This is a genomic window from Burkholderia sp. Bp9031, from assembly GCF_003857965.1.
Lineage (GTDB): Bacteria > Pseudomonadota > Gammaproteobacteria > Burkholderiales > Burkholderiaceae > Burkholderia > Burkholderia ambifaria_A.
The window spans coordinates 225,680-318,309 of record NZ_QTPW01000005.1 but is presented as its reverse complement, the minus strand read 5'-3'; the positions used below and the strand labels follow the sequence as shown (position 1 = coordinate 318,309).

Annotated in this window: 91 protein-coding genes, 5 tRNA genes and 2 pseudogenes (1 of these 98 cut by a window edge); 57 read left to right on the top strand and 41 right to left on the bottom strand. The window is 65.7% G+C overall.

Annotated features, from left to right (window positions below):
• From DIE15_RS09775 to DIE15_RS09765, 3 genes and pseudogenes are all read right to left on the bottom strand, one after another.
• Nucleotides 1-188: pseudogene (locus DIE15_RS09775) on the bottom strand (ribose ABC transporter permease); the annotation flags it as partial.
• A gap of 40 nt (nucleotides 189-228) precedes the next feature.
• Complete coding sequence (locus DIE15_RS09770) at nucleotides 229-1,782, bottom strand: sugar ABC transporter ATP-binding protein (RefSeq protein ID WP_124833086.1); 1,554 nt, start codon at nucleotides 1,780-1,782, stop codon at nucleotides 229-231.
• Nucleotides 1,769-3,016, bottom strand: a complete 1,248-nt coding sequence (locus DIE15_RS09765; protein ID WP_124833085.1) for an ROK family protein — start codon at nucleotides 3,014-3,016, stop codon at nucleotides 1,769-1,771. Before DIE15_RS09765 ends, DIE15_RS09770 begins: the two co-directional genes overlap by 14 nt.
• A gap of 357 nt (nucleotides 3,017-3,373) precedes the next feature.
• Between DIE15_RS09765 and DIE15_RS09760 the strand changes: the two genes are divergently transcribed.
• Nucleotides 3,374-3,877 (top strand): Ohr family peroxiredoxin, encoded by a 504-nt coding sequence (locus DIE15_RS09760; protein WP_057924351.1) that lies wholly within the window; start codon nucleotides 3,374-3,376, stop codon nucleotides 3,875-3,877.
• An 80-nt stretch (nucleotides 3,878-3,957) separates the two neighbouring features.
• Here the strand turns inward: DIE15_RS09760 and DIE15_RS09755 are convergent.
• The 4 genes from DIE15_RS09755 to DIE15_RS09740 form a co-directional block, all read right to left on the bottom strand.
• Nucleotides 3,958-4,044, bottom strand: a tRNA-Leu gene (locus DIE15_RS09755).
• A 242-nt stretch (nucleotides 4,045-4,286) separates the two neighbouring features.
• Nucleotides 4,287-4,373 (bottom strand) — tRNA-Leu (locus DIE15_RS09750).
• Nucleotides 4,374-4,488: 115 nt separating this feature from the next.
• Complete coding sequence (locus tag DIE15_RS09745) at nucleotides 4,489-5,478, bottom strand: aliphatic sulfonate ABC transporter substrate-binding protein (RefSeq protein WP_124833084.1); 990 nt, start codon at nucleotides 5,476-5,478, stop codon at nucleotides 4,489-4,491.
• 183 nt (nucleotides 5,479-5,661) lie between these two features.
• Nucleotides 5,662-5,748 (bottom strand) — tRNA-Leu (locus tag DIE15_RS09740).
• A 249-nt stretch (nucleotides 5,749-5,997) separates the two neighbouring features.
• On the opposite strand from DIE15_RS09740, the gene rnr reads away from it, so the two are divergent.
• The 6 genes from rnr to DIE15_RS09710 all read left to right on the top strand — a co-directional run bounded on the left by rnr (nucleotide 5,998) and on the right by DIE15_RS09710 (nucleotide 13,221).
• Nucleotides 5,998-8,460 carry a ribonuclease R gene (gene rnr / locus DIE15_RS09735; protein ID WP_057924353.1) on the top strand — a complete coding sequence of 821 codons (2,463 nt, stop codon included), beginning with the start codon at nucleotides 5,998-6,000 and terminating at the stop codon, nucleotides 8,458-8,460.
• 152 nt (nucleotides 8,461-8,612) lie between these two features.
• Nucleotides 8,613-9,356: a 23S rRNA (guanosine(2251)-2'-O)-methyltransferase RlmB gene (gene rlmB / locus DIE15_RS09730; RefSeq protein WP_057924354.1), complete on the top strand. Its 744-nt coding sequence runs from the start codon at nucleotides 8,613-8,615 to the stop codon at nucleotides 9,354-9,356.
• A gap of 105 nt (nucleotides 9,357-9,461) precedes the next feature.
• Entirely contained in the window at nucleotides 9,462-10,334 is an 873-nt protein-coding gene (locus DIE15_RS09725; protein WP_124833083.1) for an N-acetylmuramoyl-L-alanine amidase, read from the top strand.
• A gap of 103 nt (nucleotides 10,335-10,437) precedes the next feature.
• Nucleotides 10,438-11,130, top strand: a complete 693-nt coding sequence (rpiA, locus tag DIE15_RS09720) for a ribose-5-phosphate isomerase RpiA (protein WP_057924356.1) — start codon at nucleotides 10,438-10,440, stop codon at nucleotides 11,128-11,130.
• Between the two features lie 283 nt (nucleotides 11,131-11,413).
• A complete protein-coding gene (locus DIE15_RS09715) occupies nucleotides 11,414-12,130 on the top strand; it encodes a FadR/GntR family transcriptional regulator (protein WP_057924357.1) in 717 nt (238 codons plus the stop codon).
• Nucleotides 12,131-12,234: 104 nt separating this feature from the next.
• Nucleotides 12,235-13,221, top strand: coding sequence for a Gfo/Idh/MocA family protein (locus DIE15_RS09710; RefSeq protein ID WP_124833082.1), 987 nt, complete (start codon nucleotides 12,235-12,237; stop codon nucleotides 13,219-13,221).
• Between the two features lie 54 nt (nucleotides 13,222-13,275).
• On the opposite strand, the gene DIE15_RS09705 is transcribed toward DIE15_RS09710, so the two are convergent.
• The 7 genes from DIE15_RS09705 to DIE15_RS09675 all read right to left on the bottom strand — a co-directional run bounded on the left by DIE15_RS09705 (nucleotide 13,276) and on the right by DIE15_RS09675 (nucleotide 18,638).
• Nucleotides 13,276-13,968, bottom strand: coding sequence for an amino acid ABC transporter permease (locus DIE15_RS09705; protein ID WP_057924359.1), 693 nt, complete (start codon nucleotides 13,966-13,968; stop codon nucleotides 13,276-13,278).
• 122 nt (nucleotides 13,969-14,090) lie between these two features.
• A complete protein-coding gene (locus DIE15_RS09700; protein WP_124833081.1) occupies nucleotides 14,091-14,885 on the bottom strand; it encodes a cystine ABC transporter substrate-binding protein in 795 nt (264 codons plus the stop codon).
• 102 nt (nucleotides 14,886-14,987) lie between these two features.
• Complete coding sequence (locus DIE15_RS09695) at nucleotides 14,988-16,025, bottom strand: quinone-dependent dihydroorotate dehydrogenase (protein ID WP_057924361.1); 1,038 nt, start codon at nucleotides 16,023-16,025, stop codon at nucleotides 14,988-14,990.
• A 179-nt stretch (nucleotides 16,026-16,204) separates the two neighbouring features.
• The gene (locus DIE15_RS09690) at nucleotides 16,205-17,035 is read right to left on the bottom strand and encodes an arginyltransferase (protein WP_124833080.1); all 831 of its coding nucleotides are present in this window, start codon (nucleotides 17,033-17,035) and stop codon (nucleotides 16,205-16,207) included.
• Nucleotides 17,036-17,068: 33 nt separating this feature from the next.
• Nucleotides 17,069-17,833 carry a leucyl/phenylalanyl-tRNA--protein transferase gene (aat, locus tag DIE15_RS09685; protein ID WP_124833079.1) on the bottom strand — a complete coding sequence of 255 codons (765 nt, stop codon included), beginning with the start codon at nucleotides 17,831-17,833 and terminating at the stop codon, nucleotides 17,069-17,071.
• Nucleotides 17,834-17,844: 11 nt separating this feature from the next.
• Nucleotides 17,845-18,390, bottom strand: coding sequence for an NUDIX hydrolase (locus DIE15_RS09680; RefSeq protein ID WP_057924364.1), 546 nt, complete (start codon nucleotides 18,388-18,390; stop codon nucleotides 17,845-17,847).
• Nucleotides 18,391-18,561: 171 nt separating this feature from the next.
• A tRNA-Met gene (locus DIE15_RS09675) sits at nucleotides 18,562-18,638 on the bottom strand.
• Nucleotides 18,639-18,858: 220 nt separating this feature from the next.
• Between DIE15_RS09675 and DIE15_RS09670 the strand changes: the two genes are divergently transcribed.
• The 3 genes from DIE15_RS09670 to DIE15_RS09660 are packed head-to-tail and all read left to right on the top strand — an operon-like array spanning nucleotide 18,859 to nucleotide 20,878.
• Nucleotides 18,859-19,356 (top strand): heme-degrading domain-containing protein, encoded by a 498-nt coding sequence (locus DIE15_RS09670; RefSeq protein WP_057924365.1) that lies wholly within the window; start codon nucleotides 18,859-18,861, stop codon nucleotides 19,354-19,356.
• Nucleotides 19,357-19,359: 3 nt separating this feature from the next.
• Nucleotides 19,360-19,698: a multidrug efflux SMR transporter gene (locus DIE15_RS09665; protein WP_006764441.1), complete on the top strand. Its 339-nt coding sequence runs from the start codon at nucleotides 19,360-19,362 to the stop codon at nucleotides 19,696-19,698.
• Nucleotides 19,699-19,729: 31 nt separating this feature from the next.
• Complete coding sequence (locus tag DIE15_RS09660; RefSeq protein WP_124833078.1) at nucleotides 19,730-20,878, top strand: enoyl-CoA hydratase/isomerase family protein; 1,149 nt, start codon at nucleotides 19,730-19,732, stop codon at nucleotides 20,876-20,878.
• A 120-nt stretch (nucleotides 20,879-20,998) separates the two neighbouring features.
• On the opposite strand, the gene DIE15_RS09655 is transcribed toward DIE15_RS09660, so the two are convergent.
• Nucleotides 20,999-21,427, bottom strand: a complete 429-nt coding sequence (locus DIE15_RS09655) for a hypothetical protein (RefSeq protein ID WP_057924367.1) — start codon at nucleotides 21,425-21,427, stop codon at nucleotides 20,999-21,001.
• Between the two features lie 341 nt (nucleotides 21,428-21,768).
• On the opposite strand from DIE15_RS09655, the gene ssuD reads away from it, so the two are divergent.
• The 10 genes from ssuD to DIE15_RS09605 all read left to right on the top strand — a co-directional run bounded on the left by ssuD (nucleotide 21,769) and on the right by DIE15_RS09605 (nucleotide 27,923).
• Nucleotides 21,769-22,926, top strand: coding sequence for an FMNH2-dependent alkanesulfonate monooxygenase (gene ssuD / locus DIE15_RS09650; protein WP_124833077.1), 1,158 nt, complete (start codon nucleotides 21,769-21,771; stop codon nucleotides 22,924-22,926).
• A 16-nt stretch (nucleotides 22,927-22,942) separates the two neighbouring features.
• Nucleotides 22,943-23,755, top strand: coding sequence for an aliphatic sulfonate ABC transporter permease SsuC (ssuC, locus tag DIE15_RS09645; RefSeq protein WP_057924369.1), 813 nt, complete (start codon nucleotides 22,943-22,945; stop codon nucleotides 23,753-23,755).
• Nucleotides 23,752-24,711, top strand: a complete 960-nt coding sequence (locus tag DIE15_RS09640; RefSeq protein ID WP_124833076.1) for an ATP-binding cassette domain-containing protein — start codon at nucleotides 23,752-23,754, stop codon at nucleotides 24,709-24,711. Before ssuC ends, DIE15_RS09640 begins: the two co-directional genes overlap by 4 nt.
• A gap of 57 nt (nucleotides 24,712-24,768) precedes the next feature.
• Nucleotides 24,769-24,984, top strand: a complete 216-nt coding sequence (locus DIE15_RS09635; protein WP_006400187.1) for a molybdopterin-binding protein — start codon at nucleotides 24,769-24,771, stop codon at nucleotides 24,982-24,984.
• Between the two features lie 140 nt (nucleotides 24,985-25,124).
• Complete coding sequence (locus DIE15_RS09630) at nucleotides 25,125-25,322, top strand: hypothetical protein (RefSeq protein WP_014897153.1); 198 nt, start codon at nucleotides 25,125-25,127, stop codon at nucleotides 25,320-25,322.
• 55 nt (nucleotides 25,323-25,377) lie between these two features.
• Nucleotides 25,378-25,632: a hypothetical protein gene (locus DIE15_RS09625; RefSeq protein ID WP_057924371.1), complete on the top strand. Its 255-nt coding sequence runs from the start codon at nucleotides 25,378-25,380 to the stop codon at nucleotides 25,630-25,632.
• A gap of 126 nt (nucleotides 25,633-25,758) precedes the next feature.
• Nucleotides 25,759-26,745 (top strand): tRNA dihydrouridine(20/20a) synthase DusA, encoded by a 987-nt coding sequence (gene dusA / locus DIE15_RS09620; protein ID WP_244104980.1) that lies wholly within the window; start codon nucleotides 25,759-25,761, stop codon nucleotides 26,743-26,745.
• Between the two features lie 59 nt (nucleotides 26,746-26,804).
• Nucleotides 26,805-26,880 (top strand) — tRNA-His (locus tag DIE15_RS09615).
• 54 nt (nucleotides 26,881-26,934) lie between these two features.
• Nucleotides 26,935-27,171 (top strand): hypothetical protein, encoded by a 237-nt coding sequence (locus tag DIE15_RS09610; protein WP_124833074.1) that lies wholly within the window; start codon nucleotides 26,935-26,937, stop codon nucleotides 27,169-27,171.
• Nucleotides 27,172-27,404: 233 nt separating this feature from the next.
• Nucleotides 27,405-27,923 (top strand): GNAT family N-acetyltransferase, encoded by a 519-nt coding sequence (locus DIE15_RS09605; RefSeq protein ID WP_124833073.1) that lies wholly within the window; start codon nucleotides 27,405-27,407, stop codon nucleotides 27,921-27,923.
• A 136-nt stretch (nucleotides 27,924-28,059) separates the two neighbouring features.
• On the opposite strand, the gene DIE15_RS09600 is transcribed toward DIE15_RS09605, so the two are convergent.
• Together DIE15_RS09600 and DIE15_RS09595 are read right to left on the bottom strand one after the other, a co-directional pair.
• Nucleotides 28,060-29,031: an IS5 family transposase gene (locus DIE15_RS09600; protein ID WP_124833072.1), complete on the bottom strand. Its 972-nt coding sequence runs from the start codon at nucleotides 29,029-29,031 to the stop codon at nucleotides 28,060-28,062.
• Between the two features lie 128 nt (nucleotides 29,032-29,159).
• A complete protein-coding gene (locus tag DIE15_RS09595) occupies nucleotides 29,160-29,624 on the bottom strand; it encodes a plasmid fertility inhibition factor family protein (protein WP_057924383.1) in 465 nt (154 codons plus the stop codon).
• 315 nt (nucleotides 29,625-29,939) lie between these two features.
• Between DIE15_RS09595 and DIE15_RS09590 the strand changes: the two genes are divergently transcribed.
• Entirely contained in the window at nucleotides 29,940-30,353 is a 414-nt protein-coding gene (locus DIE15_RS09590; RefSeq protein WP_124833071.1) for a hypothetical protein, read from the top strand.
• A 667-nt stretch (nucleotides 30,354-31,020) separates the two neighbouring features.
• Here the strand turns inward: DIE15_RS09590 and DIE15_RS09580 are convergent.
• Nucleotides 31,021-31,761, bottom strand: a complete 741-nt coding sequence (locus tag DIE15_RS09580) for a DUF695 domain-containing protein (protein ID WP_124833069.1) — start codon at nucleotides 31,759-31,761, stop codon at nucleotides 31,021-31,023.
• Between the two features lie 199 nt (nucleotides 31,762-31,960).
• On the opposite strand from DIE15_RS09580, the gene DIE15_RS09575 reads away from it, so the two are divergent.
• The 7 genes from DIE15_RS09575 to DIE15_RS09545 all read left to right on the top strand — a co-directional run bounded on the left by DIE15_RS09575 (nucleotide 31,961) and on the right by DIE15_RS09545 (nucleotide 35,470).
• Nucleotides 31,961-32,269 carry a phosphatidylserine/phosphatidylglycerophosphate/cardiolipin synthase gene (locus tag DIE15_RS09575; RefSeq protein ID WP_124833068.1) on the top strand — a complete coding sequence of 103 codons (309 nt, stop codon included), beginning with the start codon at nucleotides 31,961-31,963 and terminating at the stop codon, nucleotides 32,267-32,269.
• Nucleotides 32,270-32,335: 66 nt separating this feature from the next.
• Nucleotides 32,336-32,563, top strand: coding sequence for a hypothetical protein (locus DIE15_RS38030; RefSeq protein ID WP_124833102.1), 228 nt, complete (start codon nucleotides 32,336-32,338; stop codon nucleotides 32,561-32,563).
• 23 nt (nucleotides 32,564-32,586) lie between these two features.
• The gene (locus DIE15_RS09565; RefSeq protein WP_185734416.1) at nucleotides 32,587-33,087 is read left to right on the top strand and encodes an aspartyl-tRNA synthetase; all 501 of its coding nucleotides are present in this window, start codon (nucleotides 32,587-32,589) and stop codon (nucleotides 33,085-33,087) included.
• Between the two features lie 205 nt (nucleotides 33,088-33,292).
• The gene (locus tag DIE15_RS09560; RefSeq protein WP_057924387.1) at nucleotides 33,293-33,766 is read left to right on the top strand and encodes a VOC family protein; all 474 of its coding nucleotides are present in this window, start codon (nucleotides 33,293-33,295) and stop codon (nucleotides 33,764-33,766) included.
• Nucleotides 33,767-34,056: 290 nt separating this feature from the next.
• Entirely contained in the window at nucleotides 34,057-34,275 is a 219-nt protein-coding gene (locus DIE15_RS37590) for a hypothetical protein (RefSeq protein WP_057924388.1), read from the top strand.
• 192 nt (nucleotides 34,276-34,467) lie between these two features.
• A complete protein-coding gene (locus DIE15_RS09550) occupies nucleotides 34,468-35,217 on the top strand; it encodes a DNA/RNA non-specific endonuclease (protein ID WP_057924389.1) in 750 nt (249 codons plus the stop codon).
• Nucleotides 35,207-35,470: a hypothetical protein gene (locus DIE15_RS09545; RefSeq protein WP_057924390.1), complete on the top strand. Its 264-nt coding sequence runs from the start codon at nucleotides 35,207-35,209 to the stop codon at nucleotides 35,468-35,470. The genes DIE15_RS09550 and DIE15_RS09545 overlap by 11 nt, the downstream gene beginning before the upstream one ends.
• 308 nt (nucleotides 35,471-35,778) lie before the next feature.
• Here DIE15_RS09545 and DIE15_RS09540 read toward each other — a convergent pair whose 3' ends face one another.
• From DIE15_RS09540 to DIE15_RS09510, 7 genes are all read right to left on the bottom strand, one after another.
• Entirely contained in the window at nucleotides 35,779-36,807 is a 1,029-nt protein-coding gene (locus DIE15_RS09540) for a porin (protein ID WP_260428222.1), read from the bottom strand.
• A 108-nt stretch (nucleotides 36,808-36,915) separates the two neighbouring features.
• Nucleotides 36,916-38,016, bottom strand: a complete 1,101-nt coding sequence (locus DIE15_RS09535) for a porin (RefSeq protein WP_057924391.1) — start codon at nucleotides 38,014-38,016, stop codon at nucleotides 36,916-36,918.
• Between the two features lie 161 nt (nucleotides 38,017-38,177).
• Nucleotides 38,178-39,812: a histidine ammonia-lyase gene (gene hutH / locus DIE15_RS09530; protein WP_124833065.1), complete on the bottom strand. Its 1,635-nt coding sequence runs from the start codon at nucleotides 39,810-39,812 to the stop codon at nucleotides 38,178-38,180.
• Nucleotides 39,813-39,829: 17 nt separating this feature from the next.
• Nucleotides 39,830-41,152: an MFS transporter gene (locus DIE15_RS09525; RefSeq protein WP_185734414.1), complete on the bottom strand. Its 1,323-nt coding sequence runs from the start codon at nucleotides 41,150-41,152 to the stop codon at nucleotides 39,830-39,832.
• Between the two features lie 30 nt (nucleotides 41,153-41,182).
• Complete coding sequence (locus DIE15_RS09520) at nucleotides 41,183-42,832, bottom strand: urocanate hydratase (protein ID WP_124833064.1); 1,650 nt, start codon at nucleotides 42,830-42,832, stop codon at nucleotides 41,183-41,185.
• 15 nt (nucleotides 42,833-42,847) lie between these two features.
• Nucleotides 42,848-43,939 (bottom strand): DUF917 domain-containing protein, encoded by a 1,092-nt coding sequence (locus DIE15_RS09515; protein WP_124833063.1) that lies wholly within the window; start codon nucleotides 43,937-43,939, stop codon nucleotides 42,848-42,850.
• Nucleotides 43,940-44,200: 261 nt separating this feature from the next.
• Nucleotides 44,201-45,091: a LysR family transcriptional regulator gene (locus DIE15_RS09510; RefSeq protein WP_124833062.1), complete on the bottom strand. Its 891-nt coding sequence runs from the start codon at nucleotides 45,089-45,091 to the stop codon at nucleotides 44,201-44,203.
• Between the two features lie 98 nt (nucleotides 45,092-45,189).
• Here DIE15_RS09510 and DIE15_RS09505 point away from each other — a divergent pair, with 98 nt between their 5' ends.
• Nucleotides 45,190-46,575 (top strand): dihydroorotase family protein, encoded by a 1,386-nt coding sequence (locus tag DIE15_RS09505; RefSeq protein ID WP_124833061.1) that lies wholly within the window; start codon nucleotides 45,190-45,192, stop codon nucleotides 46,573-46,575.
• Nucleotides 46,572-47,855 (top strand): Zn-dependent hydrolase, encoded by a 1,284-nt coding sequence (locus DIE15_RS09500; protein ID WP_124833060.1) that lies wholly within the window; start codon nucleotides 46,572-46,574, stop codon nucleotides 47,853-47,855. The genes DIE15_RS09505 and DIE15_RS09500 overlap by 4 nt, the downstream gene beginning before the upstream one ends.
• Before the next feature lie 171 nt (nucleotides 47,856-48,026).
• Here DIE15_RS09500 and DIE15_RS09495 read toward each other — a convergent pair whose 3' ends face one another.
• From DIE15_RS09495 to DIE15_RS09475, 5 genes are read right to left on the bottom strand one after another with little or no spacing between them, the layout of a single operon-like run.
• Entirely contained in the window at nucleotides 48,027-48,785 is a 759-nt protein-coding gene (locus DIE15_RS09495) for a cyclase family protein (protein ID WP_082664567.1), read from the bottom strand.
• A 5-nt stretch (nucleotides 48,786-48,790) separates the two neighbouring features.
• A complete protein-coding gene (locus DIE15_RS09490; RefSeq protein ID WP_057924400.1) occupies nucleotides 48,791-49,168 on the bottom strand; it encodes a cupin domain-containing protein in 378 nt (125 codons plus the stop codon).
• The gene (locus DIE15_RS09485) at nucleotides 49,165-49,845 is read right to left on the bottom strand and encodes a 4-hydroxythreonine-4-phosphate dehydrogenase (RefSeq protein ID WP_242431747.1); all 681 of its coding nucleotides are present in this window, start codon (nucleotides 49,843-49,845) and stop codon (nucleotides 49,165-49,167) included. The genes DIE15_RS09490 and DIE15_RS09485 overlap by 4 nt, the downstream gene beginning before the upstream one ends.
• Nucleotide 49,846: 1 nt before the next feature.
• Nucleotides 49,847-50,872: a 4-hydroxythreonine-4-phosphate dehydrogenase PdxA gene (gene pdxA, locus DIE15_RS09480; protein WP_057924402.1), complete on the bottom strand. Its 1,026-nt coding sequence runs from the start codon at nucleotides 50,870-50,872 to the stop codon at nucleotides 49,847-49,849.
• Nucleotides 50,869-51,975, bottom strand: a complete 1,107-nt coding sequence (locus tag DIE15_RS09475) for a four-carbon acid sugar kinase family protein (RefSeq protein ID WP_124833059.1) — start codon at nucleotides 51,973-51,975, stop codon at nucleotides 50,869-50,871. The genes pdxA and DIE15_RS09475 overlap by 4 nt, the downstream gene beginning before the upstream one ends.
• Before the next feature lie 100 nt (nucleotides 51,976-52,075).
• On the opposite strand from DIE15_RS09475, the gene DIE15_RS09470 reads away from it, so the two are divergent.
• Nucleotides 52,076-53,545 (top strand): PLP-dependent aminotransferase family protein, encoded by a 1,470-nt coding sequence (locus tag DIE15_RS09470; RefSeq protein WP_124833058.1) that lies wholly within the window; start codon nucleotides 52,076-52,078, stop codon nucleotides 53,543-53,545.
• A 41-nt stretch (nucleotides 53,546-53,586) separates the two neighbouring features.
• On the opposite strand, the gene DIE15_RS09465 is transcribed toward DIE15_RS09470, so the two are convergent.
• Nucleotides 53,587-54,069 (bottom strand): helix-turn-helix domain-containing protein, encoded by a 483-nt coding sequence (locus DIE15_RS09465; protein ID WP_057924407.1) that lies wholly within the window; start codon nucleotides 54,067-54,069, stop codon nucleotides 53,587-53,589.
• 169 nt (nucleotides 54,070-54,238) lie between these two features.
• Here DIE15_RS09465 and DIE15_RS09460 point away from each other — a divergent pair, with 169 nt between their 5' ends.
• Together DIE15_RS09460 and DIE15_RS09455 are read left to right on the top strand one after the other, a co-directional pair.
• Nucleotides 54,239-54,676, top strand: a complete 438-nt coding sequence (locus tag DIE15_RS09460; RefSeq protein WP_006757989.1) for a PaaI family thioesterase — start codon at nucleotides 54,239-54,241, stop codon at nucleotides 54,674-54,676.
• A gap of 197 nt (nucleotides 54,677-54,873) precedes the next feature.
• A complete protein-coding gene (locus DIE15_RS09455) occupies nucleotides 54,874-55,926 on the top strand; it encodes an NADP(H)-dependent aldo-keto reductase (RefSeq protein WP_124833057.1) in 1,053 nt (350 codons plus the stop codon).
• 86 nt (nucleotides 55,927-56,012) lie between these two features.
• Here the strand turns inward: DIE15_RS09455 and DIE15_RS09450 are convergent, their stop codons facing one another.
• Both DIE15_RS09450 and DIE15_RS09445 read right to left on the bottom strand, forming a co-directional pair.
• Nucleotides 56,013-57,299 (bottom strand): MFS transporter, encoded by a 1,287-nt coding sequence (locus DIE15_RS09450; protein ID WP_057924409.1) that lies wholly within the window; start codon nucleotides 57,297-57,299, stop codon nucleotides 56,013-56,015.
• Nucleotides 57,300-57,333: 34 nt separating this feature from the next.
• Nucleotides 57,334-58,755, bottom strand: a complete 1,422-nt coding sequence (locus DIE15_RS09445) for a M20 family metallopeptidase (protein WP_057924410.1) — start codon at nucleotides 58,753-58,755, stop codon at nucleotides 57,334-57,336.
• A 166-nt stretch (nucleotides 58,756-58,921) separates the two neighbouring features.
• Here DIE15_RS09445 and DIE15_RS09440 point away from each other — a divergent pair, with 166 nt between their 5' ends.
• The 4 genes from DIE15_RS09440 to DIE15_RS09425 all read left to right on the top strand — a co-directional run bounded on the left by DIE15_RS09440 (nucleotide 58,922) and on the right by DIE15_RS09425 (nucleotide 62,766).
• Nucleotides 58,922-59,875 carry a LysR family transcriptional regulator gene (locus DIE15_RS09440; RefSeq protein WP_124833056.1) on the top strand — a complete coding sequence of 318 codons (954 nt, stop codon included), beginning with the start codon at nucleotides 58,922-58,924 and terminating at the stop codon, nucleotides 59,873-59,875.
• Between the two features lie 64 nt (nucleotides 59,876-59,939).
• Entirely contained in the window at nucleotides 59,940-61,067 is a 1,128-nt protein-coding gene (gene mnmH / locus DIE15_RS09435; protein ID WP_124833055.1) for a tRNA 2-selenouridine(34) synthase MnmH, read from the top strand.
• The gene (locus DIE15_RS09430; protein ID WP_124833054.1) at nucleotides 61,064-62,122 is read left to right on the top strand and encodes a permease; all 1,059 of its coding nucleotides are present in this window, start codon (nucleotides 61,064-61,066) and stop codon (nucleotides 62,120-62,122) included. Before mnmH ends, DIE15_RS09430 begins: the two co-directional genes overlap by 4 nt.
• Nucleotides 62,123-62,343: 221 nt before the next feature.
• Entirely contained in the window at nucleotides 62,344-62,766 is a 423-nt protein-coding gene (locus DIE15_RS09425) for a hypothetical protein (protein WP_057924414.1), read from the top strand.
• 48 nt (nucleotides 62,767-62,814) lie between these two features.
• On the opposite strand, the gene DIE15_RS09420 is transcribed toward DIE15_RS09425, so the two are convergent.
• From DIE15_RS09420 to DIE15_RS36950, 3 genes are all read right to left on the bottom strand, one after another.
• Complete coding sequence (locus tag DIE15_RS09420; protein ID WP_057924415.1) at nucleotides 62,815-63,648, bottom strand: ABC transporter permease; 834 nt, start codon at nucleotides 63,646-63,648, stop codon at nucleotides 62,815-62,817.
• 6 nt (nucleotides 63,649-63,654) lie between these two features.
• A complete protein-coding gene (gene nodI, locus DIE15_RS09415) occupies nucleotides 63,655-64,569 on the bottom strand; it encodes a nodulation factor ABC transporter ATP-binding protein NodI (RefSeq protein WP_057924416.1) in 915 nt (304 codons plus the stop codon).
• Between the two features lie 163 nt (nucleotides 64,570-64,732).
• Nucleotides 64,733-64,897, bottom strand: a complete 165-nt coding sequence (locus DIE15_RS36950) for a hypothetical protein (protein WP_160327430.1) — start codon at nucleotides 64,895-64,897, stop codon at nucleotides 64,733-64,735.
• Between DIE15_RS36950 and DIE15_RS09410 the strand changes: the two genes are divergently transcribed.
• Entirely contained in the window at nucleotides 64,896-65,393 is a 498-nt protein-coding gene (locus tag DIE15_RS09410) for a universal stress protein (RefSeq protein ID WP_057924417.1), read from the top strand. The genes DIE15_RS36950 and DIE15_RS09410 overlap by 2 nt on opposite strands.
• A gap of 92 nt (nucleotides 65,394-65,485) precedes the next feature.
• Here DIE15_RS09410 and DIE15_RS09405 read toward each other — a convergent pair whose 3' ends face one another.
• The 3 genes from DIE15_RS09405 to lexA are packed head-to-tail and all read right to left on the bottom strand — an operon-like array spanning nucleotide 65,486 to nucleotide 67,220.
• A complete protein-coding gene (locus tag DIE15_RS09405) occupies nucleotides 65,486-66,178 on the bottom strand; it encodes a DUF2939 domain-containing protein (protein ID WP_124833052.1) in 693 nt (230 codons plus the stop codon).
• Between the two features lie 29 nt (nucleotides 66,179-66,207).
• Nucleotides 66,208-66,546 (bottom strand): hypothetical protein, encoded by a 339-nt coding sequence (locus DIE15_RS09400; RefSeq protein ID WP_057924419.1) that lies wholly within the window; start codon nucleotides 66,544-66,546, stop codon nucleotides 66,208-66,210.
• A 26-nt stretch (nucleotides 66,547-66,572) separates the two neighbouring features.
• Nucleotides 66,573-67,220 carry a transcriptional repressor LexA gene (gene lexA / locus DIE15_RS09395; protein WP_006754655.1) on the bottom strand — a complete coding sequence of 216 codons (648 nt, stop codon included), beginning with the start codon at nucleotides 67,218-67,220 and terminating at the stop codon, nucleotides 66,573-66,575.
• A 264-nt stretch (nucleotides 67,221-67,484) separates the two neighbouring features.
• On the opposite strand from lexA, the gene DIE15_RS09390 reads away from it, so the two are divergent.
• The 17 genes and pseudogenes from DIE15_RS09390 to DIE15_RS09305 form a co-directional block, all read left to right on the top strand.
• A complete protein-coding gene (locus DIE15_RS09390; RefSeq protein ID WP_057924420.1) occupies nucleotides 67,485-68,522 on the top strand; it encodes a sulfate ABC transporter substrate-binding protein in 1,038 nt (345 codons plus the stop codon).
• Between the two features lie 134 nt (nucleotides 68,523-68,656).
• Nucleotides 68,657-69,553 carry a sulfate ABC transporter permease subunit CysT gene (gene cysT / locus DIE15_RS09385; protein ID WP_124833051.1) on the top strand — a complete coding sequence of 299 codons (897 nt, stop codon included), beginning with the start codon at nucleotides 68,657-68,659 and terminating at the stop codon, nucleotides 69,551-69,553.
• Nucleotides 69,550-70,497: a sulfate ABC transporter permease subunit CysW gene (gene cysW / locus DIE15_RS09380; protein WP_057924422.1), complete on the top strand. Its 948-nt coding sequence runs from the start codon at nucleotides 69,550-69,552 to the stop codon at nucleotides 70,495-70,497. Before cysT ends, cysW begins: the two co-directional genes overlap by 4 nt.
• A 13-nt stretch (nucleotides 70,498-70,510) precedes the next feature.
• A complete protein-coding gene (locus DIE15_RS09375) occupies nucleotides 70,511-71,569 on the top strand; it encodes a sulfate/molybdate ABC transporter ATP-binding protein (RefSeq protein ID WP_057924423.1) in 1,059 nt (352 codons plus the stop codon).
• Between the two features lie 80 nt (nucleotides 71,570-71,649).
• A complete protein-coding gene (locus tag DIE15_RS09370) occupies nucleotides 71,650-72,576 on the top strand; it encodes a CysB family HTH-type transcriptional regulator (protein WP_124833050.1) in 927 nt (308 codons plus the stop codon).
• 207 nt (nucleotides 72,577-72,783) lie between these two features.
• Nucleotides 72,784-72,915 carry a DUF805 domain-containing protein gene (locus DIE15_RS36790; RefSeq protein ID WP_148095686.1) on the top strand — a complete coding sequence of 44 codons (132 nt, stop codon included), beginning with the start codon at nucleotides 72,784-72,786 and terminating at the stop codon, nucleotides 72,913-72,915.
• Between the two features lie 301 nt (nucleotides 72,916-73,216).
• Nucleotides 73,217-74,167 (top strand): sugar ABC transporter substrate-binding protein, encoded by a 951-nt coding sequence (locus tag DIE15_RS09360; protein WP_124833048.1) that lies wholly within the window; start codon nucleotides 73,217-73,219, stop codon nucleotides 74,165-74,167.
• Nucleotides 74,168-74,305: 138 nt separating this feature from the next.
• Nucleotides 74,306-75,919 (top strand): sugar ABC transporter ATP-binding protein, encoded by a 1,614-nt coding sequence (locus DIE15_RS09355; RefSeq protein WP_124833047.1) that lies wholly within the window; start codon nucleotides 74,306-74,308, stop codon nucleotides 75,917-75,919.
• Nucleotides 75,916-76,935: an ABC transporter permease gene (locus tag DIE15_RS09350; RefSeq protein WP_124833046.1), complete on the top strand. Its 1,020-nt coding sequence runs from the start codon at nucleotides 75,916-75,918 to the stop codon at nucleotides 76,933-76,935. Before DIE15_RS09355 ends, DIE15_RS09350 begins: the two co-directional genes overlap by 4 nt.
• A gap of 36 nt (nucleotides 76,936-76,971) precedes the next feature.
• Complete coding sequence (locus tag DIE15_RS09345) at nucleotides 76,972-78,003, top strand: LacI family DNA-binding transcriptional regulator (protein WP_057924428.1); 1,032 nt, start codon at nucleotides 76,972-76,974, stop codon at nucleotides 78,001-78,003.
• Complete coding sequence (rbsK, locus tag DIE15_RS09340) at nucleotides 78,000-78,935, top strand: ribokinase (RefSeq protein ID WP_057924429.1); 936 nt, start codon at nucleotides 78,000-78,002, stop codon at nucleotides 78,933-78,935. Before DIE15_RS09345 ends, rbsK begins: the two co-directional genes overlap by 4 nt.
• A 271-nt stretch (nucleotides 78,936-79,206) precedes the next feature.
• Complete coding sequence (locus tag DIE15_RS09335; RefSeq protein ID WP_124833045.1) at nucleotides 79,207-80,979, top strand: methyl-accepting chemotaxis protein; 1,773 nt, start codon at nucleotides 79,207-79,209, stop codon at nucleotides 80,977-80,979.
• A gap of 507 nt (nucleotides 80,980-81,486) precedes the next feature.
• On the top strand, nucleotides 81,487-83,409 hold the full coding sequence (locus DIE15_RS09325) for a PrkA family serine protein kinase (RefSeq protein ID WP_057924430.1): 1,923 nt from the start codon (nucleotides 81,487-81,489) through the stop codon (nucleotides 83,407-83,409).
• Between the two features lie 125 nt (nucleotides 83,410-83,534).
• The gene (locus tag DIE15_RS09320) at nucleotides 83,535-84,803 is read left to right on the top strand and encodes a YeaH/YhbH family protein (RefSeq protein WP_057924431.1); all 1,269 of its coding nucleotides are present in this window, start codon (nucleotides 83,535-83,537) and stop codon (nucleotides 84,801-84,803) included.
• Nucleotides 84,800-86,479 (top strand): SpoVR family protein, encoded by a 1,680-nt coding sequence (locus tag DIE15_RS09315; protein ID WP_057924432.1) that lies wholly within the window; start codon nucleotides 84,800-84,802, stop codon nucleotides 86,477-86,479. Before DIE15_RS09320 ends, DIE15_RS09315 begins: the two co-directional genes overlap by 4 nt.
• 232 nt (nucleotides 86,480-86,711) lie before the next feature.
• The gene (locus DIE15_RS09310) at nucleotides 86,712-88,016 is read left to right on the top strand and encodes an MFS family transporter (RefSeq protein WP_057924433.1); all 1,305 of its coding nucleotides are present in this window, start codon (nucleotides 86,712-86,714) and stop codon (nucleotides 88,014-88,016) included.
• A gap of 491 nt (nucleotides 88,017-88,507) precedes the next feature.
• A pseudogene (locus DIE15_RS09305) lies at nucleotides 88,508-88,660 on the top strand (amino acid ABC transporter permease); the annotation flags it as partial.
• Nucleotides 88,661-88,676: 16 nt separating this feature from the next.
• On the opposite strand, the gene DIE15_RS09300 reads toward DIE15_RS09305, so the two are convergent.
• Nucleotides 88,677-89,954, bottom strand: a complete 1,278-nt coding sequence (locus DIE15_RS09300; protein WP_124833044.1) for a M23 family metallopeptidase — start codon at nucleotides 89,952-89,954, stop codon at nucleotides 88,677-88,679.
• A 329-nt stretch (nucleotides 89,955-90,283) separates the two neighbouring features.
• A complete protein-coding gene (locus DIE15_RS09295; RefSeq protein ID WP_124833043.1) occupies nucleotides 90,284-90,931 on the bottom strand; it encodes a TetR family transcriptional regulator in 648 nt (215 codons plus the stop codon).
• A gap of 150 nt (nucleotides 90,932-91,081) precedes the next feature.
• Here DIE15_RS09295 and DIE15_RS09290 point away from each other — a divergent pair, with 150 nt between their 5' ends.
• Together DIE15_RS09290 and DIE15_RS09285 are read left to right on the top strand one after the other, a co-directional pair.
• Nucleotides 91,082-92,284 carry a MexX/AxyX family multidrug efflux RND transporter periplasmic adaptor subunit gene (locus DIE15_RS09290; RefSeq protein WP_057924437.1) on the top strand — a complete coding sequence of 401 codons (1,203 nt, stop codon included), beginning with the start codon at nucleotides 91,082-91,084 and terminating at the stop codon, nucleotides 92,282-92,284.
• 19 nt (nucleotides 92,285-92,303) lie between these two features.
• Nucleotides 92,304-92,630: the beginning of a multidrug efflux RND transporter permease subunit gene (locus DIE15_RS09285; protein ID WP_124833042.1), read on the top strand. Its footprint extends 2,811 nt past the window's final position; the window shows 327 of its 3,138 coding nt (coding positions 1-327); it begins with the start codon at nucleotides 92,304-92,306; its stop codon lies beyond the right edge, outside the window.

The window sequence follows — 92,630 nt, the reverse complement described above, 5'->3', positions numbered from 1 at the left end:
AGCGTGAAGAAGCCGTCGGTCAGGAATCCGAAGCCGATGCAGAGGACCAGCAGAACCGGCAGCATGCCGGCGGTGCGCATCAGCGACTGCATGCGCGCGCGATGATCGGCGCCGCGCAAGAGCGGCGTACGGTTGGCCACCGGGGCCGTCGCGGAAGCGAGGTTCCGCTGCTTGGTCGGGTTGATCATTTCGGTACCTTGAATGAAGAAGGAAATGAAGGGGCCGTGGTCAGTGCGCGTCGGCGAGTTCGGCCTGCGAGCCGGTCGCGAGCGCGATGATGGCTTCCTGCGTGATCGGGGTGTGCGTGTGGCCGCCGAGTTCGCCGGCGATCTCGCCTTCGCGCATCACGAGCACGCGGTCGGCGACACCGATGATTTCCGGCAGTTCGCTCGAGATCACGATCACGCCGACGCCCGCGCGGGCCAGTTCGTTGATGATCCGGTAGATCTCGGATTTCGCGCCGATGTCGACGCCGCGGGTCGGTTCGTCGAGGATCAGCACGCGCGGCTTCGTCTCGAGCAGGCGCGACAGCAGCACTTTCTGCTGGTTGCCGCCCGACAGCGCGCCGACGTTGACGTTCGCGTGCGGCACGCGGATCGACAGCGAGGCGATCGCGTCGCGTGCGCGTTCGGCGCCGCGCGCGAGATCGAGCGCACCGAGCCGCGCATCGCGGTTGCATACGGAGATGTTGATGTTGTCGCGCACGCTCATGTCGAGGAACAGGCCCTGGCGCTTGCGGTCTTCGGTCAGGTAGATGAGGCCGGCGTCGATCGATTCGCGCGGCGAATGGGTGCCCAACGTGCGCTCGCCGAGCTTCACGTCGCCGCGGGTGCGCGTCTCCGCGCCGAAGATCAGCCGTGCGAGCTCGGTGCGGCCGGCGCCGACGAGCCCGGCGATGCCGAGCACCTCGCCGGCATGCAGGTCGAGGCTGCAGCCGCGCACGCGTTCGCCGTCGGCGATGTCGCGCACCGACAGCAGCAGGTGGCCGGGGTCGTACGGGGCATGTTCCTTCTTGTAGAAGCCGGAGATGTCGCGGCCCACCATCATCGCGACGAGCCGCTCGGCCGACAGCGATTCGCGCTCGAGCGTGCCGACGTACGAGCCGTCGCGCAGCACCGACACGCGGTCGGACAGTTCGTAGATTTCCGCCATCCGGTGGCTGATGTAGATGATCGCGAGCCCTTCCTCGCGCAGCTGGCGGATCAGGCCGAACAGATGCTCGGTCTCGCGCGAGGACAGCGGCGTCGTCGGTTCGTCCATCACGAGGATGCGCGCGCGGGTGTGCACGGCGCGGGCGATCTCGACGAGCTGCTGTTCGGCGATCGACAGCGTGCCGACGAGCGTGTCGGGCCCGAACGGCGCACCGAGGCGCGCGAGCACGTCCTGGCAGCCGCGCGCCATCGCCGCGCGGTCGATGGTGCCCCAGCGCCGGTTGCCGCGCCGCAGTTCGCGGCCGACGTAGATGTTTTCCGCGACGGTGAGGTTGGGTGACAGGCACAGCTCCTGGTAGATCACCGCGACGCCGGCATCGCGCGCGGCGAGCGGGCCGTCGACGTCGATGCGCTCGCCGTCGATCAGGATCTCGCCGCCGGCGTCGGCGCGGTAGGCACCCGAGAGGATCTTCATCAGCGTCGATTTGCCCGCGCCGTTCTCGCCCATCAGCGAATGAATCTCGCCGGGATAGACGGTCAGGCTGACGTTGTCGAGTGCGCGCACGGCCGGGAACGTCTTGCTGATTCCGCGCATCTCGAGCAGCGGTCGGGGCGAGTTAGAACGAGACATAGGCGACCTCTTGCGTATCCAGACCTGCACCTCTCAGAATCCCGGAGCGCGGTGAAAAGTTGAAGAACATCGGCAGCGTCGCGGCGCCGATCGCACCGGCGTCGGCGCCGAACGTGCCGCGCACGAGCGTCGGGGTACCGCGCGCTTCCGGCGCGGTGGCGGCGAGCGCTGCGCGCAGGCGGGTCGTCACCGCATCGAGCAGGCCTGCGTCGGTATCGGCGTCGAGCACCACCACCGGCGCATCGACGACGCACAGCACCGCGCGCAATGCAGGTGCGAGTGCGTCGACGCAGTCGTCGATCCATTCGTCGACGGCGGGCAGGCCGCGCGCGATGCAGGCCTCGAGGTCGGCGCGGTTCTCGACCGTCTCGCCGTGATGGCGCAGGTGGCGCACAAGCGCATGCAGCGACGCGCGGGCGAGCAGGATGTCCCACTGCCCGCGCGGCGGCGGCGCGGATGCCAGCCGGCTCGGCGGCACGGGCATCACGGCGATGTCGCCGGCATTGCCGGTCACGCCGCGCAGGCAGTCGCCGTCGATGGCAACGCCGCCGCCGATCGCGGGACCGATGAACAGGTAGACGAAGTCGTCGCACTGACGGCCGTACCCGTAGAACAGTTCCGCGATTGCGGCCGCATTGCCGTCGTTTTCGCCGTACACGGGTAGCGACAGCGTGCGTCCGAGGTCGCTTGCGAAGTCGACGTCTTCCCATGCGCGGAACGTGTCGGGTGCGAGACCGAGCTCGCGCATCCACGCGCCGAGGTTGTATGGTTGGGCGACGCCGACGCCCGTGAGGCGCGCGCGCTCATGCGCGGGAAGCAAGTCCTGCATCGCGTCGATGTCGCGCCGCACGATGTCTAGCACGTCGGCGGGCGGGGGGAGCTGCATGTCGTGCGAGCGGCGGCCGAGCACGTCGCCCGCGAAATTGACGAGCGCCGTCTCGATGCGCATCCGATCGAGATGGACGCCGATGCCGAACGCACCGCGCGGATCGAGACGGATCAACGAAGCCGGCTGGCCGCGCTGGCCTTCGGTACGACCGGCGAATTCGATCAGCTTTGCGTCGGCGAGCGACGCGATGATGCTGCCGACCGCCGTGCCCGTCATGTTCGCGAGACGGGCGAGGTCGGCCTTCGACGCGCTGCCCGCACGGCGCAGCGTCTTCAACAGCAGGCGCTCGTTGTAACGGCGCACGTTGACCGAGTTGCTGCCCTGGCCGATGTGCGGGCTTCTCATGGCGTCTCCTTCCATGGCGCGCCGGCTGTGGGCGCATTAAATAAATCATGCTGATTTATTTAACCGCGTGAGCGGCGGCATGTCAGCTTAGGGAAATCCCGGTTTCGTCCGGAGATGACGGCGGAGTCTGGTTTCCGGGCAAGCGTGGTGCGCGGGGAGGTCGGAAGTTTCGAATTCGTCTGATGGATTTGCTTTCAGGCACACGCCACGATTGCCTATCGGGCTGTTTGCAATACGGCAGCACGGAGATGGCGATGTCGGTGCAGGCGGGGGCATGTGGCGCGGGCTGCAGGTCGCTTGTTCATCGACGCGGCGGCGGAAGCCGCCCTGCGTCTGCTTCTATTTGAGAGAAAGTCCATGCACCGCACGACGCGTCCTTCGATATCGCTACTTGACCCATACACCGGTAGCGAACCGCTGCCGCTTTACTCGACGACGGTGACCGTTACTGGTGGCGAGTCGGCGCATGGACGGTCGTCCGGACATGTGCGTTCGGCAACCGGCGAACTGGATGTGTCGTTGCGCTTGCCGGTTGAACTGGGTGGCACGGGTGGCGGCACGAATCCGGAGCAGCTATTCGCGGCCGGCTTCGCCGCATGTTTTCATGGCGCGTTGGTGCTGGTCGCGACGAAACGCCGGATTCGACTGCCCGTCGATCTCGCGATTTCGGCCAGCGCAACGTTTCAGCGCGACCCGGCGGATGGCTGGTTTGCGCTCACGCTGGATGTCGAGGTCAGCATGCCGGGTGTGGGTGCCGATGATGCGCGTAAGCTCGTCGCCGCGACCGAGGCGATTTGTCCTTACGCGAAGATGGCGAGGGAGGGGATTGGGCACACCGTACGCATCACCGGGACGGTGTGAGCGCGATGTGAGGGGGATATCGCGCTTCCGGCAGCGGAAATGAAAAAAGGTCGGCTAAAAGCCGACCTTTTAAAAACAGATGGTGCCCAGGAGAGGACTCGAACCTCCACGGTGTTGCCACCGCTAGGACCTGAACCTAGTGCGTCTACCAATTCCGCCACCTGGGCACGTTTCGCTTGCTGCGATGCGAAGACCGCTATTCTAGCGTGTCTGAAGAACCTGTCAATAGAATTTGAGGTCGCGAACGAAAATAATTTGGCGGCTTGCCTGCGGGGCTAGAGATGCGCGTCGTAGCGAGGGGGCGATGCGACAAGATGCCGGGCATATGGATGCTGCCATGACTGCGCGTTATCTATTCGGCGCCGGAAATGAAAAAGGTCGGCTAAAAGCCGACCTTTTTAAAAACAGATGGTGCCCAGGAGAGGACTCGAACCTCCACGGTGTTGCCACCGCTAGGACCTGAACCTAGTGCGTCTACCAATTCCGCCACCTGGGCACGTTTTGCAGTAGCTGCTTGCTGCAAAGAAGTGAAATTATAGCGTGTCTGTAGAGGCTGTCAACACCATTTGATCATTGGCGATAAAAATATCGCGCGTTGCATGTTCGGGTTTTCAGACGCCGATCGGATCCGCACGCTTCGCCGTGAAATTCCAGCGCAACGCTTCGCTCGTGTCGACGCGAGCGGGTAGCAAACCGGCTGCGAGGAACGTATCGGCGATCTTCTGCTGCTCACCAAAGTTCTGCGTGACCACGTCGCGCACGAGATAGCTGCGTCGCGCGTTCGCGCGCTCGATCGTCTTCGCGTCGAGTCCCCAGATCGGCGCCAGGGTATTGGCAGCCTCTTGCTGGTGTTCGCGCAGCCATGTGCCAGCCTGCGACAGACGATCGAACACGATCTGGATGACGTCTGGGCGCGCGGCAGCAAAGCTGCTCGATGCGAGGTAGTAGCGCTGGTATGAAGCAAGCCCGTTGCCATCGGCCAGAATCCGCACGTCGGGATTCGAGTCGACGGACGCGACGTACGGATCCCACGTGATCCACGCATCGACGCTGCCGCGCTCGAACGCCGCGCGGCCATCCGCCGGTGTCAGGTAGTGGATCGCCGTATCGGCAGGGGCGAGCTTGGCGCGCGTGAGTGCGGCAAGCAGCAGGTAGTGGCTGCCGGCAGCCTTCGTGACGGCGATGCGCCTGGCCTTCAGATCGGCGAGCGTGCGCAGTGCACTGTCGCGCTTGACGATAATGGCCTGCGCTTTCGGCGACGGCGCTTCCTGCGCGACGTACACGAAGCGCGCATGTGCGGCTTGTGCGAAGACGGGAACCGTGTCGGCCACGTCGGCGCTGAAATCGACGGCGCCGACATTGAGCGCTTCGGTGAGCGGCAAGCCGCTCGCGAACTCGTGCCACGACACGCGCAGGCCGAGCGGAGCGAGCGACTGCTCCAGCGTGCCGCGCGTCTTGAGTAGCGTAATGAGCGTCGACGATTTCTGGTATCCGATGCGCAGTGCGGATGGCGTGTTCTCTGCGTGAGTCCGGATGCCGGCGGCGCTCAGGCCGACGGCCAGCATCGCATGCGTGAATACGCGGCGGTTCATCGACGTCATGTGGAGAATTCCTCGTTGGGCTCGTTGAGAGCAAGGCGGCTAACGTACCAACGGGGAGGGCAATCAATAACTGATTAATTCTGCTATCGATCGGAGCGGCGGGTATATGGCGCGGCCAGTGCGTGCAATGTGCGCGCCGGAAATGAAAAAGGTCGGCTAAAAGCCGACCTTTTTAAAAACAGATGGTGCCCAGGAGAGGACTCGAACCTCCACGGTGTTGCCACCGCTAGGACCTGAACCTAGTGCGTCTACCAATTCCGCCACCTGGGCACGTTTTGCAGTAGCTGCTTGCTGCAAAGAAATGAAATTATAGCGCCCCAATTATTGGTGTCAACACTTTTTTGCGATGCGCCGCAAACCGGCCGCTGTGGCGCCTGGGCGCGGCATTCGCGTCATTTCGCAACACAGGCGGGTGATAGAATGATCCGCCGCCGTCACTATAGAACTGTCTGACGGACACTTCTATGTTGATGCCGTGCACCGTCAGTCAACGCAACGAGAACAATCATCGACAAACCCTTGAGCAAATATCCGTACCCCATTCCGAGCCGTGAAGAAATTCTCGGCGTGCTGCGTACGAGCGACGCGCCGCTGGCCGCCAACGACATCGCCGAAGCGCTGTCGATCAAGCGTCAGGAGCGCGAGGGGTTCTTCCGGCGAGTCGCCGCGATGGAACGCGACGGCCAGATCCGCCTCGACAAGCGCGGCCACTACCAGCTCACTCATCCGTCGAACTTCGTGGCCGGTCGCGTGCAGGGGCATCGCGACGGCTACGGATTCGTGATCCGCGACGACGGCCAGGACGACCTGTTTTTGCCGAACGGCGAAATGCAGAAGGTGATGCACAACGACCGCGTGCTCGCGCGGATCGTCGGCTACGATCGCCGCGGCCGGCCGGAAGGCCATGTCGTCGAGGTCACCGAGCGTGCGAACAAGCGTGTGATCGGCCGCCTGCTCAATGAAAATGGCGCGCTGATCGTCGCTCCGGAAGACAAGCGTATCGGCCACGACATCCTGATCACGCAGAACGTGAAGAAGGCGAAGGTGGGGCAGGTCGTCGTCGTCGAGCTGACCGACTTCCCGAGCCGTCATTCGCAACCGCTCGGCCGCGTCGTCGAAGTGCTCGGCGACATCGACGATCCGGGCATGGAAATCGAGATCGCCGTGCGCAAGTACGGCGTGCCGCACGAATTCAGCCAGCCGGCACTCGACGAAGCCGCCGCGCTGCCGGACAAGGTGCGGCCGGCCGACCTGCGTTTCCGCGTCGATTTGCGCGACGTGCCGCTCGTGACGATCGACGGCGAGGACGCCCGCGACTTCGACGATGCCGTCTACTGCGAGCCGACCAAGGTCGGTCGCGGCGACGGCTTCCGCCTGATCGTCGCGATCGCCGACGTGTCGCACTACGTACAGCCGGGCAACGGTCTCGACGCCGACGCGCTGGAGCGCAGCACGTCGGTCTATTTCCCGCGTCGCGTGATCCCGATGCTGCCCGAGAAGCTGTCGAACGGGCTGTGCTCGCTGAATCCGCAGGTCGACCGCTGCGTGCTCGCGTGCGACATGGTGATTACCGCGCGCGGCGAGATCAAGGCGTACCAGTTCTATCCGGCGGTCATCCATTCGGCCGCGCGCCTGACGTACACCGAAGTCGCCGCCGTGCTGTCGAATACGAAGGGGCCGGAGGCGGCGCGCCGCGCGGACCTGCTGCCGCACCTGCAGGACTTGTACGGCGTCTACAAGGCACTGTTCGCTGCCCGCCAGAAGCGCGGCGCGATCGACTTCGACACGACCGAGACGTACATCGTCTGCAACTCGCAGGGCAAGATCGAGCAGATCGTGCCGCGTCAGCGCAACGATGCGCACAAGCTGATCGAGGAATGCATGCTGGCCGCGAACGTCTGCGCGGCCGACTTCCTGAAGCGCAACAAGCACCCGGGCCTGTACCGCGTGCACGCGGGGCCGACGCCGGAGAAGCTGGAGAACCTGCGCGCGTTCCTGCGCGGCATGGGCCTGTCGCTCGGTGGCGGCGACAAGCCGCACGCGAGCGACTACGCGGCGCTGATGGCGCAGATTCGCGACCGGCCCGATGCGCAGATGCTGCAGCCGATGCTGCTGCGCTCGATGCAGCAGGCCGTCTACAGCCCGGACAACATCGGCCACTTCGGTCTCGCGTATGAGGCGTACGCGCACTTCACGAGCCCGATCCGCCGCTATCCCGACTTGCTCACGCACCGCGCGATCTACGCGATCCTGTCCGGCAAGAAGTACGCACCGAAGGCGCCGGACGGCTTCGAGCTGAACACCGCGCTGTCGCCGCGCGCCCGCGCGATGCAGCAGGCCGACGACGAAGCGCGCGGCCGTTCGCGCTCGAACACGGCGATCTGGGAAGAACTCGGCCTGCACTGCTCGGCGAACGAGCGGCGTGCCGACGAAGCGTCGCGCGACGTCGAGGCCTGGCTCAAGTGCTACTTCATGCGCGACAAGCTCGGCGAGGAGTACGGCGGGATGGTGAACGGCGTCACGTCGTTCGGCATCTTCGTGCAGCTCGATACGCTGTTCATCGAAGGGCTCGTGCACGTCACGGAGCTCGGCTCGGACTATTTCCAGTACGACGAGATCAAGAACGAGCTGCGCGGCGAGCGCACCGGCATCCGCTATCGCCTGTCGGATCGCGTGCGCGTGCAGGTGAGCCGCGTCGATCTCGACGCGCGCAAGATCGATTTCCGTCTCGTGCGCGATACACCCGTGAAGGCGCCGCGCCCCGCGCCGGCGCCGGTTGCTGCCGGTAACGGCAACGATCGCGGCGGCCCGCGCGTGCGCTCGTTGCCGCCGGCGGAGGATGCCGTGCCGCGACGCAAGAAGGCGGCAAGCGCGCCGACCGTCGCGGTGAAGGAAGCGCGTGCAGCGCGTGCAGCGAAGAAGAAGGGCGGCACGGCGGCGAAGACGGCCGCGAAGAAGCCACACGCGCGCAAGAAGTATTGAGCGCTCGGGGCGGCGCGAAGCGCACGCCCTTGCAGTATCGAGAGACGCCGCGTTCTACCGGTCACCGGCCGGCAACGCGGCGCTTTCCTTTTCCATGGATCGCGGCTGCGCGCGTTGCGCGGCCGCACGTTTGATCGAAGGTTGTTCCAGTCATGTCACGTCTGAAGGTTCTTTACGGTTTTCATGCGGTGACCGCACGTTTGCGGCACGATGCATCGACGGTTGCGGAGGTGCTGTACGACCAGACGCGCCGCGACCGCCGCATGCAGGACTTCCTGCACGCCGCGAAGGAAGCGGGCGTGCGACTGATCGCGGCCGACGAAACCCGCCTGTGGGGGCTCGCGCACACCGAGCGCCATCAGGGCGTCGTCGCGCGCGTCGAGGACGTTCCGCTCGCGCAGAACCTGTCCGAGTTGCTCGACGGCATCCAGGGCCCGGCGCTGCTGCTGGTGCTCGACGGCGTCACCGATCCGCACAACCTGGGCGCATGCCTGCGTGTCGCCGATTCGGCCGGCGCGCATGCGGTGATCGCACCGCGCGACCGCGCGGTCGGCCTGAACGCGACAGCAGCGAAGGTCGCGAGCGGCGCAGCCGACACGGTGCCGTACATCACGGTCACGAACCTCGCCCGCGCGCTGCGCGAGCTGAAGGACGCGGGTGTGTGGATCATCGGCACGTCGGACGAAGCGTCGGCGACGCTGTACGAAACGAAGCTCGACGGCCCCGTTGCCATCGTGATGGGTGCGGAAGGCGAAGGCATGCGCCGGCTCACGCGCGATACGTGCGACGAAGTGATGAGCATCCCGATGGCCGGCAGCGTGGAAAGCCTGAACGTGTCGGTTGCGAGCGGCGTGTGCCTGTATGAAGCGGTGCGGCAGCGGCGCGTGAAGGGCTGATACACGGGCTGACGCACGCGGTCTCGCGTGATGCGCGGGCCACCATGACCCGCACGACGCGTGCCGCGATTGCGCGCGGCACGCGGCTCCCGGAACTCGCGAACCATGACCCTGTTTCGCCTCGGCGCATCGTGCGCCGTCCTTGGCCTGCTGGCCGCCTGCACGTCGCCGTCGCTGGTCGAGCGCGGCACCTATTACGCCGACACGAGCCTGCACGCACGCGGCGCCGATTCGCGAATCCGCTTTCTCGTGATGCATTACACGGAAAGCGACGAAGCGAAATCGCTGCGTACGCTGACGGGCGATTCGGTCAGCGTGCACTACGTGGTGCCGCCGCAACCGCGCATCGAACACGGGATGCCGGTCGTCTACCAACTCGTTCCCGAATCGAAGCGCGCATGGCACGCCGGCATCAGCGAATGGCAGGGCACGACCGAGCTCAATGCGGCATCGATCGGCATCGAGAACGTGAACCGCGGGCCGCTCGATCCGCAAAACCGTACCTGGCAGCCGTATCCGCCCGAACAGGTCGATGCGCTGATTCGTCTGTCGAAGGATATCGTCGCGCGCTACCAGATTCCGCCGACGCGCGTGGTCGGACATAGCGATATCGCGCCGCAACGCAAGATCGATCCGGGGCCGCTGTTCCCATGGCATGCGCTCGCGCAAGCCGGCGTTGGCGCATGGCCGGACGATGCGACCGTGACCGCACGGCTCGGCGGGCGCGATCCGCACGCGCTCGTCGACGTGCGCGAATTGCAGCTGAAACTCGCGCGCTACGGCTACGACGTGCCGACCGACGGCGTGCTCGATGAGCGCACGCGGCGCGTATTCGCCGCGTTCCAGATGCATTTTCGGCCGTCCGACTATGCGGGCGATCCGGACGCCGGAACCGACGCGATCGCGCAGGCACTGCTCGACAAGTATTTTCCTGCCACGCCGGCCACCGGCAGCGCGTCGGCCACCGGCGCGCCCTGACCGGCGGCGTGCCCGGCGCCGACACCCGCACGGAAAAAGCCCGAGCCGTCTTCCGAGTCCGGTAAACTGGCGGTTTTCCGCAATCCTGCTGTATTCCCACCTCATGACTCAAGACGAACTCAAACGCCTGGTTGGCCAGGCGGCCGCCGATTATGTGATCCAGAACGTGCCGGAAGGCGCCGTGATCGGGGTCGGCACCGGCTCGACCGCCAACTGCTTCATCGACGCGCTCGCGACTGTCAAATCGCGCTATCGCGGCGCCGTATCGAGCTCGATCGCGACGACCGAACGCCTGAAATCGCACGGCATCAAGGTGTTCGATCTGAACGAGGTCGAATCGCTGCAGGTGTACGTCGACGGTGCCGACGAGATCGACGCAAGCGGCGCAATGATCAAGGGCGGCGGCGGCGCGTTGACGCGCGAGAAGATCGTCGCGTCGGTGGCCGATACGTTTGTCTGCATCGCGGACGGCAGCAAGCGCGTGCCGGTGCTCGGTGCCTTCCCGCTGCCGATCGAGGTCGTGCCGATGGCGCGCACGGCGATCGGCCGGCGCGTGACCGCGCTCGGCGGCGTGCCGGTGTTGCGCGTGACGAAGGACGGCGCGCCGTACATTACCGACAACGGCAACGAGATCATCGACGTGAAGGGGCTGCAGATTGCCGATCCGCGCGGTTTCGAAGCGCAGGTCAACGCATGGCCGGGCGTCGTGACGGTCGGCCTGTTCGCCGAGCGCGGCGCGAATCTGTGCCTGCTCGGCACGGCGAACGGCGTCGAGACGATCGTTTATCCCGGTTAATTAAAACTGAATGAGAAGCAGTCCGTAATGGCATCAGGATGCCGTAATGGATTGCATGTTTAAATTTTGAGAGAACCGCGGCCCGGCAAGCGCAGAGCGCTTCCCGGGCTTTTTTTGAAGCCTTATAAATCACCCCGTCTAAAAGAGGGATAACCCTGTCAGGTGTTTACCAGATAGCGAAATATCCTCGAACTCATCAACTTATAGATCATAAGAACAGTCGTAACCAGGGCCGGCGGAACTGCGGAGCAGGTGTTCGCAAATCGACGCACGGGGAGGTGTCATGGAGCAGGGCAAAGACCGGTCACTGGTCGCCAAAGTGATGGATGGGCTTGTCGAGGGTATCGTCGAGGACAAGTACGGCGGCATTTTGCCGCCGCAGGATGTGCTGTCGAAAGAGTTCGATGTCAGTCGTACGGTGATGCGCGAAGCATTATCGATGTTGCTTGCACGCGACATGCTCGACGTGCGTCCGAAAGTCGGTACGCGCGTTCGGCCGATGCGCGACTGGCGCATGATCGATGAAGACGTCGTGAGCTGGCGGTTTCGTGCGAAGCCGGATCCGCAGTTCATGCGCGACGTCATCGAATTCCGAATGCTGATCGAACCGCGCGCGACCGCGCAGGCGGCGGTCCGTGCGACGGCCGTCGACATCGCTGGCATCCGCGAAGCGTTCGAGGCGTTCAAGGTGTTGCAACCGGGCGACCCCGGCTACGACACGGCGGACGAACTGCTGCACACGCGGATCGTCCAGGCGAGCGGCAACCAGTTCTTCCAGCAGATGGCGGCGATCGTGCGCGGTGCGGTGCGGCTCGTGAATCCGCGCGTCGTGCAGAAGGATGGCGCGCACGACATCGCGGTCAAGGCGCATGCGCGCGTCGTCGATGCGATCGAACGCCGCGACCCCCGTGAAGCCGAAGCGGCATCGCTCGCGCTGATCGATTTCAGCGCCGACGAGATCTCGCGCGATTTCTCCGTCGACGTGCCCGTGCGCGCCTGAATCCGAACGCGTCGCTTATCCGTGAGCCGGCAAGCCGTTTATCATGACGGCCGGCCGGCAGCATGCCGGCCGCCACCGTCATACGACCGACACGGAAGATCCGGATGAACGACTTCGACAACCGCCCGGTGCGCTTCGGCATCGTCGGCGCTGGCAGCATTGCACGCCGTTTCGCGCAAAGCCTCGCTCACGTGCCCGGTGCCATGCTCGCCGGCGTGTGGGCCCGCCGCGCCGACGCGGCAACCGCCTTCTGCGACAACTGCGGCGGCACGCCTGCCGCCAGCCTCGATGCACTGCTCGCGAGCGACATCGACGCGATCTACATCGCGACCCTTCACGACAGTCATGCGCACTATGCGCAGGCGGCACTCGCCGCCGGCAAGGCCGTGCTGTGCGAAAAGCCGGCGACGCTGAACGCGACGCAACTCGACGGCGTGCTGGATGCCGCCCGCGCCGCCGGACGGCTCTTCATGGAAGCGATGAAGCCGCCGTTCTTTCCGTTGTACCGTCAACTGCGCGCCCACCTGGATGACGATCCGATCGGCGAGATCCGGCTCGTGCGCGCGGGCTGCGCGTCGTCGTCGGTGCCTGGCGATCATTCCGTCTATCGTCTCGATCGTGCCGGCGGTGCGCTGCTCGACATCGGGATCTACGAAGCGTTTCTCGCAGTCGACTGGCTCGGTGCCGCATGCGACGTGCAGACGCTCGGGCGCGTCGGCGCGACGGGCGTCGATGTATTCGCAAGCCTGAACAGCTGCCACGCGAACGGCGGCATCGCGCAGCTTTTCTGCGGGCTCGACGCGATGGGTCGTGGTGACGCGCTGATCGCCGCGGCCGGCGGCCACGTGACGATTCACGAGAAGTGGTGGAACCCCGCGCGGGCGACGATTCGCTATGCCGACGGGCGTACCGTCGAACTCGACGCACCGTTCGACGGCGGTGGCCTGAACTACGAGACCGCGCATTTCTGCGACCTGCTGCGCGCGGGCAAACTCGAGAGCCCGATCATGACGCACGACCATTCACGACAGATGATCGCGATGACCGACGCGGCACGCGCGGCGCTCGGCGTGCGCTATACGGGCGAGTAGGCGGGAAGGACGGGGCCGGGCGCGCATCCGCGGCCCGGCGCCGATGCAACGTGCTTAGTGCCGCGCGGGCAGTGACAGGCGCTTTTCGTACCAGCGCTGGACCCATTCGAGGATCTGGCACAACACCCAGTAGACAGCTGCTGCGGCAAGGTACAGCGGCAACGGCTGGTAGGTCGCCGCGATCACTTCCTGCGCGCTGCGCAGCAGCTCGGTCACGGTGATCACGGACACGAGCGACGTGTCCTTGATCAGGCTGATCAGGCTGTTCGACAGGCTCGGCACCGCGATACGCAGTGCCTGCGGGCCGATCACGTAGCGCAGCGTCTGCCCCCAGGACAGCCCGAGGCTGTATGCGGCCAGCCATTGGCCGCGCGCGATTCCGTTGATCGCGCCGCGCATGCTTTCGGACATGTAAGCGGCGACGTTCGCGGACAGCGCGATGACGCCGGCCGGCGTCGGATCGAGCGAGATACCGAGGCTCGGCAGCCCGTAATAGATCACGAAGATCTGCACGAGCAGCGGCGTGCCGCGCATCAGGCTCACATATGCGCGCGCGAGCCAGGCGAGCGCGTTGACCCAGATGCGTTCGAAGCCCTCGAGCGATTCGCTTTGCCGGATGCCCATCATCGCGAGCACGACGGCGCCGAGCAGGCCGAACACCATCGACAGCACGGCGAACTTGACGGTCAGTACGGCACCCTGGGCGAGCACCGGCAGCGATTGGACGAGCAGGGACGTTGTCGACATGGAATACGAATCGAATGCGTGCGCGAAAGCGCAATCATAAACCGGACCAGTAAAACAAAGGGCGGCATCGTTGCGGATGCCGCCCTTTACGGCCCGCCGTCAGGCGGGAAACACAGGCGTGCTTACTTGATCGGCTTCGTCACGTCGATGCCGAACCACTTGTCCGAGATCTTCGTGAACGTGCCGTCGGCTTCGAGTTGCGCCATGGCGTCGTCGATCGCCTTCTGGAACTTCGGATTGCCCTTCTTGAACGGGATGCCCGACGGATTCGCCGAGCCGACGTTCGCGCCCGGACGCAGCGGCAATTGCGAGTTCTTCGTCAGGTACGCGAGCATCAGGCGGTCGTTCAGTGCCGCGTCGAGACGCCCGGCCGCGAGGTCGCGCAGGTACTCGGGCGCGCCCGGGTACGTCTTCACGTCGATGCCGGGTACCGACTTCGCCATGTCCATGTAGTTCGTGCCGAGCGCGACGCCGAGCTTCTTGCCCTTCAGGTCTTCGAGCGACTTGAACTGGCGCGTGTCGTCCTTGCGCTGGATCAGCTGCGCGGACGAGTACGTGTAAGCGGGCGAGAAGTCGAGCGTTTCCTTGCGCTTGTCGGTGATGCCGACCTGGTTGGCGATCACGTCGAACTTGCCGGCCTGCAGGCCCGCGATGATGCCGCTCCATTCGGTTGTGACGAACTCGGCCTTCACGCCGAGCTTCGCGGCGACGGCCTTCGCGATGTCGACATCGAAGCCGACGAGTTCGCCTTGCGGGTTCTTCGAGTTGAACGGCGGGAACGTGCCTTCGAGGCCGACGCGCAGCGTGCCGCGTTGCTTCACCTGGTCGAGGAGGTCGGCCGCATGCGCGGTGGCGGCGGCGAACGACGTGCCGATCAGGCCGGCGATCAGCAGCTTCTTCAGCAGCGAAATTTTCATCGTGTGAGCTTCCTTGCCCCGGCGGGGCGCTTGATTCTGACAGTGGCGTCGATCATAGCAAAAATGCAATCGACCACTAAATATTGTTTGTTTATGGCTATATTACGCGGCGCGTTCGCGCGCGATGGCCTTCACGCATTCGGCCACGAGCGCGGGGCCGCGATAGATGAAGCCCGTGTACAGCTGGACGAGCGACGCACCGGCCGCGAGTTTCGCGCGTGCGTCGTCGCCCGAGAAAATGCCGCCGACGCCGATGATCGGCACCGCGCTGCCGACTTCGGCATGCAGCTTGCGGATCACTTCGTTCGACGCGTCGAACACCGGACGGCCCGACAGGCCACCGGCTTCGTCCGCGTGCGGCAGGCCCTGCACGGCCGCGCGCGACAGCGTCGTGTTGGTGGCGATGACCGCTTCGATCTTGTGGCGCAGCAGCGTGTCGCCGATTTCCTTCACCTGTTCGTCGTCGAGATCGGGGGCGATCTTCAGCGCGAGCGGCACGAGCTTGCCGTGCAGGTCGGCGAGGCGCTGCTGCTTGTCCTTCAGCGCGGCGAGCAGCGCGTCGAGTTCGCCCGCGCCTTGCAGCTGGCGCAGGTTCTTCGTGTTCGGCGACGAAATGTTGATCGTCACGTAGCTCGCGAACGGGTACACGCGCTCGAGGCAATAGAGGTAGTCTTCCGCGGCGCGTTCGATCGGCGTGTCGGCGTTCTTGCCGATGTTCAGGCCGAGGATGCCGCGATAGCGGGCCGCCTGGACGTTCTTCACGAACTGGTCGACGCCGTGGTTGTTGAAGCCCATCCGGTTGATCAGCGCTTCGGCCTGCGGCAGGCGGAACATCCGCGGGCGCGGATTGCCCGGCTGCGGGCGCGGCGTGACCGTGCCGACCTCGATGAAGCCGAAGCCGAGCGATGCGAGGCCGTCGATGGCCGCGCCGTCCTTGTCGAGGCCGGCCGCGAGGCCGACCGGGTTGCGGAACGTGAGCCCCATCACGGTGCGCGGCGCATCGGGCACACGGGCCGACAGCGCGCAGGCGAGGCCTGTGCGGCCGGCCGCGCCGAGCGCGCGCAGCGTGAGGTGGTGAGCGTCTTCCGCATCCATCTTGAACAGGGATGCGCGGGCCAGCGGATAGAGGGAACTGAACACGGGAATTGGGCGGACAGCCGGAATGAATGACAACCCGCTATTTTACCGGGAGTTGCGCGGCAAGGGCGGGCTTTGCTTCGCGCGCGCCGGCGGTGGCGTTGCTCGTGCGGTGCGGCGGCGCGTGCACGGGCAGAAACGGCGCCCGTTGCAGGCGCGAAGCCGCGCCGCGGGACGACCTCTCAACCCGACCCGGAATGTCCGCCTGGCAGCGGCGCGCGGGCCAGTGCCGCGTCGACCGGCGGCAAGTCGACCCGATCGGGATCGAGTACTTTCCAGCGGCCGTCGAGCAACCCTTCGAGCGGATGGAAGTTCGCCTTGTAGGCCATCTTCGGGCTCTCGCGGATCCAGTAGCCGAGATACACGTACGGCAGGCCGAGGCTCCTCGCCTGCTCGATCTGCCACAGGATGTTGTAGGTGCCGTAGCTCGAGTGCTGGTCGTCGGGTTCGAAGAACGTGTAGACCGACGAAAGTCCGTCGCCGAGGATGTCGATCATGCTGACCATGCGCAGCTTGCCCGGCTCGCCGCCCGGCGCGTCGAGGTCGCGGAATTCGACGAGGCGCGAATTGATCCGGCTCTGCAGCAGGAACTGCTCGTACTGGTCGCGGCTGTCGCGGTCCATGCCGCCGCCCGCGTGGCGCGCGGACTGATAGCGCATGTAGAGCGCGTAGTGCTCCTCGTCGTAGTGCAGCGGAGAGACCGTCGCGACGAGCGCGCGGTGCCGCTTCCACATCCGGCGCTGCGTGCGCGACGGCGCAAACGCGCCGACCGGCACGCGCACCGGCACGCACGCACGGCAGCCGTCGCAGTACGGGCGATAGGTGAACACGCCCGAGCGCCGGAAGCCGGCCTTCACGAGCTCGGTATAGATGTCGGAGTTGATCAGGTGGCTTGGCGTCGCGACTTGCGAGCGCGCGATGCGGCCGTCCAGATAGCTGCACGGATAGGGCGCCGTTGCATAGAATTGCAGCGCCGAAAGCGGTGAAAGCGGCAGCTCAGTCGGGTGAGTCATGGGCAGCTCTCGATGCAGGGAGGGAGTGCCGCGCTAGCGCTCGGTCCCGGAGGGCGCCGCCGTTTCGGCGGGGCCCGTCAGCGCGGCGAGCATGCGCTTGTCGAACTGCCACGGAATCGGCGGTTCGGCTACCGCGCGGCGCACGTGAGCGACAAAGGCCTTGCGTGCGATCTCGCGGCCACCGAGCGACGCTAGATGCGACGTATTCTGCTGGCAGTCTATCATCTTCAGCCCCTGCTCGCGAAGGTGGGCGACGAGCGTCGCCAGCGCAATCTTCGACGCATCGGTGGCATCGGCGTACATCGACTCGCCGAAGAACATCCGTCCGAACGCGACGCCGTAGAGGCCGCCGACGCGGCGCCCGTCGTGCCACGTCTCGATGCTGTGCGCGTTGCCGGACCGGTAGAGCGACGTATACGCGTCGATGATCTCGGCCGTGATCCAGGTGCCGCGCTGTCCGCGGCGCGGCGCCTGCGCGCACGCGCGCATCACGCCCGGGAAGTCGTGGTCGACGCGCACTTCCCATGCGGGGTCGCGCAGCACGCGCCTGAGCGTCTTGCGCAGAGACGGGGACACCTTGAATTCGGCCGGCGCGAGGATCATCCGCGGGTCGGGGCTCCACCACAGCACAGGCTGGCCGTCCGAATACCACGGGAAGATGCCGCGCAGGTAGGCCTCGATCAGGCGCGACGGCAGCAGGTCGGCGCTCGCGGCGAGGAGCCCCGGCGCGCCGGTTGCGGGACCGAGCGCGCGTTCGATGGGCGGAAAGGGATCGTCCGGGCCGAGCCAGGGGACCATGGAGCGCGGGCTCAGCCGTTGCGCAGCGAGCGGAAGATATCGCCGGTATGCACGCCGTAGTCGCCGGCGGCGCGATCGGCGAAGAAGAAGCGCAGGGTTTGGCTGACGGTCGGGAACGCGATCTCGTCCCACGGAATGTCGGCTTCGTCGAACAGCTTGACTTCGAGGCTTTCCTCGCCGGCCTCGTAAGCCGGATCGGTGAGCCGCGCCAGATAGAACAGGTGGACCTGATGCACGTGCGGCACGTTGAGCAGCGTGAACAGGTTCTGCACCTCGACGCGCGCGCCGGCTTCCTCGAGCGTTTCGCGCGCGGCGGCCTCGGCCGTCGTCTCGCCCATTTCCATGAAGCCCGCAGGCAGCGTCCAGAAACCGTAGCGCGGTTCGATCGCGCGGCGGCACAGCAGGACCTGATCGCCCCAGACCGGCACCGTGCCCACCACGTTGCGCGGATTCTGGTAATGGATCGTGCCGCAGTGATCGCAGATGAAGCGCTCGCGGTTGTCGCCCGGAGGAATGCGCGCGATGACTTCGTGACCGCAGACGGAGCAGAATTTCATGACGAGTGGAAGGGACGAGGTGATGCGAGTGTATCACCGGGGCGGGGCATTCTCGAACGCGCGCGCATATGTGCGGCATGCCGCGCGAAGCGCAACGCGCGATGCGCGGGATCGGGCGTGAAAAACAAAAAGCCCGGCGTAGAGCCGGGCTTTTTGCATGAATCGGGACGTTGGTTGCGGGGGTAGGATTTGAACCTACGACCTTCGGGTTATGAGCCCGACGAGCTGCCAGACTGCTCCACCCCGCGTCCGTCGAAGAATTGAATTATATGGACTAACCCGAATGCTTGCAAGCACTTTCTGACGATCACGTTGGAATCGGGGGCGAGGCGGTTGTAGGGCCGGTACGGCAGGCGCGTGCGCTAGAATCGAGCGGTTTGCTTGTGTCGTTCATTCCTGCAGCGTAGCCGTGCGCGAATTGAATTGCGTCGGTGCCGTTGCAACACTCACTACTGCATCGACGGATTCATGGACATCGCTCACGATCTGCAATCGATCGGCGCTCAGGAACAGGCGCTCGTGTTTCCCCATTTCGACCCGGCTCGCGCCTGGGCGCTCGGCAACCGGATGCATGCGCTCGCGACGTCGCGCGGTCACGCCATTGCAATCGACATCGTCACGTTCGGCCAGCCGCTGTTCTATGTGGCGCTCGCCGGCGCGACGCCCGACAACGCCGACTGGGTGCGCCGCAAGCGCAACGTCGTCGCGCATTTCCGCCGCAGCTCCTATGCGATCGGCCTGCGCATGCAGCAGGCCGGCGCGACGCTCGCGGACAAGCACGGGTTGCCGATCTCCGAGTATTCGCCGCATGGCGGCGCGTTTCCGCTGACCGTCGCGGGGGCCGGCGTGATCGGCTCGATCACCGCATCGGGGCTGCCGCAGCGCGCGGATCACGAGTTCGTCGTCGAAGCGCTGTGCGCCGAGCTCGGGCAGGACTACGCCGTGCTGGCGCTTGCGAGGAGCTGAGCGATGCAGCTTCCGGGTTACGCATGGCTCGCGATCGCGATCGTCGCGGAAGTGATCGGCACGTCCGCGCTGCGCGCGGCGGACGGCTTCACGCGCTTCTGGCCGTCCGCGCTCGTCGTGGCCGGTTACGGCATCGCGTTCTACTGTCTGTCGCTCACATTGCGCACGATGCCCGTCGGCATCATCTATGCGGTGTGGTCGGGCGCCGGCATCGTGCTGATCACGCTCGTCGCGATGCTGCTCTATCGTCAGGTGCCGGACGTGCCGGCGGTGATCGGCCTCGGGCTGATCATCGCGGGCGTCGTGGTGCTGAACCTGTTCTCGAAGATGCAGGCGCATTGAGCGTGCGCCCGCGATACGCCGGATTCTCCACATGACCGATTCCATTTCCGCTTCCGACGAAGCTGCCCAGCTCGACGTGCGCGCGTATGTCGCGAATCGCATCGGCTATCTCGAACTGAACCGGCCGAAGGCGCTGAACGCGCTGTCGGTCGGGATGATCCGCCTGATGCAGCAGGCGCTCGATGCGTGGCGCGACGACGCCGACGTGGTCGCTGTCGTCGTGCACAGCCCGCATCCGCGCGCGTTCTGCGCGGGTGGCGACGTGCGCTTTTTCCACAACGCTTGGCAGCGCGGCGACCGCGATGCGGTGGACACGTTCTTCATCGAGGAATACACGCTCAACCACACGATCTTCACTTATCCAAAACCGTACATCGCGCTGATGCACGGCGTCGTGATGGGTGGTGGCATGGGCATTTCCCAGGCGGCGCGGCATACGGGCGGCCTGCGCGTCGTCACCGATTCGACGAAGATGGCGATGCCTGAAACGCGCATCGGCCTGTTCCCGGACGTCGGGATGAGCTGGTTCCTGGCGCGCACGCCGGGCGCGATCGGCCGTTATCTCGCGGTGACCGGCGCGACGCTCGACGCAGCCGGCGCACTGTATGCGCAGCTCGCCGACGTCTACCTGCCCGATGCCGCGCTGCCGGCGCTGCTCGATACGCTGCGCAGCGCGCGCATCGACAGCGGCGCGCAGGCCGTCGCGTGCGTGGCCGACGCGGCTGCCGCGCACAAGGTCGTGCCGACGCCCGACACGTCGGCGCTGGCCGACGCGCATGCCGGGATCGACCGGCATTTCGCGCAAGCCGATATCGGTGCGATCCTTGCGTCGCTCGACGCCGAGCAGGATTGCGCCGCAGTCGACGGATGGGTCGAGAAGGCGACGCACGCGATGCGCCGCCAGTTGTCGCCGCTGTCGATGGCCGTGTCGCTCGAAGTCGTCGAACGGGCGCGCGGTGCGACGATGGCCGATTGCCTGCGGCGCGATCTCGACCTCACGCGTTCGACGTTCGCGCACGGCGACGTGATCGAAGGTGTGCGCGCGCTGATCGTCGACAAGGACAACCAGCCCGTCTGGCGCTTCAGGTCGACTGCCGATATCGACAGGGCCGACGTGCTCGCGATGTTCGACAGCCCGTGGACGCCCGACACGCATCCGCTGCGCAACCTGAAGGACTGACACGCCGCGGTATCGAAGCGAAAAGCAAAAAGGCCGCCTGCATGTGCAGGCGGCCTTCTTATTTGCTGATGCCGATCCGGCTCGGCGGCGGTGGGCCGGAGCCTCGCCGCAAGACGTGCATTATTCGTCGCCGGCGTCGTCCGACATGAACGCACGCATGAACACGAGCGCGCCGAAGCCCCACACAGCATTCGCCGCGAAACCGGCCGCGAGCACCGGCATCATGTTGCCCGACGGCCAGATCCCGCGCAGCGGATCGATCGCGAACACGCGGGCAGCCGTCAGCACGATGCCGCCGAACACCAGCGCGCCGATCCACGGCGCCTCGCGGTCCGGCGACACGCGCAGCAGCCACGCCATCGGGATCGCGCAGCACGCGCTGATCAGCGCGTTCGCGACAAATTCAGGAATGCCGAGCGGCGCGAACGGTTGCGTGGAGAATCCGGCGGTGGCGATCAGGTCGGCCGTGTGCAGGAGCGCGAGCGTCGCTTCGCGAAAGAAGAGGGCGGCCAGGAAGCCGGACAGGAACGGCAGGATGACTTTCTGCATCGATGAGTGTATTGCAGGCGCGGCCGGCCGGGGCTGTCCGCGCGAAGTTATTCGGATAGGTGCGTCATTATAGGGCCCGGCCGACGCGATATTCGCTGGAGCGTCGTGCTAATCACGAAAGCGGAAAACCTAAGCTCAAAAAAATCGTTCCAAAGCCCTGCCCCGATCCATAGACTGATTTCCCAGAAACAGCCGTGCAATCGCGTACTCGCCCGCGGCACGGCCTGACCGGCGAGCCATCCCGATTCGAACGCACACCATGCATGCGTTGCTCATCCGCGACGCGAGCAGGGCCTCGTTTTATCCGGATTCCGGCAAGAACAGTCAAGCAGGAGCAGCAGATGAATGTTTTCTGGTTTATCCCCACGCACGGCGACAGCCGGTATCTCGGCACCGCCGAAGGCGCGCGCGCCGCGGATTACGATTATTTCAAGCAGATCGCCGTCGCGGCCGATACGCTCGGTTATGAAGGCGTGCTGCTGCCGACCGGCCGTTCCTGCGAGGATGCGTGGGTCGTCGCGTCGAGCCTGATTCCGGCGACGCAGCGCCTGAAGTTCCTGGTCGCCGTGCGTCCCGGCATCGCATCGCCGGGACTGGCCGCGCGGATGGCCGCGACGTTCGATCGCCTGTCGGGCGGGCGCCTGCTGATCAACGTCGTGACGGGCGGCGATGCCGCCGAGCTCGAAGGCGACGGACTGTTCGCCGATCACGACACGCGCTACGAGATCACCGATGATTTCCTTCACATCTGGCGCGGGCTGCTTGCCGCATCGCACGAGAACGGCGGCTTCGACTACATCGGCAAGCACCTTCAGTCGAAGGGTGGCAAGGCGCTTTACCCGTCCGTGCAGCGCCCGCATCCGCCGTTGTGGTTCGGCGGGTCGTCGCCGGCCGCGCACGCGATCGCCGCGGATCACATCGACACCTACCTGACCTGGGGCGAGCCGCCCGAGGCCGTCGCGAAGAAGATTGCCGACATCCGTGCGCGCGCCGAATCTCGCGGCCGCAAGATCCGGTTCGGCATCCGCATGCACGTGATCGTGCGCGAGACCGAGGACGAAGCATGGCGCGATGCCGAGCGCCTGATCAGCCGCCTCGACGACGAGACGATCGCCCGCGCGCAGAAGGCATTCGCGAACATGGATTCGGAAGGCCAGCGCAGGATGGCTGCGCTGCATGGCGGCAAGCGCGGCGGCCGCGCGGCGCTCGAGGTGTATCCGAACCTGTGGGCCGGTGTCGGGCTCGTACGTGGCGGCGCGGGCACCGCGCTCGTCGGCAATCCCGAGCAGGTCGCGGAGCGCATGCGCGAATACACGGATCTCGGCATCGAGACGTTCATCCTGTCCGGCTATCCGCACCTCGAGGAGTCGTACCGTTTTGCCGAACTCGTGTTCCCGCTGATCAAGGGCGAGGGCGCAAAGCGGCCGTCCGGCCCGCTGTCGGGCCCGTTCGGCGAGATCGTCGGCAACAACTACCTGCCGAAAGCGAGCCAGAGCTGAGCGAAGGAGGCCTGTGATGACAACGAAAACATCGAAGACGGGGGCCGCCGTGGCCACACGTGCGTGGCGCGGCATCGCGCCGTGGCTCGTGCCGCTCGCGCTGCTGGCCGCATGGGAAGTCGGCGCGCGCGTCGGCTGGCTGTCGACCCGCGTGCTGCCCGAACCGGTGGCGGTCGTGCGTGCCGCGTGGTCGCTCGTGACGTCGGGCGAGATGTGGGCGAACGTGAAGGTCAGTACCTGGCGCGCGCTGTTCGGTTTTGCGATCGGCGGTGGCGTCGGCCTGGCGCTCGGGCTCGCGACCGGCCTGTCGAAAGCGGCGGAGGTCGCGCTCGATTCGACGATCCAGATGATTCGCAACATCCCGGCGCTCGCGATGATTCCGCTCGTGATCCTGTGGTTCGGCATCGACGAGAAGGCGAAGCTGTTCCTCGTTGCGCTCGGCGTGTTCTTTCCGGTCTACATCAACACGTATCACGGGATCCGCTCGGTCGACGCGAACCTGATCGAGATGGCGAAGAGCTACGGCGTGCGCGGCTTCGCGCTGTACCGTGACGTGATCCTGCCCGGCGCATTGCCGTCGATTCTCGTCGGCGTGCGCTTCGCGCTCGGGCTGATGTGGGTGATGCTGATCGTCGCGGAAACGATTTCCGCGCAGTCGGGCATCGGCTACATGACGATGAACGCACGCGAATTCCTGCAAACCGATGTGGTGGTGGTCGGCATCCTGCTGTATGCGGTGCTCGGCAAGCTGGCCGACGTGCTGGCGAAATGGATCGAGCGCGTGACGCTGCGCTGGCACCCCGCTTATCAATCAGGAGCAAAGGCATGAATGCGACCACTTCGGCGGCCGCCTACGGCCCGCTCGCCGGCGCAGACCTCGAGGCCGAACTGGCGCAGGCGCGCGTGACGGACGACGACGCACGCGATGCGGTGATCGTCGATCGGGACGGCGGCGCATCCGTCGTTCCGATCGCGCGGCGGCGCACGGGCAGCACGGCACAGGAAGACGCGGTGACGCTGTCGGGTGTCAGCAAGCGCTTCGGCACGCGTACCGTGCTCGACAACGTCGAACTCGGCATTGCGCGCGGCAGCTTTGTCGCGATAGTCGGCCGCAGCGGTTGCGGGAAATCCACGCTGCTGCGCCTCGTCGCAGGGCTCGAGGTGCCGAGCAGCGGTGCGCTCGTGACACGCAGCGAGGGCGGTGGCACGCTCGACATGCGGATCATGTACCAGGACGCACGGTTGCTGCCGTGGAAGACCGTGCTGCAGAACGTGATGCTGGGCCTTGGGCGCGGCGCCCGCGATCAGGCACGCGCGGTGCTGGACGAGGTTGGCCTGCTCGAGCGCGCGAACGACTGGCCCGCGCAGTTGTCGGGCGGCCAGCGGCAGCGCGTCGCGCTCGCGCGTGCGCTCGTGCACCGGCCGCAACTGCTGCTGCTCGACGAGCCGCTCGGCGCGCTCGACGCGCTGACCCGCATCGAGATGCATGCGCTGATCGAGCGGTTGTGGCGCGAGCACCGGTTCACCGCGCTGCTCGTCACGCACGACGTGCAGGAAGCCGTCGCGCTCGGCGACCGCATCCTGCTGATCGAGCAGGGGCGGGTCGCCCTCGACCAGCCGGTGCCGCTCGAGCGGCCGCGTGCGCGCGCATCGGCTGCGTTCGCGGCGCTGGAGGACCGTGTGCTGCAACGCGTGCTCGCGGGTGGCTCCGGTGGGGGCGAACAGGGTGCGGCGCCTGAAGTCGATCACGTACGACCGGTCGGGCAGATTCGCTGGGCCGTTTAATTCCGGGCGGCAGCGGCCGCCCGTTCTCAGACCTTTTTCTTCGGAGCGATCAACCCGATGAGCATCACTGCAATCAACGTGCGTAACCAGTTCAAAGGCAAGGTGAAGGAGATCATTCGCGGGCCGGTCGTGTCCGAGGTCGACGTCGAAACGCCATTCGGCATCGTCACGTCGGTGATCACGACGCGTTCGGTCGACGAACTCGAGCTGAAGGTCGGCGCGGAAGTCGTCGCGCTCGTGAAGTCCACCGAAGTGTCGATCGCGCGCCTCTGAGCGCGGGTCTTCCGCGTCGGGGCGGCGCGGGCGGTTTGTCCGTCCGCGCCGCACCGGCTCTCGCGTCGCGCGTTTGCCTCGGTATTCGGTGTGCGGACGAAGTGCTAGGATGGAGCGACATCGACGCCGGAGGCCAACGCATGACCCCCATCCTTTCTCCCGAAGCCATCGAGGCGCTGAAGTGGATCGACCAGTTCGGCGACAGCCGGCCGGTCCCGGCCGCGTTCGACGATGTCGTCTATGCGTTGCTGAACGAAGGGCTGATCTACCAGGCGGCTGCCGACCGCGTCGACCTGACCGCCGACGGCAAATCCATTTTGTCTAACGAATACGATTGAGCGCACGGCGCCGGCCGCCGACGCGACCTGGCGCTGCGTCGCCACGGAGCGAGCGATGGAACCGAGAGGCAGCGATCTCGGCGATTTCAGCGAGCCGTATCGCGGCTACGAGATCGAGGTGAAGACCGAGCAGGTTTGGGATGGCGAGCATGCGCACTACCGCGTACTGCAAGGCGCGGCCGTACTGATCGACTGGCGGCTGGTGAAAGTCGACGGGATGCTGCTCACCGAACGGCGCGTGATCGAGCGCGTACTCGACGAGGCGCGGCGGGCCGTCGACGCCGAACTGGGCGAGGGCGGGCCGGTCTAGTCAGGCTGACGGGCTGGTCGGATCGCGTTGCGGTAAAATGTCGGGTTGTTTCCCGCGCCGCTTGCTGCCCCGAATTCCATGTCCGCACCGTCCTCGCTTCCTCCCCGCCGCGTTTCCGTGGCGCCCATGCTCGACTGGACTGACCGTCATTGCCGGTCGTTCCATCGCACGCTGACGCGCGACACGTGGTTGTATACGGAAATGATCACGACGGGCGCGCTGCTGTTCGGCGACGCGCAGCGGCATCTCGCGTTCATGCCGAACGAATCGCCAGTTGCGCTGCAGCTGGGCGGCAGCGAACGGGACGATCTCGCGCGCGCCGCGAAACTCGGCGAGCAGTGGGGCTATGACGAGATCAACCTGAATTGCGGCTGTCCGTCCGAGCGCGTGCAGCGTGGTGCGTTCGGCGCGTGCCTGATGAACGAGCCGCAGCTCGTCGCCGACTGCGTGAAGGCGATGCGCGATGCGGTGTCGGTGCCGGTCACGGTCAAGCACCGGATCGGCGTCGACTCGGTCGAGGATTATGCGTTCGTGCGTGACTTCGTCGGCAAGGTGGCTGAAGCGGGCTGCGAGACGTTCGTCGTGCATGCACGCAATGCGATCCTGAAGGGGCTGTCGCCGAAGGAGAATCGCGAGATCCCGCCGCTCAAGTACGACTATGCGTACCAATTGAAACGCGATTTCCCGTCGCTGGAGATTGTGATCAACGGCGGGATCAAGACGCTCGACGAAGTCGCGCAGCATCTCGAGCATGTCGACGGCGTGATGCTAGGTCGCGAGGCGTATCACAACCCGTATGTGCTCGCGGGCGTGGATGCGCGCTTCTATGGTTCGACCGAAGCGGTGCCGACGCGCGAGGAGGCCGAGGCGAAGCTGATCGAATACTGCGCGGCGGAACTGAAGCGCGGCACGTATCTCGGCGCGATCGTCCGGCACGCACTCGGGCTGTATCGCGGTGCCGCCGGCGCGCGCGGCTGGCGTCGCGTGCTGTCGGACAACAAGAAGCTCGCGCGTGGCGATCTGGCCGTGTTCGACGAGGCGCGCACGCATCTGAACGACGCTCTCGAAAATTTTGAAAAAAATGCTTTGCAAGACGGAAAAGTCTTCGTATAATCTTGTTCTTCGCTGCTGAACACGAAACGAAACAGCGAAGAAACAAAGCAGTATCAGTGGTGGCTGTAGCTCAGTTGGTAGAGTCCAGGATTGTGATTCCTGTCGTCGTGGGTTCGAGTCCCATCAGCCACCCCAAAATTCTTTAGCAAAACAGGCGCTTCGGCGCCTGTTTTGTTTTGCGCGGAAAACTTGAAGCGATTACGTCAATTCGGTCCGCGGCATTTCCAGAGCATTCTGCTCGAAATCAATCCATCCATTTCGTTCATGTCAATCGGAGCAGTCGCGATACTGCGGTCGAGCGACGAGTCCCACCATTCGGGCATCGCCAGTCAATCAACGTTGCATCTGCTCGCGAGCGAGCAAGGCAAATCGACGACCCGTCACGTCAGCTGCGCCGCGCTGCAAATTGACGGATTAAGCCAGTGACTTGGCGCAAACCGCCAATGCTTAACATTCTTACATTCATGTAATGTATCGATTCCTCGTGCCCTCAGCTTTGCAGGGCCGTTCGGTCCCGACGCCCCGGAAGGCGTCGGGGCATTTTTTTTCGGCACCGCCGCCGCGCAGCGTCTCCTGCGATTCGCGATTCAGCGCGCCTTTGAAACATCGCAATTGCTACACTTTCCCTGCCTCCATCAAGCAACGGAAGTGACCCACACATGCCGGAAATCCGACCCGTCACGCTGCGCAGCGCGACGCCACACGACGCCGAGCGCATCGCGCGCTTGCACACGCTGAACTGGCAGAACGCCTATAGCCATATCCTGCCCGCGGCCTATCTGTCCGATGAGGTGCCGACGGAGCATGCGACGCGGTGGCGAAACTATTTCGGCCGCAACGAAGCGGAATGGGGCCTCGTGCTGATCGCGGAATCGGACGGCGCATCCGTCGGCTTTGTGAGCGCCGAACGACCGGTCGATCCGGCGCGAGGCGTCCTGCTCGACTGCCTTCACGTCCATCCCGCGCATCGCGGAAGCGGTATTGGCAAGCACATGATCGAAGCCGTTCGCGCGTGGGCTCGAAATATCGGCGTGGACAAGGTTCATCTTTCGGTGCTCGAAGACAACGTCCGCGCGATTGGCTTCTACGAGCACAACGGCTGGCGATTGGCAGGCGTTGAAACCAGCTTCATCGGCCGAACGGAGGTCGCCGATCGGATTTACATGATCGAGGCCTAGGGAAGGTCTGCATAACCGCGTAACTCTCGACGAGGCATCAATTCAGCGACCGATGCCCCTGCCCATCACGCCATACACTGCGCGGACCCCGTGACGCATGGCGCGAATGACATGCGATCCGCCATCTCTGGCTCGATCAGCCCGCCGGTTTCATTCGGCGGCGAGCCATCCACACGTTTGCCAGCGCAAACAGCGTGTGCAACTGCGCCGTGTTCTTCTTCAACCCGCGATAACGCACCTTGACGTGCCCGAACTGCAGCTTGATCACCCGGAACGGGTGCTCGACTTGGGCCCGGATGCTGGCCTTGACCTGTTCGAGCCGCTCAATGAGCGCATCCTTCGCGACGTTACTGTCAAGCTGGCGACGCAGGCCCGGGCGCAGGGCCACATGCCAGCACGCCTTGATTTTCTGCGTATCGTCGCGCTTCTCCACGCCCTGATACCCGGCATCGGCAAACACGTCCGACTCCTTGCCATGCACCAGCTCATGCGCCTGGGTCACGTCGTTCACGTTCGCCGCCGTCCCCACCACCGTGTGCACCAGGCCGCTGTCGGCATCCACGCCGATGTGCGCCTTCATGCCAAAGTGCCACTGGTTGCCTTTCTTCGTCTGATGCATTTCCGGATCGCGCTTGCCTTCCTGGTTCTTCGTCGAACTCGGCGCGGCAATCAGCGTGGCATCCACCACCGTGCCTTCCTTGAGCAGCAACCCCTGTTGCGCCAGCACGCCGTTGACCGTCGCCAGAATCTGCGTGGCCAGTTCATGCCGCTCCAGCAAGTGGCGAAAGCGCAGGATCGTCGACTCGTCAGGCAGTCGGTCCGCGCCCACGTCCAGCCCCGCAAACTGCTGAAAAAGCGGCATGTCGTACAGCGCTTCTTCCATGCCCGGATCGGACAGGTTGAACCACTGCTGCAGGAAATGGATGCGCAGCATCGTTTCCACCGCGAACGGCGGGCGTCCGGTCTTCGCGTTCGGCGCATGCGGTGCGATCAGCGCCACCAGTTGCGCCCACGGCACCACCCGATTCATCTCTTCGAGGAATTCCCGTTTGCGCGTACGCTTCGTCGAGACCTCGAATCCCGTTCCAACAAGGCTGATCTGTTTCATGCCGCTACTGTCTCACATGCCGCCGTCACGCGAAGGTTTTGCAGACATTCCCTAGCGGCCTGTCGGCACCGAATCGAACGGCTGCGCGCTGCGCGACTCGTTCCGCAAACAACGAAGCGTTGCGCCCGTCACTCGCCGCAATACCGCACAAGCAAATCCGCCTCCGTTTCATGTACCTCGACAGGCAGGCTCGTCGCACCCGCATACGCCAGATAGCGCGCGCGATGCTGACCGTTCCGGAACGACGCGACGCCGACTTTCGACAAGCCCGGAATGCCGAGCAACGTCCGCGTTCTCGTTTCGCGAAACGTGATGAACGGCATGTCGGGTATCCGGGCTTCGGTCGGGTCGAGGAAATCGCGGATGCCCGCGGCCTTGCCGGGCGGCCAGTACTGAACCGACGGCAGCACATAGTCGGTTGTGTCGCGATCGGCGCAAGCGAGCAGTTTCGCCAGGTCGACCGTCACCACGCAATGTCGCGAGTCGTCGGATGCGAATACCCGCTTGAGATGCGTATAGGCATAGGCGGCATGTCCCGGAAGCTGGATGATCCAGACATCGACGCCGTCATGTTGTGCCCGAGCGAGTGTCATTGTTTCCTTGGGTGGCGCGAACGATTTTTGTGCCCGGAGTGTAGCAGCGCGGCCTCGGCCGCGGAGCACGCAGATACCCGAAACGGACGGGCAAGATCATGCGCGAAAGAACGCGGTGCGAGATCGGTCACGAAAAGGGTACTTGATTGATGCGGCCATGCATTTTCAGTCGACGTCGACAGCTTGCGAGAATATCGCGATACTGCCCGTCGGAATGACGCGTGGTCCGAAATTCACAAGATTCACGCAGTGTGTGAAGCCGGACAGGCATGGCGCATCATAAGAACCGAGAGGGCGGATTGGCCGCAGAAAATCATGTCGCCGGAACTTGAGATCAAATATCTCGATTATCGCTTCACCGCGATACTCGAAACCCGGGAAACGGGGCGCGTCGCCGTGGCCGACTGGCAACTGGATTCCATTTCGCGACGCAAGACATTCGCGTGGGCCGTGCTCGACCGCTTCCTCAAACGCAATGACTTCGCCGACGAAGACGACGCGCGCGCCAATATCGTCGACTGGCTGGAGCAGTTGGTCAGCCCGCGGGGCGCGTCGCTCGTCGAAATCACCGTGACGAAAGCGGCCGCGGCTGGCGTTGCTGGTGCCGCCGATGCGGTCGCCAGTGATGCTTGCGCCGCGGAAATCGTCAGTGAAGTCGTCGTTGATATCGCCAGTGATCTCGACTGGATCGACATGATTGCCGGGTGGTTGACGGATGGCCCGGTGTAGCGTCAGGTTTGCCTCGTTTCAAAGCGAATGCTGTCGATCGTGAAACGTTATTTCACGAAAATCCGGAGAGGAAATCGCTGAATCAAGGAAAAACGGAATCACGCCGCTTTGAGAATGCACACGACATGCTGGAGACTGGCGCGCGATTAAAAAACGCCGATATAAATCAAAAAAATCCCGACTCGAAACCAGAAAAGAAGAACGCTGCTGACTGCCGGTGATCTTCGTGATTCTCGCGCCGGCCGTGGGTCTTGCACTCGAGCCGTGACGCGATGCACGCGGGGCTTCCGGTTGAAAGGGTGAGTTGCCGCACAGACGGTCCCAAGAGCCACGATCACAATCTGACCGGTTGACCGTTCTACCCCGGCCCGGTCAACTGTTTCCCCGCTCGCTCGCGCAGGAGCGGGGGCTTTTTGCCCGCCCGACGCATGCAAGACGCGTCGGCGGAACCGGACAGGCGTTCGGCAGGCGGCGCTTCGCGCCCCGGCATCCGTTCGCCTGATCCGCCTGAATCGCTTTCCTCGTGCCTGAGCGATCGCTTGGGCCCATTGCCGGTTACGGCCGGCGATGCCTTGGTCCCGGCGGCGCCCGCCCGCACTGCCGGGATGCTTTTTGTCCCGGACCCGTCAATGCCCGGTCGCGCGCAACGCGCGGGTCGGCCGGATCATCACGCCTGCTCGACGCTCGTTTCCCAGCCGTCGTATTCGCCGCCGAGCGAGCGTACCTCGCGATTGATCTCGAGCGTATGGTGCGTGATGTCGGCCAGCACCATCGTGCCTTCGTGCGCGAACCGCACGGCCGATTTGCCGTCCTCGGTCGGTGCGACCGATTCGACCGGATAGCCTTTCGACTCGGCCCAGTCGGCGAACTGGTGCGCGTCGCTCGGCTCCGGGAAGTAGGCCCAGTGCATCACGCGCCGGCGGATATCGCTCACGTCGCCTTTCTGCCGCAGTGCCTCGAGCACGCGCATGTCGCGCATCAGTTGCCAGTCGTCGTCGGTCGGGTAGAGCGTGCGCCAGTAGGTTTCCTTGTCAGGATCGTCCTGGTAGGCGTACTGAAGTGCGTAGGTTGTCTGTTCGGCCAGCGAGTCGACGATCTCGGCCGCGGCTTCTTCGTCGAACGGCACGTAGAACAGGAAATCCTGGTTGCCGTCGACCGTGATGCGGCCGACCTGTACGCCGTCCTTCGCGGTCACGGCGGCATCCAGCAGATCCTCGATCTTGGTGAGATCGGCGAACTCGTCGGCGCTCGGCAGGCCGTCGGGTGTCGGATGCGCAAGCGTGATGCGCACGCTGAGCAGCGACGTGCGCGGGTCGCTCTCGGCGATTTCCGCAAAGCCGTGATTGAAGCTGATGAAGGCCTGATGGTCGCCCATTCTGGCAGGGAAGGTTCCCCAGGCGTCGGTCATGTGTTTCTCCCGTGCACGATTGTCTGTTGACGGTTGCAAAGCGTCCCAATGTATCATCGAAAAACGCGTTGGCCGATGCCGCGCCGACGATTGCCGGCCCGGCCGACACGGTGGCGGTCGAATTCGCGCGGCCTCGCGCGATCGTCGGCTGCCATCGTCAGGCGTTCGCCCGGCCACAACCGTTTCGAAGGAGATTCCGATGTCGATGTTCGCGGTGAATGGTGTCCGAATCGATGTGCGCAGTGCGCGTGTGACGCATGTGCGCTGGGCGGCCGTCAATCCGGCGGACCGGTCGTGGGCGGCGGCGCCGAGCGAGGCGTCGGTGGCGGAGGTGGCGCGCGCGCTTGCGGCGGGCAACGACGTTCACGCCGTATTCGACGAAGTGGACGGAACGGCGGTGGGGCCGAAGCTGAAACGTGTGCTGTATCGCGACGCGTCGGAGGGGATCGAGCTCGACATCGATGCGACGAACGAGTCGCGCACGCTGCGTGATCTTCCGCAGATCTGAATGGCGATCGGTGCGTGTTCACGCGAGCCGGCCACAAGAACGCATCACGCTATCGCGCACGAAGCCATGACCAGATGCCCAGTCATCCCGTTGGCAGCCGCACTCTGTCTGATGCTTGCGGCCTGTCAGACTGAACCGGTACAGTCGTCTCCCGAGACCGCATCTGCGACGGTTCCCGCATCGTCGCCTGCGACGCCGATTCGCGGAATCGGTCTCGCGCCGCACCTCGCGGGGCAGAGTCACTGGGCAGTCGGTCAATGCACGTCCAACGGCGCGGTCAAGGTGTGCAATTGACGGGAGCGGGAGCGGCCGAAGCGATGAACGAAGCAAGCGAGGCGGACGATTCACGCTGGCATGTCGATCCGGTTGCGGGTACGGTGACTGCCGCGTTACCGATGGTCCTGCCGGTCGACAGCCGCAGTTTCAGGCGCAAGGCGATCGTCTGCGCGGTGCTGGCCGGGTTGGTCGCGTGCGGCTATGCGGCCGATCGGACACTCTGGCCGGTGGCGGCGCTGGCCGCGTTGCTGGCGCTCATCAGCGGCGGCTTTTTCTTCGTGTCGCGCCGCAAGATGGCGCTGCATATCGACGAAACCGGCTTCAGGCTGATCGGTGCCGTGCAGGAAAAGCCGGTCACGCGATGGCGCGACGTGACCGAATTCGGGATCGTGAGCGTCGCGGGCAACCGTTACATCGGCTACCAGTTCTCGGCGCATTCGCCGCGCATGAAGGTGCCCGGCGGCGTGATGCTGCCGATCAACCGGTTCGCGGACCTTCCGCTCGACGCGGTCGCCGCACTGCTCGAAACGTGCCGCCGGTAGTTCGCCATGCCGGATGATTCGGTTGGCCAGCCGAACTGATTTCGCGCATCGTGCGCGACCTCGCTGGCCTGTCGCGGACGAATACAAAAAAATCCCGGCACGCGTGTCGATTTCCGTCGAGCCCGTCCGTCGTAGCATCGGAGGCGTGCGCATCGTGCGTCCGTCCCGATTTCCGATACGACAACCGACTGAAGGAGCGACACCCATGGCCACGTCCGTTAACCCGATCCCGGAAGGGATGCGCACGCTGACGCCGCATCTGATCTGTGCCGGCGCAGCCGCAGCCATCGATTTCTACAAGCGCGCGTTCAACGCGACCGAACGGTTCCGCCTGCCGACACCGGACGGACGGCTCGCTCACGCATGCCTCGCAATCGGCGATTCGACGCTGATGCTCGTGGACGAAATGCCGGAGCATGGCGCTCTCGGGCCGAAGACGCTGAAAGGCACGCCGGTCTGCCTGCACCTGTTCGTGCCGGACGCCGATGCGACGATCGCGCAGGCCGTCGCGGCCGGCGCAACGGTCACGATGCCGGCGGCCGACATGTTCTGGGGCGATCGCTATGGGCAGGTGGAGGATCCGTTCGGCCATCGCTGGTCGATCGCAACCCATCAGCGCGATCTGACACCCGAACAGATCGCGGAAGCGATGGCGAGCGCGCCGCCGTGCGGAAGCTGACCGGGCCGGGCGAATCGGGCTGACGCCGCGCGCGGCCGCGGTTGCGGTTGCAGCGGCGAGCATCAGCGCATATCGGCGCGCGGCCCGTCCGCGCTCAAGCGCCGGTGGCGTTGCCGCGTTGCTTGTCCTCGCGCCGCCATGACGAGTGATGGAGTGCCGGCATGTCGGTGCGACGCGGGCACTTTACGCGTCGAGCAGTGCCGTGGAGCAGGCAATTTGATGTCCGGTGGCTCAAGCTGTCCGGCGGCGCGCCGTAAACAGGGCGAGATCAATCGTTCATCTATCGCACCATAGTTCGAGTTCCGTACGCGGGATATCTCGCGTTTGCGTTGTACCTGCTCTATCCGATGGTCCAGAACACGCTGACCTTCAGCACGGAGTGCGTACTCGGTGTGCTGCCGGGCGGCAATCGCGATCTATCGAAACCTTCCGCAAGCGACGCGCATGTGCGGGCGAGCCGGTGCGTCGCGACCGCGCAGATCGCGGAGCGATCGCCCGACGTTCACTGATTTCATTGCATTGATGCCACGGATCGCTGCGCTGTCACGCCTGGTGAGCCGGCCATTCGGCGAGGTTGAGTACGCGTCGTGCCGCAGCCGCATTCCGGCTCTTGGTGAGGAAACGCTAAAAATTCCACGGGCCTGGCGATCGAAGCATCGTCTCCCGTATACTCTGGCGCCCATTAACTCCATGCATATTCCATGCGGAAATATTTCGCAGGCGTGCTGCTGGCACTAGCCACGCATGCATTCGCATCCGACGACTGTTCCCAGTTCAGCCCACGAGGAGAGCATCCCGTCCTGGTCAACGCCAAGATGGCCTCGAAAGCGCATCTGCTTTGCTATTCCGATTTCGAAATACTGCATTCGGGAATCACACATGGCCCATTGTGGTCTGCAGAGCACCTGACCCGCGCTCACCTGACGGCCGCAAAGAGCGAGGTGCGAACCAATCGCTTCTTCGAAGAACGTCGCCTGCCTGCAGGCGAGGGCGCTCGGCTTTCCGATTATCGCAAGAGCGGATTTGATCGAGGACACATGAGTCCGGCGGGTGATCGCTGGAACGACCAGGCGATGGCCGATTCGTTTTCGCTTGCAAACATGGTGCCGCAGAACCCGACAAACAATCGTCGCTTATGGGCGCGCATCGAGGGCGCCGTTCGTCGCATTGGCATGAGCGCCGCCGACACGTACGTCGTCACCGGCCCGATGTTCAAGGGTGGGGAACTGCAGACGATCGGGGAGTCGGGCGTGATCGTTCCTACTCAAATTTTCAAGGTAGTCTATGTTCCCGAGAAGCGTCTCGCATTTGCTATCGTGGTGAACAATTCGGCAACCAATCACTACGACATCGCAACGGTGCACGAACTCGAGGCGCAAAGCGGATTGCGGTTCCCCGGCATTCCGGAAGCGCTGAAAGATACCCGTATAGGAGGCTTAAATGGAGTTTAAGGCGTTTGCAGATGACTCTGCCATGCTGAATATTCATGGCGACGACTTCACCGTCACAAACGATCCGGAGTGCATCGTGTTGTCGGGAACGTTGGAAGTGACGCGTGACAAAGCCGGCCTGGCAGCGGCGCTTGCGCTACAGCAGGCGATCGCAAGTATTGTCGACGTACTTCAGCAGGATCCTTCGCTTCCCGAGCACGTCGCGAAGGAGCCTCTTAAGCCAACCGGCAAGGTCAAAAACCCGTTCGCGTGACGCGCCGAATGGTAATCGTTCGACTTTGAGGGAAGGATTTGCGCCAGGTGCCATCGGCGGGGCTTTATGCAAGGCGTCGGCGACAGTGGTGGGCGCGGGACTTGACGCGCCATCACCATTTCGTGCCAGGCTATGCCGCGGTAATTCGAGTTGAAATGATTGTGGCCTACGCCAGCCGGCCCGGCAAATCTTCCACCTGCTCACCGCGTGTACGTACGTGTTCGAGCTTTTCCGACATGGATCGGTAGGCTCGGTGATTCGGCCGTGCGAAGAGCGGGCGGCGATCGATGACAACCTGGCTTTGATACTCAGAACGCGCTTCGCAACCCGAGCCCCGCCGAATCGCCATGTCCGTAGCCGCTCGCGCGATCGTGCATGTAGGCTACGTAGATGTCGGTCCGTTTGGACAGGCGGTAGTCATAACCGAGCGCCCAGGTCGTTCTCGACGGGCGGTCGCGCCCGTGGCTTTTCGCGGCCATGACCGACGCGAGCAGCGTGCCGAAGCCGAGCGGCACCGCCGCGCCCACCTGTCCGCTGTGCGTGCCGAGCCCGCCGCTGTCGATTGCGTCGTGCACGTACTGGTAGAACGCGGTGAACTTCACGACCTTCAGGTCATAGCCGATGCCTGCCAGCACGGCATCCTGCTGCGTGAATCCGGCGATGGAAGCATTCAGGTCGCCCGGTGTCCGGTCGTATTTCGCCTGCTGGAACGCGAGCGTCGCGCTGAACGCACCGTGCCGGTCGTAGGTGACGCTGCCGCCCCATTGGTTCGCGCCCGTGTGGCCCGCTTCGTTGCCGCTCGCATAGATCAGGCTCGCCTGCAGCGCGTGCTCGCCGGGTGTCGAAACCAGCACCGAGTTGCTCCAGCCGTTGTCGCCGACGAGCCCTTGCCCCGACACACCCTTGTACATCTGGTTCAGCGCCGGCGAAAAGCCGAACGACGTCGAGAACGGATTGAAGCGAACGGCGGAGATGTAATACGGTGTCGTATTGCGTCCCGCGCGCAGTACGCCATACGGCGTCGCGACGCCGACATACGCATTGCGCCCGAAGAACGTATCGCCGCCGAAGCGGCCGGCGCCGCCGTTCGACGGGCGCATGAACGCTTCGAGCGCGAACTGCAGTGCGTAGCCGCCGCCGAGATCCTCGCGGCCGCCGATGCCCCAGAAGCTCGTCGTGAAGCCACCCGAATTCATCGCATACGCGCGCGGCTTGCCGAGACTCTTCTGCGCGCCCACATAGACGTCGGCCAGCCCGTACAGCGAGACGGACGACTGGGCCGTGGCGTCGTCGGCGATCGCGCAGGCGAGCAGCGATGCGCCGAGGGTTGACAGCAACCGGCGACGTTGGCCGGCATTCCGGATTGATTGAGTAGGCATACTGATCGATTCGTGTGAAGGAACGAAAGGCGGACGAGGGCGCGACGGCACCCGTCGAACGGAACGTCAGAACACGTGGCGGATGCCCGCGCGCCCGACGGCCTGCTTCTGGTTGCCGGACGGATTGAAGCCCGCGATTTGCGCGACCGGTGCGTCGCCGGCCGCCTTCTGGAACGCACACATCGCATAGACGCTCGTGCGCTTGGACAGCGCGTATTCGACGCTCAGGTTGAACTGGTGATACTTCGGCTCCGCGTTCGTCGCGTGGTCGCGGCCTGTCGTGTACGTATATCCGGCGCCGATCGTCACGGCCGGTGTCGGCGTGACGAGCGTCGACAGCTCGTAGTTCTGGAACGTCGCGTCGTGCCCGGCGCTGCCCTGCTGGAAGTTCGTGTTCGTGAAGTCGGCCAGCAGCTTGAGCCACTGCACGACCTGGTACGACGCGCCGACGCCGAACACCTTCTGCGCACGTGCCGCATCGAGATAGTTGCCGTAGATCGCATTCGTGAAGCCCGGATAGTTCTGGTAGCCCTGCGTCGACACGCCCGGGTTGTTGATCCGCAAATAGCCGATGCCGAAGCCGACCGGGCCCGCCGCGTAGCTCGCGCCGACGCTGAACGTCGCGTTGTCGGAGAAGCGGCCCGGCTGCCCGCCGAACGCATAGAGGCCGCCGAACGTGACGCCCGCGATCGTGGGGCTGCGGTATTTGACCGCGTTCGAGATCGGGAAACCGTTGTCGGTGTTGTCCATGTCGTTCGGGTGCGCAAAGTAGTAGCCGCCGATGTTGCCGTTCAGCGTGAACGGCTCGACGTAGTCGACGATCGAATCCCACTGGCGGCCGAGCGTGAGCGAGCCGAGCTTCGTGTCGTTCAGACCGACATACGCGTTGCGCGAGAACGCGAGGCCGCTGCCGAGGCGACCGGAGTTGAGATCGAAACCGCTTTCGAGCCGGAAGATCGCGCTCAGGCCGCCGCCGAGATCCTCGGTGCCGCGCACGCCCCAGCGGCTGCCGGCCGTCACGCCCGACGCGAGCTGCACGAGATGTTTGCCCTGCACGTTCGAGACGTAGTCGACGCCGTCTTCGACGATGCCGTACAGCGTGACGCTGCTTTGCGCGTGGGCGGTAGCTGCCGCGGCAAGCGGTAGCGCGAACAGGATTTTTTTCATGATGAGGGTTCAGTGCGGGTGGTTGAAAGACGGTGAACGATGGTTCGATCCGGCCGCGTGTAAAGCGATCGGACGTGCGTGCTCCGCACCGCGATCGGAAGACGATCGCGGCGGCGGGTGTGGCAGCTAACAGGTGAAACGAAGGAAGGGTGGTGCGCCGCTCAGTTTCGATATGCGTGCAGCAGCGCATCGGCGGCCCGGAAGTCGGGCGTGAGCGGGCGGTCGCGCTCGAGGAACGCGACCTTCGTGCGCAACGCTCGATACAGCGGCTGCGTGGCCGGCGCGAGCGCGAACGACGGCTGCTTGCGCTGGCGCAGGTCGATCGCCTGCGACGCCTCGATCAGTTCGAGGCCGAGCAGCGTGTAGCTCGCGTCGATCTGCTTCTGCACGCGCTGCACGACTTCGGGTGCGTTCGTCGCGACGTCCTCGATGCCGCCGGCAACCGGCAGGTAGTCGAGCGACACGGGCATGGCGAGCGACTTCACCGTCATTGCAAGCGCGGTCGGCGGCTTCTCCATCGCGCCGAACGCATGCACGGTTTCCTCGGTGCCGAGGAAGCGCGAAAGGCCGGTGAGGTGCGGGTCGTTCAGCTTGACGATGCGCTGCGCGGACGCGAGCGCGTTGTGGCCGAGCGCGAGCCCGAGCTGCTCGAACGCGAGCACCCACGGCAGCGGCTCGAAGTTCGCGCTCGGCAGCACCGCGCCGCCGCCGTTGACATAGCCGGCCGTATCCTGCGCGCGGCTCGACTTCGGCGTGACACCGACCGCGACGCCCGGATTGTCGTCGCTCGAATTGAGCTGCACCTGCAGCAGCGCACGCGCTTCGTCGTAGGTGCGATCCTCTTCGCCGAGCAGATAGACGCCGGAGCGGAAGCTGAGCGGATCCTGCAGCGGCCGGTCCGGATCGCGGTTCCACAGGCTGCTGCCCGCGAGCAGTGTGCGCAGCGTTGCACCGGCCCGCAGCGTGGCCGGGAACGGCCGCAGCGCGAGCGTGTCCTCGCGGAACGGCGACACGTTGCCGTTCAGACCCTGCAGGCTCAGCGCGAACACGACCTTCGACACCTGCGCGAGACGCGCCATGTCGGTGAGCGCCAGCGCGCCCATGCCGGCCGAGTACGCGTTGGAACTGAGGATCGCGAGCGCGTCCTTGCCGTACGGACGGATCGTCGCGATGCCTGCCGATTTCAGCGCATTGGCGGCCGCGACCTTGCGGCCCTGGTAGTACACGTCGCCTTCGCCGAGCATCGCGAGGCCAACGTGGCTCAGGATCGTGATGTCGGCTTCGCCGATCGAGCCGTCCGACGGCATGGCCGGCGTGACGCCGCGATTGAGGAATTGCGCGTACGCGTCGACGATCGCCGGCTGCACGCCGGCGCCGCCGTCGAGCATCGCGTTCAGGCGCGCAGCCATCGCGGCGCGCGCCACGCGCACGCTCATGTCCGGGCCGACGCTGCCGGAATGCGCGTGGATCAACCCGATGTTGAAGCGCGTCGACGCGTCGATGACCTCCTGCGACAGCTTGCCGTGCGCATCGACCATCTCGCGGTCCTTGTTGAGGCCGACACCGACCGTGAGCCCGTAGATCTGCTGGCCGGCCGCGGCGGCCTTCAGCAGTACGTCGTGCGCGGCGACGACGCGCTGGCGGGCGGCCGGCGCGATCGACACGGCTTCGCCGTCGGCGATGCGCGCGATCGATTCGGGCGTGACGGACCGACCGTCGAGCGTGACGTCCGCAAAGGCCGGGACGGCGGCGAAAAGCGCGAGCGCGATCGCGCTCCGCATGAGGAAGCGTGGCATGAAGCAGTTCTCCGGTTTCAGGCGTGACGTGGTGTGGAAGACAGCGCGGCGATCGATGCAAGCGCGATGGCGCTTGCGACCATCACATACCAGGCTGGCGCGAACGGGTTGCCGGACCGTTGCGTGAGCCACGCGAGGATCGCCGGCGCGAAGCCGCCGAAGATCGTCGTGGCGATGTTGTAGGACAGCGACATGCCGGTCGCGCGCACGCTGGTGGGAAACAGCTCCGACAGCGCGGCGGGCGCGACGCCCGTGAAGATCGCGACCATCACGCAGAACGCGCTCTGCACCGTGATCAGCGCGGCGAGCGTGTGCGCATCGGCGAGCCAGTGCAGCAGCGGATACACGGACACGAGCATCAGCAGGGCGCCTGCCGTGAGCACCGTGCGCCGGCCGAAGCGATCCGACCAACTGCCTGCGCACACGCAAGTGACGGCCATCAGGCAGTTGCCGACCAGCGACGCGATGAATGCGTCGCGCCCGTCGAAATGCAGCGCGCGCTGCACGTGCGTCGGCATGTAGATCACCAGCGCATACACGCATACGGCCCATAGCACCGAGAACCCGGTGCCGACGACGAGCGCGCGCGGATAGTCGCGCACGACCCGCAGCAACGGTGTCTTGTGCTCGGCCGGCGCGTGCGCGGCACGTGCCATTTCCGCGCGGAAATGCGGTGTTTCATCGAGCGTCTTGCGCAGCCACAGGCCGACCGGCGCGATCGCGAGACCGAGGATGAACGGAATCCGCCAGCCCCAGTCGCCGATCTGTTCGCGCGACAGCGTGAGCGTTACGGCGGTGGCAACCAGCGCGCCGAGGATGTTCGACGCCGCCATGCTTGCCTGCAGCCACGATGCGTAGCGGCCCTTGCGGTCAGCCGGCGCGTGCTCGATCAGGAACGCCGCGGCGCCGCCCACTTCGCCGCCGGCCGAGAAGCCCTGCAGCAGGCGGCCGCACAGGATCAGCAGCGGCGCGCCGATGCCGATCGCAGTGAACGGCGGCGCGAACGCGATGATGCCGGTGCCGGCTGCCATCACGAGAATGGTCAGCGTCAGCGCGGCCTTGCGGCCCGCGCGATCGCCGTACACGCCGATCGCGAGCGCGCCGAGCGGCCGTGCGATGAAGCCGATTCCGAACGCCATGAACGCCTCGACCAGTTCCGTGCCCGTGTCGCCGCGATGGAAGAAGTTCTGCGCGATGTACACGGCAAAGAAGGCGTAGACGGAAAAGTCGTACCACTCCAGCGCGTTGCCGATCGAGGCCGCGGCGATCGCGCGCCCGGCACTCGATGCGGGAGGTGACACGGCGTCGGCCGTGTCGAGGGGAACCGCGGTTTGTTTCACTTCGATCTCCTGTCGTCGTGCGGGGCGGCCTTACAGCCGGATATGCGGAATCTGCTTGCGTTCCGCTTCGTCGAGCGCTTCTTCGTAGCCGGCGTCCGCATAGCGGATCACGCCGAGCGCGGTGTCGTTGGTCATCGACAGCGTGAGCCGCTCGTTCGCCGCCGCGCTGCCATCGGCTACGACGGTGACACCCGCGCTCGTCATGTAGCCGCTGTAGCCGCCGCCGCCCGAATGGATCGCGACGAGATCGGCCATCGACGAGCAGTTCATCATCGCGTTCAGCAGCGGCCAGTCGGCCACTGCGTCGGAGCCGTCGCGCAGGTTCTCGGTCATGATGTTCGGGTGCGCCATCGCGCCGGCGTCGAGGTGGTCGCGCGTGAACGCGACCGGCCCGGCCAGCACGCCGTCGCGCACCATCGCGTTGACGGCGAGCGCGAGCCGCGTGCGCTCGCCGTGGCCGAGCCACGCGATGCGCGCCGGCAGCCCTTCGAACGGCACGCATTCGCGTGCGCGTTGAATCCAGTTCGTGACGATCCGGTTGTCGGGGAAGTGTTCGAGCAGGTAGTCGTCGATGAGGCGGATGTCGTTCGGATCGTTCGACAGCGCGATCCAGCGGAACGGGCCGATCGCGCGGCAGAACAGCGGGCGCAGGAACGCTTCGGTAAATACCGGGATCTCGAACGCGCGCGTCACGCCGCCGTCCTTTGCATGCGTGCGGATCAGATTGCCGTTGTCGAACACGATCGCGCCGCGATCCTTGAATCCCAGCATTGCCTCGACGTGCCGCACGATCGACGCGCGGCTCGCATCCATCAGCGTCGTGCGGTCGCTGTCGCGCAGCGCGCGCACGTCGTCGAGCGTATAGCCTGACGGCACGTAGCCGTACACGAGATCGTGCGCGGCCGTCTGGTCGGTGACGATGTCGGGCACGACGCCGCGCGCAAGAATCGCCGGGAACACGTCGGCCGCATTGCCGAGCAGGCCGACCGAGATCGGTTCGCGCCGCGCCCGCGCGTCGGCGATCAGCGCGAGCGCCTCGTCGAGATCGCGCGCCTGTCGTTCGAGAAAGCCGATCTGCAGCCGCTTGTCGATGCGTGTCTGGTCGATCTCGACAACGAGCGTTGCGGCGTTGGCCATCCGTCCCGCGAGCGGCTGCGCGCCGCCCATCCCGCCGAGGCCGGCCGTGAGGATGAAGCGCCCGCGCAGGTCGTTGTCGAAATGGCGCTCGGCGATTCGCGAAAAGATTTCGTAGGTGCCCTGGATCACGCCTTGCGAGCCGATGTACTGCCAGTCGCCGGCCGTGAGACCGCCCCAGCAGATCAGGTTGCGCCGCTCCAGTTCGTAGAAGTGTTCGGCCTTCGCCCACTGGCCGATCAGATTGCAGTTCGCCATCACGACGAGCGGCGCGCTCGCATGCGTGCGCAGCAGCGCGACGGGCTTGCCCGACTGCACGACGAGCGTGTGGTCATCGTCCATCGTCTTCAGCGTGCGCACGATCGCGTCGTGCGACGGCCAGTCGCGCGCCGCGCGGCCGAGCGCCGCGTAGACGATCAGTTGATCGGGGTCCTCGCCGACGGCGAGCACGTTCTCGAGCAGCCGCAGCAGCGCTTCCTGGCGCCAGCCCTTGCAACGCAGCGTGCTGCCGGACGTGACTTCGAAGGGTCGGGTCGTCTGATTCATCGTCGTGCCTCCCGTTCAGCGCGCGAGCGCATAGTCGGCGATCGAGATGCCGAGCGCGGCTTCGACCGGCGGGTACACCGCCGCGTCGAACACCGACGACGACAGCGGAATGTGCGCCTTCGCCACCCGCAGCACGTGGATTTCCATCCCTTCCTTCAACTGGCCCGCGCTGACCGGGCGGCCTTCGGCATCGAGCGTCGTGATCACGTCGGGGTAGGTTGCGATCCGGGCGCCGTGCGCGTCGTCGACCGCCATGTGTTCGTTCATCACATGAATGACCGCGCGCTGCGTGCCGCTGCCAAGATGGACGAGGCCGACGTCGAATGCGTCGCGCGTGTATTCGAGCGTGTTGCGCTCGACCTTGCCGCTCGCGATGATCTCGCCATGCGTGGTCGCGCAGATCGCATCGATCACCGCGCTGCCGCCGCGCCGTTCGGCGTCGATGATCGCTTCGCCGAGCGCGAGTGCGCGGCTGATGCCGCCGAGCGCCGCATGCTGGCGCACGTACGATGCGCGAATCGGGTTGCGGCAGCTCGCGATGAAGCCGCCGGCCATGTCGGCCGCCTTGCGCAGCACCGGCGACACCTTCGCGGTCGCGCCGCGCACGACCACTTCCATGTATGCATGCCGTTCGCGGTTGCCGCCGGTAGCCGCCTGGATCATCGGCGCGGTGCTCGACGCGAGGCCGAGCGAGCCCATGTCGCCGGTCGGGTGCGCGCGGATGTCGCCCACCGCGTCGACCACCTTGGTGCCGAGCAGCGCGGACGGCAGCCATGCGTTCAGCGTGCTCGACATCCCGTTCTGCCCGATGATGAGCCCCGCGAGCGGCGCGCCGAGCGCGTCCTGCACGAGCTGCGCAGCCTTTACATAGTCGGCGCCGAGCATTTGCCAGTCGGTGAGGCCGCCCGGCGCGCCGATCGCGGCGGCCGTGGCGATCCACGCGTCGTCCGGCAACTCGTCGATGGTGACCAGTTCGGGGCGGCCGATCGTGACCGCGAGCGTGCCGAGTTCACGGCCGTGGTCGGCCCAGCCGCCGCCGCCGCATGCGAAAACCGAACCGCCCTTGACGGCGGCTTCGACGTCCTTCGAAGACAGAATGCGTCCCATGTGTCGTTTGTCCTGAGAGGGGAAAAAGGGCTGTACGCGCCGGCCGGAAAGCCTTGTGTGGCGGTACTGTCCAAACGATTCTAGGGACGCCGAATATTGAGCGTTATTGCTATTTTATGGAGACTTCATAACGTAATGTTAAGCGTAGGGTAATCCCGGTCACGCTCAAGCGACGGATGGCGAACGGGGCAAGCCGCCGGCGCCGATGCGACAGCGAAACGCAGGCTGGACAACGGTTTCCGCCTGTTCGGGTAACGAAATTCATGCCTCTGCGGCAAGCGCGTGCAGCGTGTCGATGAACTCGTGCGCGAGGCGCGACAGCGGCGCGAGCACCGGGTGCAGCACGCTGACCGGCGCGGCAATGGTCGGCACGATCGGCTTCACGACGATCTGCGGCCACACGGGCCCCGCGACCGTCAGTTCGTCGATCAGCGCGATGCCGGTGCCGGCCTGCGCGAGCGCGCACGCAACGTGTGCCTGCTGTACCTCGATCTTGACCTGCGGCACGAGCCCTTCGTCGCTGAACAGCCGCCGCACCAACTGCCCGAGCGGAATGTCGCTGCCGTAACCGATCAGCGGCTGGTTCGCGAGATCGCGCACGGCCAGCGTCTTGCGGCGCGCGAAGGGGTGTGACGCGGGCACGGCGGCGACCATCCGGTTTTCGTAGAGGAGCTGGCTTTCGACGTTCGGATGCGTGTCCTGCAGGAACGCGATGCCGAGCTCGACCTGCTGCGTCAGCACCGCCTGCAACAGCACGCTCGGGATCATCGTGTGCAGGATGATGCGCACGTCGGGAAAGCGCTCGTAGAACGTCGCGATCGCGCGCGGCAGCAGCGATTGCCCGAGATTGGGGCTGCACGCGATGCGCAGGTGGCCCATCCGGTTCTCGATCAGGTCTTCCGCAATTTCATTGACGCGCTGCACGCCCTGGTACACCGCGTTGACTTCGACGAACAGCCGCTGCGCTTCGGGCGTCGGGTAGAGCCGCCCCTTGATGCGCTCGAACAGCACGAGGCCGAGCCGTTGTTCGGCATACGAAATGAGCCGCGAGACGGCTGGCTGCGACACGTGCAGCAGCTTCGCGGCGCCGCTGATCGAGCCGGTCAGCATGATTGCTCGAAATACCTCGATCTGGCGCAGGTTCAGACGCACAGCCTTAACTCCATGTTATGTGGGAACGATAAATCGGCATGAGACATTCTGGCAGAGCGCTGCCTAAACTGCTCGTGATCAAAAAAGCAGGAGGCGAGATGAGCGAATTCGAGCAGGTGGTGCGCGGCCGGTTGGTCGATGCGTGCGAGGTGGTCGACGACGGCTGGCTCGCGATTCGGGGTGGACGGATTGCCGCACGCGGCGCGGGCGCGCCGCCGGCGGCACGCGACACGATCGATGCGCGCGGACAGTGGGTGCTGCCGGGCGTCGTCGACGGGCAGGTCCATGCGGCCAGCCAGGCGAACCAGGAGGGGCTCGGTCACGCGTCGCGTGCGGCCGCCGCCGGGGGCGTGACGGTGATGGTCGACATGCCGTACGACGATCCGGAACCGGTCGCGTCGCGCGCGCAGCTCGACCGCAAGATCGCGGAAGCCGAACGCGATTGCCACGTCGACGTCGCGCTGTACGGAACGCTCAACGCGAAGCACGGCCTCGAAGCGGCGGCCGGGCTGATCGACGGCGGCGTGTGCGCGTTCAAGTTCTCGACGTTCGAGGCGACGCCCGGCCGGTTCCCGCGCGTCGAGGAGGACGTGCTGTACGACGCGTTCCGAATGATCGCGCCTTCGGGGCTCGCCTGCGGCGTGCACAACCAGATGCAGGACCTGACGCGCAAGAACATCGCACGGATGATCGAAGCCGGCGACACGGGCTGGGACGCGTTCCTGCGTGCACATCCGCCGCTGATCGAGAACCTCGCGACTGCATTGATCTACGAGATCGGTGCGGAGACGGGCGCCCGCGCGCACGCGGTGCACGTGTCGACGTCACGCGGCTTCGCGCTGTGCAACATGTTCCGGCAGGCCGGCCATCGTGCGAGCATCGAGACCTGCGTGCAGTACCTGATGCTCGACCACGAAACGCATACGAAGCGGTTCGGCGCGAAGACGAAGCACTACCCGCCGATCCGGCCGCGCGCGGAGCAGGAACTGCTATGGACGCACATCGCGCGCGGCGAATGCACGTTCGTGTCGTCGGATCACGTGAGCTGGGGGCTCGAACGCAAGGGCGACCCCAACGTGTTCCGCAATGCGTCGGGCGGCCCGGGGCTTGAAACGCTGCTGCCCGCGTTCTGGACCGGCTGCGAGCAGCATGGCGTCGCGCCGACGCGCATCGCGGAACTGCTGGCGACGAACCCGGCGCGGCACTTCCTGCTCGACGATCGCAAAGGTTCGCTCGATGTCGGCGCCGATGCGGATTTCGTGATCCTGACGCCGGAACGCTACGCGTTCGATCCGTCGCGCAGCCTGTCGGCTGTGCAGTGGAGCGCGTTCGAAGGCATGGAATTCACCGTGCGGATCGCCGCCACCTACTGTCGCGGCGCGCTCGTGTACGACGGCGCACGCATTGTCAATCCGGCAGGCTCGGGCCGCTTCCTGAAGCCGCACGGCAGCCAATCGATCAAGACACAACCGGAGCAAGCATGAATCCGACGGTATTTCCTCCCCTGAACGCCGCGCGCCTGAACGCGCGTGTCGAGCAACTGGCGCGCTTTACGCGGCCCGATGTCCCGTGGACACGCCGCGCGTTCTCGCCGCTGTTCACGGAGGCGCGCGCATGGCTCGCCGCGCAGTTTGCCGAGGCCGGCCTCTCGGTCTCGATGGACGCGGGCGGCAACCTGATCGGCCGCCGTGAAGGCAGCGGCCGTTGCACGAAACCGCTCGTCACGGGGTCGCATTGCGACACGGTGGTCGGTGGCGGCCGCTTCGACGGCATCATCGGCGTGCTTGCCGGCATCGAGGTCGCGCATACGCTGAACGAACAGGGAATCGTGCTCGACCATCCGCTCGAGGTAATCGACTTCCTGTCCGAAGAACCGAGCGACTACGGCATTTCGTGCGTCGGCAGCCGCGCACTGTCGGGCGTGCTCGATGCCGGCATGCTGCGCGCGACCAATGCCGAAGGCGAAACGCTCGCCGAAGCGCTGCGCCGCATCGGCGGCAATCCGGATGCGCTGCGCGAACCGCTGCGCGCGCCGGGCAGCACCGCCGCGTTCGTCGAACTGCATATCGAACAAGGCCCCGTGCTCGAGACGCGCGGCTTGCCGATCGGCATCGTGACCAACATCGTCGGCATCCGGCGCGTGCTGATCACCGTGACGGGGCAGCCCGACCATGCGGGCACGACGCCGATGGACATCCGTCGCGACGCGCTCGTCGGCGCCGCGCACCTGATCGAGGCCGCGCATGCGCGCGCGTCGGCCCTGTCGGGCAACCCGCACTACGTCGTGGCGACGATCGGGCGGATCGCGATGACGCCGAACGTGCCGAACGCGGTGCCGGGGCAGGTCGAACTGATGCTGGAAGTGCGCAGCGACAGCGACGCGGTGCTCGACGATTTCCCCGAGGCGCTGCTGGCCGGTGCGGCCGCGCGGCTCGAGGGATTGCGATTGAGCGCGCGCGCCGAGCACGTGAGCCGTGCGCGGCCGACCGATTGCCAGCCGCTCGTGATGGACGCGGTCGAGCAGGCGGCCACGCAGCTCGGCTATCCGAGCATGCGGCTGCCGAGCGGCGCGGGACACGACGCCGTGTATGTCGCGCCGACCGGGCCGATCGGGATGATCTTCATTCCGTGTCTGGGCGGCCGCAGTCATTGCCCGGAAGAGTGGATCGAGCCTCAGCAGTTTCTCGACGGCACGCGCGTGCTATATCAAGCGCTGATGCAACTGGACAGCGCGCTTGCCGTACGCGAGGAAAGTCGGAAATGAGCGTGTGCTTCGCGCCCGTCGGGCGCGAAGCACGGGGTGATATCGGCGCAGGGAGGTTGACGCGCCGGGGAGCGCCGCGCACGGCTTGCATACCCGGGCTAGGGAGGGGGCAGGTAGCCGAGCCCCTCTCTGGCAAAGGGTCAGTGGCGGTGGATGGTTAGAGGGACCACGTCACGCCGGTGTGATCGCAAAGACGCGCGCGGGAAATCCCGACCCTCCCTTTGGCTTAGGCCACGTTGCGATGACCAACGCACCTGATTCCGATACCTCGTCAAGATTCGTCAACAGTTCGATCTGCCAGCGGTCTTGTGCGAGGACGTAGCGTTCGAGCGACCCATCGCCTCGACTGATAGCCAGGCCACCGTCGGTGTCGAGCGTTTCGTGCCCGCACGCAGTCGCACGTCGCTCCTCGAAGATGAAGCGAAGTGCGTCGAGTGTCCAGCCAGGGAAGTGCGCAATGCCGTCTTTATCGCGGTTCATCATTCTTGCGTGATCGGGCCAGCGTGCCGACCAGCCGCTTCGTTTCGCAACGAACGCGCCGCATGGAATACGTCCATGACGCATTTCCCAATCGTGCAAGTCGCGCACCGTCAGGCAATAGTCGGGGTTGCCGGCGACTTGCTCGCGAATATCGACGACAACGAGCGGAAGTACCATTTCGCTCACCGGTATCTCGTCGAGAAAGCGCTTGCCGGCAACAAAATGTGCGCCGGGATCGACGTGCGTTCCCCACTGGCCGACCAGGCTGTAACGGTGCGCGAGAAATCCTTGGCCCGATGTCCCTCGTGCGGGAGCGTGGTCGTACAGCACGATTCGCTCCTCCGCCTCGAAGAACGCCGAATGAGGGATCGACGCATCAAACGCATGCGTCAGATCCACGAACCGGCACTCGCGGAGCTGCCGTGCGAGTGCCCACAGGTCGAAAGCCATCGATGTCAGATCCGACCGAGGTTCGTGCGAGTCCGTTCGTTGACGATGTTGCCCGTGTTGATCGTCGTTTTCGGCTCGAGCAGCAGGCAGTGGACTTCGTCGGTGATGGCTTCCGGACAGTGCTCGATTCCCTTGGGAACGATCAGGTATTCGCCTTCCTCGACGACGATGTCTCCGCCATTTTCCGGATGCAGTTTCATCCGCAATTTTCCTTTTACGACAAAGAACAGTTCGTCCTCGTTGTCATGGTGATGCCAGTTGAACGTGCCGCTGAACTTGGCGAACTTGATCTGCGAATCGTTAATGTCGCCGCCGATCTTGGGCGACCAGTATTCGCTCACGGCGGAGAATGCCGCTGCGACGTTGACCTTGTTGAGATTCATGCCGTCACCCCTTCAATCTTGAAAATGGTATCGATCTGCGCCGGAAGCAGGCGCTTGACGAACGTACCCTGAAACAATGCACTGCCGACCGTGAACCCCCACGTTTTGGCATCGATCATGGCCTTGACGCGCACCTCGCCGTCGATGCTGCCGGCCGCGATGACCGGAACCGTTACGGCTTCCGTCACACGCCGTGTCAGCTCGGCCGGATCACCATCGCCTGCGAAGCGGTAGGCGAGCAGATCGAGCCCATGTACGCCAGGCATGGCAGCAATGCGCCGCGCATCCTCGACGATCTCGTCCATCGTTCCTTCGAGTACCGTCGGGTGTCCGACCGTACGGCCCGCAAACGGGAAATATTGAATCGACGAACCCTGCAGCATGGAGAGCGCATCCTCGACATGACGGCCGCCAAGCAGGTAGTCGACGCCGATATCGAGCGCTGCCTGGATCGATTCGAGTTCGCTTTCGCGACTTGTCGCGACAACTTCGAGCATGACCTTGCGGCCGTCGGCCCGGATACGTTGAGCCAGTTGCTTGAGCGAGGCGACCGGCAGACCGATATCCTTGAAACCGACATAGCGAACGGGACTGTGGCGCAGGCTGTCGTAGACCGTCAGCGCATCGGGAACGGTAGCGTCGTTCTCTGTCAGCATCAGTATGAAATGGGAGGACACGTCAGACTCCTTTGAAATTGGAAGAACTCACCCGGGATCGGGCGAATTGGTGGGCAGTTCGGAGAGCGACCTTCAGGCTGGCGGGATCCGCAATACCTTTTCCCGCAATGTCGAATGCGGTGCCGTGGTCGGGGCTCGTGCGCACGAATGGCAAGCCGACGGTGATGTTCACGCCGTCTTCGACGCCGGCGAGTTTCACGGGAATCAGGCCCTGGTCGTGATACTGGGCGACCACGATGTCGAACCGGCCCCGGCGCGCGTTCATGAACACGGTGTCGCCAGGCCATGGGCCGCTCGCATCGATGCCTTCGCCCCGGGCCAGTGCAATGGCCGGCGCGATGATGTCGATATCCTCCCGACCAAACAATCCGCCTTCACCGGCATGTGGATTGAGGCCCGCCACGGCCACGCGCGGATGCTCGATGCCCAGTTCCGTCATCGCCCGGTACGCAAGCCGGATGATCTTCAGTTCGCTTTCCACGGAGAGCTTCGCAATCGCGTCGCGCATCGAGCAGTGAACGGTGACGAGGATGGTGCGCAACGTCGGGTTGACCAGCATCATTGCGTATTCGCGTGTGCGGGAAAGGTCTGCGAGCATCTCGGTGTGACCGGGGTACGGTACACGCGCAGCAGCCAGCGCCTCCTTGTGGACAGGCGCGGTGCAGATGCCGGCAATCTGGTTTTGAACGGCGAGGTCGATCGCGGTGCGGATCGCATCGAATGCTGCCTGCCCGGCCTCGGCAGTCACCGTGCCGATCGGGAGATCAGGCGGCAGCGGATGACAACCCGGTACGCGCAGGACGTCCAGGAACCCGGGGCGGGGCGAAACGTCCGCCATGGCCTCGACCTCGCGAATTTCAAGTGGGACGCCGAGCGACGCGGCTGCTCGTCTGAATACGCCGGCGTCGCCAATCGCGAATGACGGATGGTCGGCAATGAAGGCCGCATCCGCGAACGTCTTGACGACGATCTCTGGCCCGATTCCGGCGGCGTCACCCATTGTTACTGCGATCAGGTTCTGTTTCATGGTCGAACTTCATTGGAGAGGGTTAATGCATGGATGCAAGCAAGCAGCGCGTCATCGTCGCCAAAGCCACCGGCCTTCGTGATCATTGGAAACGTGCCGTCTGCAGTGCGAACTTCGGCGAGGGGTATGCCGGGCAGGATTTCCCGACATACGCGTAGCGACAGAGCGGGCAGCGCGTCGACGATGCGTCGCGCGGTCTCTCCTCCCGTCACGACGAGACCGTCGCATGTGCCGCTGCGGATGAGATTTACCGCTCGAGTGACCAGGTCGTGCAATGCCGCTTGCCGTGCTTCGTGGGCAGGCAATCGCTCATCGCGGGTAGCCAGGACGTGAATGCCGGATTGCGAGCGGACCACGTCGAGCTGGCGTCTGGAGCGCGGATTGAGGCTGCCGACCACAAGCGATGGATGCCGCAGAAGCGGGGTGGGTTCGTACTCGGCATCGCGGTCGGGACCCGGACGCGGTAAGCCCCTCGCGAGAGCCCGTACCAGGCCGGTCGAGCCGGCGAGCAGCAAGTCGCGTCGTCCGGCGAATCGGCCGGCGATCGCGTCAAGCTCCGTCTCCGTGCGGGCGTCCACGACCACGGCATCGCACACCTCGAGCAGCTCGCGCGCATGTTCCGCATCTTGCGCGACTGCGAGATCGATGCCGCTCGCACGAAACAATGCAGACACGTCGGATTCGCGCACGGGCAATGTCGGGTCCCGACCAAACTCGGTTTCATGGACCGGTACGCCGTGGACAAATACCGCGCCAGCTTCAGTTGTACGTCCTGCCGAAGGGAAAGCGGGCGCAATCAACAACTTGCGCCGTCCCGACGCGGCAAGGGCCATTTTGCAATCCAGTGCGACCCGACCACGCAGCGTTGAATCGAATTGAAGCACGAGCACGTCGGCGTCGCGCCACGCTTGCGCGGCGTCGGCAACGATGCGGCTGTCTCGTGCCGAAGGGTTCTCTCTGGTATCGGTGTCGAGGCTCACGACCGCGGCACACGCAGTGCTGTCCGGTCGGGTCAGAACCGCGGTAGCCCAACCCCGCTCGGCAAAGGATGCGGTTCCGTCAAGTGCGCTGGTGAAGTCATCGGTGATGATGCGAATCTGCATGGGCCGCCTTGTGCTATGGTTGCAATCGCGTTTGGTTCGTTCATTCTTCCATTTTTGGATGGTTTTTTAAGAACCAAAAAATGCCCATTTTGGAGTCTCTATGGTTGCGAGCCGGTCGCCGAGGCAATCGTCACCGACGCTGCTGAATCTCGAAATCGACCGGCACTCGGGCGAGCCGATGTTTAGACAAATAGCGCGGCAACTGCGAGAAAAGATCGGAAGTGCTGCGTTACCGCACGGAGCGCGGCTGCCTCCGACGCGCGACCTGGCTGCGCAACTGGGCGTTGCGCGCAATTGCGTCGTCGAGGCATATGACGAAATGATTGCCGGTGGGCTGCTCGAGGGGCGTGGACGACGAGGGACTTTCATTGCGTCGACAGCTCCAGCCGATCTTGCTGAAGAAATCGGACACGATTGCCAGCCGGCCTTGCTGCGCCGCCTGCGAGAGCAGGCAAGTCGAGAAGCCGTCCCGGTGGACGCTGCGCACGACTGGCGGCTGGGTCAGGCGAACGTGCGTGCATTGCCGGTCGACGTGTGGCGAAAGGCCTGCCGTGAAGCAGGGCGACATTTGCCGCCGCCGGGGTATGGCGACCCGCGCGGTGATCTTGGCTTGCGAAGAGCGATCGTTGCCTGGCTCCACGAGCAGCGCTCGGTGCAGGTCGCTCCGGATCAGATCGTTGTTACACAAGGAACCGGCCACGCGCTTCAACTCGTCGCGCAAGCATTGCTGCACGAAGGCGACCTGTGTGCAACGGAGGATCCCGGTTACGGCGGCGCGGCACTGGCGTTCGCGCGGGCCGGTGCATCGTTGCGCTACGTTCCGGTCGACGCAGAAGGGATTCTGGTCGAGCGTATCGTCGGTGCCAGCGCTCCGCTCATGGTTCACGTTACGCCCACGCATCAGTATCCGCTCGGTGGACCTTTATCCGGAGCACGTCGCCAAGGGCTTGTCGCGCTAGCGCGTGAGCATCGGATTCTGATCGTTGAAAACGAATACGACTGCGAGTTTCATTACGCAGGGACTCGACATCCGCCGCTGTTTTCTGCCGCGCAGGAAAGTACGCTCCTTTTAAGCACATTCGCAAAGGCAGTGAGCCCCGCGTTGAGACTCGGCTTCATTGCGGCGCCACCCGCTGTCGCGACCGCGCTGACTGCGTATGTCGAGCGCGAACGCGTCCATGTATCGTGGCCGATCCAGAAAATCGTCGAAGCGTTGCTTGTTTCCGGCGAGTTGGATCGGCACCTCCGCCGCGTTCGACGACACTACGGCGCGATGCGCGATGTCATCCGCCGCAGGCTGGCCGAACATGCCGGATCGGTGACGGTCTGCGGTGACCACGGTGGCCTGCATATGGTCATCGTTGGCCGAAATCGGGCGTTTGATCTTGAACTGCGTACAGTCCTGCGCACGCGCGGCATCGTGTTCAATGAAGTTCGAGCGTTCACGAAACTGGCGCCCGATGCCGACGGACTCCTGTTCGGTTATGGACATATGAACGAGTCAGAGTTGTCACGATCGCTTGATCACCTGACTGAATGCCTGCGACGGGTGGATGCCGACGTCCGATAGGCAGTGGCGATAGATGGCCGGGCTGCGATGCGGGTCAAGCATCAGGCGCCGAGCGGCCCCGTTGCCTCGCGTGCGACCCACCCGGGCCCGGGTTCCGGCTGCACGTCGTGCGCATCGAGCGGCTCGCCGCATGCCGAGCACACCGAAACTGCGTGCATCACCTGACCACAGGTGCGATGGCGCAATTGCACCGGCGGCCCCTGGCCGTCGTCCTTCCAGCGGTCGCCCCATGTCATCAGCGCGAGCAGGGCCGGGTAGAGGTCGAGGCCTTTTTCCGTCAACCGGTATTCGAAGCGCGGCGGGCGTTCCTGATACGCACGCTTGACCAGCACGCCTTCGTCGACGAGGCGCGCGAGCCGCTCGGCCAGTACGTGGCGCGTGAGGCCCAGTTGCGTCTGGAACGCATCGAAGCGGCGGCAGCCGAGAAAGGCGTTGCGCAGGATCAGCATGGTCCAGCGATCGCCGAGCACCGCGAGCGTGCGCGCGACCGAACAGTTCAGCGTGCCGATGTCATCCCATTTCATCGTCGAGTCTCTTGCGTCGGTTCAGCGAAATAGCGGGTTCGATTATAGAACCCGCCTTCGGTTGTAACGGGCCCGGCCGCGTTGACAACGGCTGGTACCGTTGTCGATAATGAGTTCCAATTTAGAACTTACTGGCGCGACGACGCGCCTTCAACCTGGAGACAACCCGATGAATCCGCTTTCCCTCTCCGGTCTCGATCTGCTGCGTGCCGCAGCCGCCGGCGACGTGCCGCTCGCGTCGATTTCCGAAACGATCCCGATGCGTCCGCTGGGTGTCGAGCTCGGCTATGTGAAGTTTTCGGCGCGTGCGGACGGCCGGCACCTGAATCCGCTGGGTGGTGTGCACGGCGGGTTCGCCGCGACGGTGCTCGATTCGGTCACGGGCTGCGCGGTGCATTCGATGCTCGACGCGGGTGTCGGCTACGGCACGGTCGACCTGCACGTGAAGATGCTGCGTCCCGTGCCGCGCGACGTCGACCTGATCGCGGAAGGGCGCGTGATCCACCTGTCGCGTTCGCTCGGCGTCGCCGAAGGCACGCTGAAGACGCCGGACGACAAGATCGTCGCGCACGCATCGGCGACCTGCTTCATTCAGCGGCCGCAGTAACGGAGCGGACGGCGGCGTGCCGCCCCGGCCGTCCGACGTCATCCGAACGGCGCGCACGCGGAGGCGGCCATCGTGGCTGCAACCGGCATGAGCGACGCACACGTCGAAGGCTACCTGTAAGTATGTGCATTGGGCATCTGAAGCGTTCGCTTCAATGTGATAGCGTTTCTGCTTTCCACTGACGCGACAGGAACAGTATGGAATACCGCACACTCGGCGATTCGGGCATCGAGGTCAGCCTGATCGGTCTCGGCACGATGACGTGGGGCGAGCAGAATTCGGAGCGCGACGCCCACGAGCAGATCGATTACGCGCTCGGGCAGGGGGTCACGCTGATCGATGCCGCGGAGATGTATCCGGTGCCGCCGAAGCCCGAAACCCAGGGCCGCACGGAACAGTACATCGGCACCTGGCTCGCGCAGCACCGCGCGCAGCGCGGCCGGATCGTGCTCGCGACGAAGATCGCGGGCCCCGCGCGGCAGCCGCACAATCCGCGCCACATTCGCGGCGAAGGCAACCAGTTCGACCGCAAGAACCTGACCGAGGCGCTCGATGGCAGCCTCAAGCGCCTGCAGACCGACTATGTCGACCTGTATCAACTGCACTGGCCCGATCGCAGCACGACGACGTTCGGCCGTCCCGCGTATCCGTGGGTCGACGATGCGTATACGGTGCCGATCGAGGAAACGCTGGGCGTGCTCGCGGAATTCGTGAAGGCCGGCAAGGTGCGCGCGATCGGCGTGTCGAACGAAACGCCGTGGGGCGTCGCGCAGTTCCTGCGCGCGGCCGAGAAACTCGGGCTGCCGCGCATCGCGAGCATCCAGAATCCGTACAGCCTGCTGAACCGCACGTTCGAGAACGGCCTGTCCGAGTTCACGCATCGCGACGGCGTCGGCCTGCTCGCGTATTCGCCGCTTGCGTTCGGCTGGCTGTCCGGCAAGTACGAGAACGGCGCGCGTCCGGCCGGCGCGCGCATCACGCTGTTCGAGCGGTTCCAGCGTTACAGCAAGCCGCAGGCGGTTGAAGCGACGTCGCGCTATGTCGCGCTCGCAAAGCGCCATGGGCTGTCGCCCGCGCAGCTTGCGCTCGCGTTCGTCAATAGCCGGCCGTTCGTGCGCAGCAACCTGGTCGGCGCGACGTCGCTCGCGCAATTGAAGGAGAACATCGGCAGCATCGACGTGAAGCTGTCCGACGAGATCCTTGCCGAGATCGACGCGCTGCACGAACTGCAGCCGAACCCGGCGCCGTAAACGGCGAACGGCCCGCGCGGCACGGATGCCGCGACGGGCCGCGTCCGACGCGCATCGGCGCGCCGGCGCTTCTTTCCTTGCGGCGGTTACCGCATCCCGAGCCGCGAGCGCGCGACCAGCAGTGCCGCGAGACTCAACACCGCGCAGCCCATCAGGTACAGTGCCGGCGACAGCCGGTTGCCCGTCGCGCTGATCAGCCACGTGATCATGAACGGCGCGAAGCCGCCGAACAGCGTGACACCCGTGTTGTAGCTGACCGCGAGACCGGTCGCGCGGGTCTGCGCCGGGAACAGCTCGGCCATCAGCGCCGGCAGCGCGCCGCAGTACGTCGCCTTCAGCACGCCGATCCAGATCAGCGCGGCGAGCATCGTCGCGAATGATGCGTGATGCGTGAGCCACACGAACGTCGGCCAGACGGTAGCGAGCATCAGCACGGCGGCCGCCATCATCACGCGGATCCGCCCGGTGCGATCGGACAGGTGGCCGACGAGCGGCGTGACGAGGGTCAGCACGAAGCCGGTCGCAAGCGTCGCCGCGAAGCCTGTCGAGGCCGGCAGCCCGAGCTGCTTGATCGCATACGTCGGCATGTACAGCACCATGTAGTTGATCGCGGTCGAGATCACGAGCACGCCGATCGACAGCAGCACGCGCATCTTCTGGTCCGCGAACAGTTCGCGCACGGGCGCTTCGGAGCGCGCCTGCGTCTTGAACTCGATCCCTTCGTCGACGTAGCGGCGGATGTAGAGCCCGACCGGGCCGATCGCGAGGCCGAACAGGAACGGCACGCGCCAGCCCCAGCTTTCGAGTTGCGCGGTGCTCAGCGTCGTCGTCAGCAGCGCACCGAAGCCCGATGCGAGCAGCGTCGCGAGCCCCTGGCTCGCGAACTGCCAGCTCGACATGAAACCGCGCCGCTGCGGCGCATGTTCGACCAGGAACGCGGTCGAGCTCGCGAATTCGCCGCCGGCGGAAAAGCCCTGCATCAGCCGCGACAGCATGATCCCGAGTGGTGCGAGGATGCCAATCGACGCGTAGGTCGGCATCAGAGCGATCAGCAGCGTGCCGACCATCATCATCCCGATCGACAGCAGCAGCGATGCCTTGCGGCCCGCGCGGTCCGCGTAGGCGCCGAGCACGAAGCCGCCGATCGGCCGGATCAGGTAGGACAGCCCGAACGTGCCGAGCGTGAGCAGCAGCGACGTCGCTTCGCTCGTGGCGGGGAAGAACAGCTTGGCGATCGTCACCGCGAAAAAGCCGTAGACGATCAGGTCGAACCATTCGAGCGCATTGCCGATCGAGGCGGCGAAGATGATGCGCCGGATCTTCGCGGCGCTGGGACGCGCGGCGTCCTGCGAGGTCAGGGTGGTCGTATTCATCGTGTGAGCAGGTCCCGAGAAAGGGCGAAGCGCGTTACAGGGCGGCGCCGGCCGCGGCGGGTGCCGCGCGGCGAACGGGCGGCGCGGCGTCGCCGAGATCCCAGAAGAGGCCGGCCATCATTTGCAACCCCTCGCGCACGACGCTCGCGAGCAGGTGCTCGTCGGGCGCGTGCTGCGAGCACGCCGGATACGAGTGCGGCACCCACAGCGTCGGCAGTCCGAGTGTGTCGGCGAACACTTCGTTCGGCAGCGTGCCGCCGAGGTTCGGCAGGATCGCGGGCTTCTTGCCGGTCGTGCGCGCCAGCGACGCGACGGCCCAGCGGACCCATGGATCGTCTGGCGGCAGGCGCGTCGCCGGTGCGCCGCGTTCGACGTCGATCTCGATGTCGGCGAAGCCGTGCGTATCGAGATGCGCGCGCAGGTGCGCGTGCAGCGCTTCCCAGTCGGTGCCGACCACGAAACGCAGCTGGCAGTGCGCATACGCGACGGGCGGAATCGCATTGACCGGATGGTCGGGATTGCCGGCCTTGAACGCCAGGATCTCGAACGTATTCCAGCCGAACACGCGCTCGGCGGCGGAGAGGCCGGGCTCGCCCCAGTCGGCGTCGAGCGCCGGATCGCCGGGGCCGCCGCCGACGGACAGGTCGGCGAGCGCGGCGCGCACGGCGGCCGGGATCGGCGGCGGGCGCAGCCCTGCCACGCGGATCGCGCCGCGCGCATCCACGAGGCTCGCGAGCGCGTTCGCGAGCACGGTCGCCGGGTTGCGCAGCAGCCCGCCCCAGTTGCCGGAATGGTGGCCGCCGTCGCGTGCGCGCAGGCTCAGCTTGAAGTTGACGGCGCCGCGCGAGCCGAGGAACACGGTCGGGCGTTCCGCGGTGACGCGCGGCCCGTCGGACGCGATCAGCACGTCGGCCGCGAGCGCATCGCGCTCCTGGCGGCACAGTGCGTCGAGGCCCGGCGAGCCCGTTTCCTCACCCATCTCGATCAGCAGTTTCGCGTTGAAGCCGAGCCGGCCGCCGCGTGCGTCGAGCACGCTCGCCAGCGCGGCCAGGTTGATCGTGTGCTGGCCCTTGTTGTCGGCACTGCCGCGGCCGTACCAGCGATCGCCGTCGGCGGTCAGCGTCCATGGCGACAGCGGCGCGCGCCATTGCGCGTCGTAGCCGCGCACGACGTCACCGTGGCCGTAGATCAGGACGGTCGGCAGCGCGTCGTCCTCGTGACGCGACGCCAGCAGGAACGGACTGCCGCCGTCGACAGGGTTCTCGACAATCCGCGACGTGAAGCCGAGGCGCGCGGCTTCCGGCGCGATCTCGTCGGTCAGGTACGCGCGCAGCGCGGCGCCCGCGCCGCTGTCCTGGCTTTCGGTGCGCAGGCCGACGCGGCGGCTCAGGGTTGTGAAGAACGCGCCCGATTCGAACTGGTTCAGCGCGTGCTGGATGGCGGCGGTACGGCTCAAGACGTGTCTCCTCTGTCGGTTTTCCGGCGGGCGCGGCGCGCGCTCAACCGGGAGTGCGATCGATTCTAGAAAGCCGTTTTTTTTGTCACAATGATCGAATTTCGAACATTTCTTTGCCGAAAAGGCAAAGCGAATCGGCTCGGACGACGGGCTCGGGGACAGAACGATGGCGGCTTTCCTGCATGGTCTTGCACTGCGGTACTTCGTCGAAGTGGCGCGCACCGGGTCGATCAGCGACGCATCGGCGCGATTGCACGTGGCCGTCTCGGCAATCAGCCGGCAGATCGCGAAGCTCGAGAGCGAACTCGGCGCGCCGCTGTTCGAGCGCCGGCCGCGCGGGATGGCGCTGTCGGAGGCCGGCGAACGGCTGCTGGGCTTCGCGCAGCGCAGTCTGCTGGAGGCCGAGCACGTGATGAAGGAAATCGGCGGGCTCGAGGCGCTGCACGGCAGCCTGCTGAAGATCGTCTGCTCGGAAGGGTTCGCGATCGATTTTCTGCCCGGCGTGCTCGCAAGCTTCAAGGCGCGCCACCCGGGCGTCGAGTTCTCGGTGTGGGTCATGTCGCCGGCGGAGGTCACGCGGCGCGTGCGCGACGGCGATGCCGACATCGGGCTGACGTTCAGCCTGGCGCCGGAGCAGGGCGTGCGCGTCGAACACACGGAGCGTGCGCCGGTCTTCGCGCTCGTGCGGCGCGACCATCCGCTTGCAGCGCGTGACGCGGTGTCGCTCGCCGATGTCGCCGGGCACCCGCATGTGTTGCCCGAGGCCGGCACGACGGTGCGTCAGCTGATCGACATCGCATGCGTGCTCGACGGGATCATGCTGGAGCCGGAGCTGACCAGCAACAACACCGCGGTGATGTACCGCTACGCGCAGCGTACCGGTGCGGTGATGTTCACGGGTCTGCTGTCGGTGCGCGACCGCTTCGACGCGGACGGCTTCGTCGTCGTGCCGGTGACGAACCCGCAGTTGCGCGAGCGCAGCATCCAGGTGCAGACCATGGCGGGACGCGATCTGCCCGCGTCGGTGCGCGCGTTTCGCGACCATCTGATCGATGTGATGAGCGCCGCGTCGCCTGCGCCGGTTGCCGCGCGCAGCCCGAGACGCCCGGGCGTGAGATAATCGCGAATCCGCCTTCCATGTCCGTGCGGCTCGCCGAGCCGCATCGCCCCTGTTCGACGCCAAATTGAAGAACCTGATTGTCACCCTCGATCGCGCCGGCGAGTTCGACGAGATCATCGACGTGCGTACGCCGCTCGAGTTCGCCGAGGATCATATTCCCGGCGCGCTGAACGCGCCCGTGCTCAGCAACGAGGAGCGCGTGATCGTCGGCACGATGTACCGCCAGGTGTCGCCGTACGAAGCGACGCGCGTCGGCGCGGCGATGGTCGCACGCAACATCGCGCGCCATCTCGACACGACGTTTGCCGACCGTCCGCGCAACTGGCGGCCGCTGATCTACTGCTGGCGCGGCGGCAAGCGCTCGGGCTCGATGACGACCTGGTTCAACCTGATCGGCTGGCAGGCGCGCCAGCTCGACGGCGGCTACAAGTCTTACCGTCATTCGGTGTGCGCGACGCTCGACACGCTGCCGACGCGGTTTCGCTACATCGCGCTCGTCGGTCATACGGGCTGCGGCAAGACGCGACTGCTGAACGCGCTGCGCGACGTGGGGGCGCAGACGCTCGATCTCGAGGCGCTCGCGCGTCATCGCGGCTCGTTGCTCGGCGCACTGCCGGGAAAACCGCAGCCGTCGCAGAAGGGGTTCGATTCGGGGCTCGTCGAGACACTCGGGCATTTCGACCCCGAATGGCCCGTGTTCGTCGAATCGGAAAGCCGCAGGATCGGGCTCGTGCACCTGCCGATCGCGCTGATCGATGCGTTTCACGCCGGGCCGTGGGTGCAGGTCGACGCGGCGCACGACGAGCGCATTGCGTTCCTCCTTGAAGACTACGCCCACCTGTTCGACGATCCAGCCGCGTTCAAGGCGCAGCTCCATCGGCTGATCGGCCTGCACAGCCGGGACCGGGTGGCGCACTGGAATGCGCTGATCGATGCCGACGCGCGGGCCGACCTGTTCACCGAACTGATCGACAAGCATTACGATCCGGCCTATGCGCGCACCTACCGTGCAACGTACGACACGCCGAACCTGGCGCTGACGTTCACGTTCCAGCCGAATGCGGCCGACGTGCGCGATCAGGCGCGCACGTTGCTGGCCCGGCTCGCGCAAGCGGGGCTGCCTGCGTCGGCCGCGCTGGCGGCAGGCGTGGAATCCACAACCGAGAAAGACCAATCGAGCACCACACGATGACGACCACACGCACTCAACCCAGTCCGGCGCTCGGCTGGATGACCTTCCTGCTGATCGCGGTCGCGGGACTGTTCTACGTGAAATGGTTCCCGTACTACAACAAGGCGTTCGTCGCCGCCGAGCATCATTCGATCGGCCAGTCGATCCTGATGGGCACGTCGGCGAGCGCGCCCGAGCCGTCGCTGAAGGCGGCGCTCGACTACGCGTGGGCGTACGGCAAGGCGATCTGGCAGGCGATGGTGCTCGGCCTGCTGCTCGGTTCGGCCGTGCAGGCGCTGCTGCCCGCGCACTGGGTCGCGCGCGCGCTCGGCCGCACCGGCTTCGGCAGTGTCGCCGCGGGCGGCCTGCTGTCGCTGCCCGGCATGATGTGCACGTGCTGCGCGGCACCGGTCGTCGCGGGCCTGCGCGCGCGGCACGCGTCGCCGGGCGGCGCGGTCGCGTTCTGGCTCGGCAACACGGTGCTGAATCCGGCTGCGCTCGTGTTCATGGGTTTCGTGCTCGGCTGGCACTGGAGCGCGCTGCGGCTCGTGCTCGGCATTGCGATGGTGTTCGGGATCGGCTATCTGCTGAACCGCGTCGCGCGCCCGGAGGACCGCAGCATCGACGACGCGCAACTCGCTGCGCTGGTGGCCGAGCAGGCCGCGGCCGGCAATCCGTTCATCCGCTGGATCAAGCTGCTCGCGCGCATGGCCGTGCGGCTCGTGCCCGAATACATCGTGCTCGTGCTGCTGCTCGGCGCGGCGCGCGCATGGCTGTTCCCGCACATCGGCCCGGAGATCGGCAACCATCTCGGCTGGATCATCGCGTTCGCGGTCGCGGGCACGTTGTTCGTGATCCCGACGGCCGGCGAGGTGCCGATCATCCAGGCGATGCTGTCGCTCGGCATGGGCGTCGGCCCGGCCGCCGCGCTGCTGATGACGCTGCCGCCGATCAGCGTGCCGTCGCTCGCGATGCTCGCGCGTTCGTTCAAGCCTTACATGCTGGCGATCGTCACGGGCCTCGTCGTCGTGTTCGGGATCGCGAGCGGGCTGCTCGCGATCGCGTTCGGGTTCTGACGGGCACGCGGGCGGGACGGCAAGCGGGCGCGACAGCCGGACACGTCCGGCTCGCGTGCCCGACCGGCCAACGGGCACGACAGGCCCGGCAGCCGGCAACCGAACCTGCGTGATGGCCGTTGCGCCGCGTGCAGGCTGATTCTGCCGCGCGATCGTCGTAATTTATCCGGCACCGCTGCTTCACGCGCGGTGACCTTTACAAGAAGCAAACAGGAAAACGCATGACCCAACCGAAGATTCATCCTCGACTCGAAAAGGCGCTGACGCGCGGCGATCTCGCGATCCGCCAGGCCAATTCCGCGCGGGCGACGGCCGTGCTGAACGCGCTCGGCACGATGATCATCGAAGCCTCCGCCACGATCGGCGTCGAGGCCAGCATCGAGATTCCGCAGGGCGATCGCATTTACGATCCGATGAACGGCTTGTGGCCGCAGAAGATGCTGGTGTCGTTCGACGGCCCGGTCGACGAAGCCGACGCGGAAGAACTGCGTGCGGTCTATCTGGTCGCCGACGATCCGGGTACGCAGTTCCGCGTCGAATGGCATCGCGCGGACGGCAAGCTCGGCCGCCAGGAAGGCGGCCCGCTGGCGACCGTCGCGTTCCTGACCGACGTCGAGATCCCGTGGAGCGACGACGACGAGTAACGTCGTCGTGGTTTCGTCGTATCAAGCTGGCGCCGTGCTCGCCGGCCGTCAGCGCATCAGCCGCCGCCGGAACAGCCACGCAGAGACCACGAATCCGCCGACCGCATAGCCGGCGAGCACCGCCAGATGCAGGCCGACGTCCGTCGCCGGCCGGCCGAGCATCGCGGGCCGGATCAGTTCGACCGCGTTCGCGAGCGGCAGCATGTGCGCCGCGTGCTGCGCGATCGGCGGCAGCTGCGTGATCGGGAAGAACACGCCCGACAGCAGCAGCATCGGCGTCAGCACGAGCGTCTGATAAAACATGAAGAAATCGTAGGACGGCGCGAGTGCGGTGACGATCATCGCGGTGCTCGCGAACGCGAGGCCGGCGAGCGCGATCACGGGCAGCGCCGCGAGCATCGACGGAAACTGCGCATAGCCGAGCAGGCCCGCGACGAGCATGATCGCGACGCCCGACAGCAACGCCTTGCTCGCGCCCCAGACAATCTCCCCGAGCACGATGTCGCCCAGCGCGAGCGGCGTGTGCATGATCGCTTCCCAGGTGCGCTGCACGTGCATCCGCGAGAAGCCCGAATACATCGACTCGAAGCTCGCGGACATCATCACGCTCGAACCGACCGTGCCGGCCGCGAGGAACGCGATATACGACACGCCGTCGACGTGGCCGAGCATCAGGCCGAGCCCGAACCCCAGCCCGAACAGGTAGATCATCGGATCGGCGAGGTTGCCGAACAGCGATGCGAGCGCGAGCTTGCGCCACACGAGATAGTTGCGCCGCCATACGGCGATCCAGTTGGTCGCATTCGCGGGCAGCGCGATCGCGAAGCGGGATTCGCGTGGCGGTGCGGACGGCGCGGCGGCGGAATAGTTGCGTACGTCCATGATCGATCAGTCCTGCATTTCGCGGCCCGTGAGCCGCAGGAACACGTCCTCCAGATTGGCCGGACGATGCAGATAGCGCAACCCTGAACGACCCTTGAGTCGTGCACTGAGCGGCTCGGGATCGGTCACGTAGCAGAACAGTGTTTCGCCGCTGATCTCGGTGTGCTTCGCGAACGGCGCCAACTCGTCGCGCAGCGTGACCGGGTCGGGCCCGTAGATCTCGATCACGTCGCAGCCGATCTCCGATTCGATCAGCGCATGCGGCGCGCCTTCTGCTATCTTGCGGCCTTCCTCGATCACGCACAGCCGGTCGCACAGGCGCTCGGCTTCCTCCATGAAATGCGTGGTGATCAGGATCGTCTTGCCGCGCGCGAGCAGCGAGCGCAACCGCTCCCACATCAGGTGCCGCGCCTGCGGATCGAGGCCCGTCGTCGGCTCGTCGAGCACCAGTACGTCGGGATCGTTGACGAGCGCGCGGGCAAGCGTCAGACGCCGCTTCATTCCGCCCGACAGCTCGCCGACCTTCGCATCGGCCTTGTTTTCCAGCTTCGCGAACTCGAGCAACGGCTGCACGAGCGCACGTGCAGCCTGCGCGGACATCCCGAAATAGCGGCTGAACACGAGCAGGTTTTCGCGGACCGTGAAGTCGGGATCGAGGTTGTCGAACTGCGGGACGACACCGACGCGCTGGCGCGCATGCCGCGCGCGCGACGGAACCGGTTCGCCGCACAGTGAAATGGCGCCGGCATCGGGATACACGAGACCGAGCAGCATCTTCAGCGTCGTGGTCTTGCCGGCGCCGTTCGGCCCGAGCAGTCCGTAGCATTCGCCGGCCTGCACGTGGAACGACAGGTCGTTGACGACGAGCTTGTCGCCGTAGCGCTTTTCGACGTTCCGGAAATCGATCGGTGCAACGGACATGGGCAGGTTGTCGTTGTAAGCGGGCGCGGGCGTGTTTCACAGCCGGCCGGATGGGCATGCGGCGTGCGAACGGATCGGGCGCAGGCGTGTCACATGGGCATGATCGGGGCGAACGCACACCGACGGCACGAACGGGCCATTCTAGTGCATCGGCTGCGTCTCTTCAGGGCATGCCCGTGCGGCACGGTGCATGCGCGCACGGATCGTGCACCGCATCATCGCCGACGCGCCCCGCGTGGCGAATCAGCGTTTTCCATCCCTTGCGTCCGGAATTGCGGCGCACCATGATGAGTGCATAGGGCACGTAGTCGCGATAGGGAGGTTTCATGGCTAGCTACAACAAGATTCTGCTGTGCTACGACGGCACGCTCGAAGGACGCAAGGCATTGCGGTGCGGTGCCAATCTCGCGCTGGACCTGAAGGCGGAAACGCATTTGCTGTCGGTGGTCGACATGCGCTCGAGCATCGCGCAAAGCGCAGGGTTGCTGACCGACGTCGCGTGCGGCCGCTTCGAGGAAACCGCGCGCGAGATCCTGCAGGAAGGCGTGAACTGGCTGCGCGAGCGTGGCGTCCAGGCGGAAGGCCATTTCGCGTTCGGCTATCCGATCGACGAAATCGCGAATCTCGCGACGGAGTTGAAGGCCGACCTCGTCGTCGTCGGCCATCGGTGCCGCAGCGGGTTGTCGAGATGGTGGATGGGGTCGGGCAACACGCAACTGCTCGATCGCGTGAGCTGCAGCATTCTGGTCGCATGCTCGTCGGCCGAAGAGCAAAAGGCCGAGATCGCGCGCGAACGCGAAGCGGCCACCGCGAACGGCAAGTGACGCAGTAATCGCGTGACCGGCCGGATTGTCCTGCGATTCAGGCCGGTCGCGTGCCGTGCCGCATCAGCGGCGCCTGGTCCGATCGCGACCGCTTACGCGTGCAGGTCGATCGCGGACAGTTTCCACGAGAACAGGCCGAAGCGGTGGAAGATCGCCGCATAGCGTGTGCCGTCGGCACTGCGCTGGTAGGTCACGACGAATTCATCGATATTCCTGTAGCCGGCACTCGTTTGCTGCGGATGACCCGCATCGCTTGGGCTCGCTGGCGCTGGCGCGGGTGCAGGCGCAGCCGAGGCGGTGGGACTGCTGCCCGGTACGGGTGCGCTCGCCGGATTGGCCGGCGGCACGGCCGGTGCGTTTCCGGGCGCACCGCCTGACGGCGGACCCGACCATTCGGGTGGCCGCTCGCCCGGATTACCGCGCGGCGGGATGCCGCTCATCAGCGCCGCCACACCTTCCGGTGTCGCATAGGCATCGACCAGCGGGCCGATCAATGCAGATCCGATCAGCGCGCCAATCACCGCGAGCGGATTGTCCTTCTTGACCGCGTCGATCCGGCGCATCAACTCGTCCGTGACCTGCTGCTTCAGGCTGATGCGCAGCGACGGAAAATCGACATATTCGCTGACCGCCTGCCCATCGCGCGCGTCGATCGCCGATTTCAGGCGACTGAGCGCGACGTACGGCGACGCGTATGCATAGCCGATCGCCACCAGGGCGGCGACGGCCAGCACGACGATCAGCAGGGGCTTGAGCCGCCTGGCGCGGCCCGAAGATCCAGTCACGATGCCTCCGGTGCGGACAGGTTCCGCAATCAGAGACCGCCGTGCGTGGCCGATCGTTCCTCGTCGATGCAGCGATCGATCATCCGGCACACGGCATCGATCGTCCCGACCATGATGAGCCGCGATCGACCGTGATAGACGCGCACGGGTGCACGGCGCGCCGGTTCCGCGTGATTCAGGCCGGCGTTCAGCGAGACCCGCGCGAATGCGGGGAGCGCTGACGGCAGCAGCGACGCCTGCCGTTCAACTGCGACTTCTTGGCTCACCACGGGCGCCGCGGCGGACAGCGGTGCGCAGGGCGTGCGGCCGCGCAGGTGACGCAGGCGACCGAATTGACGGAAAGGCAGCAAACGGGAAAGGCGTTCCATGATGTTCTCCTCAGCGAGACCGATTGTCAGAGTTCGCCCGAGCGGATCAGCCCGACGGCGATGCCTTCCAGCGCGAATTCCGCGCTGCCGGCCTTGACGAAGATGTTTTCGTAATCCGGGTTCTCCGCGATCAGCTCGAGGCCGCCGGGCCGGCGCATCAGGCGCTTGACCGTGACGTCGTCGCCGAGACGCGCGACGATGATCTGGCCGTCCTTCGCTTCCGTGCGCTTCTGCACGGCGAGGAGGTCGCCGTCGAGAATGCCGGCGTCGCGCATCGACAGGCCGCGCACCTTCAGCAGGTAGTCGGGCTTGCTCGTGAACAGCGCGGGATCGCACGCGTAATGCTGCGAGATATGCTCCTGCGCGAGGATCGGGCTACCGGCCGCGACCCGGCCGACGAGCGGCAGCGACAGTTGCATCAGGCCGGCGTGCGGCAGCGTGAACTGGTGCGGCGCATCGTCGATGCCGAGCAGGCGGATGCCGCGCGACGCGCCGGCGGCCAGCTCGATCACGCCCTTGCGCGCCAGCGCACGGAGATGCTCCTCGGCCGCATTCGGCGAGCTGAAACCCAGCTCGGCCGCGATCTCGGCACGCGTGGGCGGGAAACCGGAGCGCTCGATCGCGCGGCGGATCAAGTCGAACACTTGCTGTTGACGGGCGGTGAGTTTGGTCATGGCTGAACTGTATGGATAGACAGTGAGCTGTATTTTTATACAGTACTTCGCGAATTTCAAGTGTTACTTGAGGTTCGACGCGATCGCGCCGGTTCCGGCGCGATTTCGCGATGTCCGGACGCCGGTTCGTCTGCCGCAACCGTCCGTCCCGTCTGCGTTAGCACTTTTGAGTATTAAAAAATGAAGAACGATTATTTTTAATCATGTAACCCGTTCGCTAGACTGGCCCGACATCGCAATACCGACAACACTGGAGAACCAAGGATGGCGAAGCGCAATACGGGGCTGGCGGGCGGAGCGGGCCGCCTGATCGCAACACTCGCGCTGGGCGCGGCGGCGGCGCTGGGCGTCGCGACACATGCCCAGGCCGATACGACGTTCCTGAACGTGTCCTACGACCCGACGCGCGAGCTGTACCAGGACTTCAACCAGGCGTTCGGCAAGGAGTGGAAGGCGAAGACGGGCGAGACGGTCAACTTCAAGCAGTCGCACGGTGGCTCGGGCGCGCAGGCGCGCTCGGTGCTCGACGGCCTGCAGGCCGACGTCGTGACGCTCGCGCTGGCCTACGACATCGACGCGCTCGCCAACAAGGGGCTCGTCAACAAGGACTGGCAGAAGCGCTTGCCGGACAACGCGTCGCCGTACACGTCGACGATCGTGTTCCTGGTGCGCAAGGGCAACCCGAAAGGGATCAAGGACTGGGACGACCTGACGAAGCCGGGCATCTCGATCGTCACGCCGAACCCGAAGACCTCGGGCGGCGCGCGCTGGAACTACCTGGCCGCATGGGCGTACGCCGTCCACAAGCCGGGTGGCAACGAGCAGACCGCGAAGGAATTCGTGACGAAGCTCTACAAGAATGCGGGCGTGCTCGACTCGGGCGCGCGCGGTGCGACGACGAGCTTCGTGCAGCGCGGGATCGGCGACGTGCTGATCGCGTGGGAGAACGAGGCGTTCCTGTCGGTCAAGGAATTCGGCACCGACAAGTTCGAGATCGTCGTGCCGTCGGTGAGCATCCTGGCCGAGCCGCCCGTTGCCGTGGTCGACAAGGTGGTCGACAAGAAGGGCACGCGCAAGCTGGCCGAGGCCTACCTGAATTTCCTGTACAGCCCGCAGGGCCAGGAGATCGCGGCGCGCAACGACTACCGTCCGCGTTCGAAGAACGTGCCGGCGAACCTGACGAAGCAGTTCCCGAAGCTGAAGCTGTACACGGTCGACGACACGTTCGGCGGCTGGACGAATGCGCAGAAGACGCATTTCGCGGACGGCGGTGTGTTCGACTCGATCTACAAGCCGCAGTAACGCCAGGCAGCAACCCATAACGACAGCGGCGTGCCACGACAGCGCGCCGCATCCCCGACGGTCCGCGGGCGCGACGCCTCGCGCCGGCGTTTGCGTCGGACCCGTGAGCAGCAACGACCCAGCAAGAGCATCCGATGACGACGTACACCTTTCGCAAGCCGAGCGCGCTGCCCGGTTTCGGCGTGACGCTCGGCATCACGGTGGCCTATTTGAGCCTCGTGGTGCTGATCCCGCTCGCCGCCACGTTCCTGAAGACCGCGACGCTGTCGTGGGACCAGTTCGTCACCGCCGTCGCGTCGCCGCGCGTACTCGCGTCGTACCGGCTGACGTTCTCCGCCGCGCTCGGCGGCGCCTTGATCAACGCCGTGTTCGGCTTTCTCGTCGCGTGGGTGCTGGTGCGCTACACGTTTCCGTTCAAGCGCATCGTCGACGCAATCGTCGACCTGCCGTTCGCGCTACCGACGTCGGTCGCCGGCATCTCGCTTGCAGCCGTCTATGCGACCAACGGCTGGGTCGGCCAGTATCTGGCGCCGTTCGGCATCAAGATCGCGTTTACGCCGGCCGGCGTGCTGGTGGCGCTGACCTTCATCGGGCTGCCGTTCGTCGTGCGCACCGTGCAGCCCGTGCTCGAGGATTTCGAGCGCGAGCAGGAGGAGGCCGCGGCGTGCCTCGGCGCATCGCGCTGGCTGACGTTCCGCCGCGTCGTGCTGCCGGCCGTGCTGCCGGCGCTGCTCACCGGCTTCGCGCTGGCGTTCGCGCGCGCGCTCGGCGAGTACGGGTCGGTGATCTTCATTGCCGGCAACGTGCCGATGAAATCCGAAATCACGTCGCTGCTGATCATCACGAAGCTCGAGCAGTACGACTATGCGGGCGCAACCGCGCTGGCGGTCGTGATGCTGGTCGTGTCGTTCCTGATGCTGCTCCTGATCAACACGCTGCAGTGGCATCTGCAGCGCCGGACGGGCAAGGGGGCGAGCGGCCCCGCGCCGTCGACCGTCACCGTCACCTCGGCAGCAGGAGGCCAGCAATGAGCCAGGAGTCCAGTGCCGTGCTGAACAATCCGTCCGCCGCGCGCGTGAGCGCCGCGAAACGGCTCGACCCCGTCAGCGAGCCGCGCGCCGTGCGCTGGCTGCTGATCGGCGTCGCGCTGGCGTTCCTCGCGTTCTTCCTCGTCGTGCCGCTCGCCGCGGTGTTCTTCGAGGCGCTGCGCAAGGGCGTTGGCTTCTATCTCGAATCGCTCGCCGATCCCGACGCCTGGTCGGCGATCAAGCTGACGCTGACCGTCGCCGTGATCGCGGTGCCGCTGAATCTCGTGTTCGGCGTGTGCGCGTCGTGGGCGATCGCGAAGTTCGAATTCCGCGGCAAGGCATTGCTGACCACGCTGATCGACCTGCCGTTCTCCGTGTCGCCGGTGATCTCGGGCCTCGTCTACGTGCTGCTGTTCGGCGCGCAGGGCTGGCTCGGGCCGTGGCTGCAGGACCATGACGTGCAGATCATCTTCGCGGTGCCGGGCATCGTGCTCGCGACGATCTTCGTCACGTTCCCGTTCGTGGCGCGCGAGTTGATCCCGCTGATGCAGGCGCAGGGCACCGACGAGGAAGAGGCCGCGCGCGTGCTGGGCGCGTCGGGCTGGCAGATCTTCCGGCGCGTGACGCTGCCGAACGTGAAATGGGGCCTGCTGTACGGCGTGATCCTGTGCAACGCGCGCGCGATGGGCGAGTTCGGTGCGGTGTCGGTCGTGTCCGGCCACATTCGCGGCGTGACCGACACGATGCCGCTGCACGTCGAGATTCTGTACAACGAATACAACTTCGCGGCAGCGTTCGCGGTGGCATCGGTGCTGGCGCTGCTCGCGCTCGTCACGCTCGGGCTGAAGCTGCTCGCCGAGCGTCATCTGGCCGCCGAACTGGCCGGTGCACGCGATGACGTTCCCGCTCATGCCGGCCCCGTCGCCGCCATTTCGTCGAAATCGTAAAGAGGCAACCAGAATGGGTATCACCGTCCGTCACCTTCAGAAGCGCTTCGGCGATTTCACCGCCCTCGACAACGTGTCGCTCGACTTCCCGCCGGGCGAGCTCGTCGCCCTGCTCGGGCCGTCCGGCTGCGGCAAGACCACGCTGCTGCGTGTGATCGCGGGCCTCGAGCACGCGGACGCCGGACAGGTCGTGCTGCAGGGGCTCGACGTCGCGTCGGTCGGCGCGCGCGATCGCCAGGTCGGTTTCGTGTTCCAGCATTACGCGCTGTTTCGTCACATGACCGTATTCGAGAACGTCGCGTTCGGGCTGCGCGTGAAGCCGCGCCGCGAGCGGCCGTCGGAAGCCGTGATCCGCGAGAAGGTGCACGAACTGCTGAAGCTCGTGCAGCTCGACTGGCTCGCGCAGCGTTATCCGTCCGAGCTGTCGGGCGGCCAGCGCCAGCGGATCGCGCTGGCCCGCGCGCTCGCGGTCGAGCCGAAGGTGCTGCTGCTCGACGAGCCGTTCGGCGCGCTCGACGCGAAGGTGCGCAAGGAACTGCGCGGCTGGCTGCGGCGCCTGCACGACGACCTGCACATCTCGACGATCTTCGTCACGCACGACCAGGAAGAGGCGCTGGAAGTGGCCGACCGGATCGTCGTGCTGAACCGCGGCCGCGTGGAGCAGGCCGGCAGCCCGCAGGACGTCTACGATCATCCGCAAAGCGCGTTCGTCTACGAGTTTCTCGGTGCGGCGAACCGGCTGCCGGGCACGGTCGCCGGGCGCGGCTTCGTCGCCGAGGGGGCGGCGGCGCCGATCGCGGTCGACGCCGATTTCGCGGGCCCCGCGAACGCGTACGTGCGGCCGCACGACCTGCAGCTGTGGCCGGCCGGCGACGGCCATCGCGACGGCATCGCGGTCGACGTGCGCCGCGTGATCCCGCTCGGCGGCTCGGTGCGGGTCGAACTCGAGGCGCGTACCGGCGGCGCACTCGAAGCGGAGCTCGATCGCGACGCATGGCGTGCGCTCGCGCTGCAGGTCGGCGACGGCGCGACGGCCGTGCCGCGCGCGGTGCGGGTATTTCCCGCACACTGACGCCCGAACCCGGTAAAGAGAAGAGGGCGGCTACCGCTCCGAATCGACATTCGAACAACGACAGCCTAAGAGGCATACCCATGAATTTTCAGCAATTGCGTTTCGTGCGCGAAGCCGTGCGCCAGAACATGAACCTGACGGAAGTCGCGAACGTGCTGTACACGTCGCAGTCGGGCGTGTCGAAGCAGATCAAGGATCTCGAGGATGAACTGGGCGTCGACATCTTCATCCGGCGCGGCAAGCGGCTCACGGGGCTCACGGAGCCCGGCAAGGCCGTGCACCAGCTGATCGAGCGGATGCTGCTCGATGCGGAAAACCTGCGCCGCGTCGCACGCCAGTTTGCGGACCAGGACAGCGGCCACCTCGTCGTCGCGACGACGCACACGCAGGCGCGCTACGCGCTGCCGAAGGTGATCCGCCAGTTCACCGACGTGTTCCCGAAGGTGCATCTCGCGCTGCGTCAGGGCAGCCCGCAGCAGATCGCGCAGATGATCCTGAACGGCGAAGCCGATCTCGGCATCTCGACCGAGGCGCTCGATCGCTATCCGGACATCGTCACGTTCCCGTGCTATTCGTGGCACCACACGGTCGTCGTACCGAAGGGGCATCCGCTCGTCGGCCGCGAGAACCTGACGCTCGACGAAATCGCCGAGTACCCGATCATCACGTACGACCAGGACTTCACGGGCCGTTCGCACATCGACCAGGCGTTCTCGCAGGCCGGCGCCGTGCCCGACGTCGTGCTGACCGCGATCGATGCGGACGTGATCAAGACCTACGTCGAGCTCGGGATGGGGATCGGCGTCGTCGCGGCGATGGCCTTCGATCCGCAGCGCGACACCGGGCTCGTCGCGCTCGACACGCAGCACCTGTTCGAAGCAAGCACGACGCGTGTCGGGCTGCGCAAGGGCGCGTTCCTGCGCGCGTATGCGTACCGGCTGATCGAGATGTTCGCGCCGCACCTGACCGAGGCGGAAATCGCCGGGCTGCTGCGCGAAGCGGTCTGACGGCGGGGCGACGTTTCGGGGGCGCGGCAAGCGCGCGCCGGACGCGTTGCATGCGGGCCGCCATGACGCCGGTTTCGTGCCGTCACGGTGTGCCCGCGCGGCGCACTTTCGATGCTCGTGCTGTTCGCGATCGCGGTCGTTTCGGGGTGGTCGTCGATAGCAGTGGGCGTGAAGCGCCTGCACGACACCGACAAGCCGGGGTGGTGAATGCTGCCGATCGTCGGCGCGATCGCGCTGTTCGTGATGAACGGCTTCATTGCCGGCACGCCGCACGCGAATCGCTTCGGCGAGCCGCCGTCGGACGATCGCGACGAAGCGACGCCGCGGAACTCGGTATAACACACCGCAATCGGCATGCGCAGCCGCGCGCTCCGAAAAAACCCTTAATTATTGATCAGACGGGTTGCGCGTCGAACCGAAACGGTACAGCATAGCCTTCACTCCGCCGGCGTCCCGCCGGCGGTGGCGCGTCGACGACAGCACGCGCCAGGCAGTCGGCCGTCTGCCTCGCTTCCATTCCGTGGTACCGACAAGCAGCATCGATGGCCAATGTGTGGGTAGTGTGACGCAAACGTTTGCTCACATTAAAACAACAGTCGAACAATAATCCGGCCCTCGGGCCCGTCGCCAGGAGATGTGTATGAATGTCCTTTTTCGCCGTCGATTCCTGACCGCCGCGCTTGCCGCAGTCGCGGTCGCCGCCGCACCGGCCGTCCATGCGCAATCCACGGCCAAGCCGAAGGTCGCGCTCGTAATGAAGTCGCTCGCCAACGAGTTCTTCCTGACGATGGAAAACGGCGCGAAGGAATACCAGAAGCACAACGCCGGCCAGTTCGACCTGATCACGAACGGTATCAAGGACGAGACCGATACCGCGAACCAGATCCGCATCGTCGAGCAGATGATCGTGTCGAAGGTCGATGCGATCGTGATCGCGCCGGCTGATTCGAAGGCGCTCGTGCCGGTCGTGAAGAAGGCGGTCGACGCGGGCATCATCGTCGTGAACATCGACAACCGGCTCGATCCGGACGTGCTGAAGTCGAAGAACCTGAACGTGCCGTTCGTCGGCCCCGACAACCGCAAGGGCGCGCGCAAGATCGGCGACTACCTCGCGAAGCGGCTGAAGGCGGGCGATCAGGTCGGCATCGTCGAAGGCGTGTCGACGACGACCAACGCGCAGCAGCGCACGGCCGGCTTCGAGGATGCGATGAAGGCGGGCGGGATGAAGGTCGTGTCGGTGCAGTCGGGCGAATGGGAGATCGACAAGGGCAATGCGGTCGCGTCCGCGATGCTCAACGAATACCCGAACCTGCGGGCGCTGCTGTGCGGCAACGACAACATGGCGATCGGCGCCGTGTCGGCCGTGCGGGCGGCGGGCAAGCAGGGCAAGGTGTTCGTGGTCGGCTACGACAACATCAACGCGATCAAGCCGATGCTGAAGGACGGTCGCGTGCTCGCGACCGCCGACCAGTACGCGGCGAAGCAGGCCGTGTTCGGCATCGACACGGCGCTCAAGGCGATCGCCGAGCACCGCAAGCAGGCCGACATGTCCGGTGTGGTCGAGACGCCGGTGGATCTCGTGACGAAGTAACGCCGCCCCGTCACGGCCGCCGCCCTCAAGAATCCGGGCTGGCGGCCGTTATACGGTGTGAGCGCGATCACGGCCACTGCTGCACTTGTGAGCGTCATACCCGCGCGCCGCGTGCGCGCGGCCGCAACCAGGATCGCGATGGAACCGACCTTCCAACCCTCCCGTTCAGCCGTTCCCGTGCTGTCCGTCTCGGGCGTGGGCAAGACCTACGCCGAACCCGTGCTCGCCGACGTCACGCTGACCCTCGCGCCGGGTGAAGCGCTTGCGCTGACGGGCGAGAACGGCGCGGGCAAGAGCACGCTGTCGAAGATCATCGGCGGGCTCGTCGACCCGACGACCGGCACGATGCAGCTCGGCGGCCGGGCCTATGCGCCGGCGAGCCGCACGCAGGCAGAGGCGCTCGGCGTGCGCATGGTGATGCAGGAGCTGAACCTGCTGCCGACGCTGACGGTCGCCGAAAACCTGTTCCTGAATCGTCTGCCGCGCCGCTTCGGCATCATCGATCGCGCGCGGCTGCGCGACGATGCGCGTGCCGCGATGGCGCAGGTCGGGCTCGACGCGGTCGACTCCGATACGCCGGTCGGTGCGCTCGGCATCGGCCACCAGCAGATGGTCGAGATCGCGCGCAACCTGATCGGCGACTGCCGCGTGCTGATCCTCGACGAGCCGACCGCGATGCTGACTGCACGCGAGGTCGAGCTGCTGTTCGAGCAGATCGACCGGCTGAAGGCGCGCGGCGTGGCGATCGTCTACATCTCGCACCGGCTCGAGGAGCTCGCGCGCGTCGCCGAGCGCGTCGCGGTATTGCGCGACGGCCGGCTCGTGCACGTCGGCGACATGGCCGCGACGACGTCCGACCGGCTCGTCACGCTGATGGTCGGGCGCGAGATCGGCGAGCACATCGATCTCGGCACGCGCCGGATCGGCCCGCCGCGACTCGTCGTGTCGGGCGTGACGCGCGGCACGGCCGTGCAGGACGTGTCGCTCGAGGTGCGCTCGGGCGAAATCTTCGGCATCTCGGGGCTGATCGGCGCGGGGCGCACCGAATTGCTACGGCTGATCTACGGCGCGGACACGCCGGACGCCGGGATGATCGCGGTCGGCGATCCGCTGAAGCCGGCGCGCATCGGGTCGCCCGTCGACGCGGTGCGGCACGGCATCGCGCTGATCACCGAGGACCGCAAGGGCGAAGGGCTGCTGCTGTCGCAGTCGGTCACGTCGAACGTGTCGCTCGGCCAGCTTGACCGGCTGGCGCGCGGCGGCATCGTCGACACGGCGCGCGAGACGGCGCTCGCCGAGCAGCAGATCGACGCGTTGCGGATCCGCACGCACGGCGCCGCGCAGGCGGTCGGCGAACTGTCGGGCGGCAACCAGCAGAAGGTCGTGATCGGCCGCTGGCTCGCGCGCGACATGGGCGTGCTGCTGTTCGACGAGCCGACCCGCGGAATCGACGTCGGCCCCAAATTCGAGATCTACACGCTGATGGGCGCGCTCGCGCGCGACGGCCGCGCGCTGGTGGTCGTATCGAGCGACCTGCGCGAGCTGATGCTGATCTGCGACCGGATCGGCGTGATGTCGGCCGGCCGCATGACCGCCGTGTTCGAACGCGGCAACTGGACCCAGGATGCGCTGCTGGCCGCGGCGTTCGCCGGCTTCGGCCGCGAAGCGCTGCCGGAAGGCACGCGGCATCCGGATGCGGAAAGCGCGCCGCGCGCGGCTTCCGGCACTTCGACGACAGGACGACCGCAATGACCCAGCCTCCCGTATCCCCGACCGACGCAGGCGCGCAGCAGGACGTGACGGGGCGCCGCGCGCGCACGCTGTCCGGCACGCGGCTCGGCCTGTCGAACTACCTCGGGCTCGCCGGCGCGCTCGCCGCGATGATCGCGCTGTTTTCGGTGCTGAGCTCGCATTTCCTGACCTACGATACGTTCAGTACGATCGCGAACCAGATTCCCGATCTCGTCGTGATGTCGGTCGGAATGACCTTCGTGCTGATCATCGCGGGCATCGACCTGTCGGTCGGCTCGGTGCTGGCGCTGGCCGCGTCGATGGTCAGCGTGGCCGCGTTGAAATGGCAGTGGGGGCCGCTGCCGGCCGCGCTGATTGGGATCGCGATCGCGACCTTGACCGGTTCGCTGACCGGTGCGATCACGGTCGGCTGGCGGATTCCGTCGTTCATCGTGTCGCTCGGCGTGCTCGAGGCCGCGCGCGGTGTCGCATACCAGCTGACGAATTCGCGCACGGCCTACATCGGCGACGCGTTCGATTTCCTGTCGAACCCCATCGCGCTGGGCATCTCGCCGGCGTTCCTGATCGCGGTTGCGGTGATGCTTGCGGCGCAGTTCGTGCTCACGCGCACCGTATTCGGGCGCTATCTGGTCGGGATCGGCACGAACGAAGAGGCTGTCCGGCTTGCCGGGGTTAACCCGCGGCCGTATAAAATCATCGTATTCGCATTGATGGGCGCGCTCGCAGGGCTCGCGTCGCTGTTCCAGATTTCGCGGCTCGAGGCCGCCGACCCGAACGCGGGCGTGGGCCTCGAGCTGCAGGTGATCGCAGCCGTCGTGATTGGCGGCACGAGCCTGATGGGCGGGCGCGGCTCGGTGATCAGCACGTTCTTCGGCGTGTTGATCATCTCCGTGCTGGCCGCAGGGCTGGCGCAGATCGGCGCGAACGAGCCGACCAAACGGATCATCACCGGGGCGGTGATCGTGGTGGCGGTCGTGCTCGATACGTATCGCAGCCGGCGCGCGCGCGCCCGGTAAGAACTACACAGAAAGCAGACCAGAGAGAAACGGGAAATGGCGACGATCAAGGATGTGGCGGCCATGGCGGGCGTGTCGTTTACGACCGTCTCGCACGTGGTGAACAATTCGCGGCCGGTGTCCGCGGATGTGCGTGCGAAGGTCGAGGGCGCAATCCGCGAGCTGAACTACGTGCCGTCGGCGGTGGCGCGCTCGCTGAAGGCGCGCTCGACGGCGACCATCGGCCTCGTCGTGCCGAACAGCACGAATCCGTACTTCGCGGAGCTTGCGCGTGGCATCGAGGACCAGTGCGCGGCCAACGGCTATTGCGTGTTCTTCTGCAATTCGGACGACGATCCCGTGAAGCAGCGCAACTACCTGCGCGTGCTGCAGGAAAAGCGCATCGACGGGCTGATCGTCGCGTCGGCCGGCGAGGATGCGGTGCTCGCGCAGACGCTCGCTGACGCCCATGCGCCACTCGTCGTCGTCGACCGCAACATCGAAGGGCTCGCGGCCGACCTCGTGCAGATCGATCACGAACGCGGCGCGTACCTGGCGACACGTCACCTGCTCGAACTCGGGCACGCGAAGATCGGCTGCATCACCGGGCCGACGGACACGGCCGTCAGTGCGATGCGCGTGCATGGCTTCATCCGCGCGATGGCCGAGCGCGGGATCGACATCGTGCCGGGCGCGATCGCGGAAAGCGATTTTTCGTGCCTCGGCGGCTATCACGCGGCGTCGCGACTGTTCGAGTCGGTGCGTCCGAGCGCGATTTTCGCGGGCAACGACCTGATGGGCGTCGGTGCGCTGCGCGCGGCGGCCGAGCGCGGGATGCGCGTGCCGGACGACTGCTCGATCATTGGCTTCGACGACATCGAATTCTCCCGCTACACGTATCCGGCGCTGTCGACGGTCGGCCAGTCGGTGCGCGCGCTCGGCGAAATGGCCGCGCAGACGTTGATCGAGCGGATCGGCGGCGGCTCGACGGCCGCGCCGAGCCGCCGTCGCGTCGTGTCGCCGCGCCTCGTGCTGCGCGAATCGACGGCGGTCTACCACGAGCCGGCCGTGCCCGGCGGTCGCGCATGACGGCCCGCGCAGCGCTCGCCGGCCGCGTGACGGTGGTCGGCAGCCTCAACATGGATCTCGTCGTGCGGGCGCCGCGGCTGCCGCTGCCGGGCGAAACGCTCGCTGGCCATGCCTACGCGCAGGCGGCGGGCGGCAAGGGCGGCAACCAGGCCGTCGCGGCCGCGCGGCTCGGTGCGCAGGTTACGATGATCGGCTGCGTCGGCGCGGATGCGCACGGCACCGCGCTGCGGGCCGGCCTCGAGGCCGAAGGCATCGACTGCTCGCGGCTCGCGACGAGCGCAGCGGCATCGACCGGCGTCGCACTGATCGTCGTCGACGATGCGAGCCAGAACACGATCGTGATCGTCGCGGGTGGCAACGGCGAAGTCACGACCGATACGGTGGCGCAGCACGAGGCCGCGCTGGCCGCGACCGACGTACTGATCTGCCAGCTCGAGACGCCGCCTGATGCCGTGTTCGCCGCGCTGTCGGCCGGGCGGCGGCTCGGCCGCACCGTGGTGCTCAATCCGGCGCCGGCCGTCGCACCGCTGCCGCACGGCTGGCTGCCGCTGGTCGATTACCTGATCCCGAACGAAGTCGAGGCGGCCGCGCTGACCGGGCTGCCGGTGCGCGATCCGGCCGAGGCGGAAGCCGCGGCGCGGGCGCTGCAGGCGGCCGGCACGCGCAACGTACTGATCACGCTCGGCGCGCGCGGCGTGCTCGCACTGACGGCCGACGGCGCAGCGCGCCACTATCCGGCGCCCGTCGTGCAGGCGGTCGACACGACCGCGGCCGGCGATACCTTCATCGGCGGCTTCGCCGCCCGGCTCGCGGCCGGCGACGACGTCGACACCGCAATCCGCTTCGCGCAACGCGCAGCAGCGCTGTCGGTCACGCGCGCAGGCGCGCAGCCGTCGATTCCCACCCTCGCCGAACTGGCCGAACAGCGCTAGTTCGCGCATCCCGGCCGGCGCCTGCGGCAACAGGCGGCCGGCCCGCTCTCGCTGACCATCCGGAATTCGACATTCGCCCTGTTATTTCACAGCGAGGGCTCGAATGTTCCGCACCAATTATTCAGCAATATGTAATAAACAGACGGATTCCGAGGAAAATTGACGTCAATACCATCAAGTTGCGCAGCAGACGGTCGTAAATGCATCGGAACGAAACAATGTTCCGAAAACGGGCCCGGCCCGTCCATGACGACGCAACACAGGAAGAATGATGGTGATCGGAAACCTGACGATACGTGCGCGCATCGGTTTGACGATGGCGTTTCTCGCGGTACTGCTGGGGGTGATCGGCGGGCTTGGTCTGTACGGGATGGCGCGCTCGAACGACTCGACGCGCGAAATCTTCACGAACCGGATGCCGGGCACGGTCGATGTGGCCGTTGCTGAAATGTATGCGGCGCGCGAGCGCCTTGCGCTCGATCGCGCCGCGCTGCTGGCCGGGACACCCGATTCGGCTGCCGCAGTGGAGCGTAGCCGGGCGATGCGTGCGCAGTCCGATTCGTGGTGGAAAAAGTACCTTGCGCTGCCGCGCGATGCGCAGGAGGACCGACTCGCGCAGGATGTCGCCGCGAAGCGGCAGGCGCTACAGCGCAGTTGCGACACGTTCGGAGACCTTCTCGCGACAGGCGACCACGTCCGGATCGGCGATAGCGCCAAGCAGCTCCAGGTGCTTTACAACGATCTCGCGGTTGCGAGCGAGGCGCTGCGCAATGTCCAGTTCAGCGCGGTGCAGACGAGCTTCGATCATTCGGAATCCGCGTACGAAACGATGCGCGTGCTGTCGATCGTCGTGCTGGCGGCCGGTCTGGTCGCGGCGGTGCTGTCGTGGCTGACGCTCAGCCGCGCGATCGGCCGTCCGCTCGCGGACGCGCTCGCGCATTTCGACGCAATCGCCGCGGGCGACCTGCGCCGCTCGATCTTCGTGCACCGACGAGATGAAATGGGCCTGCTCCTCGACGGCCTCGCGAACATGCAGCGCGGCCTCGTCGACACGGTGCGCACCGTGCGCGGCGGCAGCGAATCGATCGCGACCGCGGCCCGGCAGATTGCCGCCGGCAACATCGACCTGTCGTCGCGCACGGAAGAACAGGCGGCTGCGTTGCAGGAAACCGCGTCGAGCATGGAACAGCTGACCGGCACCGTGAAGCAGAACGCGGAGAATGCGCGGCAGGCAAGCTCGCTGGCCGCGAATGCGTCGGAGATTGCAAACAAGGGCAATACGGTGGTCGGCCGGGTGGTCGGCACGATGGGCGAGATCAACGACAGCTCCGCGAAGATCGCGGACATCATCGCGCTCATCGAGGGAATCGCGTTCCAGACCAACATCCTGGCGCTGAACGCGGCTGTGGAGGCCGCGCGCGCCGGCGAGGAAGGGCGCGGCTTCGCGGTCGTCGCGGGCGAGGTGCGCAGCCTCGCGCAGCGATCGTCGAGCGCGGCCAAGGAGATCAAGGCGCTGATCGATGCGTCGGTGGAGCGCATCCGCGCGGGGTCGTCGCTGGTCGACGAAGCCGGTCGCACGATGATCGACGTGATCGGTGCAGTGCAGCGGGTCACGGACATCATGGGCGAAATCGCGGCGGCGTCCGAGGAGCAGAGCGGCGGGATCGATCAGGTCGCGCGTGCGGTCGCGCAGATGGATGAGGTCACACAGCAGAACGCCGCGCTCGTCGAGGAGGCGGCGGCCGCTGCGCAGTCGCTCGACGAACAGGCCGCGCGTCTGCGCGAAACGGCGTCGGTGTTCCGGATCGACGACGACGCGGCGCGGCCGGTGGCTGCCGAGGCAGCACGCCAGGTGCCGCGCGCGGTGTCCGCGCCGGTTGTTGCGTCCGCTGCGTCCGCTGCGTCGCCCGCACCGGGCGTTGCGCGCGACGATCGCAAGGCAGCACCGAAGCGCACGGCGCCGGCACGCAAGCCGGCGGCTGCGTCTGCAGCGCCGGCACCGGTCGCCGCGGCTGCCGGCGCCGACGACTGGGAGACGTTCTGATTCGCGCGCCGCGTATCTATCCCCATTTGACAACATACGACGCCCGCGACGTGCGGGCGTCGTCGTTTCGGCGCGCGATGAAATGTGACAGCGCGTGTGAACGTTCGTGCATCGCCTCGCGTTGCATGCGCGCATCCGCGCTACGGGTATCTCCGGACGATGCGAGAAAAATTTGTAACGGTGCGCGCGGCGTGTCGTCGAAAACGTCTGCTCGAACGTCTAGGGATGAAGGGGAGAGTGGAGAGGCTGCGACGACGACGGAGGTGTCCGGTGCACGAGACGTTCCGATGCTCGACGAGACGCGGCGGATGCAGTTTCTGCGGCTCGGGAGATCAATTGTAAAGCGTCAAAATGCGTTGTCCAAGCGGTGTTGTCGAGAATGACGAACTTCATACGAAGAGTTCGTGAAAAAAAATAAGAAAGGGTTTAGGATGAATTCGAACGCGCTTGCTTCTGCGCAGTCATACGAAGGCAAGCACGTCTTCAGACTCAGGCGAGGGAGGTAGCATGGATATTTACAGCAGCTTCGCGAACCGCTTCGAAAAAACGCGAGAGGAAGAATTCTCGCTGGAGGAGTACCTCGCGCTCTGCAAGAACGATCCGTCAGCGTACGCCACAGCAGGCGAACGCATGCTGGCTGCAATCGGGGAACCTGAACAAATCGATACCCGCATCGATCCGCGCCTGTCGCGGATCTTCGCGAACAAGGTTATCAAGGTCTATCCCGCGTTCCGTGAGTTCTACGGAATGGAGGAAGTGATCGAGCAGGTGGTCGCGTACTTCCGCCACGCTGCGCAAGGGCTCGAAGAGAAGAAGCAGATCCTCTACCTGCTCGGCCCGGTGGGCGGTGGCAAGTCGTCGATCGCCGAGCGCCTGAAGCAACTGATGGAGCGCGTGCCGTTCTACTCGCTGAAGGGTTCTCCGGTCAACGAATCGCCGCTCGGGCTCTTCGACTACGACGAGGACGGCCCGATCCTCGAAGAGCAATACGGGATTCCGCGCCGCTACCTGAAGAACATCCTGAGTCCGTGGGCCGTCAAGCGCCTGCACGAATACAACGGCGACATCCGCCAGTTCCGCGTGGTGCGCCGCTATCCGTCGATCCTCCGGCAGATCGGCATCGCGAAGACGGAGCCTGGTGACGAGAACAACCAGGATATTTCCTCGCTCGTCGGCAAGGTCGACATCCGCAAGCTCGAACAGTACGCGCAGGACGATGCCGATGCGTACAGCTACTCGGGCGGCCTGTGCCTGGCGAACCAGGGGCTGCTGGAATTCGTCGAAATGTTCAAGGCGCCGATCAAGGTGCTGCACCCGCTGCTGACCGCGACGCAGGAAGGCAACTTCAAGGGCACCGAAGGATTCGGCGCGATTCCGTTCGACGGGGTGATCCTCGCGCACTCGAACGAGTCTGAGTGGAAGGCATTCCGCAACAACCGCAACAACGAGGCACTGCTCGACCGGATCTTCGTCGTGAAGGTGCCGTACTGCCTGCGCGTGTCGGAAGAGGTCAAGATCTACGAGAAGCTGATCCGCAACTCGTCGCTCGCCGAAGCCGTATGCGCACCGGGCACGCTGAAGATGATGTCGCAGTTCTCAGTGCTGTCGCGCCTGCACGAGCCGGAGAATTCGAGCCTGTTCTCGAAGATGCAGGTGTATGACGGCGAAAACCTGAAGGACACCGATCCGAAGGCGAAGTCGTATCAGGAGTATCGCGACTACGCGGGCGTGGACGAAGGGATGACGGGCGTGTCGACACGCTTCGCGTTCAAGATCCTGTCGCGCGTGTTCAACTTCGATTCGAGCGAGGTCGCGGCGAACCCCGTGCACCTGATGTACGTGCTCGAGCAGCAGATCGAACGCGAGCAGTTCCCGCCGGAAACCGAGCAGAAGTACCTGTCGTTCGTGAAGGATGTGCTCGCGTCGCGCTACGCGGAATTCATCGGCAAGGAGATCCAGACGGCGTACCTCGAATCGTATTCCGAGTATGGGCAGAACATCTTCGACCGCTACGTCACGTACGCGGATTTCTGGATCCAGGATCAGGAATTCCGCGATCACGACACGGGCGAGAGCTTCGATCGCGCCGCGCTGAATGCGGAGCTGGAGAAGATCGAGAAGCCGGCCGGCATCAGCAATCCGAAGGATTTCCGTAACGAGATCGTGAACTTCGTGTTGCGTGCGCGGGCGGCGAACGCCGGCAAGAATCCCGTGTGGACGAGCTACGAGAAGTTGCGCGTCGTGATCGAGAAGAAGATGTTCTCGAATACCGAGGAACTGTTGCCGGTCATTTCGTTCAATGCGAAGGGCTCGGCGGAGGAACAACGCAAGCATGAGGACTTTGTGAACCGGATGGTCGCGAAGGGCTATACGCCGAAGCAGGTGAGGCTGCTTTGCGACTGGTACCTGCGCGTGCGCAAGTCGTCATGACACGCGCGGTACCGTGCCCGTGCGAGTCGTTCGCACGGGCACCCTCAGAGGCGCCACCCGCATGACGGCAGACGGCATGCGCGGCGAGTGCCCCGGCAGATCGACTTTCGAGCGGGAGACCGGGAGTGCTTCATCAAATCATCGACCGCAGGCTGGCCGGCAAGAACAAGAGCATCGCCAACCGCGAACGCTTTCTGCGTCGCGTCAAGAACTACATTCGTCGTGCCGTGTCCGACGCGGTGCGCGATCGTAGCATCAAGGATATCCAGAGCACGCAAAGCATCACGATTCCACGCAAGGACATCGCGGAGCCGAACTTCCGGCACGCGCCGGGCGGGCGTCGTGAATACGTGCACCCGGGCAACGAGGACTACGTTCGCGGCGACAAGATTCCGCGTCCGCAGGGCGGCTCGGGCGGCGGCGGCAGTCAGGCGAGCAACGAGGGCGAAGGGCAGGACGACTTCGTGTTCGAGCTGTCCCGCGACGAATTCATGCAGTATTTCTTCGACGATCTCGAACTGCCGCGCCTCGTGAAGACGCACCTGCTGACGGTGCCGAGCTGGAAGAACGTGCGGGCGGGCTGGTCGGCGGAAGGTACGCCGAACAACATCGACGTCGTGCGCTCGCTGCGCAGCGCGCTCGGCCGGCGCATCGCGCTCGGCTCGCCGCTCGTCAACGAGCTGCGCGAGCTGGAAGCGCAACTCGAGGCGCTGAAGAGCGACACCGAGGACCGTCGCGAGGAAATCGCCGTGCTCGAGGCCGAGATCCATCACCTGAAGGGGCGCATCTGGCGGATCCCGTTCATCGATCCGTTCGACCTGCGCTACATCAACCGCGTGAAGCAGCCGCAGCCGTCGAGTCAGGCCGTGATGTTCTGCCTGATGGACGTGTCGGGCTCGATGGACGAGCAGCGCAAGGATCTCTCGAAGCGTTTCTTCATCCTGTTGTACCTGTTCCTCAAGCGCAACTACGAGCGCATCGAGGTGGTGTTCATTCGTCACCACACGCGTGCGGAGGAGGTCGACGAGGACACCTTCTTCCATTCGACCGAAAGCGGCGGCACCGTCGTGTCGAGCGCGCTCGAGCTGATGCGCAAGGTGATGAACGAGCGCTACTCGCCGACCGAGTGGAACATCTACGGCGCGCAGGCGTCCGACGGCGACAACTGGACCGACGATTCGCCGAAGTGTCGCAAAATCCTGGAAGAGGATATCCTCACGAAGACGCGTTACTTCGCGTATATCCAGGTCGCGCCGGAAGAGCAGAATCTGTGGCTGGAGTACGCGCAACTGGCGTTGTCGCAACCGCATCTCGCGATGAAAAAAGTGGAATCGGCTGCCGACATCTACCCGGTATTTCGCGAATTGTTCGAAAAGCAGGTGGAAATGTCATGACGACACGCCATCTGCACAACGAGTCGCGCGGCTACGAGCCGCGCCCTTCCGGCGACGACACGGCCGGTCCTGCCGCATCGCAGCAAAGCGGCCGGACCGAACCGGCGCCGCCGGCCGCCGACTTGCCCGGTGCCGGGCAGAAGGAAGCGCGTATGAACGTTGCCGAACGCAAGCCGCTGCCGTGCCCGTCCGACTGGACGTTCGAACTGCTCGAGGAATACGACACGCACATCGCGCAGGTCGCCGAGCAATACGAGCTCGACATCTATCCGATCCAGCTCGAACTGATCAGCGCCGAGCAGATGATGGATGCCTATGCGTCGGTCGGGATGCCGGTCAACTATCGCCACTGGTCGTTCGGCAAGCATTTCCTGTCGACCGAGAAGAGCTATCGACGCGGCCAGATGGGCCTCGCGTACGAAATCGTCATCAACTCGAACCCATGCATCGCGTATCTGATGGAAGAGAACACGATGACGATGCAGGCGCTCGTCATCGCGCACGCGGCGTATGGGCACAACTCGTTCTTCAAGGGCAACTACCTGTTCCGGCTGTGGACCGACGCGCACGCGATCATCGACTATCTCGTGTACGCGAAGAACTATGTCGCGGAATGCGAGGAGCGCTACGGGCTCGACCGCGTCGAGGAACTGCTCGATTCGTGCCATGCGCTGATGAATTACGGCGTCGACCGCTACAAGCGGCCGCAGAAACCGTCGCTGTCGAAGGAGGCCGCGCTGCGGCGCGAGCGTGAGGCGTATCTGCAGTCGCAGGTGAATGAACTGTGGCGCACGCTGCCGGGCAAGAAGCCCGAGCTGATGGAGGAGCAGGAGGGGCGCTATCCGCCGGAGCCGCAGGAAAACCTGCTGTATTTTGCGGAAAAGAACGCGCCGCTGCTCGAGCCGTGGGAGCGGGAAGTGATCCGCATCGTGCGCAAGATCGGCCAGTACTTCTATCCGCAGCGCCAGACGCAGGTGATGAACGAAGGCTGGGCGACGTTCTGGCACTACACGCTGCTGAACACGCTGTACAACCAGGGCAAGCTGGAAGACGGCTTCATGATGGAGTTCCTGCATTCGCACAGCAACGTGGTCTACCAGCCGCCCGTCACGAAGCCGTACTACAGCGGGATCAACCCGTATGCGCTCGGCTTCTCGATGATGAGCGACATCCGTCGGATCTGCGAAGCGCCGACGGAAGAGGACTACAAGTGGTTCCCGGAGATCGCGGGCACCCCGTGGCTGCCGGCGATGCACTACGCGATGCGCAACTTCAAGGACGAGAGCTTCATCGCGCAGTACCTGTCGCCGAACCTGATCCGCGAGATGCGGCTGTTCTCGGTGCTCGACGACGACATGCGCGATTCGCTCGAGGTGTCGGCGATCCACGACGAGTCCGGCTACCAGTATGTTCGGCAGGCATTGTCGCGGCAGTACGACATTCATCATCGCGAGCCGAACATCCAGGTGTGGGCCGTGAACACGCGTGGCGACCGCAGCCTCACGCTGCGCCACTTCATGACCGACAACCGCCATCTGTCGAACGACAGCGAGGAAGTGCTCAAGCACATGGCGCGCCTCTGGCAGTTCGATGTGTACCTGGAAAGCGTCGACGAGGCCGGTACCGTGCGCAAGCGCTACGAGTGCCGCTACGTGCCGCCGGAAGTGCGTGTCTGAATTTCCCGAAAATAGTTTGCATGGGACGCCAGCCTGACGGCTGGCGTTTTCATATGACGAACGCGCGGCGAGAGAAAATTCTTCTACATCCGGACGAACCCGGAAAGCCTGTTACTTTACATTTCGCTAAAATCCCGTAGCGCCGTGCGCCGGAACCGGTGCCACGTGCGACCGCACGCGGCGGCCCCCCAGCCGTCTCGCCCAGAAAGCACTAAAAGGAACAGACCAACCCATGGACGTCCAGACCGACCAAGCTGCGCTGTCCGCGCATGACACCCGGCGGCGCGTGTTCGCCATCGTCGGCGCCTCATCGGGCAACCTCGTCGAGTGGTTCGACTTCTACATCTACTCGTTCTGCGCGCTGTACTTCGCGCCGGCGTTCTTCCCGAGCGGCAACACGACAACGCAGTTGCTGAACACGGCCGGTGTGTTCGCGGCCGGCTTCCTGATGCGTCCGATCGGCGGCTGGCTGTTCGGCCGCATCGCCGACCGTCACGGCCGACGCGCGGCGATGATGATCTCGGTGCTGATGATGTGCGGCGGCTCGCTCGTGATCGCGGTCCTGCCGACCTACGCGCAGATCGGCGCGCTCGCGCCGGCGCTGCTGCTGGTCGCGCGCCTGTTCCAGGGCCTGTCGGTGGGCGGCGAATACGGCACGAGCGCGACCTACATGAGCGAGGTCGCGCTGAAGGGGCGGCGCGGCTTCTTCGCGTCGTTCCAGTACGTGACGCTGATCGGCGGCCAGCTGTGCGCGCTGCTGGTGCTCGTGATCCTGCAGCAGGCGCTGTCGCATGACGAACTGAAGGCGTGGGGCTGGCGCATTCCGTTCGTCTGCGGTGCGGCGGCCGCGCTGGTCTCGCTGTACCTGCGCAAATCGCTCGACGAGACGTCGACGAGCGCATCGCGCGACAAGAAGGACGCGGGGACGATCCGTGGCGTGTGGCAGCACAAGGGCGCTTTCTTCACGGTGGTCGGCTTCACGGCCGGCGGCTCGCTGATCTTCTATACGTTCACCACGTACATGCAGAAGTACCTGGTGAACACGGCCGGCATGCATGCGAAGACGGCCAGCAACGTGATGACCGTCGCGTTGCTCGTCTACATGCTGCTGCAGCCGGTGTTCGGCGCGCTGTCCGACAAGATTGGCCGCCGCACGTCGATGATCCTGTTCGGCACGTTCGCGGTGATCGGCACGGTGCCGCTGATGCACACGCTGAAGACCGTGACGAGCCCGACGGCCGCGTTCGTGCTGATCACGATCGCGCTGGCGATCGTGAGCTTCTACACGTCGATCAGCGGCCTCATCAAGGCCGAGATGTTCCCGCCCGAAGTGCGCGCGATGGGCGTCGGCCTGTCGTATGCGGTCGCGAACGCGATCTTCGGCGGCTCGGCCGAATACGTCGCGCTGTGGTTCAAGTCGATCGGCAGCGAGGAAACCTTCTACTGGTACGTGACGGTGCTGTGCGCGATCTCGCTGATCGTGTCGTGGCGGATGCGCGATCCGAGCAAGGAAGGGTATCTGCGTCACGAGCCGTGATGGAAGGGCAGCCCGGCCGGGCTGCCTGCATCGACCGGCAACATGCAACAGGACGGCGCTCTGCCACGCAGGCGGCGCGCCGTTTTTTCATGCGCGGCAGCTTCGCATCGGGGCGCATGCAAGCTCATCGCCGGCCGCGCGATATCGATATCGCAATCGCTTCGTTGTCCGTCGCACGCGATGCGCTTATCCTGAACCCATAGTTCGTGTGACACTTCCTTGACTGGGATTCGCGCCCGCTGCGTGCAGCGGGCGTTTTTTTGCGTGCACACATTGCATGCGGCGAGCGCGGCTCATCACGAAACCCGCGGAGCAAAGCATCGTTCGTTGGTTCGGAATCGACGCAGGCGCTGATATGTTCGCGGCTTCGCGACGGCACACAGCGTCGCGATGTTCCTCGAACCGGCCGCCGCGCGATCCGCGGCGGCCTTCATGACAAATCAGGTCGTGCTCGTGAAAACCCACACGCTCGCGATGTGACGTGACGTGACGCGGCTGGCGACGGGCAGCGGCAGGCCGGGCTACCGCTCGGGCTCACGTACTGGCAGACGATGCGCTAGGTGCCGCTGCCGCATGCGATCCGGGGCATGACGCCGTCGCTCGTCAACCAGTGGGGCGCACTCGTGAAGGACACGTCTTCAGCGCGTTGGTGCGTCAGCGTCAGGACGCGCTGTAATGCGTATTGAAGACCGCACGCAGCGTCGACGGGTCGGTCGCGAAGTCGCCCCACAGCGGGCCGTCGCTTTGCGCGAACGCGAACGGCGACGTATTGATCGACGCGAGGCGGAAGCGCCATTGCGCCGCTTCCTGGCGGAACGCGGTGAGCTGCATGTCGGACAGCCCCGTTTGTGCGTTCGCGAGCGTGACGAGCGGATCGACCGGATCGTTCGCGACGCGCACCTCGAAGTGCAGGTGCGGGCCGGTGGCCGCGCCGGTCATCCCGACCGAGCCGATGCGCTGGCCCTGTTTCACGGTTTCGCCCGTCTTCAGCCCGCGCGCATACGCGGACAGGTGTGCGTAGTAGGTCGAATAGCCGTCCGCATGATCGACGATCACGTAGTGGCCATAGCCGCCCGGATCGGTGCCGACGAACGACACGACACCGTCGGCCGCCGCGTTGACGGGCGTGCCGGACGGCGCGGCGAGATCGACGCCCGTATGGAATGCCATCGCCTGCGACAGCGGGTGGATGCGCTCGCCGAAGAACGAGCTGATGCGCGTCCACTTCACCGGCATCGTGAACGCGGCCGCTTCGAGCGGTGCGCCGTCGAGCGTGTAGTACGCGCCGTGGTCGGCGCCCGGTGCGCGGAACCAGATCGCACCGAACGTGCGGCCCGCGACGCGCAGCTCGAGCGCGGTAAGGTGCGGCGTGCCGTTGTTCGTGTCGTACGCGATGCGGTAGTAGTCGCCGCGCTGTGCGCCGGCGCGCAGCGCGACCTTGCCGGTGACGAGATCGCCGAGCTGGATGCGCACCTCGGGCGGCACGTCGAGACGGTTCAGCGTATCGGACAGCGTGAGTTCGATGTCGCCGGCGCGCATCCCGTGCTGGTTTTCGGGCGCCGCGTACTGGAACAGGCTCGCATAGCCGAGCATGTCGTTGCGGTGCGCGCTGAGCGGCGCGAACAGGCCCGGTTGCGGGTTGCGATGGCCGTGTTCGTCGAGTTCATTGTGCTCGCCGATCGTGCGCGCGAGTTCGCTCGTCACGAAATGCTGTGCGGTGGGAAACGGCGTGTCGGACAGCACGCGCTGCGGCAGCGCGGCCGTGCCCGAATCGACGGCGCCCGGCAGTTGCGAGACGGCTGGCAGCGCGGCGGCCAGACCGAAGGCGGCGAGGGCGCCGAGCACGACGGCCGGCACGAGCGCGCGCGCGAGGCGCTGCGCGCGGCCGGGCGCGAAAGCATCAGGGGTTGCGGCAGGCTTGACCAAAGGTGTCCACATCCAGGAAAGCGGTTCAAAGAGGTGTGGGCAGTAGCCATCGGCGGCACATCCGTCGGGCGGCGACGGGGCGGGCGACGGGCGTGCAACAAAACAGGCCCCGCCAGGGGCCTGTGTCGTTCCCGTTCGACCCAACGCGCGGGCGGGCCCGCTTCGAACGGCGGCGTGAACTTTCCGGGTCGAACCCGGTTTATCACGAAGACGCTAAAGAAAGATGACAGCGTCAGTCTACCGATGTTCCGCAGAATGTTAAAAATTTTAAAGAGGGTCAGCGTCGTCGTTTCGCAGTGCGGTAAATCGGGTTAAATCAGCATTTATTGCGCGGCTTTTCGTCAGGTAGGCAATTTTTGCGTGTGCACACGCAGCGCGCCGGAGGTCCTGACCGCATCGAAACCGGCGTCGAGCATCGCTTCCGCATCGCTCCACAGGTTGCCGCGCAGGCGATTGGTCCAGATCATCGATGCGAACACGCCTTCGAGCAACGACACGAGATAGACGGCCGCGAGATGCACGTCGAGATCGGCGGCGATTTCGCCCGCCGTGATCGCGCGGCGCAGCAGCGCCTTCGTGATGCGCAGCGTCTGCAGCTCGAGCAGCGTGCGGCGCCGCAGCAGCGCGCCGTTCTCCTCGCTCTGCTCGCACTTCGTATAGAGAATCACGAGCACGCGCTGCATCGCGCCCGGCGCGCCGCATTGCTGCAGGTAGTGCGACGCCGCGCGGCGCAGTGTGGCGAATGCGGGCAGGCTGTCGAGCGCGTCGAAGCCTTCCGACGTCCGCGCGAACGCGCGGTCGCACATCGCGAGACACACTTCCATCTTGTTGCGGTAGTGGCCGTACACGGCGCCCCGCGACATCCCGGCGGCCTCGGCGAGGTCCGCCATCGCGGTTTGCGCGACGCCTTTGTCGAGCAGTACGAGCTCGGCGGCATCGAGGATCCGGTGCTTGATGGCGAGCGATTCTTCCCGGGTCTTGCGGGCCATGTCGTGAATTTCCTTACAGTTCGCTGTCGTTTTATTGAGACAGAGGGGCGGTCGAGTGGCAACCGCATGTATTTAATCAGTCGTGACTGATTATAATCGGCCACCCTGAGCCGCCGCATTGTATCGGCGGCGAACGATCCGAGGTCTCACATGAATGACAAACGCTCCCTGTGGCGCCGCCTTCGGCTGGCGCCGTTCGCGCTCGCGGCCATGCTGGCCGTGGCCGGATGCGGAAAGGGCGAACGGGACAAGGCGCCGGAGGCCATGCAGAGCGCGACGGTCGTGACGGTGCGTCCGACGGCCGTGCCGATGACCGTCGAGCTGCCGGGCCGGCTCGATGCGTATCGGCAGGCGGAAGTGCGCGCGCGGGTCGCGGGCATCGTCACCGCTCGAACTTACGAGGAAGGCCAGGAAGTGAAGCAGGGCGCGGTGCTGTTCCGCATCGATCCCGCACCGCTGAAAGCTGCGCGCGACGCCGCGCAGGGTACGCTCGCGAAGGCGCAGGCCGCCGCGCTCGCGGCGAGCGACAAGCGCCGCCGTTACGATGACCTGGTGCGCGACCGCGCGGTGAGCGAGCGCGATCACACCGAGGCCGTCGCGGCCGACATGCAGGCGAAGGCCGACGTCGCTTCCGCGAAGGCCGAACTCGCACGCGTGCAACTGCAGCTCGACTATGCGACCGTCACCGCGCCGATTTCGGGCCGCGCACGGCGCGCGCTCGTCACCGAAGGCGCGCTCGTCGGTCAGGACCAGGCGACGCCGCTCACGACCGTCGAGCAGCTCGATCCGATCTACGTGAATTTCTCGCAGCCGGCGGCCGATGTCGACGCGCTGCGTCGCGCGGTGAAGAGCGGGCGCGCGACGGGTATCGCGCAGCACGATGTCGCGGTGACGCTGCTGCGCGCCGACGGCACCGCGTATCCGCTGAAGGGCAAGCTGCTGTTCAGCGATCTCGCGGTCGATCCGACCACCGATACCGTCGCGATGCGCGCGCTGTTCCCGAATCCCGAGCGCGAGTTGCTGCCGGGCGCGTATGTGCGGATCGCGCTCGACACGGCAGTCGACCAGCGCGCGATCCTCGTGCCGCGCGACGCGCTGTTGCGCACGGCCGACAGCACGTCGGTGCGCGTGGTCGGCGCGAACGGCAAGGTCAAGGACGTCGAGGTCACGGTCGGCCAGATGAGCGGCCATGGCTGGCGCATCACGCGCGGCCTCGCGGGCGGCGAGCGCGTGATCGTCGACAACGCCGCGCGGTTCGCGCCCGATACCGCCGTCAAGCCCGTCGAGAAGGCGCCGCCGTCGAAGACGGCGCCGGCAGCGGCTGCGACGCAGGCGGCCGCCCGTCAAACCTGACCGGTTCATACAGACCAACATGGCACGTTTCTTCATCGATCGCCCCGTCTTCGCGTGGGTGATCTCACTCTTCATCATGCTGGGCGGCGCGTTTGCGATTCGCGCACTGCCCGTGGCGCAGTACCCGGACATTGCGCCGCCCGTCGTCAGCATCTATGCGACGTATCCGGGGGCGTCCGCGCAGGTCGTCGAGGAATCGGTGACCGCGCTGATCGAGCGCGAGATGAACGGCGCACCGGGGCTCCTTTACACGTCCGCGACGAGCAGCGCCGGGATGGCGTCGCTGTACCTGACGTTCAAGCAGGGCGTGAACGCCGATCTCGCGGCCGTCGAAGTGCAGAACCGG

Bases quoted from the DNA above. Each gene is read 5' to 3' on its own strand.
- DIE15_RS09745 (WP_124833084.1), bottom strand. From the start codon at position 5,478: ATGACGTCGATGAACCGCCGCGTATTCACGCATGCGATGCTGGCCGTC.
- DIE15_RS09400 (WP_057924419.1), bottom strand. From the start codon at position 66,546: ATGGAACGCCTTTCCCGTTTGCTGCCTTTCCGTCAATTCGGTCGCCTG.
- DIE15_RS09605 (WP_124833073.1), top strand. From the start codon at position 27,405: ATGCCGGAAATCCGACCCGTCACGCTGCGCAGCGCGACGCCACACGAC.
- DIE15_RS09770 (WP_124833086.1), bottom strand. From the start codon at position 1,782: ATGTCTCGTTCTAACTCGCCCCGACCGCTGCTCGAGATGCGCGGAATC.
- DIE15_RS09550 (WP_057924389.1), top strand. From the start codon at position 34,468: ATGCGGAAATATTTCGCAGGCGTGCTGCTGGCACTAGCCACGCATGCA.
- DIE15_RS09705 (WP_057924359.1), bottom strand. From the start codon at position 13,968: ATGTCGACAACGTCCCTGCTCGTCCAATCGCTGCCGGTGCTCGCCCAG.
- DIE15_RS38030 (WP_124833102.1), top strand. From the start codon at position 32,336: ATGACCAGATGCCCAGTCATCCCGTTGGCAGCCGCACTCTGTCTGATG.
- DIE15_RS09565 (WP_185734416.1), top strand. From the start codon at position 32,587: ATGAACGAAGCAAGCGAGGCGGACGATTCACGCTGGCATGTCGATCCG.
- lexA (WP_006754655.1), bottom strand. From the start codon at position 67,220: ATGACCAAACTCACCGCCCGTCAACAGCAAGTGTTCGACTTGATCCGC.
- DIE15_RS09535 (WP_057924391.1), bottom strand. From the start codon at position 38,016: ATGAAAAAAATCCTGTTCGCGCTACCGCTTGCCGCGGCAGCTACCGCC.
- ssuC (WP_057924369.1), top strand. From the start codon at position 22,943: ATGACAACGAAAACATCGAAGACGGGGGCCGCCGTGGCCACACGTGCG.
- DIE15_RS09710 (WP_124833082.1), top strand. From the start codon at position 12,235: ATGAACGACTTCGACAACCGCCCGGTGCGCTTCGGCATCGTCGGCGCT.
- DIE15_RS09335 (WP_124833045.1), top strand. From the start codon at position 79,207: ATGGTGATCGGAAACCTGACGATACGTGCGCGCATCGGTTTGACGATG.
- DIE15_RS09625 (WP_057924371.1), top strand. From the start codon at position 25,378: ATGGAACCGAGAGGCAGCGATCTCGGCGATTTCAGCGAGCCGTATCGC.
- DIE15_RS09580 (WP_124833069.1), bottom strand. From the start codon at position 31,761: ATGACCGACGCCTGGGGAACCTTCCCTGCCAGAATGGGCGACCATCAG.
- DIE15_RS09290 (WP_057924437.1), top strand. From the start codon at position 91,082: ATGAATGACAAACGCTCCCTGTGGCGCCGCCTTCGGCTGGCGCCGTTC.
- DIE15_RS09495 (WP_082664567.1), bottom strand. From the start codon at position 48,785: ATGGCTTTCGACCTGTGGGCACTCGCACGGCAGCTCCGCGAGTGCCGG.
- DIE15_RS09595 (WP_057924383.1), bottom strand. From the start codon at position 29,624: ATGACACTCGCTCGGGCACAACATGACGGCGTCGATGTCTGGATCATC.
- DIE15_RS09300 (WP_124833044.1), bottom strand. From the start codon at position 89,954: ATGTGGACACCTTTGGTCAAGCCTGCCGCAACCCCTGATGCTTTCGCG.
- DIE15_RS09375 (WP_057924423.1), top strand. From the start codon at position 70,511: ATGGGTATCACCGTCCGTCACCTTCAGAAGCGCTTCGGCGATTTCACC.
- DIE15_RS09515 (WP_124833063.1), bottom strand. From the start codon at position 43,939: ATGGGACGCATTCTGTCTTCGAAGGACGTCGAAGCCGCCGTCAAGGGC.
- DIE15_RS09635 (WP_006400187.1), top strand. From the start codon at position 24,769: ATGAGCATCACTGCAATCAACGTGCGTAACCAGTTCAAAGGCAAGGTG.
- rpiA (WP_057924356.1), top strand. From the start codon at position 10,438: ATGACTCAAGACGAACTCAAACGCCTGGTTGGCCAGGCGGCCGCCGAT.
- DIE15_RS09715 (WP_057924357.1), top strand. From the start codon at position 11,414: ATGGAGCAGGGCAAAGACCGGTCACTGGTCGCCAAAGTGATGGATGGG.
- ssuD (WP_124833077.1), top strand. From the start codon at position 21,769: ATGAATGTTTTCTGGTTTATCCCCACGCACGGCGACAGCCGGTATCTC.
- DIE15_RS09700 (WP_124833081.1), bottom strand. From the start codon at position 14,885: ATGAAAATTTCGCTGCTGAAGAAGCTGCTGATCGCCGGCCTGATCGGC.
- dusA (WP_244104980.1), top strand. From the start codon at position 25,759: ATGCTCGACTGGACTGACCGTCATTGCCGGTCGTTCCATCGCACGCTG.
- DIE15_RS09660 (WP_124833078.1), top strand. From the start codon at position 19,730: ATGACCGATTCCATTTCCGCTTCCGACGAAGCTGCCCAGCTCGACGTG.
- DIE15_RS09420 (WP_057924415.1), bottom strand. From the start codon at position 63,648: ATGGACGTACGCAACTATTCCGCCGCCGCGCCGTCCGCACCGCCACGC.
- DIE15_RS09765 (WP_124833085.1), bottom strand. From the start codon at position 3,016: ATGAGAAGCCCGCACATCGGCCAGGGCAGCAACTCGGTCAACGTGCGC.
- DIE15_RS09760 (WP_057924351.1), top strand. From the start codon at position 3,374: ATGCACCGCACGACGCGTCCTTCGATATCGCTACTTGACCCATACACC.
- DIE15_RS09680 (WP_057924364.1), bottom strand. From the start codon at position 18,390: ATGAAATTCTGCTCCGTCTGCGGTCACGAAGTCATCGCGCGCATTCCT.
- DIE15_RS09590 (WP_124833071.1), top strand. From the start codon at position 29,940: ATGTCGCCGGAACTTGAGATCAAATATCTCGATTATCGCTTCACCGCG.
- DIE15_RS09430 (WP_124833054.1), top strand. From the start codon at position 61,064: ATGACGACCACACGCACTCAACCCAGTCCGGCGCTCGGCTGGATGACC.
- DIE15_RS09325 (WP_057924430.1), top strand. From the start codon at position 81,487: ATGGATATTTACAGCAGCTTCGCGAACCGCTTCGAAAAAACGCGAGAG.
- DIE15_RS09690 (WP_124833080.1), bottom strand. From the start codon at position 17,035: ATGACTCACCCGACTGAGCTGCCGCTTTCACCGCTTTCGGCGCTGCAA.
- DIE15_RS09345 (WP_057924428.1), top strand. From the start codon at position 76,972: ATGGCGACGATCAAGGATGTGGCGGCCATGGCGGGCGTGTCGTTTACG.
- DIE15_RS09360 (WP_124833048.1), top strand. From the start codon at position 73,217: ATGAATGTCCTTTTTCGCCGTCGATTCCTGACCGCCGCGCTTGCCGCA.
- DIE15_RS09450 (WP_057924409.1), bottom strand. From the start codon at position 57,299: ATGAATACGACCACCCTGACCTCGCAGGACGCCGCGCGTCCCAGCGCC.
- DIE15_RS09630 (WP_014897153.1), top strand. From the start codon at position 25,125: ATGACCCCCATCCTTTCTCCCGAAGCCATCGAGGCGCTGAAGTGGATC.
- DIE15_RS09505 (WP_124833061.1), top strand. From the start codon at position 45,190: ATGAGCGAATTCGAGCAGGTGGTGCGCGGCCGGTTGGTCGATGCGTGC.
- DIE15_RS09295 (WP_124833043.1), bottom strand. From the start codon at position 90,931: ATGGCCCGCAAGACCCGGGAAGAATCGCTCGCCATCAAGCACCGGATC.
- DIE15_RS09440 (WP_124833056.1), top strand. From the start codon at position 58,922: ATGGCGGCTTTCCTGCATGGTCTTGCACTGCGGTACTTCGTCGAAGTG.
- DIE15_RS09350 (WP_124833046.1), top strand. From the start codon at position 75,916: ATGACCCAGCCTCCCGTATCCCCGACCGACGCAGGCGCGCAGCAGGAC.
- DIE15_RS09600 (WP_124833072.1), bottom strand. From the start codon at position 29,031: ATGAAACAGATCAGCCTTGTTGGAACGGGATTCGAGGTCTCGACGAAG.
- DIE15_RS09665 (WP_006764441.1), top strand. From the start codon at position 19,360: ATGCAGCTTCCGGGTTACGCATGGCTCGCGATCGCGATCGTCGCGGAA.
- DIE15_RS09425 (WP_057924414.1), top strand. From the start codon at position 62,344: ATGACCCAACCGAAGATTCATCCTCGACTCGAAAAGGCGCTGACGCGC.
- DIE15_RS09355 (WP_124833047.1), top strand. From the start codon at position 74,306: ATGGAACCGACCTTCCAACCCTCCCGTTCAGCCGTTCCCGTGCTGTCC.
- DIE15_RS09315 (WP_057924432.1), top strand. From the start codon at position 84,800: ATGACGACACGCCATCTGCACAACGAGTCGCGCGGCTACGAGCCGCGC.
- DIE15_RS09455 (WP_124833057.1), top strand. From the start codon at position 54,874: ATGGAATACCGCACACTCGGCGATTCGGGCATCGAGGTCAGCCTGATC.
- DIE15_RS09655 (WP_057924367.1), bottom strand. From the start codon at position 21,427: ATGCAGAAAGTCATCCTGCCGTTCCTGTCCGGCTTCCTGGCCGCCCTC.
- DIE15_RS09465 (WP_057924407.1), bottom strand. From the start codon at position 54,069: ATGAAATGGGATGACATCGGCACGCTGAACTGTTCGGTCGCGCGCACG.
- DIE15_RS09470 (WP_124833058.1), top strand. From the start codon at position 52,076: ATGGTTGCGAGCCGGTCGCCGAGGCAATCGTCACCGACGCTGCTGAAT.
- DIE15_RS09500 (WP_124833060.1), top strand. From the start codon at position 46,572: ATGAATCCGACGGTATTTCCTCCCCTGAACGCCGCGCGCCTGAACGCG.
- DIE15_RS09640 (WP_124833076.1), top strand. From the start codon at position 23,752: ATGAATGCGACCACTTCGGCGGCCGCCTACGGCCCGCTCGCCGGCGCA.
- DIE15_RS09460 (WP_006757989.1), top strand. From the start codon at position 54,239: ATGAATCCGCTTTCCCTCTCCGGTCTCGATCTGCTGCGTGCCGCAGCC.
- DIE15_RS09575 (WP_124833068.1), top strand. From the start codon at position 31,961: ATGTCGATGTTCGCGGTGAATGGTGTCCGAATCGATGTGCGCAGTGCG.
- DIE15_RS09370 (WP_124833050.1), top strand. From the start codon at position 71,650: ATGAATTTTCAGCAATTGCGTTTCGTGCGCGAAGCCGTGCGCCAGAAC.
- nodI (WP_057924416.1), bottom strand. From the start codon at position 64,569: ATGTCCGTTGCACCGATCGATTTCCGGAACGTCGAAAAGCGCTACGGC.
- DIE15_RS09490 (WP_057924400.1), bottom strand. From the start codon at position 49,168: ATGAATCTCAACAAGGTCAACGTCGCAGCGGCATTCTCCGCCGTGAGC.
- DIE15_RS09390 (WP_057924420.1), top strand. From the start codon at position 67,485: ATGGCGAAGCGCAATACGGGGCTGGCGGGCGGAGCGGGCCGCCTGATC.
- rlmB (WP_057924354.1), top strand. From the start codon at position 8,613: ATGTCACGTCTGAAGGTTCTTTACGGTTTTCATGCGGTGACCGCACGT.
- DIE15_RS09560 (WP_057924387.1), top strand. From the start codon at position 33,293: ATGGCCACGTCCGTTAACCCGATCCCGGAAGGGATGCGCACGCTGACG.
- DIE15_RS09670 (WP_057924365.1), top strand. From the start codon at position 18,859: ATGGACATCGCTCACGATCTGCAATCGATCGGCGCTCAGGAACAGGCG.
- DIE15_RS09475 (WP_124833059.1), bottom strand. From the start codon at position 51,975: ATGCAGATTCGCATCATCACCGATGACTTCACCAGCGCACTTGACGGA.
- cysW (WP_057924422.1), top strand. From the start codon at position 69,550: ATGAGCCAGGAGTCCAGTGCCGTGCTGAACAATCCGTCCGCCGCGCGC.
- pdxA (WP_057924402.1), bottom strand. From the start codon at position 50,872: ATGAAACAGAACCTGATCGCAGTAACAATGGGTGACGCCGCCGGAATC.
- DIE15_RS36950 (WP_160327430.1), bottom strand. From the start codon at position 64,897: ATGAAACCTCCCTATCGCGACTACGTGCCCTATGCACTCATCATGGTG.
- DIE15_RS09520 (WP_124833064.1), bottom strand. From the start codon at position 42,832: ATGAATCAGACGACCCGACCCTTCGAAGTCACGTCCGGCAGCACGCTG.
- DIE15_RS09725 (WP_124833083.1), top strand. From the start codon at position 9,462: ATGACCCTGTTTCGCCTCGGCGCATCGTGCGCCGTCCTTGGCCTGCTG.
- hutH (WP_124833065.1), bottom strand. From the start codon at position 39,812: ATGCCACGCTTCCTCATGCGGAGCGCGATCGCGCTCGCGCTTTTCGCC.
- DIE15_RS09545 (WP_057924390.1), top strand. From the start codon at position 35,207: ATGGAGTTTAAGGCGTTTGCAGATGACTCTGCCATGCTGAATATTCAT.
- DIE15_RS36790 (WP_148095686.1), top strand. From the start codon at position 72,784: ATGCTGCCGATCGTCGGCGCGATCGCGCTGTTCGTGATGAACGGCTTC.
- DIE15_RS09310 (WP_057924433.1), top strand. From the start codon at position 86,712: ATGGACGTCCAGACCGACCAAGCTGCGCTGTCCGCGCATGACACCCGG.
- cysT (WP_124833051.1), top strand. From the start codon at position 68,657: ATGACGACGTACACCTTTCGCAAGCCGAGCGCGCTGCCCGGTTTCGGC.
- aat (WP_124833079.1), bottom strand. From the start codon at position 17,833: ATGGTCCCCTGGCTCGGCCCGGACGATCCCTTTCCGCCCATCGAACGC.
- rbsK (WP_057924429.1), top strand. From the start codon at position 78,000: ATGACGGCCCGCGCAGCGCTCGCCGGCCGCGTGACGGTGGTCGGCAGC.
- DIE15_RS09410 (WP_057924417.1), top strand. From the start codon at position 64,896: ATGGCTAGCTACAACAAGATTCTGCTGTGCTACGACGGCACGCTCGAA.